This is a genomic window from Pseudomonas sp. BF-R-24 (genome assembly GCF_019947335.1).
Taxonomy (GTDB): domain Bacteria; phylum Pseudomonadota; class Gammaproteobacteria; order Pseudomonadales; family Pseudomonadaceae; genus Aquipseudomonas; species Aquipseudomonas jessenii.
Window position 1 is genome coordinate 114,658 of sequence record NZ_JAGYGG010000007.1, and the last position, 115,343, is coordinate 230,000.

At 60.3% G+C, this 115,343-nt stretch carries 94 protein-coding genes and 2 pseudogenes (1 of these 96 running past the window's edge); 53 read left to right on the forward strand and 43 right to left on the reverse strand.

From position 1 onward, the window contains the following. Positions 1 to 302: 302 nt before the first annotated feature. The 3 genes from KGA98_RS08155 to KGA98_RS08165 form a co-directional block, all read right to left on the reverse strand. A complete protein-coding gene (locus KGA98_RS08155; protein ID WP_223502009.1) occupies positions 303 to 1,049 on the reverse strand; it encodes an ankyrin repeat domain-containing protein in 747 nt (248 codons plus the stop codon). An 860-nt stretch (positions 1,050 to 1,909) separates the two neighbouring features. Then, on the reverse strand, positions 1,910 to 2,158 hold the full coding sequence (locus tag KGA98_RS08160; protein ID WP_223502010.1) for a hypothetical protein: 249 nt from the start codon (positions 2,156 to 2,158) through the stop codon (positions 1,910 to 1,912). 686 nt (positions 2,159 to 2,844) lie between these two features. Next, positions 2,845 to 3,282, reverse strand: coding sequence for an Imm70 family immunity protein (locus KGA98_RS08165; RefSeq protein WP_223502011.1), 438 nt, complete (start codon positions 3,280 to 3,282; stop codon positions 2,845 to 2,847). 476 nt (positions 3,283 to 3,758) lie between these two features. Between KGA98_RS08165 and KGA98_RS08170 the strand changes: the two genes are divergently transcribed. After that, a complete protein-coding gene (locus KGA98_RS08170) occupies positions 3,759 to 4,226 on the forward strand; it encodes an NUDIX hydrolase (protein WP_223502012.1) in 468 nt (155 codons plus the stop codon). An 86-nt stretch (positions 4,227 to 4,312) separates the two neighbouring features. Here the strand turns inward: KGA98_RS08170 and KGA98_RS08175 are convergent, their stop codons facing one another. Further along, positions 4,313 to 4,855: a histidine phosphatase family protein gene (locus KGA98_RS08175; protein ID WP_159390145.1), complete on the reverse strand. Its 543-nt coding sequence runs from the start codon at positions 4,853 to 4,855 to the stop codon at positions 4,313 to 4,315. 17 nt (positions 4,856 to 4,872) lie between these two features. Next, positions 4,873 to 5,079 (reverse strand): annotated as a pseudogene (locus tag KGA98_RS08180) (oxidoreductase); the annotation flags it as partial. A 299-nt stretch (positions 5,080 to 5,378) separates the two neighbouring features. On the opposite strand from KGA98_RS08180, the gene KGA98_RS08185 reads away from it, so the two are divergent. Next, complete coding sequence (locus tag KGA98_RS08185) at positions 5,379 to 8,699, forward strand: Ig-like domain-containing protein (protein WP_223502013.1); 3,321 nt, start codon at positions 5,379 to 5,381, stop codon at positions 8,697 to 8,699. Between the two features lie 66 nt (positions 8,700 to 8,765). On the opposite strand, the gene KGA98_RS08190 is transcribed toward KGA98_RS08185, so the two are convergent. From KGA98_RS08190 to KGA98_RS08210, 5 genes are all read right to left on the reverse strand, one after another. After that, a complete protein-coding gene (locus KGA98_RS08190) occupies positions 8,766 to 10,385 on the reverse strand; it encodes a methyl-accepting chemotaxis protein (protein ID WP_223502014.1) in 1,620 nt (539 codons plus the stop codon). Positions 10,386 to 10,479: 94 nt separating this feature from the next. Beyond that, positions 10,480 to 10,920 (reverse strand): CBS domain-containing protein, encoded by a 441-nt coding sequence (locus KGA98_RS08195; RefSeq protein WP_090456003.1) that lies wholly within the window; start codon positions 10,918 to 10,920, stop codon positions 10,480 to 10,482. A 101-nt stretch (positions 10,921 to 11,021) separates the two neighbouring features. Then, entirely contained in the window at positions 11,022 to 11,408 is a 387-nt protein-coding gene (gene nirD / locus KGA98_RS08200; protein WP_223502015.1) for a nitrite reductase small subunit NirD, read from the reverse strand. Beyond that, positions 11,408 to 13,969: a nitrite reductase large subunit NirB gene (nirB, locus tag KGA98_RS08205; RefSeq protein ID WP_223502016.1), complete on the reverse strand. Its 2,562-nt coding sequence runs from the start codon at positions 13,967 to 13,969 to the stop codon at positions 11,408 to 11,410. Before nirB ends, nirD begins: the two co-directional genes overlap by 1 nt. Positions 13,970 to 14,482: 513 nt before the next feature. Next, the gene (locus KGA98_RS08210; protein WP_154861907.1) at positions 14,483 to 15,181 is read right to left on the reverse strand and encodes a potassium channel family protein; all 699 of its coding nucleotides are present in this window, start codon (positions 15,179 to 15,181) and stop codon (positions 14,483 to 14,485) included. Positions 15,182 to 15,495: 314 nt separating this feature from the next. On the opposite strand from KGA98_RS08210, the gene KGA98_RS08215 reads away from it, so the two are divergent. The 4 genes from KGA98_RS08215 to KGA98_RS08230 all read left to right on the forward strand — a co-directional run bounded on the left by KGA98_RS08215 (position 15,496) and on the right by KGA98_RS08230 (position 19,862). Then, a complete protein-coding gene (locus KGA98_RS08215) occupies positions 15,496 to 16,056 on the forward strand; it encodes a YSC84-related protein (RefSeq protein WP_223502017.1) in 561 nt (186 codons plus the stop codon). A gap of 224 nt (positions 16,057 to 16,280) precedes the next feature. Beyond that, a complete protein-coding gene (gltS, locus tag KGA98_RS08220; RefSeq protein ID WP_223502018.1) occupies positions 16,281 to 17,495 on the forward strand; it encodes a sodium/glutamate symporter in 1,215 nt (404 codons plus the stop codon). Between the two features lie 167 nt (positions 17,496 to 17,662). Then, positions 17,663 to 17,962: a DUF4189 domain-containing protein gene (locus KGA98_RS08225; RefSeq protein WP_223502019.1), complete on the forward strand. Its 300-nt coding sequence runs from the start codon at positions 17,663 to 17,665 to the stop codon at positions 17,960 to 17,962. A gap of 160 nt (positions 17,963 to 18,122) precedes the next feature. Then, positions 18,123 to 19,862 (forward strand): dipeptidase, encoded by a 1,740-nt coding sequence (locus KGA98_RS08230; RefSeq protein WP_223502020.1) that lies wholly within the window; start codon positions 18,123 to 18,125, stop codon positions 19,860 to 19,862. Positions 19,863 to 20,016: 154 nt separating this feature from the next. On the opposite strand, the gene KGA98_RS08235 is transcribed toward KGA98_RS08230, so the two are convergent. Continuing rightward, a complete protein-coding gene (locus tag KGA98_RS08235; protein WP_223502021.1) occupies positions 20,017 to 20,361 on the reverse strand; it encodes a DUF6124 family protein in 345 nt (114 codons plus the stop codon). Positions 20,362 to 20,876: 515 nt separating this feature from the next. Between KGA98_RS08235 and KGA98_RS08240 the strand changes: the two are divergent. The 7 genes and pseudogenes from KGA98_RS08240 to KGA98_RS08270 form a co-directional block, all read left to right on the forward strand. Beyond that, positions 20,877 to 20,972, forward strand: a pseudogene (locus KGA98_RS08240) (flavodoxin); the annotation flags it as partial. Positions 20,973 to 21,012: 40 nt separating this feature from the next. Continuing rightward, a complete protein-coding gene (locus KGA98_RS08245; RefSeq protein WP_223502022.1) occupies positions 21,013 to 21,504 on the forward strand; it encodes a cupin domain-containing protein in 492 nt (163 codons plus the stop codon). A gap of 73 nt (positions 21,505 to 21,577) precedes the next feature. After that, positions 21,578 to 22,363: a carboxymuconolactone decarboxylase family protein gene (locus KGA98_RS08250; RefSeq protein ID WP_223502023.1), complete on the forward strand. Its 786-nt coding sequence runs from the start codon at positions 21,578 to 21,580 to the stop codon at positions 22,361 to 22,363. 2 nt (positions 22,364 to 22,365) lie between these two features. Then, positions 22,366 to 23,436: an alpha/beta hydrolase gene (locus tag KGA98_RS08255; protein WP_223502024.1), complete on the forward strand. Its 1,071-nt coding sequence runs from the start codon at positions 22,366 to 22,368 to the stop codon at positions 23,434 to 23,436. Between the two features lie 49 nt (positions 23,437 to 23,485). Continuing rightward, positions 23,486 to 24,541 carry an alpha/beta hydrolase gene (locus tag KGA98_RS08260; RefSeq protein WP_154908444.1) on the forward strand — a complete coding sequence of 352 codons (1,056 nt, stop codon included), beginning with the start codon at positions 23,486 to 23,488 and terminating at the stop codon, positions 24,539 to 24,541. Positions 24,542 to 24,621: 80 nt separating this feature from the next. Then, positions 24,622 to 25,515 carry a LysR family transcriptional regulator gene (locus KGA98_RS08265; RefSeq protein WP_154861915.1) on the forward strand — a complete coding sequence of 298 codons (894 nt, stop codon included), beginning with the start codon at positions 24,622 to 24,624 and terminating at the stop codon, positions 25,513 to 25,515. A gap of 124 nt (positions 25,516 to 25,639) precedes the next feature. Continuing rightward, on the forward strand, positions 25,640 to 26,125 hold the full coding sequence (locus KGA98_RS08270) for a DUF6130 family protein (protein ID WP_223502025.1): 486 nt from the start codon (positions 25,640 to 25,642) through the stop codon (positions 26,123 to 26,125). Between the two features lie 135 nt (positions 26,126 to 26,260). Here KGA98_RS08270 and KGA98_RS08275 read toward each other — a convergent pair whose 3' ends face one another. Continuing rightward, positions 26,261 to 27,238 (reverse strand): LysR family transcriptional regulator, encoded by a 978-nt coding sequence (locus tag KGA98_RS08275; RefSeq protein ID WP_090456025.1) that lies wholly within the window; start codon positions 27,236 to 27,238, stop codon positions 26,261 to 26,263. Between the two features lie 394 nt (positions 27,239 to 27,632). Between KGA98_RS08275 and KGA98_RS08280 the strand changes: the two genes are divergently transcribed. From KGA98_RS08280 to KGA98_RS08335, 12 genes are all read left to right on the forward strand, one after another. Then, positions 27,633 to 27,962 (forward strand): DUF485 domain-containing protein, encoded by a 330-nt coding sequence (locus KGA98_RS08280; protein ID WP_090456027.1) that lies wholly within the window; start codon positions 27,633 to 27,635, stop codon positions 27,960 to 27,962. Then, positions 27,959 to 29,608 carry a cation acetate symporter gene (locus tag KGA98_RS08285; protein WP_090456028.1) on the forward strand — a complete coding sequence of 550 codons (1,650 nt, stop codon included), beginning with the start codon at positions 27,959 to 27,961 and terminating at the stop codon, positions 29,606 to 29,608. Before KGA98_RS08280 ends, KGA98_RS08285 begins: the two co-directional genes overlap by 4 nt. 173 nt (positions 29,609 to 29,781) lie before the next feature. After that, positions 29,782 to 31,032 (forward strand): OprD family porin, encoded by a 1,251-nt coding sequence (locus KGA98_RS08290; RefSeq protein WP_090456029.1) that lies wholly within the window; start codon positions 29,782 to 29,784, stop codon positions 31,030 to 31,032. Between the two features lie 288 nt (positions 31,033 to 31,320). Beyond that, entirely contained in the window at positions 31,321 to 33,024 is a 1,704-nt protein-coding gene (locus tag KGA98_RS08295; protein WP_223502026.1) for an AMP-binding protein, read from the forward strand. A gap of 101 nt (positions 33,025 to 33,125) precedes the next feature. After that, positions 33,126 to 34,634, forward strand: coding sequence for a CoA-acylating methylmalonate-semialdehyde dehydrogenase (locus KGA98_RS08300; RefSeq protein ID WP_150813951.1), 1,509 nt, complete (start codon positions 33,126 to 33,128; stop codon positions 34,632 to 34,634). Between the two features lie 89 nt (positions 34,635 to 34,723). Beyond that, positions 34,724 to 35,614 (forward strand): 3-hydroxyisobutyrate dehydrogenase, encoded by an 891-nt coding sequence (gene mmsB, locus KGA98_RS08305; RefSeq protein ID WP_223502027.1) that lies wholly within the window; start codon positions 34,724 to 34,726, stop codon positions 35,612 to 35,614. A gap of 2 nt (positions 35,615 to 35,616) precedes the next feature. Further along, positions 35,617 to 36,705, forward strand: a complete 1,089-nt coding sequence (locus tag KGA98_RS08310; protein ID WP_090456036.1) for an enoyl-CoA hydratase/isomerase family protein — start codon at positions 35,617 to 35,619, stop codon at positions 36,703 to 36,705. An 18-nt stretch (positions 36,706 to 36,723) separates the two neighbouring features. Beyond that, positions 36,724 to 37,875 (forward strand): acyl-CoA dehydrogenase family protein, encoded by a 1,152-nt coding sequence (locus KGA98_RS08315; protein WP_090456037.1) that lies wholly within the window; start codon positions 36,724 to 36,726, stop codon positions 37,873 to 37,875. A gap of 66 nt (positions 37,876 to 37,941) precedes the next feature. After that, positions 37,942 to 39,570: a methyl-accepting chemotaxis protein gene (locus KGA98_RS08320; RefSeq protein ID WP_223502028.1), complete on the forward strand. Its 1,629-nt coding sequence runs from the start codon at positions 37,942 to 37,944 to the stop codon at positions 39,568 to 39,570. Then, a complete protein-coding gene (locus tag KGA98_RS08325; protein WP_223502029.1) occupies positions 39,567 to 40,247 on the forward strand; it encodes a TetR/AcrR family transcriptional regulator in 681 nt (226 codons plus the stop codon). Before KGA98_RS08320 ends, KGA98_RS08325 begins: the two co-directional genes overlap by 4 nt. Positions 40,248 to 40,425: 178 nt before the next feature. Next, positions 40,426 to 41,610: a serine hydrolase domain-containing protein gene (locus KGA98_RS08330; RefSeq protein WP_223502030.1), complete on the forward strand. Its 1,185-nt coding sequence runs from the start codon at positions 40,426 to 40,428 to the stop codon at positions 41,608 to 41,610. 107 nt (positions 41,611 to 41,717) lie between these two features. Continuing rightward, positions 41,718 to 42,641 (forward strand): transporter, encoded by a 924-nt coding sequence (locus KGA98_RS08335; RefSeq protein WP_223502031.1) that lies wholly within the window; start codon positions 41,718 to 41,720, stop codon positions 42,639 to 42,641. Between the two features lie 67 nt (positions 42,642 to 42,708). On the opposite strand, the gene KGA98_RS08340 is transcribed toward KGA98_RS08335, so the two are convergent. The 4 genes from KGA98_RS08340 to KGA98_RS08355 all read right to left on the reverse strand — a co-directional run bounded on the left by KGA98_RS08340 (position 42,709) and on the right by KGA98_RS08355 (position 48,348). Beyond that, the gene (locus KGA98_RS08340; RefSeq protein ID WP_223502032.1) at positions 42,709 to 43,737 is read right to left on the reverse strand and encodes an AraC family transcriptional regulator; all 1,029 of its coding nucleotides are present in this window, start codon (positions 43,735 to 43,737) and stop codon (positions 42,709 to 42,711) included. Between the two features lie 54 nt (positions 43,738 to 43,791). Next, positions 43,792 to 44,748 (reverse strand): LysR family transcriptional regulator, encoded by a 957-nt coding sequence (locus KGA98_RS08345; RefSeq protein WP_090456048.1) that lies wholly within the window; start codon positions 44,746 to 44,748, stop codon positions 43,792 to 43,794. Between the two features lie 86 nt (positions 44,749 to 44,834). Further along, on the reverse strand, positions 44,835 to 46,607 hold the full coding sequence (locus tag KGA98_RS08350) for an acyl-CoA dehydrogenase C-terminal domain-containing protein (protein ID WP_223502033.1): 1,773 nt from the start codon (positions 46,605 to 46,607) through the stop codon (positions 44,835 to 44,837). Between the two features lie 118 nt (positions 46,608 to 46,725). Then, positions 46,726 to 48,348, reverse strand: a complete 1,623-nt coding sequence (locus tag KGA98_RS08355; protein ID WP_150813940.1) for an acyl-CoA synthetase — start codon at positions 48,346 to 48,348, stop codon at positions 46,726 to 46,728. Between the two features lie 230 nt (positions 48,349 to 48,578). Between KGA98_RS08355 and KGA98_RS08360 the strand changes: the two genes are divergently transcribed. Both KGA98_RS08360 and KGA98_RS08365 read left to right on the forward strand, forming a co-directional pair. Beyond that, positions 48,579 to 50,849, forward strand: a complete 2,271-nt coding sequence (locus KGA98_RS08360) for a PAS domain-containing sensor histidine kinase (RefSeq protein WP_223502034.1) — start codon at positions 48,579 to 48,581, stop codon at positions 50,847 to 50,849. A 10-nt stretch (positions 50,850 to 50,859) separates the two neighbouring features. Continuing rightward, on the forward strand, positions 50,860 to 51,495 hold the full coding sequence (locus KGA98_RS08365; protein ID WP_102672425.1) for a response regulator transcription factor: 636 nt from the start codon (positions 50,860 to 50,862) through the stop codon (positions 51,493 to 51,495). Positions 51,496 to 51,499: 4 nt separating this feature from the next. On the opposite strand, the gene KGA98_RS08370 is transcribed toward KGA98_RS08365, so the two are convergent. Then, positions 51,500 to 55,897: a response regulator gene (locus KGA98_RS08370; RefSeq protein WP_223502035.1), complete on the reverse strand. Its 4,398-nt coding sequence runs from the start codon at positions 55,895 to 55,897 to the stop codon at positions 51,500 to 51,502. A gap of 51 nt (positions 55,898 to 55,948) precedes the next feature. After that, on the reverse strand, positions 55,949 to 57,106 hold the full coding sequence (locus KGA98_RS08375; protein ID WP_223502036.1) for an HD-GYP domain-containing protein: 1,158 nt from the start codon (positions 57,104 to 57,106) through the stop codon (positions 55,949 to 55,951). A 281-nt stretch (positions 57,107 to 57,387) separates the two neighbouring features. Between KGA98_RS08375 and KGA98_RS08380 the strand changes: the two genes are divergently transcribed. Beyond that, a complete protein-coding gene (locus KGA98_RS08380; protein ID WP_223502037.1) occupies positions 57,388 to 58,089 on the forward strand; it encodes an EthD domain-containing protein in 702 nt (233 codons plus the stop codon). Between the two features lie 50 nt (positions 58,090 to 58,139). Here KGA98_RS08380 and KGA98_RS08385 read toward each other — a convergent pair whose 3' ends face one another. The 6 genes from KGA98_RS08385 to KGA98_RS08410 form a co-directional block, all read right to left on the reverse strand. Then, entirely contained in the window at positions 58,140 to 59,138 is a 999-nt protein-coding gene (locus KGA98_RS08385; protein WP_223502038.1) for a 3-hydroxybutyryl-CoA dehydrogenase, read from the reverse strand. Continuing rightward, positions 59,138 to 60,244: an NAD/NADP-dependent octopine/nopaline dehydrogenase family protein gene (locus tag KGA98_RS08390; protein WP_223502039.1), complete on the reverse strand. Its 1,107-nt coding sequence runs from the start codon at positions 60,242 to 60,244 to the stop codon at positions 59,138 to 59,140. The genes KGA98_RS08385 and KGA98_RS08390 overlap by 1 nt, the downstream gene beginning before the upstream one ends. A 96-nt stretch (positions 60,245 to 60,340) precedes the next feature. Next, positions 60,341 to 61,315 carry an AraC family transcriptional regulator gene (locus KGA98_RS08395; protein ID WP_008001107.1) on the reverse strand — a complete coding sequence of 325 codons (975 nt, stop codon included), beginning with the start codon at positions 61,313 to 61,315 and terminating at the stop codon, positions 60,341 to 60,343. An 85-nt stretch (positions 61,316 to 61,400) separates the two neighbouring features. Next, a complete protein-coding gene (locus KGA98_RS08400; protein WP_223502040.1) occupies positions 61,401 to 62,756 on the reverse strand; it encodes a spinster family MFS transporter in 1,356 nt (451 codons plus the stop codon). Between the two features lie 148 nt (positions 62,757 to 62,904). Next, complete coding sequence (locus KGA98_RS08405) at positions 62,905 to 64,155, reverse strand: OprD family outer membrane porin (RefSeq protein WP_159390165.1); 1,251 nt, start codon at positions 64,153 to 64,155, stop codon at positions 62,905 to 62,907. Positions 64,156 to 64,785: 630 nt separating this feature from the next. Next, positions 64,786 to 65,481, reverse strand: coding sequence for a winged helix-turn-helix transcriptional regulator (locus KGA98_RS08410; protein ID WP_154861937.1), 696 nt, complete (start codon positions 65,479 to 65,481; stop codon positions 64,786 to 64,788). 103 nt (positions 65,482 to 65,584) lie between these two features. On the opposite strand from KGA98_RS08410, the gene KGA98_RS08415 reads away from it, so the two are divergent. The 5 genes from KGA98_RS08415 (at position 65,585) to KGA98_RS08435 (ending at position 71,134) form a co-directional block, all read left to right on the forward strand. After that, on the forward strand, positions 65,585 to 66,526 hold the full coding sequence (locus KGA98_RS08415; RefSeq protein ID WP_150813922.1) for a carbon-nitrogen hydrolase family protein: 942 nt from the start codon (positions 65,585 to 65,587) through the stop codon (positions 66,524 to 66,526). 71 nt (positions 66,527 to 66,597) lie between these two features. Continuing rightward, entirely contained in the window at positions 66,598 to 67,032 is a 435-nt protein-coding gene (locus tag KGA98_RS08420; RefSeq protein ID WP_150813921.1) for a GFA family protein, read from the forward strand. Positions 67,033 to 67,293: 261 nt separating this feature from the next. After that, positions 67,294 to 68,706: an NAD(P)-binding protein gene (locus KGA98_RS08425; RefSeq protein ID WP_223502041.1), complete on the forward strand. Its 1,413-nt coding sequence runs from the start codon at positions 67,294 to 67,296 to the stop codon at positions 68,704 to 68,706. Between the two features lie 16 nt (positions 68,707 to 68,722). Further along, positions 68,723 to 69,682, forward strand: coding sequence for an alpha/beta fold hydrolase (locus KGA98_RS08430; RefSeq protein ID WP_223502042.1), 960 nt, complete (start codon positions 68,723 to 68,725; stop codon positions 69,680 to 69,682). Between the two features lie 24 nt (positions 69,683 to 69,706). Further along, positions 69,707 to 71,134 (forward strand): GGDEF domain-containing protein, encoded by a 1,428-nt coding sequence (locus KGA98_RS08435; RefSeq protein WP_223502043.1) that lies wholly within the window; start codon positions 69,707 to 69,709, stop codon positions 71,132 to 71,134. Positions 71,135 to 71,610: 476 nt separating this feature from the next. Here KGA98_RS08435 and KGA98_RS08440 read toward each other — a convergent pair whose 3' ends face one another. Beyond that, positions 71,611 to 72,267 (reverse strand): hypothetical protein, encoded by a 657-nt coding sequence (locus KGA98_RS08440; RefSeq protein ID WP_223502075.1) that lies wholly within the window; start codon positions 72,265 to 72,267, stop codon positions 71,611 to 71,613. A 360-nt stretch (positions 72,268 to 72,627) separates the two neighbouring features. Here KGA98_RS08440 and KGA98_RS08445 point away from each other — a divergent pair, with 360 nt between their 5' ends. Continuing rightward, complete coding sequence (locus KGA98_RS08445; protein ID WP_223502044.1) at positions 72,628 to 73,848, forward strand: PAS domain-containing sensor histidine kinase; 1,221 nt, start codon at positions 72,628 to 72,630, stop codon at positions 73,846 to 73,848. Between the two features lie 60 nt (positions 73,849 to 73,908). Here KGA98_RS08445 and KGA98_RS08450 read toward each other — a convergent pair whose 3' ends face one another. Next, the gene (locus tag KGA98_RS08450) at positions 73,909 to 74,811 is read right to left on the reverse strand and encodes a universal stress protein (protein WP_223502045.1); all 903 of its coding nucleotides are present in this window, start codon (positions 74,809 to 74,811) and stop codon (positions 73,909 to 73,911) included. 410 nt (positions 74,812 to 75,221) lie between these two features. Between KGA98_RS08450 and KGA98_RS08455 the strand changes: the two genes are divergently transcribed. The 3 genes from KGA98_RS08455 to KGA98_RS08465 all read left to right on the forward strand — a co-directional run bounded on the left by KGA98_RS08455 (position 75,222) and on the right by KGA98_RS08465 (position 78,092). Then, a complete protein-coding gene (locus KGA98_RS08455; RefSeq protein WP_223502046.1) occupies positions 75,222 to 75,620 on the forward strand; it encodes a hypothetical protein in 399 nt (132 codons plus the stop codon). Between the two features lie 332 nt (positions 75,621 to 75,952). Continuing rightward, a complete protein-coding gene (locus KGA98_RS08460; RefSeq protein WP_223502047.1) occupies positions 75,953 to 77,125 on the forward strand; it encodes a DUF1624 domain-containing protein in 1,173 nt (390 codons plus the stop codon). Between the two features lie 199 nt (positions 77,126 to 77,324). Beyond that, positions 77,325 to 78,092: a metallophosphoesterase gene (locus KGA98_RS08465; protein ID WP_223502048.1), complete on the forward strand. Its 768-nt coding sequence runs from the start codon at positions 77,325 to 77,327 to the stop codon at positions 78,090 to 78,092. Between the two features lie 8 nt (positions 78,093 to 78,100). Here KGA98_RS08465 and KGA98_RS08470 read toward each other — a convergent pair whose 3' ends face one another. Then, a complete protein-coding gene (locus KGA98_RS08470) occupies positions 78,101 to 79,054 on the reverse strand; it encodes a LysR family transcriptional regulator (protein ID WP_090456093.1) in 954 nt (317 codons plus the stop codon). A 143-nt stretch (positions 79,055 to 79,197) separates the two neighbouring features. Here KGA98_RS08470 and KGA98_RS08475 point away from each other — a divergent pair, with 143 nt between their 5' ends. Beyond that, complete coding sequence (locus KGA98_RS08475; protein WP_154908537.1) at positions 79,198 to 80,376, forward strand: M20 aminoacylase family protein; 1,179 nt, start codon at positions 79,198 to 79,200, stop codon at positions 80,374 to 80,376. A 38-nt stretch (positions 80,377 to 80,414) separates the two neighbouring features. After that, entirely contained in the window at positions 80,415 to 81,713 is a 1,299-nt protein-coding gene (locus tag KGA98_RS08480) for an MFS transporter (protein ID WP_223502049.1), read from the forward strand. Between the two features lie 64 nt (positions 81,714 to 81,777). On the opposite strand, the gene KGA98_RS08485 is transcribed toward KGA98_RS08480, so the two are convergent. Next, positions 81,778 to 81,978, reverse strand: coding sequence for a YbdD/YjiX family protein (locus tag KGA98_RS08485; RefSeq protein ID WP_150814436.1), 201 nt, complete (start codon positions 81,976 to 81,978; stop codon positions 81,778 to 81,780). 199 nt (positions 81,979 to 82,177) lie between these two features. Between KGA98_RS08485 and ahr the strand changes: the two genes are divergently transcribed. Beyond that, positions 82,178 to 83,209 carry an NADPH-dependent aldehyde reductase Ahr gene (ahr, locus tag KGA98_RS08490; protein ID WP_154861946.1) on the forward strand — a complete coding sequence of 344 codons (1,032 nt, stop codon included), beginning with the start codon at positions 82,178 to 82,180 and terminating at the stop codon, positions 83,207 to 83,209. Between the two features lie 110 nt (positions 83,210 to 83,319). On the opposite strand, the gene KGA98_RS08495 is transcribed toward ahr, so the two are convergent. The 5 genes from KGA98_RS08495 to KGA98_RS08515 all read right to left on the reverse strand — a co-directional run bounded on the left by KGA98_RS08495 (position 83,320) and on the right by KGA98_RS08515 (position 87,734). Next, on the reverse strand, positions 83,320 to 84,870 hold the full coding sequence (locus tag KGA98_RS08495) for an ArnT family glycosyltransferase (RefSeq protein WP_223502050.1): 1,551 nt from the start codon (positions 84,868 to 84,870) through the stop codon (positions 83,320 to 83,322). A 3-nt stretch (positions 84,871 to 84,873) separates the two neighbouring features. Then, complete coding sequence (locus KGA98_RS08500) at positions 84,874 to 85,152, reverse strand: lipid-A-disaccharide synthase N-terminal domain-containing protein (RefSeq protein WP_095945709.1); 279 nt, start codon at positions 85,150 to 85,152, stop codon at positions 84,874 to 84,876. After that, the gene (locus KGA98_RS08505; protein WP_150814432.1) at positions 85,149 to 85,889 is read right to left on the reverse strand and encodes a glycosyltransferase family 2 protein; all 741 of its coding nucleotides are present in this window, start codon (positions 85,887 to 85,889) and stop codon (positions 85,149 to 85,151) included. The genes KGA98_RS08500 and KGA98_RS08505 overlap by 4 nt, the downstream gene beginning before the upstream one ends. A gap of 48 nt (positions 85,890 to 85,937) precedes the next feature. Beyond that, entirely contained in the window at positions 85,938 to 86,915 is a 978-nt protein-coding gene (locus KGA98_RS08510) for an NAD-dependent epimerase (protein WP_223502051.1), read from the reverse strand. A 198-nt stretch (positions 86,916 to 87,113) separates the two neighbouring features. Then, the gene (locus KGA98_RS08515) at positions 87,114 to 87,734 is read right to left on the reverse strand and encodes a cell wall hydrolase (protein WP_154947611.1); all 621 of its coding nucleotides are present in this window, start codon (positions 87,732 to 87,734) and stop codon (positions 87,114 to 87,116) included. Positions 87,735 to 87,876: 142 nt separating this feature from the next. Between KGA98_RS08515 and KGA98_RS08520 the strand changes: the two genes are divergently transcribed. Beyond that, complete coding sequence (locus tag KGA98_RS08520; RefSeq protein ID WP_223502052.1) at positions 87,877 to 88,728, forward strand: CAP domain-containing protein; 852 nt, start codon at positions 87,877 to 87,879, stop codon at positions 88,726 to 88,728. 1,215 nt (positions 88,729 to 89,943) lie between these two features. Here KGA98_RS08520 and KGA98_RS08525 read toward each other — a convergent pair. The 4 genes from KGA98_RS08525 to KGA98_RS08540 form a co-directional block, all read right to left on the reverse strand. Then, the gene (locus KGA98_RS08525; RefSeq protein WP_007992893.1) at positions 89,944 to 90,099 is read right to left on the reverse strand and encodes a DUF2474 domain-containing protein; all 156 of its coding nucleotides are present in this window, start codon (positions 90,097 to 90,099) and stop codon (positions 89,944 to 89,946) included. After that, positions 90,086 to 91,102: a cytochrome d ubiquinol oxidase subunit II gene (gene cydB / locus KGA98_RS08530; RefSeq protein ID WP_223502053.1), complete on the reverse strand. Its 1,017-nt coding sequence runs from the start codon at positions 91,100 to 91,102 to the stop codon at positions 90,086 to 90,088. Before cydB ends, KGA98_RS08525 begins: the two co-directional genes overlap by 14 nt. Before the next feature lie 17 nt (positions 91,103 to 91,119). Beyond that, positions 91,120 to 92,541: a cytochrome ubiquinol oxidase subunit I gene (locus KGA98_RS08535; protein ID WP_223502054.1), complete on the reverse strand. Its 1,422-nt coding sequence runs from the start codon at positions 92,539 to 92,541 to the stop codon at positions 91,120 to 91,122. 120 nt (positions 92,542 to 92,661) lie between these two features. Beyond that, positions 92,662 to 94,986, reverse strand: a complete 2,325-nt coding sequence (locus KGA98_RS08540; RefSeq protein ID WP_223502055.1) for an FdhF/YdeP family oxidoreductase — start codon at positions 94,984 to 94,986, stop codon at positions 92,662 to 92,664. Between the two features lie 459 nt (positions 94,987 to 95,445). Between KGA98_RS08540 and moaA the strand changes: the two genes are divergently transcribed. Beyond that, the gene (gene moaA / locus KGA98_RS08545) at positions 95,446 to 96,444 is read left to right on the forward strand and encodes a GTP 3',8-cyclase MoaA (protein ID WP_223502056.1); all 999 of its coding nucleotides are present in this window, start codon (positions 95,446 to 95,448) and stop codon (positions 96,442 to 96,444) included. Between the two features lie 5 nt (positions 96,445 to 96,449). Beyond that, the gene (locus KGA98_RS08550; RefSeq protein WP_090456124.1) at positions 96,450 to 97,349 is read left to right on the forward strand and encodes a bestrophin family protein; all 900 of its coding nucleotides are present in this window, start codon (positions 96,450 to 96,452) and stop codon (positions 97,347 to 97,349) included. A 128-nt stretch (positions 97,350 to 97,477) separates the two neighbouring features. On the opposite strand, the gene glp is transcribed toward KGA98_RS08550, so the two are convergent. Beyond that, on the reverse strand, positions 97,478 to 98,683 hold the full coding sequence (glp, locus tag KGA98_RS08555) for a gephyrin-like molybdotransferase Glp (protein ID WP_223502057.1): 1,206 nt from the start codon (positions 98,681 to 98,683) through the stop codon (positions 97,478 to 97,480). Further along, on the reverse strand, positions 98,680 to 99,219 hold the full coding sequence (gene moaB, locus KGA98_RS08560; protein ID WP_150814417.1) for a molybdenum cofactor biosynthesis protein B: 540 nt from the start codon (positions 99,217 to 99,219) through the stop codon (positions 98,680 to 98,682). The genes glp and moaB overlap by 4 nt, the downstream gene beginning before the upstream one ends. 284 nt (positions 99,220 to 99,503) lie before the next feature. Here moaB and KGA98_RS08565 point away from each other — a divergent pair, with 284 nt between their 5' ends. The 7 genes from KGA98_RS08565 (at position 99,504) to KGA98_RS08595 (ending at position 105,819) form a co-directional block, all read left to right on the forward strand. Next, entirely contained in the window at positions 99,504 to 100,394 is an 891-nt protein-coding gene (locus tag KGA98_RS08565) for a LysR family transcriptional regulator (RefSeq protein WP_223502058.1), read from the forward strand. A gap of 146 nt (positions 100,395 to 100,540) precedes the next feature. After that, complete coding sequence (gene fdhD / locus KGA98_RS08570) at positions 100,541 to 101,368, forward strand: formate dehydrogenase accessory sulfurtransferase FdhD (protein WP_223502059.1); 828 nt, start codon at positions 100,541 to 100,543, stop codon at positions 101,366 to 101,368. A 43-nt stretch (positions 101,369 to 101,411) separates the two neighbouring features. Then, positions 101,412 to 101,918, forward strand: a complete 507-nt coding sequence (gene moaC, locus KGA98_RS08575) for a cyclic pyranopterin monophosphate synthase MoaC (RefSeq protein WP_150814415.1) — start codon at positions 101,412 to 101,414, stop codon at positions 101,916 to 101,918. After that, entirely contained in the window at positions 101,915 to 102,166 is a 252-nt protein-coding gene (gene moaD / locus KGA98_RS08580; RefSeq protein ID WP_223502060.1) for a molybdopterin converting factor subunit 1, read from the forward strand. The genes moaC and moaD overlap by 4 nt, the downstream gene beginning before the upstream one ends. Positions 102,167 to 102,169: 3 nt before the next feature. Continuing rightward, positions 102,170 to 102,658 carry a molybdopterin synthase catalytic subunit MoaE gene (gene moaE, locus KGA98_RS08585; RefSeq protein ID WP_223502061.1) on the forward strand — a complete coding sequence of 163 codons (489 nt, stop codon included), beginning with the start codon at positions 102,170 to 102,172 and terminating at the stop codon, positions 102,656 to 102,658. Positions 102,659 to 102,702: 44 nt separating this feature from the next. Further along, positions 102,703 to 104,061: a chromate efflux transporter gene (gene chrA / locus KGA98_RS08590; RefSeq protein ID WP_223502062.1), complete on the forward strand. Its 1,359-nt coding sequence runs from the start codon at positions 102,703 to 102,705 to the stop codon at positions 104,059 to 104,061. A gap of 474 nt (positions 104,062 to 104,535) precedes the next feature. Beyond that, a complete protein-coding gene (locus tag KGA98_RS08595) occupies positions 104,536 to 105,819 on the forward strand; it encodes an NAD(P)/FAD-dependent oxidoreductase (protein WP_223502063.1) in 1,284 nt (427 codons plus the stop codon). Between the two features lie 178 nt (positions 105,820 to 105,997). Here KGA98_RS08595 and KGA98_RS08600 read toward each other — a convergent pair whose 3' ends face one another. Then, positions 105,998 to 106,780 (reverse strand): DeoR/GlpR family DNA-binding transcription regulator, encoded by a 783-nt coding sequence (locus tag KGA98_RS08600; RefSeq protein WP_223502064.1) that lies wholly within the window; start codon positions 106,778 to 106,780, stop codon positions 105,998 to 106,000. A gap of 442 nt (positions 106,781 to 107,222) precedes the next feature. On the opposite strand from KGA98_RS08600, the gene speF reads away from it, so the two are divergent. Beyond that, positions 107,223 to 109,406 carry an ornithine decarboxylase SpeF gene (gene speF, locus KGA98_RS08605; protein WP_223502065.1) on the forward strand — a complete coding sequence of 728 codons (2,184 nt, stop codon included), beginning with the start codon at positions 107,223 to 107,225 and terminating at the stop codon, positions 109,404 to 109,406. A gap of 49 nt (positions 109,407 to 109,455) precedes the next feature. Here speF and ppk2 read toward each other — a convergent pair whose 3' ends face one another. After that, positions 109,456 to 110,274, reverse strand: coding sequence for a polyphosphate kinase 2 (ppk2, locus tag KGA98_RS08610; protein ID WP_223502066.1), 819 nt, complete (start codon positions 110,272 to 110,274; stop codon positions 109,456 to 109,458). 58 nt (positions 110,275 to 110,332) lie between these two features. Continuing rightward, positions 110,333 to 112,054 carry a SulP family inorganic anion transporter gene (locus tag KGA98_RS08615; protein WP_223502067.1) on the reverse strand — a complete coding sequence of 574 codons (1,722 nt, stop codon included), beginning with the start codon at positions 112,052 to 112,054 and terminating at the stop codon, positions 110,333 to 110,335. Between the two features lie 382 nt (positions 112,055 to 112,436). Between KGA98_RS08615 and KGA98_RS08620 the strand changes: the two genes are divergently transcribed. Continuing rightward, positions 112,437 to 112,889, forward strand: coding sequence for a hypothetical protein (locus KGA98_RS08620; protein WP_090456151.1), 453 nt, complete (start codon positions 112,437 to 112,439; stop codon positions 112,887 to 112,889). A gap of 280 nt (positions 112,890 to 113,169) precedes the next feature. After that, the gene (locus KGA98_RS08625; RefSeq protein ID WP_223473444.1) at positions 113,170 to 114,117 is read left to right on the forward strand and encodes a helix-turn-helix transcriptional regulator; all 948 of its coding nucleotides are present in this window, start codon (positions 113,170 to 113,172) and stop codon (positions 114,115 to 114,117) included. Between the two features lie 99 nt (positions 114,118 to 114,216). Here the strand turns inward: KGA98_RS08625 and KGA98_RS08630 are convergent, their stop codons facing one another. Further along, positions 114,217 to 115,343, reverse strand: partial view of a tyrosine-protein phosphatase gene (locus tag KGA98_RS08630; RefSeq protein ID WP_223502068.1) — the 3' portion only. The gene runs 793 nt beyond the window's last position; 1,127 of the gene's 1,920 nt are visible here — the last part of the coding sequence; its start codon lies beyond the right edge, outside the window; the stop codon is at positions 114,217 to 114,219.

Below are 115,343 nucleotides of genomic sequence, written 5' to 3' on the forward strand. Positions count from 1 at the left end.
GTCACCAAGGGCAGCTTCGGTTGACTGCAGTCTCTGGGAAATAACTGCATCAGCTCTCTCAATACCCCACCCAAGCATTTTCGGGCTCCTGAATCAAAGATCTAGGCACAGGCGTATCTGCATATTTTTGCGCTATTTCGAATGGGTCGACCTTTGAAGCGGATTCGTCGAATGAAAAATTTCCAACGATGTATCGGCTGAAGGTAGGTGACGCGTGGCCTTCATCAACCTGCCAAAACCCGTCATCATCGTCAACCAGGAAGGGCTCAGCCCTTCCCCATTTGAAATACAGGTCACGGTATTTATTTGATAAAGGCAGGAAATTTCACTCCCCTGGCTTTCAGCATGTCTATGACGGTGTTTTTCCAGCGTTGTGCTTCGGAGTCTGGTGGCACACGACGGATCTCCACACTTTCCGCCAGCTCGTTCAGGTCATAACTGTAGTTATGCTCCAACAACCAGGCGACCACTTCAAAACGCGCCCTCCCAGCGGCTGTGGTAGCCGCCGACTCTCCATATTCATCATGCTCATTGACATCTGCTCCGGCGGACACAATTAGTTTGACGTTTTGCAATCGCCCCTCCCCAGCGGCCCGATTCAAAGGTTTCATCCTCCTTCCGAGTCCTGTTCCCTTGGCGTCTCCTCCGTAACGAAGTATCAGTTCCAACAGCTCCAGGCTATCCCCACCAGAAACAAGGGCCATCGGCGAAAGGCCACCTAGCTTTTCAGTCGCCAGATTGGGATTTCCTCCAGCTTTCAATAACGCTTCGACACCTTTGGCATTGCGAGCGTTAAGCGCCCAGATGAGTGGCGTCGTTCCATCGTTTCCCACCCCATCCACATTGGCTCCTTGGGCGACCAGTCGTTCCACGTCGTTGGTACGACCGTCCGTTGCGGCGTTGATCAGAGCAACAACCTTGGCATCCTCGTAAACCTGAGACACCGTATTGCCTCCAAGATGCAAGGAACCTTGAGCGAGCTCCATATTCATGAAAAAAACCCACACTACTAATAGAACGCTTTTTGACTTCATCTTAGAGACAATCATCTTGTTGAACCGCCAAGCAAATATTCCAGTGATTGTAGTACAGAGCCGCTTTGTGTTGCTGCAATTGATTCAGTGGCATTAGCAGTTCCGAGCGAGACATTGGCTTCCCGTTTTGTACCGAGGGTAGCTCAATACGCACCCCAAGGTCTTCGGCGCATAGCTGAACCCAAAATTCGAAGCCGATTTATCAACTGATAATAACCGTCCTACTTCAATGCCAGATACGACGGTGGTACTTAGCAAAAGAGTTTAGCACTGCCGTTGTGGCGATTTTCCGTAACTTCCCGCCTCAGCCAGACTATAGCTGCTGTTGTCCCTATGCTGTTCGATCACATATCAGCACTCGCCAGAAGGAGCCCAGTTTGATTTCACTACAAGCCCTTGAGTGCCTCGATTTAGGTCGACTGACCTCCTCAGGGCGTGAATCGGATGTTAGTGTCGATCAGGTAGACAAGGGGGTGGAAAATCGGTAGCTTGCTGCTGCGTCCACTTTTTCCCACTAGCTCTAGGCACCGAGTTGCAGGAACGGAATCTGTGATATGTGCGAATGCGTGAACATGCCTGATCGAATGGATGGCAGCAAGGTGGAAGAGCTAAGTAACCTTGCCCCATTTATTGAGAAAGTAAACACCGACTTTAAGAAGTGGGAAACGGTATTTAAGTGCGGGTCCTGTGGTCAAAAATGGTTAGAGCGTTATGAATTACATGACCATGCGAATGTACCAATTGTGGAGAAACTCCCTTAATTTATAAGCGGCAAGGACTATCTAAGCCCGCTGATTCGCGTTGAAAAGCCCAGCCATTTCGCTGGTTTTTTGACTTTGAATTAGCTTGCGGAAAAAACAAATTCCAACTTCACCCTAGAGGGTTTGCCGCAATGTTTTTATTAAATAAGCACGAGCCCCCTCAAAACTATCGAACTCATTTTTACCTTCCATACTCCCGCGCTCAGAGAAATAGACTAGCCACTTTTCTTTATAAAGAATCATGCAAGTTCTTTCATCTCTTTCATGCCCTAGCGAATAATATGAATCAGGCAGCCCGAAATCCCTTAATTCTTGTGTGAGTAAAGTAAATCCAGAGTCATTTGTAGTCAAAGTATTTGCCATGGAATACCTCCTTAATATAAGGGCTATCACCTATTGTCAGGGTATAACGTGATCGACGGCCAACATTGATAGGTTTCCAAGCGAAATTGTGTATCACCACCACATATCACGTTTCTTGTCGTGATGGCGTGTCGGATTACGTTCCTTGTCGTCCTGTAAGTCCTTGTCTAGGTAAGAGGTGGTCGCGACAAACGCGACATCGCCCAGAGAAACACCGTAATGGTGACGGCAAGCCCTGCGGCCTTCTAGATTCGAAAGCAGCATCGGTGACGCTACCCATTTGCCATCACTGTGTCCACCGTCCGCTCCTGGCCGCTTGCTGCCTGTCGCGAAGGGTAGTTGACGCCCCAGAACTGCCGATCAGCACACGCACACAGCTATTGGTCAAAGCGAATACTTTTAGCCCCATGAATGCCAATGAGATGGGCCACCGCCGCGTGCCGATACTCGCGCAGGCGCTGGCTGTGTCGGTAGAAGATTTGATCGGTACAACACCGGCAGCGACCGCCAAAAAACGCGGGTCAGCGCCGAAGTTATAACAGCAGATGGAGCGCATCGCCAAGCTGCCGAAGACCAAACAGAAATTTGTAATCGATATGCTCGATGCCATGCTCGCGCAGCAAGGCTAAATGAAAGGGCAGAAATAAAAAGCCCAGCGCATGGCTGGGCTTTTTTAACAATAATCTTTATAAAACTGGGGGGCGCCCGTCATAAGAAATAATTTCAAGCGTACCGCCAAACTCCTTAAGCGACTCCAAATTGTCAATAATTTCATTCACCAAGTTTCTCCCTGATGTCGTGACGTAATAGCTGTCTATATTTTTTAAATCGCCACCAACGTTTAAACCCCAAGGAGGAAGCTGTAAGGGGTTTTCAATATCCCATATAACCTGATCCAGCTTTAGCTGAGAAAGCCCTTCTTTAATGGCTTGCATCTCTGCTAGAGCTAACCCTGCATCTTTCTGCCCTAACATCCCTTGGTACAAACCATTCATGATTAACGGGTATTTTTCGCCCCACTTTCCCGACTCTAATCTGTACGCAATGGTTGAGCAAAGAGAATGCAAAATCCCTCCCGGACCAATTTCAGTAATTACATTTTCCTGCTTCAAAGCGATTGTCAAAACAACTACCTCCAAACCGTAATATTTTGACCCTGTATTAGCCCTTTACTCCGCTGCTCAATTTTTGTCGATATGGAGCGCAAAGTGGATGTGCTTACATTTTGTCCTCGCGCATCAATTACAATTTTTTGGCACATGGCCAAATGGCAGGTTTTTAGCGCAGGATGCCATTCAGTATCGCAAGATCTATGCATCCGCGAAATGATCAACGAGCACAACATGGCGCTGACGCTAGCGGCCTACTCCATTTCTAAAGCAGCTCCCTACGCCCCCAACGAAATCCTACTCCTGAGCCTACGGCAGAGTCCTACGTGCGCGACAGCAGCGGCGATTGATGTTGGAAGGTCAGCTTTTGGCCGTTTGTTGCCTGTCACGAAGGGCAGCAGTCGACCCCAAGCGGACATCTGAATATCTGGCCGCTCGCGCAAGGGATAAGGCCGTAAGATGTGTGCTTCATTGCCGATAAGGAAATCGCCATGTCACCGAACAAGGCTTGCCCGGTCATCCTCTCCAGTATTCCTGGCACACACATCCTTCTGTTCCGCCATCCAATGGCAGGTGTACAACTGGTCAAAGGGACAATCGAGACAGGTGAAACTCCAGCTCAGACCGCTCTGCGTGAATTAAGCGAAGAATCAGGCATAGAAGCTGCCTCGGTTGTCAGCGATATGGGCTGCTGGGACGCCGCGCATCTCGACCAGATATGGTCATTTCAACTGTGTTACACGCAGGCACTTTTACCGGAGCAATGGACTCATCACACGCTCGATGACCATGGTCACACCTTCAGCTTTTTTTGGGCTCCGCTCGATGACTTGCCGTTTGCCGACTGTCATCCGGTCTTCCGTCGAGCATTACGGTACCTGACTGCCACACTGACAGCGCAAGGTTATGTATTGGCTCATGATCAAAGCACAAACATATCATCCGAAGCTCCGACTTGATGTTCGAAAGCGGCTTTCGAGCGCCTGCTTCTGGTCACTTTCTGCCTGTCGCCACCCGCAGCAACAGGTATCTGTCCAGGCACCTTTTAAGCACCGCCATATTGATACACCGTCGCACTCCAATACTGGCTGCCATTACGTTTTTGGCGAATCCATCCATCTGCCACCAGTTGTTTGGCGATCATTCGATTCATAAAGCCATGACCGAGCAGCAGAACCGGTCCTTCGCTGGCAAGGGACTGAAGTCGTCGAGCTGCCGTGCTGGCGCGCATCCTCGCAGTGCCGGCGGATTCGACTCTGCGTGAGTAACCGCACAACCATAAGACTCGAAGGATAAATGCCCATGTAAACGGCGATAGCCGTGGCAGTTTCCAGTGACCGTAAGGCAGTTGCGCTTCACAGAAAAGCGCGTCGACAAGGGCGGGTTTCAGGCCAAGAGCCTGGACGGAGGTCAGCGCACGAGGCGCGCTGCTTGAGACAATCACCGTGGCGGTTGCGGCGAGTTGCATGCTGGCATCCGGGACGGGTTGATCGGTTATTTCGGACTGGTTGTATTGCTCGATCCAGTCTTTCATATCGAGCGCTGACATTTTGTCGGTTGCGACCAGCTTTGGCTGGCCGTGACGCATCAGGATTATTTCCCTACTCACAGTATGTTTACGTCCTTGTTCAGGTATGCGGTCAATGTGGAAGAAGTGCGGTTCCGGGAACTTAAGGTTTGACTCTCGAACCAATCGTGATCGCGGTACCACGCCACCGTGTCGGTGATTGTCAGCTCTAGCGCCCGGAAACTCAGGCCAAGCTCTTGTTCAGTTTTGCTGTGGTGGAAGAAGGTGCGGTCCTTCTCCGCGACTATCGCCATAAATGGGGCATTACACCCACCCAAACAGGCGTTTACCACCAAACTTGAGGAATATTCCCCACTCCCCCTTCTCTGGCTTAAAACACTTTAGAAACAGATTGTTAATTAGATTGAATTTTTTCTTCGCCCTACAGTAATGGCTCATTAGTTGCACACCCCCTGGTACCCGTAACAGCTGTCGCCCCGGATTTGGAGACGACGGGGCATCACGCGTGGGGTGAAAAATGAAATGCACGACTCCATCTTGCGACTCCTTCGGCTTGCTGCGCAAATCAAGCCTGCATTGTGCGATGTTCCTTACCTTGGCCACGGCAGAAGCCGCGCCGCTGGATGATTTCGGCCCGCCACCACCGACGGACCCCTCGGCGTTTACCAATCCGCCGGCCGACCCCAAGGCTGCGCTGGATGCCATAGAGGCCATGCCACCCGCCAACACGGGCGCCTACGCCCTGCCCAACGGCGTGTTCGGCACCCGCACCACGCCAACGGTCGACAACGTGCTGCCGCCAAACTTGCAAACTTCCTTCAAAATCCCCACCAACGGCAAGCCCAGCCCGTTGTTCGGGGCCCAGCCGTACACTCAGCAACTGCTGCTGTTCGAAGAATTCGGCACGGAAAAACTCGACCCGACACTGCCGGCACCGCCCCTGACCTTCCCGGTTCCGATCGTCGGCCCGGCGCCCACGCAGGACCCGAACAACATCGCCCGCAGCGGCCCTTCGGCCGCGGCGCTGGAAGCCTTCATGCGCCAGCCGGGGCTGTACCCGTTTCCGTCGCAGTTTTCCAACGTGCTGGACCGCAACCCGTGGAAAGCGCAGATCGAAGCCTTCCTCAACCGCCATCCGGTGGGCTCGCCGGCCGAAGGTCGTCCGCCAGGAAAAGGCTGGTCGCACCAGCGCTGGAACGAGTTTTACCCTCAGGTCGCCTTCAAGACCGCTCAAGCAGGCGCCAAGCTCAACGGCGGCATGCGCGACCGCCGCCAGTTGCACAACTACGCCGTCGGTGAGTTCGGGCCGGGCGGGCTCTACAACCAGACCTCGGACAACCCGATCATAACGGGCACCACCAAAGGCATCGACACCCGCTTTCACCCCAACATGCCGATTCAGAACCACAAGGCGCTCTGGACTTTCGACGGCACCTTTCCGCCAAAACTGCTGATGGTGCGGTACGGCCAACCGGTGCTGATGCGCCACTACAACGCCCTGCCGATCGATCCGTCGGCCAACATGGGGTTCGGCCTGCACACCCTCAGCACCCATGAACACAACGGCCACTCCCCGGCCGAAAGCGACGGCTTTGCCAATGCGTTTTTCTTTCCGGGGCAGTACTACGACTATCGCTGGCCGATCCAGTTGGCCGGTTACGACAGCATCAACACCAGCGCTCAGGATCCGCGCGCGGCGTTCCCTTGCGCGCCGGGTGAAACCCTGTTCGTCAACGATGCCACGCCGGGCTTCAAGACCTGCGACAACGGCAGCATCAAGATCCGTGGCGACTGGCGCGAAACCATGAGCACCCACTGGTTCCATGACCACATGCTCGATTTCACCGCGCAGAACGTCTACAAGGGCAACGCGACGATGATGAACTACTACAGCGCCCTGGATCGTGGCAACGAAGCGTTTGTAGACGGCGTCAACCTGCGCCTGCCCAGCGGTTCGGCATTGCCCTGGGGCAACCGCGACTACGATGTGAACCTGACCGTGGCCGACAAGGCCTGGGATACCAATGGCCAGCTGTGGTTCAACCCGTTCAACACCGATGGTTTTCTCGGCGACCAGATCCTGGTCAACTGGCAGTACCAGCCGCGCCTGAACGTGCGGGCGCGCAGCTATCGTTTCCGCATCCTCAACGGCTCGGTGTCGCGCTTCTTCAGGATCGCGCTGGTGCGTGAAATCGTCGGCACCGGTGGCGAATTCCCCGGCCCGACAGGCTCCGGCCTGTCCTATACCCGCGTGCCGTTCCACTTGATCGCCAACGACGGCAACCTCATGGAACACGCGGTGCCGTTCGACGGCAGCATGGACCTGGACGCCGACGGCGATGTGCAGGACCACAACGCCATCCTGCCCAGCCAGGGCATCGCCGAGCGTTTCGACATCATCGTCAACTTCTCGAAACACGGAATCAGCACCGGCGACAAGCTGTACTTCGTCAACCTGATGGAGCACCACGATGGCAAGGGGCCGGAGGCTTTACCGCTGAGCCTGGCCGATGTCCTGTCCGGCAGGTACAAGGCGGTGCTCAAGCTGGGCAGCAAAGGGCTGGAATGGGAGAACGGCGACCCGGTGGTGGGCAAGTTCATGCAGATGGTGGTGCAGCCTTACGCCGGCCAGGACGTGAGCATGAACCCCGCCGACTTCGAACCCGCCAAGCCGGGCAAGCCGGTGGGTAAATCCATGATCCCGCTGACCCTCAACCGTGACGACCCGACGGTGCAGGCCAAGCTCAACGCCGCGCGGCATCGCGAGTTCACCTTCGGCCGCTCCGACGGTACCGACGAAGAACCCTGGACGATCAAGACCGACGGCGGTTTCGGCTTCCAGATGGACCCTCGAATCATCAGCGCCGCTCCGCAACTGGCCACCGGCCCGACCCCTGCCGGCTTCTCCGGCGACGGCACCCTGGAAGTATGGAAAATCAGGAACGGCGGCAACGGCTGGAGCCACCCGGTACACGTGCACTTCGAAGAAGGTATCGTCCTCAACCGTGACGGCAAGGCGCCGCCGGAATGGGAAAAATGGGCACGCAAAGACGTCTATCTCATCGGCGAAGGCATCGACAGCTCGCAGGACGTGGACATTGCGATCCGCTTCCGCGAGTTCGCCGGGACCTACCTGGAGCATTGCCACAACACTCAGCACGAGGACACCTCCATGCTGCTGCGTTGGGATGTCGAGCACCCCGGCCAGTTCCAGTTGATGCCAACCCCCCTGCCCGGCTGGGACGGCGTCACCTACGTCAATTCCGCGGCGCTGCCGACTTTCCGCACTGGCGATAGACGTGAAGAGGACGGCGATAACCAAAAACCGATTGCCAACCCCGACAGCGCCATCAGTAACACCGGCCAACCGGTGATCATCAACGTGCTGGCCAACGACACCGACCCTGACGGTAACGTGCCACTTAAAGTGGTAGGTCTGGAGCAACCGGACTCCGGCAAGGGCGTGGTCAGCACCGATGGCCTGCGTGTGACCTATACACCACCGGCCACGGTCCCCGCGCCGTTCACCGCGACCTTTTCCTATAGCGCCAGCGATGCCAGGAACGCGGAGTCGGAACCGGCGATGGTATCCGTGGCGGTCTCGGCAGCGATCAACGAGAGCCTGATCGTCACCAGCGCGACCGTCACCGCCCGCAGCAACAGCCGCTGGTATTGGGTCCTGTCCGGCACCACCTCCCGTGGCACGGGCAATACCATCACGGCGACGGCCACGACCACAACCGGTACGGTGAACCTTGGCGCCGCCGTCCTGACGCAGACACCGACAGGCGCGCGCTGGAACATAGCGGTGACGACCGCCGGCAGTGGCCCCTCGCCTAACCCGACGGCGACCATCAAGTCGGCCTTCGGCAAAACCGTGACAGTGCCGATAAAGGCGAACTGAGTACAACCAGGCATTGGCGATGAGGGCCTCCTTGAGGCCCTCTTGCTACAAGCAAAACGAATCTGCCTAGATTTTAAAGCGCGCCACCGTCTGGTGCAGTACTCCAGCCATCTGCGCCAGCTCCTGACCGGCTGCGTGGGTATGTCGGGCACCCAGTACGATCTGCTCGGACAAGTCACGAATGCCCACCAGGTTGCGGTCCACCTCACGCGCCACCAGGGCCTGCTCCTCCGTGGCACTGGCGATCAGCAGGTTGCGTTCATTGATCTGCGAGATCGACCGGGTGATCTCCTCCAGTGCCTCGCCGGAGCGTTGCGCGACTTCCAGGGTCGTCTGCACCAGGTGACCGCTGCTTTGCATTGCGGTCACCGCGTGCCCGGTATCGAGCCGAATATTGCCAATCATCTGCTCGATTTCCTGGGTCGACACATGAGTGCGATGGGCCAGCGCCCGCACCTCATCGGCGACTACCGCAAAACCACGCCCGGCATCACCGGCACGAGCCGCTTCAATCGCTGCGTTGAGGGCCAGCAAATTGGTTTGCTCGGCAATGCTGCGAATCACATCCAGTACCGCGCTAATGTCTTGTACACGTCCGGCCAATTGCTGAACACGTTCGGAGGTATCCATCATGCCGTCCGCCAGTGCACCTATCGAGGCCACCGTTTCCTGAACTTGCTCACGACCGCGTTGTGCCGTTTGCTCGGAAACCCGGGACGCCTCGCTGGTGCTGACGGCATTGCGTGCGACCTCGTCGACGGCCGCCGTCATCTGATTGACCGCCGCCGCAGCCTGTTCGATCTCCAGGCCCTGAAGTTGCAAACTGCTGCTGGTCTGACTGCTGACCGTGCTCAGCTCTTCGGACGAACTGGCCACCTGATCGACCGACACGGCGATGTGCCTGACCATCGCGTTCAAGCTTTGCTGCATCTGGTGCATGTTCATCATCACGCTACCGTCGGCATTTGCATTCACTGGCACTTGAATCGTCAGGTCGCCCTGCGCGATTTGACTCAAGACCCGCGCGGCATCATCGGGCTCGCCACCCAAGGGCCGGGTGACACTGCGCGTCACGATGACCGCCGCGGCGATGACCGAGGCCAGGCAGAATACAAGCAGCCCCAACATGTTCAGATACGCTTCTTCGTATAGCGCCTGCGCCGATCTTTCACGGTCGGCGAAGATCTGCCCTTGCAGCGCCATCAAGGCGTCCAGACTTTTATAAACCTGCTGTTCGGCAGGGACGACGTGCTGTTTCAACTGCGCCATCGCGGCATCAAAAGCGCCTTGCCGGATCAACACCTGCACCTGGGTGAATGCGTCGACGTAAGCCTCGCGGTTCTTTTTCAGGGCAGCATAGGCGGTCTTACCTTCCGGCAGATCGAACAGCGGCTCGAGGGTTTTCAGTGCCAGGCTGATACGCTTTTTGGTGGCATCGATGGCCTCTTGCACTTGCTGATTGTCTTTGTCGATCAGCAAGTCCCGGGTGTTCCTGGCGTTGTCCCGTACACCTGTGGCAATGACCATGATCGGATCGATTTTCGGCCAGTCCCGTTTGACGATCAGCATGGCCTGTTCCTTTAGCGTTGCCAGATCGTGCAACGCATACAACACCAAACCTGTCAGTACCAACGGCGCAATTGCAAAGCCGATGACGATACGTTGTGCCGTACTCAACCTGGCCATGTCATATGCTCCCTGATTAATTCCCGCCCGACGCCCGGCACATCTGAAAACTGCATGTACTCACAAGCCTTCGATCCACCCTGCCCCGGTCGCTTTAATGTCCGCGAATATAGTGTTCCAGTTGCCGGATCAGTTCGGCCTGCTCGACGATGGCTTCTTTAACCAGATCACCAATCGACAACAGGCCAATCAGTTGGTCGCCCTCCACCACCGGGAGATGGCGCAGGTGACTGTCGGTCATGACCGCCATGCAACGCTCAATACTCTGCTGACTGTCTGCTGTCACCACGGGCGCGCTCATGATGGCCCGGACCGGCGTACCGACCGAAGAGCGCCCCTGCAGAACGACCTTGCGCGCATAGTCGCGTTCGCTGATAACGCCGACCACCTGCCCCTCCTCCATGACAGGTAACGCCCCGACATTTTTTTCGGCCATCATCTTCAACGCTTCAAGCACCGTCTGGTCTGGCGCGATGCTATGCACCCGTCGGTTCTGCACGGCCTTGAGCTTGAGCAGTTGTGCGGCTGTTTTCATACGAGCCTCCGATACTGTTTGTCATTGATCATCGACTCCGCCGGAGCCAGGCATGAATCATTAATTGAATGAGCGTTCAGACCGCGTCGAAATCCGCGTGGTCAGGCCACCGCGACCTCCACCTGGCCTCCGTTGAGGCGCACAGGCCAGACCCGCAGGCGCTGCTGCGGATACTCCAGACAACTGCCGTCCTCAAGGCGGAAATGCTGTTTGTAGAGTGGCGAGGCAATCACCAGATCGCCCTTGATGCTGCCGATCAGCCCGCGACCGATGACATTCGCCCCGGATTGCGGGTCATGATTATCGATGGCGTAGAGGGTCTTGCCTTCGGCAGCCGGCAGGTAGAACAGCGCCACTTGTGCACCGTCCAGCCAGACGACGACGCCGGAGTTACTCACCAGATCATCCTGGCTGCACACCGCTTGCCAGGCATCGGGATTGACCAGGGAGGAACTGGAACAGGCTCGCTGGATATCGGACTGGCTCATCAGACAATCTCCTCAATGACAGGGATAAGGTGGAGTTCAGCGGCCATGATCGGCCGGCGCTGACCGCGTTCCTGGACAAAATGGATGTCCGGGTCCGGGCGTTGATCGTTGACGAAGGTGCGGAAGCGCTTGAGCTTTTCCGGGTCTTTAAGGGCATTGGCCCATTCGCACTCGTAGCGGTTGACCACCAGCTGCATCTGCGACTCGAGCTCCTCACCCAGCCCGAGGCTGTCGTTGATGATCACGTCCTTGAGGTAGTCGAGGCCACCTTCCAGGCTCTCGCGCCAGACCGAGGTACGCTGCAACTTGTCGGCGGTGCGGATGTAGAACATCAGGAAGCGGTCGATGTAACGAATCAGGGTCGCGTCATCGAGGTCGGTGGCAAACAGCTCGGCGTGGCGCGGGCGCATGCCGCCGTTACCGGCCACGTAGAGGTTCCAGCCTTTCTCGGTGGCGATTACGCCCACGTCCTTGCTCTGCGCCTCGGCACATTCACGGGTGCATCCGGAGACGGCGAACTTGAGCTTGTGCGGCGAGCGCAGGCCCTTGTAGCGGTCTTCGATGGTCAGGGCCATTTGTACGCTGTCCTGTACGCCATAACGGCACCAGGTACTGCCGACACAGGACTTCACCGTCCGGGTCGATTTGCCATAGGCGTGCCCGGTCTCAAAACCCGCTTCAATCAGCTCGGCCCAGATGTCCGGCAACTGATGCAACTGAGCGCCGAACAGATCGATGCGCTGCCCGCCGGTGATTTTGGTGTAGAGGTCGTATTTCTTCGCCACCACGCCAATCGCGATCAGCTTGTCGGCGGTGATCTCGCCACCGGGAATACGCGGCACCACCGAGTACGTACCGTTTTTCTGCATGTTGGCCATGAAGGTGTCGTTGGTGTCCTGCAACGGCACCAGCGACGTGTCCATGATCGGCTGGTTCCAGCACGAGGCGAGGATCGAGCCCACCGCCGGTTTGCAGACGTCGCAACCGGTGTGGCCACGGCCATGTTTGGCCAACAGTTCTTCGAAGGTGATCACTCCCTCTACCCGTACCAGCGCATAAAGCTCCTGACGGGTATAGGCGAAGTGTTCGCACAGGCTCTTGTCGACACTGACGCCGCGGGCAATCAGCTCATGCTCGAACACTTGCTTGAGCAGGCCGGCGCAACCGCCGCAACCGGTGCAAGCCTTGGTCTGCGACTTGAGCTGGCCCAGGTCCGTACAGCCGCCGTCGATGGCCGAACAAATGGAGCCCTTGGTGACGTTATGACATGAGCACACCGTGGCCGACTCGGGCAGCGCTCCCGGGCCCAGGGTCGGCGCGCCTTCGGAGGACGGCAGAATCAGGCTGGCCGGTTCCGACGGCAAGGCAATGGCGTTCTGCATGTATTGCAGCAGGGTGTCGTAATAGCTGTTGTCACCGACCAGCACTGCACCGAGGACGTGTTTGCCACTCGCATCCACCACCAGGCGGCGATAACTGGCGCTGGTTTCGTCGATGAATTGATAGCTGCGCGCGCCCGGGGTGTTGCCGTGGGCGTCGCCGATGGAGCCGACATCCACCCCCAGCAGCTTGAGCTTGGTCGACATGTCGGCACCGGTGAACGGCTCGGCGACTTCATTGCACAGACGGGCCGCGACGCTGCGCGCCATCTGGTAGCCCGGTGCGACCAGGCCGAACAGGCTGCCGTTCCATGAAGCGCATTCACCGATGGCGTAGATGTTCGGGTCGCAACTTAGGCACGTGTCGTCGATCACCACGCCACCGCGCGGACCGATCTCCAGCGCGCATCGACGAGCCAGCGCGTCTTGAGCGCGGATACCGGCGGAAAACACGATCAGGTCGGTTTCAAGGAATTCGTCATTGGCGAAATTCATGCGATAGCGGTACTGCTCGCCCGCACTGATCGATTGCGTGGCGCGGGACAGGTGTACACCGACGCCCAATCGTTCGATCTGCGCCTTGAGCGCCTGGCCACCGAGGTCATCCAGCTGTACCGGCATCAGGCGCGGCGCGAACTCCACCACGTGGGCTTCAAGGCCCAGGCTCTTCAACGCGTTCGCGGCTTCCAGCCCCAGCAAGCCACCGCCGACTACCACGCCGCGCCGGGCATTGGCCGCCGCAGCCCGAATGGCATCGAGGTCTTCCAGGGTGCGATAGACCAGGCGCGATTCACCTTCGGCGCCTTCGATTGGCGGAACGAACGGATAAGAACCGGTGGCCAGCACCAATTTGTCATACGAGACGCAACCTTGCGAGGTGACCACCTGGCGACGGGCGCGGTCGATTTCCAATACCGGCACACCCAAGTGCAGCGTAACGCCGGGCGTCTGGTAAAGCGACGCATCGGACAGCGCCAGCGACTCGGCATCACGACCGCAGAAGTACTCGGAAAGATGCACACGGTCATAGGCGCGCATCGGCTCCTCACTGAAGACGTGCAGCCGGTAATGGTCAAGCGCTCCACGCTCGATCAGCTGTTCGACACAATGATGTCCGACCATGCCATTACCGATCACGATCAGCGTTTGCATCTTGTTCAACGTGGCAACATTGGAATTCATAGAAAGCACCCAGCCCGAGCCAATCACGGTTTTAAAAGCAAAAAAAAACGCCTGAAACCTTTCGGTTCCAGGCGTCTTTGCCTGTTCTTTTGCGGTGTACAAACCAGGCATCTATGCCTGATCCACCGATGCTGCCCACGACCTGTCCGGCCAATCGATCGTCGTTGACCGAGGGGGCTGTCCACACGAATGCGTTCCAGGTGGACCTGAAGTCAGCCTTGCAGCCTTTGTGCCAGCCAGCGACACAGAGACTTCAACTATCTGGAAACACTGACTCTTGAGCCTGGGGGGATTGTCACGACGCTGGAGTTACCGCAGGCGATAGCGCTTTGCGGCGCTTCCGACTGGTGCACGTTGTTAGGCATGGCGCTTTATAAAAGTGCATGGACCGTTCGATTCCACAGCTCGTCAGCACTCAAGCCTGTTTCCGGTAATCCATGGATCGTTAAAGTCATTTGACCCAATAAATACCGGGGCAGCGGAAGGCCGGTGGTGGCCCAGGCAAATCGGGCGTCACCTGGCCTGATGCGACGGATAAATGCCGGCAAGCCGCGCTATCACGACCCCCACGTAAAAGACGCCTGAAAATTCTTCGACCATCACCAGTGAGCGGGCGTGGTTGGTCAACGGGATAACATCCCCGTAACCGGTGGTCGTGAGTGTCGTGAAGCTGAAATAGATCAGTTTGAAGAAAGTGCCGGGTTGTCTGAAATCGAAGTTGCCAGGGCCGAATGAGCCCGCGGCGGAAATCTCGACCAGGGCATAGATGAAGGACCAAACGAAGGCCAGCATGATGTAGCCCGCAAGCGCGCCATGAAGCTTGTCGGCTGTAATTGGCCCGCGCTTGAGAAGGTAGCGAAGCACTCCGCTGAACGAAACCGCAAGAGACGCCGCATAGGTGATCCCGGCAAGTTCAAGCGTCGCGACACTCTCGGTCCACAAGGCCGCCCATTGAAGACAAATCCCAAGCAACGCCAGGCACAGTTTGAGGATGAAGCCCCGCCGGGTCTGCCGGGTGGCGAAAGCACCCACGAGCAGCACGGCCGAAAACAGAATGCCGAGCAACATGCGAGCAATCAGCCCCTCCTCAAGAAAGGGAAACAGGAGGATCAACCCTAGCAAGAGCAACAACAGATAAGTGCAGGGCCCTAGCCCTATAACCATTTGAGCTAAATCCGCGTCGGATTCGGCTTTATCTTGAGAATTTGTCATATCTGGTTCCCGGAGGGCGAAAAAACTGATCTTGCTCAAGAATGGTTGGCAGTGAAATTCTAGTCGCGAATGCATGCGAGGCGGAAAACCATCGGCCAGAAGCAAAACTGACAGCGAACCCGGCCGATACGCAGTGGTCATAACAGCTGATGGCAGCGCAAACGATCAGTGGCCCAGAGCCCGGTTCTTTCACGAGCGCAGCCTGCAATTCACACATTTCAGGGTGCGCCGGATAACCTCAGCGGGTTCGGTTCCTGCGTGACGCAGGCACTTGCCGCTGCTCTCATCCCCTGCTCCCTCAGCGGAGTACGCAAATGACTCGATCAATGCAGTTCTTCCTGTCGTTCTTCCTCGCGATTGCAACATTGGCATCGGCCGGTTTCCTGAACAATGCCGCAGCGGCCACCGCCGAGGATCTGAATGCCGACGCTCGGCAAGCGTTGCAGGCGCTCTACAAGACCAATCCATTCTCCGAAACCATCTCGCACCAAGCCAAGGCTGTGCTGGTCTTCCCGAACATCATCAAGGCAGGACTTGTATTCGGCGGCAGTTATGGCGAAGGCGTTTTAATGAAGGGCACGAAAGTCGAGAACTACTACAACTCCGTCAGCGGTTCATGGGGGCTGCAGGCCGGCGCCCAGTCGTACGGCTATGTGGTTTTCCTGATGACCGATAAAGCCGTGAAATATGTCGCTGAAACCAAGGGCTGGGAAATCGGTGTAGGGCCAACAGTTGTGTTTGTGGATGAAGGAGTTGCGAAGAACCTGTCCAGCTCGACGCTCAAAGACGACGCCTACGCGTTTATCTTCGACCAGCAAGGGTTAATGGCGGGGGTCAGTATCGAGGGGACGAAGATTTCTCTGATCAAGCGCTGAAGTCACCGTCTGACTGGCCATCGGGAGCGTGATGGCGGCCTATGCCAACCCGGATGGGGTTTCCCCTTCAGGCTAGGCTGTCCTCACTCCTGGCGCACAGACGCACCTGATGGTTGGGAAGCCATCTGGACGAGCAAGGCTGTTTCGACCGTTCATTGATCCAGGTCTAAACATTGAATGACCGAATCCTGATAATGACTTTTCAGTTTTTAGGTAGGCCTTAAATGACTTCACAGCTCTTCCAGGTTCACGGCCTCGTGAGTTTTACCCTTGCCATCCTCCTGCTTTTCCTTGGCAAAACCCTCGTCCAGCACAACGCCTTTCTCCGTCAATACTGTATCCCCGAATCGGTCGTCGGCGGCTTCGTCTGTGCGGCGGTTACGTCCTTGCTTTACTTTGGCCTGAATATCCAGATCGAATTCGATCTGCAAATTCGCGACACCCTGCTGCTCTATTTCTTTGCCGGCATCGGCTTGAAGTCGGACATGCGCCAACTGCTCAAGGGCGGGCGCCCGCTGCTGATCCTGCTGTTACTCGCCGCTGTGTTCATTCTGCTGCAGAACTCGCTGGGCATGGGCGTGGCCGAGGCTTTTGGGCTTGATCCCAAGGCGGGCTTGATGGTGGGCTCCATTTCCCTCACGGGTGGGGTGGGCACGACCCTGGCCTGGGCACCGCTCTTCGTCGAAAAACTGGGCATCAGCAACGCCCACGAACTGGGCATCGCCAGCAACACCGTCGGCCTGATTGCCGCTTGCGTCATCGGCGGCCCTATCGCCAACCAGCTGATACGCCGTTATCAACTGACGCCGTCCAGGGATGCGGAGCTGGAAGTCGGCATTCTCGAGCAACAACCGAGCAAGGCGCTGGACTACTACGACGTGCTCTGGGCCTGGATGTGGCTCAACCTGACCCTGATGCTCGGCTATGGACTCAACCTGCTGCTGGTCGATGCCGGCATCACCCTGCCCAAGTTTGTCAGCTGCCTGTTCGCGGGCATCGTCATTCACCACCTCGTTCTGGCCTTTGTCGGTGACCTGCGACTGAAAACCTGGAGCGGTGCCAGCCTGGGCCTGTCACTGATCTCCGATATCTGTCTGGGCATGTTTTTGACCATGGCCCTGATGGGGCTTCAGCTATGGCAACTCAGCGGCGCGTTGATGTTCATTCTTTGCGCATTGACCCTGCAAATCCTGCTGACGGTCGCCTATACGTATTTTGTGGTCTTCCGCTTTATGGGGCGCAATTACGAAGCCAGCGTGATTGCTTCCGGGTTCGGCGGGATTGCCCTCGGTTCCACGGCGACGGCCATCGTCAACATGTCGACCGTGACGCAAAAGTACGGCGCGGCGCACCAGGCCTTCCTGATCGTACCGCTGGTGTGTGGCTTTTTCATTGACCTGGTCAATGCCGTGATCATCAGCATGTTCAGTGGTCTGTAGCGACCTCGGCCCGGCTCTCGGACGGCCGGACACACCGAACCTGGGAAAGCGGACGAAAGGAGCAGCAGGATCGATGCCGCAAGGATAGGCTCAGAGTAAGAGAGTGCCCCAGCCCTGATCCGGCCAGGTACGATCTCAAATGCGCCTCTTGCTACAGGGGAACCGGGATGACGGGACACACTGTGCACCAATGCTCGTCGTGGATCCTGCTATCCCTGCTCGCCGTCGATCTGGCGCTGATAGCCGGCTGTTCAGGCAAGGCCAGCACGGCTCAGCATTCTGCCCCCAGCACCGGTTCGACCTGCTATGCAAAAGCCCTCCCCACTGTCGGCGAAGGAGGTCTCGCCTGGGGCGACACCCTAGACATGGCTCGCCAGAAATCCCTGAGTAATTGCATACGCTATTCCGGCCGATCCGGCGGCACGCCAAGTACCTGCAAAGTGGTGATGGCGGAATGTAAGCATTGATAGAGCGGTTTTTCATTTCTGCGCCGCTTTTGCATTTCTGTGCGACAGATCCCACTTCAGGGGCTCCCGTTTCACACGCTCGCGGTGTTAGCTTTGAGATGTTTCTGATCAATCGATCAGATATTTCCTACGAACCGCCTGCAAAGGAATGCCCCCAGCAATGGATTTCTCCCTCAAGCACCTGGCTGCGACCACCCTCATGCTCGCCAGCCTTTCGTCGTTCACCACCGCTGCCCACGCCAACATCACCCCGCAACAGAACGCGATCATCCTCAAGACCTTCAGTGATGCATCGGTCAAGGATTTCAGGCAGTTCCTGGGAAGCCTGGCCAAGAGCGATATCGCCAAGACCGACGACCTCGGCCCGGCCATCCGTGCCTTCCTCGACAACAAGACGCTTACCGCCGGGCAGCAAAACGAAATCCATCGTTTGCTCGGCCTCTATGCCCGGGTGAAATACGGCAGCGCGGCCACCGAAACCCTGAAGGAGCTGGTGGCCATACCGACCGTGCGCGTGGACGGTGTCGACCAGCACGACAATCCCGAATTCCTCAAGATTGCCGAGAAGATCAAGGGCCTGGCCCAGGCGTTCAACCTGAACTTTCGCAACATCGACAACCGCGTCTACGAGATCTCCCTGGAAGGCAGCGGCGATGAAGTCGTGGGCATTCACGCCCATGCCGATGTGGTGCCGGTGACGCCGGAAAACTGGGTGCTGCAGGACGGCACCCGCCTTGATCCGTTCAAGGTCACCCTGATCGGCGATCGCATGTATGGCCGCGGCACCGAGGATGACAAGAACGGCATCGTGGTGGCGCTCTACGCCATGAAGATCATCAAGGAGGAGAAGCTGCCGCTGGCCCGCAACTTCAAGCTGCTGGTCGACACCACCGAAGAGACCACGGGCGACGCCATCCCCTACTACTTCGAACGCAACCCCACACCCAACTACAACCTGGCGCTGGATGGCGGCTACCCGGTGGTGATCGCCGAGAAAGGCTACGGCACGGTCATGGCCAGCTTCGCCAAGCGCACCGCGCAAGGCAAGGGCGCAGAGATCACCTCGATGACCGGTGGCCTGGCCACCAACCAGATTCCATCGACATCGGTTGCGACCCTGGTGACCGACAAGCCCGCCGAACTGGCCGCCAGCCTGCAAAAGGCCGGCACCGAGTATGCCAAGCGCAACGGCGGCAACTTCGAGGTCGCCGCCAAGGTCGACGGCAAGGACGTCAAACTGACGGTCACCGGTGTGTCCGCCCACTCCTCCGAGCCCGAGTCCGGCGTCAACCCGGTGGCCAGGATGCTCGACTTCATCAATGGTCTCGACGGCAAGGTCGCGCTCAAGCACAACCAGATCACGGACGCCGCCCGCTACGCCGCCGACAACTGGGGGCTGGACTACCTGGGTGGCAAGTTGGGAGTCGGTTTTTCCGATGAGTTCATGGGCCCGCTGACCACCTCCCTGACCTATGTCGGGATGGATGACAAAGCCTTCAAACTCGCGGTCAACCTGCGCGTGCCGAAGGGCAAGACGCCGGATGTGCTCAAGTCAGAAATCGCCGCAAAGCTGGACGCCTGGAGCAAGAAGACCAGCATCGCACCAACCTTCGACCTGTCGATCGCCGAACCGATGTACCGCAACCCCGAGGGTGAATGGGTCAAGGCCTTGCTCGCTGTGACCAGCGAAAACCTCGGCATGGAACACAAGTTCGGCACCTCCGCCGGCGCCACCTCCGTGCATGAACTGCCCAACGGCGTGCAATTCGGCCTGGCCATGCCGGACGTCAAATACACCGGTCACAACGATAACGAGTTCAAGACCACCGAGCAGTTCCTGCTGGACTTGCAGATCGTGACCGAAATGATGGGCCGCATCGGCCAATTGCCGAAGCTTTGACCCCCCTTCGGACCCGCCACCCTGGCGGGTCCATTGCTCCCAAATCACATGCCGGCCCCTGTAGGAGCGAGCCTGCTCGCGAAAAACCCAAGGGCGCCACGGTCCGTCTGGTTTCCCGCGTCATCGTTACCCCCCATCGCGAGCAGGCTCGCTCCTACGGGTCGATTTGATCCAGCACCCGATTCGCCGTGATCTCCGCCAGCATCACGCTGTTGGAAATCCCCAGCAGCGCATTGCGCGCCCCACCGTCCAGGTGATCCACCAACTGGTGGACCATCACATCGACCGACGCGAGGGTTTCGACCAGATAAACCATCAAGGTTTCGGGACTCGCCTGTGGGTCCACGGTGAACAAGGTACCGGGTTTGCGCGGTATGGCTTTGATATCGGCAATCGAGGGGATGTGAAAATCGGGGGCGGCTTCGTTGAGCCTGGTTGAGTCGGGTTCATGTGGGGAGACCGGATCGGCCTCCGGTGGGTTTGGCGTTACCTTGAACATGATCTTCAATTCCTGAGTGATGCGGTCACCGCTTCGCGACTAAACGAAGGGGTGGCAGCTGTACGCAGGTTAGTCGACCGGGGAATTGAAGAAGCCGGCGCACCCGAAGGTGCCCTGCGCACAGCCACCATCAAATACAGGTGTAAATACCTGTCTGACGGACACTTGTGCGACTTCAATTACCACCAGGCGACTAAACCCGATCACTGATGGGCAGTGACGCGAATCAAGTTACCGATGGCCCCCAAGGCGCACAAGCCGGCGGATTCTGGCGTAACCGTAGGCAACGGCGCAAGGCCTTGTAGCTTGCATGAAGTAACCTTAAACACCTTTAAACAAACACTCTCCGGCGATGTTGAGTGACATGGCGCACTTGCCCGGATTGATGAATAAACCTCATGAACCCTTGCCGATTTACCCGTCTAGTGCTCATCCGTTAGCTCGCTTACTGTTTCCCCAGCGGTCCTGCACCCAGCCGATACCACTGACGTGCAGCCTGACCATCAAAAGCGGGAATTTGGGGTGAAACCACCCCGCCCGTTGTGCGCTCGTTCCTGACGGCCCACGACCTGAGAGGGAAAACCATCATCCCCTTCAACACCCACGGCGGCTGCCTCGCAGTTGGCTGACCCGCCTTTAGGAGCAACATTGATGAATCCCTTGATCGCCCCATTGGTGGCCTTATCGCTCATGGCCGGGGAAGCCTGCGCCCAGTCCTCCAACGAGATCCGCATCACCCACGCCAGCTCCCAGCCCTCCGTCAAGGGGGCTGCGGAAAACTTCACCGGCACGGTTCGGGTTGATGGCCTGTTCAAGGGGGATTCCCCTGCCCGCATCGGCGGCGGCACCGTGACCTTCGAACCCGGCGCACGCACGGCCTGGCATACCCATCCGCTGGGGCAAACGCTGATCGTCACCGCCGGGGTTGGTTATGTGCAGCAAGAGGGTGGCCCACGTCAGGAAATCCGTCCGGGCGACATTGTCTGGATCCCGCCGCAAACACGTCACTGGCATGGCGCGACGGCCACCCACGGAATGACTCACATCGCCATCGCCGAAGCCGAGGACGGCAAGGCTGTCACTTGGGCGGAAAAAGTCTCGGATGCGCAGTACGAAGGTCAATCGCCCGCGCAGGGCTTGTAGCTGTTTGTTGTAGATCAACCTCACTCGAGCACCGCCTGCCAGGCAGTGATGAGCAACGGATGGAGCTTTCACGATGACCACTGATACACCGATTGCACATCGCAAGACCGGTGCCCTCCCCGCGCTGATAGCCCTGTGTCTGGGCCTTGGCTTGATGTCGGGTGTGGCCACTCAGAACGCCGAGGCATCGCAACCCATGACCAGCACACAACCTGCGGCACAAACGCTGTCGGCCAGGCAACAGGCCATTCCACTGATCGCAGCGTTCATGGCGACCAGTGACATGCCAAGGCTCAACGCTGCCTTGAACCAAGGCCTGGACGCCGGCCTGACGGTCAGCGAGACCAAGGAAATCCTGGTGCAGCTTTACGCCTATGTCGGCTTCCCGCGCAGCCTCAATGCATTGAATGAACTGATGACGGTGGTGCAAGCGCGCAAACAACGTGGCATTCACGATGAGCCTGGACGTGAACCCAGCCGTGCCATTGCAACCGGTGAAGCATTGCTCGCGGCAGGAACGGCCAATCAAACCCGAATTTCCGGTGGCCCGGTCAAGGGGCCGGTGTTCGATTTTGCCCCGGTCATCAACCGGTTTCTGCAAACCCACCTGTTCGGCGACATCTTCGAGCGCGACAACCTCGACTGGCAAAGCCGCGAGCTGGCGACCGTCGGCGCTCTGGCCGCAACGCCGGGTGTGGAGTCGCAGTTGCGCTCGCACATGGGGGCGAGCCTGCGGGTTGGGTTGAGCGTGGAGCAATTGCGCCAAGTCATCGAGGTACTGGCCGAGCACGGCGATGAACAATCCGCCAAACGTGCAAGCACTGCCCTGACACAGGCACTTGCTGCCTCGGGAGGTTGAACATGAAGACTGGAAAAAACCTGCTGAACATTACCCTGCTGAGCGTGCTTGCCGCCTGTGCAAGCCATGCCAATGCCGCCGCCCCCTTGATGATTCAGGAGCAAGGCAGCTTCGCCGCCGGCGGGACGATGATCACCGCACCGGGTACGTTCAACCCGCGCAAACCCATGACGCCAGACGGCCAGACTTACCACGGCGACCATGCCTACACCTTCTACCAAATCCCGGTCGATGCGCGAAAACTGCCCATCGTCATGTGGCACGGCGCAGGCCAGTTTTCCAAGACCTGGGAAACCACCGCGGATGGCCGCGAAGGCTTCCAGAATATTTTTCTGCGGCGCCAGTTCGGCGTGTATCTGATCGACCAGCCGCGTCGTGGCGATGCCGGCCGCAGCATGGTCGAAGCAACGGTCAAGCCTGTCCCGGACGAGCAGCTCTGGTTCAACCAGTTCCGTATCGGTCTGTGGCCTAACTATTTCGAGGGTGTGCAGGTTGCCCGGGATGCGCAAACACGCGACCAGTTCTTCCGCGCGATGACGCCAAACACCGGTCCGTTCGACATGGGCGTGGTCTCCGATGGCGTGTCGGCGGTCTTCGACAAAATCGGTCCCGGCATCCTGTTCACGCACTCTCAGGGTGGCGGGCCTGGTTGGTTGACGGCGATCAAGAACAACAAGGTCAAGGCCATCGTGGCTTTCGAGCCGGGCAGCAGCTTCGTCTTCCCGCAGGGTGAAGTACCCGCGCCGATTCCCAGCGCGTTCGACACGGTACAAGGCGCAGCGGTGCCGATGGATCAGTTCATGGCGCTCACGCGCATTCCGGTCCTGATCCTCTACGGCGACAACATCCCGGAGCAAGCCGTCGACCTGCCCGCTCAGGACAGCTGGCGCGCCCGACTCACCATGGCCCGGCTTTGGCGCGATGCCGTCAACAAACACGGCGGTGACGTGAGGCTGATCCACTTGCCGGAGATTGGCATCAAGGGCAATACCCACTTCCCCATGTCGGATCTGAACAACGTGCAGATCGCGGACCTGGTGTCCGGGTTTCTGACAGAAAAGCATCTGGATTGACGGCTTCAGCACATTTTTTAACGCGCCTTTTAATGCTTCGGAGACACTCATGAGAAACACAATTTTGAAAGCCTCGCTGATGGCCGCCATGGTCGGTATTTCTGCTGGCGAAGCCGGCGCCGCCGACTACAAAAAGAACCCGTTCACCTTGGCTTACGACGGTGCAATTACCAAGAATGAACCCGGCAAGGTCAACATCCATCCGGTCACCTACAAGCTCAATGGCCTGGACATCGCTGCCAACGTCTACACCCCTGCCAACTACGATGCGAAGAAGGCTTATCCGACGGTGGTGGTGGCGCACCCCAATGGCGGCGTGAAAGAGCAAGTCGCCGGTTTGTATGCCCAGCGACTGGCCGAACAAGGCTACATCACGATTACCGCCGATGCCGCGTATCAGGGCGCAAGTGGCGGACAACCGCGCAGCATCGACAAGCCCGCGTACCGCATCGAGGATATCCACGGCATGGCGGACTTCATCACCCAGTATGCTGGCGTCGACGGCAAGCGTCTGGGCCTGCTAGGCATCTGCGGTGGCGGTGGCTACTCGTTGGCCGCCGCGCAAACCGACAAGCGATTCAAGTCGGTGGCGACCGTAAGCATGTTCAACTCTGGCCGGGTGCGTCGCAATGGCTACAACGACTCGCAACTGGACACCATCGAGCAACGCCTGCAACAGGCTTCCGCTGCTCGCGCCCAGGAAGCGGCCGGAGGTGAAGTGCTCTATTCGGGCGATGCCAACCTCACCGACGAGCAGATCGCCAAACTGCCGTTCGAGCTGTATCGCCAGGGTTATGAGTACTACTGGAAGACCCATGCCCACCCTGATTCAACCTTCAAATACACCACGAGCAGCCTGCTGGACCTGATGCGCTTCGACGCCACCAACCAGATCGAACTGATCAATCAGCCATTGCTGATGATCGCCGGCAGCAAGGCCGACAGCCTGTACATGACCCAGGATGCGTTCCCCAAGGCCACCGGTACCAAGGACAAGGAGTTGTTCATCATCGACGGCGCAACGCACATCGAAACCTACTGGGTTCCCAAGTATGTGGACGCAGCACTCGGCAAGTTGACGCCGTTCTACGCAAGAACCTTGTGACTGGTTCGTTGGGGTCGCGCATCCATGCGGAACCTGATTACATGGAATAATCCCGCGCTCCGCATGAGAGGCTCTCATCAATGTCTCGCGCCAATCTCAACGATCTGCAAGCCTTCGTGGTCATTACCCGCGAAGGCAGCTTCACTCGCGCCGCCGCACAGCTGGGCGTCTCGCAGTCCGCGCTCAGCCACACCATGCGCGCTCTCGAAACCAGGCTCGGCGTTCGCCTGTTGACCCGAACCACGCGCAGCGTATCCCCTACCGAGGCCGGTCAACGGCTGTATCAGTCCATGGCGCCGCGCTTCGACGAAATTGAACTTGAACTGGCTGCGGTCAGCGAGTTTCGCGATACCCCGGCAGGCAACGTGCGGATTTCAGCCTCCGAACATGCGGCGAACAACATCCTTTGGCCCAAGCTGTCGAAGGTGCTTCCCGACTACCCGGACATCAAGGTCGAAATCACCGTCGACTACGCCCTCTGCGACATCGTCGCACAGCGCTACGACGCGGGCGTGCGCCTGGGCGATCAGGTGGCCAAGGACATGATCGCCGTCCCGATCGGCCCCCCGTTGCGCATCGCCGTAGTGGGGTCTGCCGAATACTTCAAACAGCGGCCGTATCCGAAAGAGCCAAGGGATTTGGCCGCACATAATTGCATCAATTTGCGCCTGCCCACCCACGGGAACCTGATGCAATGGGATTTTGAGAAGGACGGTCACGAACTCAAGGCGCGTGTCGAAGGACAATGGACGTTCAACAGCAGCGTGCCGATCCTGCGCGCTGCTGTCGCCGGATGCGGGCTGGGGTTCCTGCCAGAAGATATGGTAGCCAGGGAGCTTGCCGACGGAAGCCTTGTGCGGGTACTCGAAGACTGGTGCCAGCCTTTTGCCGGTTACCACCTTTACTACCCCAATCGCCGTGAGCATTCTTCAGCGTTCGGCGTAGTGGTGGACGCGTTGCGTTACAAGCGCTGAGTCGTCCATGGTCAACCTGCCTGGATGGCACGGATGAAATACGTGAGTGGTTCCAGTTTCAAATAAACACTGGGAGATACCCGGTTTGATCTAGGCTTGAATGAAATCACGCGGGAAAAAAACCATGTCCCTCGCTCCCGGAAATCTATTGGCCCTGGTTTTGGGTGTCTTCTTTTGCACAGCCGTGTACGGACAAGGGGTAGCAGACACCGATTCCCCACCGGCAATACTTCCATTGGCATCCGAGACTGCGCCAAAACTCATTGCCTACCCGCCGCTTGCCGAGCCACTCGCCCGCGGTGTTGTCATTATCCAGTATCGAACAGAACACGCCAGGATCATGCCGGTATTTGGCAAAGCAGCTGTTGAAGTATCACCACGTCTCGGTCACCTCCACGTGACCGTCGACGACTGGAAAGGCACATGGGCGCACACCAGCGAAGACCCGATCATCCTGGTTGGACTGACGCCCGGCACTCACAAGGTCCTTCTTGAAGTGGCCGACCCGACTCACAAAATCCTCACCAGTACGACAGTGAGTTTTATCGTTCCGCAGAAGAAGCCGGCGGACGCTCCCCACATTGACAATGATCACGCAGTCAAACCATAACGATTGAGTGTTCATAGCTGACTGCGGTGGTGTGAGTAGCCTCTGATTTCGAAAACACATCTAACTGACTACGCTGTTTTCAAGTCTTTTCGCCAACCTGCACTTCGCTTTACTTCTGGCAGCACAACTCCACCCTCAGGGTGACGGTAGATAGCCCATCACACGTGACTCGCCCATCAGCAGCGGGCGATTCAGTTCCGCACAAGCACGCAAGTACTCGGCCACCAGAGTGACCCGCTTCAGCTTGCGCAGGTCCTCGCTGTAATACATCCAGAACTGCCGCGTGATCTCCACTTCACCGGGCAGCACTTCGCACAGGCGGGGATCGGGGCCGGCGAGGAAGCAAGGCAGGATCGCCAGCGCCCGCCCCTCCAGGGCTGCGTGGTAATGAGCCACCACGCTGGTGCTGCGCAGGCGACTGTTGGCGCCGGGCATCAGGTCGTTCAGGTAGAGCAGCTTGAAGCTGAAGGCCAGATCCTCGACGTAGGTCACGAACGGGTGAACGGCCAGGTCCTCGCGACAGCCAATCGTCGGATGACTGGCCAGGTACTCCGGCGTCGCATACAGACGCAGGCGGTAGTCGCACAATCGCGAGCACACATAGGGACCGCGCTCGGGCCGTTCCAGGGTGATGGCGATGTCCGCCTCGCGCCGTGACAGGTTGATGAAATGCGGGACCGGCAAAATGTCCGCCGAGATATGCGGGTAGTGCTCGAGGAAGTGGCTCATCTGCGCAGTGATGAAACAGGTCCCGAAGGCTTCGGTACAACCGATGCGCAGGTGCCCGGCGAGCCCCCCGGTGGTGCCGAAAACCTGCTCGCAGGCTACCAGCAGCGTACTTTCCAGGGATTCGGCGTGGCTGACCAGGCGCTGCCCCTCCACGGTCAGGACAAAACCTGCGGTTCGCGACTTCTCGAACAGCAGAGCACCCAGGCACTGCTCCAGGGCGCGGATGCGCCGCGACACCGTGGTGTAGTCCACCCCCAGGCGGCGAGCTGCACCGCTGGCGGTGCGGGCACGGGCGACCTCGAGGAAGAAACGCATGTCGTCCCAGTTCAGTGGGTTCTGCGTTGTGCTTTTTTGCATATCCATCGGGCTTTTCTGCCAATACATATGGGAAATATGCACTTATATACTCGCATCTCACCCAACTTGGCCAGCGTCGTTTTCAGGCCAGGAAAGCCCCCCACCCCAATAATAAATACCGAGGGCTGACAGCATGAGCGCATGGATAAACACCGGCTTGCACGCCGGACACAAACAGCTGCGCAACAGCGCAATCGCGGCCACGGTTCTCGTCTGCCGTTGGCCCGATCCGCTGCTCGCCGCGCAGCGGATCGGGCTCGCCCTCCTGCACCGCCCTCTCTCCACCGCAAGGTCATCCGGGCGGCAATAACTCCAGCACATCAGCATTCAGGTGGCGTCCCGCATCGGGTCGCCGCCCGGGTACCCGTACGCCCCTCAAAAGGCCGAACAACAAAAACAACTAGAAATGCGGAGCTGCACCATGACGACCGACCATCCGAACCACGTCCAGACCTGTGCACTGGTCAGGGCCAATCCCAAGTTCCACCGCCTCGCGCGCCAGCGTGCACTGCTGGCCTGGACGCTGAGCGGCGCGGTCCTGGCTATCTATTACAGCTTCATCATGGTGGTGGCTTTCGCCCCTGCCTGGCTGCACCTGCCGCTCTACGACGGCAGCCACCTCAGCCTCGGCATGCCAATCGGCGTGACGATCATCCTGTTGTCCTGGCTACTCACCGCCTGGTACGTGCACAGCGCCAACACCCGCTTCGACGTACTCAGCTCGCAGATCCTGCAGGAGTCCCGCGCATGAAACGCCTGTTCGCCCTTCTCGCCCTCAGCCCTGTGCTGGCCCATGCCGAGCCCATCATTGCGCAGAAGCAACCGCTCAACCTGCACGCCATCGGCATGTTTTTCGTCTTCGTCCTCGCCACCCTGCTGATCACCTGGTGGGCGGCACGACGCACCCGCTCCGCCGCCGACTTCTACAGCGCCGGTGGCGGCATCACCGGCTTCCAGAATGGCCTGGCAATCGCCGGTGACTACATGTCGGCGGCAACTCTGCTGGGCCTGTCGAGCCTGGTCTTCGCCAAGGGCTACGACGGCTTCGTCTACATCATCGGCTTCTTCGTCGGCTGGCCCATCGTCACCTTCCTGATGGCCGAGCGCTTGCGCAACCTGGGGCGCTACACCTTCGCCGACATCGTCTCCTACCGCCTCGATCAAACCCGCGTGCGCAGCTTCGCCGCCCTCGGATCGCTGACCGTGGTGTGCTGCTATCTGGTGGTGCAGATGGTCGGTGCCGGTCAACTGATCAAACTGCTGTTCGGTCTCGACTACCGCACGGCGGTGGTGGTAGTCGGACTGCTGATGCTGGTCTATGTCATCTTCGGCGGCATGCTCGCCACCACATGGGTACAGATCACCAAGGCGGTCCTGCTCCTGGCGGGCGGCACGACCCTGGTGCTGATGGCCCTGAGTCGCTTCGATTTCAGCTTCGAGACACTGGCCGCCCAGGCTGTGGCCGTGCATGCCAGCGGCGTGCAGATCATGGGCCCGGGCACCTTGCTGGCCGACCCGATCAACGCGGTGTCCCTATCCCTTGGACTGGTCTTCGGCATTGCCGGCCTGCCGCACATCCTGATGCGCTTCTTCACGGTGCCCAATGCCAAGGAAGCGCGTAAATCCGTACTGTTCGCCACGGTATTCATCGGTTTCTTCTTCCTGGTGGTCTGCGTCCTGGGCTATACCGCCATCGTCATCGTCGGCACCGATCCTCAGTACTACGTCGATGGCAAGCTCGGCGGGGCCATGATTGGCGGCAGCAATATGGTGGCCATGCACCTGGCGAAGGCGGTGGGTGGCAACCTGTTTCTCGGTTTCCTCTCTGCCGTGGCTTTCGCCACCATTCTCGCAGTGGTGGCTGGCCTGGCCCTGGCCGGTGCCTCGGCCATCTCCCATGACCTTTACGCTTCGGTATTGAAGAAGGGCTGCGCCGACGAGAAACAGGAAATGCGCGTGTCGCGCATCGCCACCATCTGCCTGGGCATCGTTGCGATCGCCCTCGGCATTCTGTTCGAGGGCCAGAACATCGCCTTCCTGGTCGGCCTGACGTTCGGCATCGCCGCCTCGGCGAATTTCCCGGTACTGATCATGGCCATGTACTGGGGCGGCCTGACCACCCGCGGCGCCCTCTATGGCGGCCTGACCGGCCTGGTCAGCGCACTGGCCCTGGTGATCGGCTCGCCGTCGGTGTGGGTCGGCGTACTGGGGCATGCCCAGGCGCTCTTCCCTTACGACCAGCCGGCGCTGTTCTCCATGCCACTGGCCTTCCTGGTCATAGTGGTCGCTTCCAGGCTTGACCGCAGCGAACGCGCCGACCGCGAGCGCGCCGCCTATGCCGACCAGTTCGTCCGTGCCCAGACCGGCCTTGGAGCTGCCATGGCCAGCAGTCACTGACGCTGCTTTTTCCGGGGCTGACGCCCCGAGCGCGAGTCCGCTCCTTTGCTTCGCGCTTTTTTACGCCCGACCTGCGCCGCTCGGCGCAGGACACCCCAAAAGCGCCCCTCCCTCGCCAACGCCAAGCGGCGCGGGAGCGGCTCGTCGACAACAAAAACAACAAAAGGCAACCAATGAAACCCACCACCCTCACCCTGTTCCTGGCCGGCACCGGCCTCGCCGCACAGGCTCACGCCGACTTCTTCGCAGACAGCACGGCCAGGCTGGAAACGCGCAACTTCTATTTCAACCGCGACTTCCGCCAGGCCAATGCCGCCCAGTCCAAGCAAGAAGAATGGGCGCAGGGTTTCCTTCTGCGCTACGAATCCGGCTATACCGACGGCATGATCGGCGTCGGTATCGACGCTCTTGGCCAGCTCGGCGTCAAGCTCGATTCCAGTCCCGATCGCTCCGGCTCCGGCCTGCTCAAGCGCGACAGCCAGCCGCCCAAACGCGCCAAGGACGAGTATGGCGAACTGGGCCTGACGGCCAAGTTCAAAGCGTCCAACAGCGTGCTCAAGCTCGGCACCCTGACCCCGAAGTTGCCGGTGCTGTTGGCCAATGACTCGCGCCTGTTGCCGCAAACATTTCGCGGTGGCCAGTTGAACGTCCAGGAGATCAAAGGCCTGAGCGTCGATGCCGGGCGCGTGGATCGGGTCAACCAGCGCGACTCCTCGGACTACGAGAAAATGGCGATCACCACCACCGGCGCCAAGGGCATTGTCAGTGGCCAGGCCCGCAGCGACGCCTTCAATTTCGCCGGCCTTGCCTACCAGTGGAACGACCGGCTGAACACGGGCTACAACTACGGCGGCCTGGACGACTTCTACCACCAACACCAGTTCAGTCTGGTCCACGTGCTGCCGCTGGGCGCAGGCCAGACGCTCAAGAGCGACCTGCGCTACGCCCGCTCCACCGACGACGGCAACAGCAACATCGACAACAACGCCTTCGGCGCCATGTTCACCTATGCCCTCGGCGGCCATGCCTTCGGTCTGGGCTACCAACGCATGAGTGGCGACACCGGCTTTGCCTACGTCAATGGCAGCGACGCCTACCTGGTCAACTTCGTGCAGATCAACGACTTCGCCAACAAGGACGAGCGTTCCTGGCAGGCGCGCTACGACTACAACTTCGCGGCGCTCGGCATTCCCGGCCTGACCTTCATGACCCGCTACCTGGCCGGTGACAGCATCGATCTGGGCGCCCGCAGGCCTGAGGGTCGCGAATGGGAGCGCGACACCGACATCGGCTACGTGGTGCAGAGCGGCCCGCTGAAAAACCTCGGTCTGAAGTGGCGCAACGCTACGGTGCGCACCGCCCACTTCGGTAACGATCTCGACGAGAACCGCCTGATCCTCAGCTATACCCTGGCGCTCTGGTAAGCCCCCGCAAAAGGCGGGTGCCGCTCACATCGCTTGACGGTGCGGGCAGCACCCGCCTTGTGCATTTCTGGCGCATCGGGGATGCCGCCAGCCTGTGTTTTTTTGCACAACGCACGGGACTTTTTGAGCATTCTTATTTGATTTATGCCTGCCTATACTCGATTCAACCGCTTGGTCATGAACCAGGTCAGTCCCAATAAAAATAAACAGGGCACCCACCGTGAAGCCATTCTTGCTTGCCGTCGTCTCCCCACGTTCAGGTACCCGCGCGCGTCTCGGGAGACTCCAATGAACAACAACTGCCAACCTTTCCTCGCCGCCCGAGACTTCCTGCTGGAACACCGCACCGATTACGCCACAGCTGTGCGTGATTTCCGCTGGCCACAGTTGACCGAGTTCAACTGGGCTCTGGATTACTTTGACGCCATGGCCGAGGGCAACCAGGCCAATGCCCTGTGGATCGTCGAAGAGGACGGCAGCGAACAACGCTACAGCTTCCAGCAACTGGCCGCGCGTTCCAATCAGGTGGCCAATCACCTGCGTGCCCTCGGCGTGCGCCGTGGCGAACGCATCCTGCTGATGCTCGGTAACGACGTCGCCCTGTGGGAAACCATGCTGGCCGCCTTCAAACTCGGCGCCGTGGTCATTCCCGCCACCGCCCTGCTGACCCCCGATGACCTGCGCGACCGCATCGAGCGTGGCCAGGTTCGCCACCTGGTAGTCGGTAGCGCCCATGTCGACAAGTTCGTCGGGCTGGGTGAAGACTGCAGCCGCATCTGCGTCGGTCCGTCCCCCGCCGGCTGGACCCCGCACAGCGCCGCCAGCGAACATTCCGAGCAGTTCGAAACCGAGGGCCGCACGCTGGCCACCGACCCGATGCTGCTGTACTTCACCTCCGGCACCACCTCCAAGCCGAAGATGGTGCTGCACAGTCACCAGAGTTACCCGGTCGGCCACCTATCGACCATGTACTGGATCGGCCTGCAGCCGGGCGACCTGCACTTGAACATATCGTCACCGGGCTGGGCCAAGCACGCCTGGAGTTGCCTCTTCGCACCATGGAATGCCGGTGCCTGCATCTTTATCCACAACACCGCACGCTTCAGCGCGCAAGCCCTGCTCGGCGTGCTGGAACGCTACGGCGTCACCAGCCTGTGTGCGCCGCCTACCGTGTGGCGCATGCTGATCCAGGAAGACCTGGCCAGTTACAAGACACGCCTGCGCCTGCGCGAACTGGTGGGCGCCGGTGAGCCGCTCAACCCGGAGATCATCGAGCAGATCCTGCACGCCTGGGGCCTGTTGCTGCGCGACGGTTTCGGCCAGTCGGAAACCACCGCCCTGGTCGGCAACACGCCTGGCCAGCGGCTCAAGCCGGGGTCCATGGGCCGTCCGCTGCCGGGCTACCGGGTGACCATGCTCGACCCTGATGGTGTGCCGGGTAACGAAGGCGAAGTGGCCCTGCCGCTGGATGTGCGCCCGCTCGGCCTGATGCTGTGCTACGAGGACAGCCCGGAAAAGACCGCCGAAGTGATGCGCGACGGCTACTACCGCACCGGCGACACCGCGCAGATCGACGAAGAGGGCTACATCACCTTCGTCGGCCGCGCCGACGACGTGTTCAAGGCTTCCGACTACCGCATCAGCCCCTTCGAGCTGGAAAGCGCGCTGATCGAGCACCCGGCGGTGATGGAAGTGGCCGTGGTGCCAAGCCCCGACCCGGTGCGCCTGGCAGTGCCCAAGGCCTATCTGATCCTGGCCCATGAAGCCCAGGGCAGCCACGAACTGGCCGGCAGCATCTTCGCGTTCGCCCGTGAGCACCTGGCGCCCTACAAGCGGGTACGGCGCATCGAATTTGTCAGCGAGCTGCCCAAGACCATCTCCGGGAAGATCCGCCGGGTGGAACTGCGGCAAATGGAAACGCAGCGCCGTCAGGGCGACGCACGTGGCCCGCAGGAATACTTCGAAGAAGACTTCCCGCAACTCAAGGGCTGAACCCAGGCCGGTACGCCGGCCCTTCTGAATCCAAATCCGACCGCTCGGCCATCCAGGCCGAGTGGCTTAACTCGACCCAAAGAAAGTAGGCAGAACTGAAAATGACCTCTTCCAGCATTCCAAGCGTCAAGCTTCTCATCAACGGCGAATTCGTCGAATCGCGCAGCACTCAGTGGCGCGACGTAGTCAACCCGGCCACCCAGGAAGTCCTGGCCCGCGTCCCCTTCGCCACCGCCGAGGAAATGAACGCCGCCGTCGCCAGCGCCAAGCAAGCCTTCAAGACCTGGCGCAAGACCCCGATCGGTACCCGTTCCCGTGTCTTCCTCAAGTACCAGCAACTGATCCGCGAGAACATCAAGGAACTGGCCGCCCTGCTGACCGCCGAGCAAGGCAAGACCCTGCCGGATGCCGAAGGTGACGTGTTCCGCGGCCTGGAAGTGGTCGAGCACGCCGCCAGCATCGGCAACCTGCAGATGGGCGAACTGGCCAACAACGTGGCCAACGGCGTCGACACCTACACCCTGCTGCAACCGCTGGGCGTGTGCGCCGGCATCACCCCGTTCAACTTCCCGGCGATGATCCCGCTATGGATGTTCCCGATGGCCATTGCCACCGGCAACACCTTCGTCCTCAAGCCGTCCGAGCAGGACCCGCTGGTGACCATGCGCCTGGTGGAACTGGCGCTGGAGGCCGGTGTACCCAAGGGTGTACTCAACGTCATCCACGGCGGCGTCGACGCGGTGAACCTGATCTGCGACCACCCGGATATCAAGGCCGTATCCTTCGTCGGTTCGACCAAGGTCGGCACCCATGTCTACAACCGCGCCACCCAGAACGGCAAGCGCGCGCAATGCATGATGGGCGCGAAAAACCATGCCATCGTCCTGCCCGATGCCAACCGGCAGCAGACCCTGAACAACCTGCTGGGCGCCTCCTTCGGCGCCGCCGGCCAGCGCTGCATGGCTCTGCCCGTGGTGATCCTGGTCGGTGAAGCGCAGGCTTGGCTACCGGACCTGATCGAGCGAACCAAAACCCTCAAGATCAATGGCGGCACCGAGCCAGGCACCGACATCGGCCCGGTGATTTCCTGCGCCGCCCTGGACCGCGTCAACGGCCTGATCGCCAGCGGCATCGAAGAAGGTGCAAAGCTTGAACTCGATGGGCGCAACCCGAGCGTGCCGGGCTACCAGGACGGCAACTTCGTTGGCCCGACCATTTTCTCCGGCGTGACGGCGCAAATGTCCGTGTACCGCGAAGAGATCTTCGGCCCGGTGCTGTGCGTGATGCACGCCGCCAACCTGGATGAGGCAATCGAGATCATCAACGCCAACCCGAACGGCAACGGCACTGCCCTGTTCACCCGTTCCGGCGCTGCCGCGCGTCACTTCCAGGAAGAGATCGACGTCGGCCAGGTCGGCATCAACGTGCCAATCCCGGTACCGGTCCCGCTGTTCTCCTTCTCCGGTTCGCGCGCCTCCAAGCTGGGCGACCTGGGTCCCTACGGCAAACAAGTGGTGACCTTCTACACCCAGACCAAGACGATCACCCAGCGCTGGTTCGACGAGGACGACACCAGCGGCGCGGTGAACACCACCATCACCCTGAAATGACCTTTGCCGGCCGGCGCCTTGCGTCGGCCGACGACAAGCGCGCGCAGGATTTCCTGCGCCACTGCCCCCTATCGTAAAAGGTAGCCAACATGCATATCGGATTTCTCGGCCTCGGCAACATGGGCGGCCCAATGGCCCGTAACCTGCTCAAGGCTGGCCACAGCCTGACCGTCTTTGATCCCTTCCCCCAGGCGGTCGCCGCCCTGGTGGAGGCCGGCGCCAGCGCCGCCGACTCGCCCGCCGGCGTGGCCAAGGCCAGGGTTGAGGTGATCATCACCATGCTCCCGACCGCCGAACACGTGAAGCAGGTCTATCGCGGCAAGGACGGCCTGCTGGCCAATATTGGCCCAGGCGTGTTGCTTATCGACAGTTCGACCATCGACCCGCTGAGTACCCGCGAAGTGGCCAAATATGCCCTTGCCCAAGGCAACCCGATGCTCGACGCGCCGGTATCCGGCGGCACCGGCGGCGCGGCGGCAGGCACCCTGACCTTTATGGTCGGTGGCCCGGACAGTGTGTTCGACCAGGCCCTGCCGATCCTCTCGGCCATGGGCAAGAACATCGTGCACTGCGGCGCAGCCGGCAACGGCCAAGTGGCCAAGATCGCCAACAACATGCTGCTCGGCATCTCCATGGTCGGCGTCGCCGAAGCCATGGCCCTGGGTGTGGCCCTGGGCATGGAAGCCAAGGTGCTGGCCGGGATCATCAATACCTCCAGCGGTCGCTGCTGGAGCTCGGAGGTCAACAATCCGTTCCCGGGTGTACTGGAAAACGCGCCGGCCTCACGCGGCTACAGCGGCGGCTTTGGCAGCGACCTGATGCTCAAGGATCTGGGCCTGGCCACCGAAGCGGCCAGGCACGCGCGTCAACCGGTCGCGCTCGGTGCTGTAGCCCAGCAGCTGTACCAGACCTTCAGCCTGCAAGGTAATGGCGGCCTGGACTTCTCCGCCATCATCCAACTGTTCCGCGGAGAAGCCTGAGCATGAGCGAGCAGCAAGCCCCGGTGCTGGCCAGCGTACGCAACCGCGTCGGCCACCTGACACTGAATCGGCCAAGCGCGTTGAACACCCTGGACCTGCCCATGGTGCGCCTGCTATGCCGGCACCTGTGGGCTTGGGAACAGGACCCGCAGATCGTCGCCGTGACCATTCGCGGCGCCGGTGAAAAGGCCTTCTGCGCCGGTGGCGATATCCGCATGCTGTACGACAGCTACAAGGCCGGCGACAACCAGCACGAGCTGTTCCTCGAGCAAGAGTATGCCCTCGACGAATACCTGCATGGTTACACCAAGCCCGTGCTGGCGCTGCTCGATGGTTTCGTCCTCGGCGGCGGCATGGGCCTGGCCCAGGCCGCCTCGCTGCGGGTGATCACCGAGCGCACGCGGATGGGCATGCCGGAAGTCGGCATCGGCTTTTTCCCCGATGTCGGTGGCAGCTATTTCCTGCCGCGACTGCCGGGGGAACTGGGAACCTATCTGGGCATCACCGGCTGCCAGGTGCGTGCCGCCGATGCCCTCTATGCGAACCTTGCCGACTACTACCTGCCCAGCGAACGGCTGGCCGAGCTGGATGCCTGTCTCGACCACCTGAACTGGACCGCTGCGCCCGACGAAGACTTGCAGGACCTGCTTGCCGACATGGCTACAGAGCGTCTTGCCGGGTCCGAGCTCAAGGCCTGTCGCCAGGCGATCGACGAGTACTTCGCCTTGCCCGATGTCCCGGCCATTCGTACCGCGCTGCAGCGAGAACAACGCCCTGAGCTGCAAGACTGGGCCGAACAGACCGTGAAACTGCTCGACAGCCGCTCGCCACTGGCGATGGCCACGACGCTTGAGTTGTTGCGCCGTGGTCGTTACCTGAGCCTGGCCGAGTGCTTCGCTCTGGAGTTGCACCTGGACTACCAGTGGTTCGACAAGGGCGACCTGATGGAGGGTGTGCGCGCCCTGATCATCGACAAGGACAAGCGCCCACGCTGGAACCCGCCAACCCTGGCAGAGCTGGAACCTGCCCGGGTGCAGGCCTTCTTCAACGAGTTTCAACGCGCCTGCGGCAAGCCCGTACGCACCGCCTGATCGGCAGGAGACTTTGCAATGCACGATATCGAATTGACCGAAGAACAACGCATGATCCGCGACATGGCGCGTGACTTCGCCCGCAGCGAAGTCGCACCGCATGCCCAGGCCTGGGAGAAGGCCGGCTGGATCGATGACGCCGTGGTGGCGCAGATGGGCGAGTTGGGCCTGCTGGGCATGGTCGTGCCGGACACCTGGGGCGGCAGCTACACCGACTATGTGGCCTACGCCCTGGCCGTGGAAGAAATCTCGGCCGGCGACGGTGCCCTCGGCGCGCTGATGAGCATCCACAACTCGGTAGGCTGCGGCCCCCTGCTGAAATACGGCACCCCCGCGCAGCAGGACAGTTGGCTGCCGCTGCTGGTCAGTGGTCAAGCGATCGGCTGCTTCTGCCTGACCGAGCCACAGGCTGGCTCCGAGGCGCACAACCTGCGCACTCGTGCCGAACTGCGCGACGGTCAATGGGTACTCAATGGCGCCAAGCAGTTCGTCAGCAACGGCAAGCGCGCCAGGCTGGCCATCGTCTTCGCCGTGACCGATGCGCAACTGGGCAAGAAGGGGCTGTCGGCCTTCCTGGTACCGACCGACAACCCCGGCTTCGTGGTCGACCGCAGCGAACACAAGATGGGCATCAAGGCCTCCGATACCTGCGCGGTGACCCTGAACAACTGCACCATCCCCGAGGCCAACCTGCTGGGAGAACGCGGCAAGGGCCTGGCCATTGCCCTGTCCAACCTGGAAGGCGGCCGCATCGGCATCGCCGCCCAGGCCTTGGGTATCGCCCGCGCCGCCTTCGAGGCAGCCCTGGGCTATGCCCGCGAACGCGTCCAGTTCGGCAAGCCGATCATCGAGCACCAGAGCGTGTCCAACCTGCTCGCCGACATGCACACCCGACTCAACGCCACCCGCCTGCTGATCCTGCATGCGGCGCGCCTGAAAAGCGCCGGGCAACCGTGCCTGTCCGAAGCCTCCCAGGCCAAGCTGTTCGCCTCGGAAATGGCCGAGCGCGTGTGCTCCAGCGCCATGCAGATCCATGGCGGCTACGGTTACCTGGAAGACTACCCGGTAGAGCGCTACTACCGCGACGCGCGCATCACCCAGATCTACGAAGGCACCAGCGAAGTCCAGCGCCTGCTGATCGCCCGCGAACTGAGCCACTACGCGCTCTGACCTCCTCCAGCCGGACGCGACTGCCGCGTCCGGCTTTTCCCTGTCTTGCCCCTTGTGGAGCTGCCCATGCCCGGCTTGCGCAATATTTCCATTAGCCGCCGTCTGTGGCTGATTTTGCTGACATCCATCCTGATGCTGCTGATACTCGCCGGCCTGATGCTCAAGCAGAGCTATAACGACCTTTACACCGCCAAGGCGCTGAAAACCCGTCACGTGGTCGAGACCGCCAGCGGCATCCTGCGTCACTTCCAAAGCCTGGAAGGCCAGGGCCTCAGTCGTGAGCAGGCGCAGCAGCAGGCCATCGCGGTCATGCGCGACTTGCGCTACGACCGCGAGGATTACTTCTGGCTCGAAGACCTCGACACGCGAATGGTCATGCACCCCAACGCCGGGCTCGAGGGCAAGCGCATGGCCGGTACACTCGATCCGGACGGCAAGGCGCTGTTCGACGAAATGGTCGCCACGGCCAAACGCGATGGCGCCGGCCTGGTTCACTACCGCTGGCCCAAGCCGGGTTCCGACGCGCCAGTGGAAAAGGTTTCCTACGTCGAATTGTTCAAGCCCTGGGGCTGGATTGTCGGCTCGGGGATCTACATAGACGACGTGCAAGTCGAGTTCCGCCGCCAGCTGATTCAGGCCTGCGTCATATTGCTGACGATCACCCTGCTGCTCAGTGCGCTGATCCTGCTGATTGCCCGCAGTATCGCCTCGCCACTGGCGCGGGTGGTCGATGCGATGGAGAACATCGCCAGCGGCGAAGCCGACCTGACCCGCAATCTGGATAACCGCTGGCGCGATGAACTGACAGACTTGAGCGGCCATTTCAACGTGTTCACCAACAAGCTGCGCGGCGTGATCGGTCAGTCCATACAGTCCGCTGACAGCCTGGACCAGGCTTCGAAGTCGCTCGGCGAAATCGCCGCCGATAGCCACAACCACAGCCAGCAGCAATCGCAGCAGATGGAACTGGTGGCCGCCGCCATCCACGAGGTCTCCTACGCCGTGCAGGAAGTGGCGAAGAACGCCGAGCACGCTGCCAACGAAGTTCGCCAGGCCGAAGAACAGGCACGTCGGGGCCAGCACAACATCGACATCAGCCTGCTCCAGATCGACCAGTTGTCCGATACCATCGGCCAGGCCGTCGAGGTGATCCAGAGCCTGGCCCGGGAAAGCACCCAGATCGGCAGCGTGCTGGAAGTGATCCGCGCCATCGCCGAGCAGACCAATCTGCTCGCGCTGAACGCCGCCATCGAGGCGGCGCGCGCTGGCGAACAGGGTCGCGGCTTCGCTGTGGTAGCAGACGAAGTGCGCCTGCTGGCCCAGCGCACCCAGCAGTCCACCGCGCAAATCCAGGACATGATCGAACGCCTGCACGGCAACTCGCAAGCTGCAGTAGATGTCATCAATGCCAGCAGCCAAGCCGCTCGACAAACCGTGGAACAGGCCCACCAAACGGCTGAAAGTCTGCACCACGTACTCGGCGCACTGCGCAATGTCACTGAACTGAACGCCTCGATCGCCAGCGCCACCCTGGAGCAGTCACACGTGGTCGAAGACATCAATCAGAACGTGACCCGCGCAGCCTCCCTGGCCCACGAAAGTGCACAGGCAGCAGACCGGTCCAACGAGGCGAGCCAGGAACTGGGCCAACTTGCGGGTCAGCTCAATCGGCTATTGGGACAGTTTCGCGTATGAGGTCGATGAGTCACATGCAGCCCTCCAAAACCCTTTTTGCCATGCCTGTCGACGAAGAACGCAACACGCGTTACCTGGAAACCCGGCACAAGGCTGTCGAGCTGTTCGCCAGGCATGGTTTCAGCCGAGTCAGCATGCGCGACCTGGCCACTTGCCTGGGGATCACCGCCGGCTCCCTCTACAACCACATCGATAGCAAAGAGGAACTGCTGTTTGAACTGATCGAGGAGCTCTACGAAGCGTTGCTTGACGGCGCCAGCCTGGTGACCCGTCGCAAATCCGCCCCCACTGTACGACTGCACGGCCTGCTTGAGGCGCACCTGCGGCTCCACGAGCGCATGGCCGCGCATTTCCGCTTGGCTGAGTACGACCTCCATTGTTTGAGCTGCGAACAGCAAGCCTCGATTCTGACCCTGCGCCGACGCTACGAGCAGCATCTGGTGGAGACCATAGACCAACTCACCGGTAAACCGGCTAGCGTCACCCGGCGCGCGACCGTAAGCGGCATCGTGTCCTTGCTCAATCAACTACCGGCCTGGGTTGGGCAGCCCAAGGCCGGCATTGGAGCACGCCGCAAGCTGCTGCATGAGATGGTGATGAGTACCCTGCAGGGTGCATTGCGGGCAACTGAGGCGGCAGTCGTTCACGCATCGCCCTCCTCCCTGGCACTTAAATAAGTACCTGATTCCGACACCCTCTGCCGGCAGCCGACAAACCCTCGGATTTTATTTTCTTACTCTCCACTGGCCCCGATGTTCATCGCTTCACGTCGGGCCAATCAGTCCTGCCACTGCACACCCCACCATAAGCTCCAGCCCAGCGGGCTATGGGTCGGGTGTAAGGAGAATAAAAATAATGAATCCAGGTTTTACATCATCACTCAACCACTTGCTCGATGCTGCCACGGCTGGATCGCAGCGCGTCCCAGGCGTAGTCGCGGCAATAGTCGGGCGTGACGGTCTGGTCTATGAGGGTGCGTCAGGTCAACGGACGCTCGGTCAAGCCCCTGCCATGACGACCGACAGCGTTTTCGCCATGTTTTCCACGACCAAAGCGATAACCGCCACGGCGGTGCTGCAGTTGTTCGAAGAGGGCCGACTGGATCTCGATGCGCCTGCCAGGCACTATGTGCCGATGATCGGCGAACTGAAGGTGCTCGAGGGGTTTGATAGCGACGGAACGCCTCGCCTTCGCGCCCCCAGAAAACACATCACCACTCGAATGCTTCTGCTTCATACGGCAGGTCTGGGTTATGAGTTCTTCAACGAAAACTACAACCGACTAGCCCAGGAACAAGGACAACCCAGCATCATCAGCGGGTCGTTGGCGGCGCTTCAAACACCCTTGCTGTTTGAGCCTGGTGAACAGTGGGAATACGGCTCCAACATGGATTGGGCCGGCCTGGTGGTCGAGGCCATTACCGGCAAGCGTCTGGGTGAAGTCATGCAGCAGCGTATTTTCGAGCCGCTGGGCATGACCGATACCGCCTTTACCATGACCCCGTCGATGCTCCAGCGGCGAGCCAGCATGCACCAACGCGCAGAGGATGGATCGCTTTGCGCACTTGAGGATTTCATCCTGCCACAGGCTCCCGAAGTGCACATGGGAGGCCATGGCCTGTATTCGACCGTGAAGGATTACTGTCAGTTTATCCGTGCCTGGCTTAACGATGGGCAGGGGGATCACGGACGGATTCTCAAACCGGAAACGATTCGTTTCGCTGAAAAAAATGGTCTCGAAAACCTGAAAGTAAAAGCCCTCCCCGGCGTTATCACCAGTCTCACCAATACCGCAGAGTTCTTCCCGGGCATGCCCAAGTCGTGGGCGATGAGTTTCATGATCAACGATCAAGACGCCCCCACCGGTCGCCCTGCGGGTTCTTTGGCGTGGGCCGGATTGGCCAATCTTTTCTATTGGATCGACCGCAAGAACGGCATCGGCGGTTTTTGGGCCACCCAGATATTGCCGTTCGCCGATTCCGTTTCGGTCAATGCCTATCTGGATTTCGAAACGGCGGCCTACCGCTATCTGACCCGCTGACCCGGCACTGATTCGATGCAGATCGCATGAGAGCCCCCCGGGGCTCCAGGCGATGCTGCACAAAAAAATTCCTCTCCAAAAACCAACAAAAACAAAACAGGTGACTCATGGAGATCTCCACACGTACCCCTGCGCGCGTTCGGCCCCTGGTGCGCGCACTTGACACTTCAACGATCGGTGCCGGCCTCGTGCTGGCGATTCTGGCGGGCAACGCCCAGGCCATCGATGTGGACGCCGGCGAATACACCGCTGCGCTTCCAGCCGGCAGCAATATCGGTTTGCTTTACCTGCAGCATGCGCAGCGGCGGTCGCTTTACAGTGATGGTCACAAGGTTGCGATCAAAGCGGGGCTCGACTCGGATATCGGCATACTGCGCGCCGCGCATTACCAGCAGTTGGGCGACTACACGATCAATACACAGTTCCTGCTGCCCTTCGGTCGCCTGGAAGGAACACGCGATAACGACTCGCTGGGACAAACCAGTGGCATGGGCGATCTGATTCTGGCGTCCACTCTATGGCTCGTGAATGACCCGGCGAAAAATCGTTACTGGGGTATTGCACCCTACCTGTACGTGCCGACCGGAAACTATGACCGCAACGATGCACTCAACCTTGGCGAAAACCATTGGAAGATGACATTGCAGACAGGCTATGTGACCGGTCTCACCGAAAAACTTTCCCTGGACCTCACCGCGGATGTGACCTTCTTTGGCAAAAATGACGATCTCACGAGTCAAGACCTGACGTTGCGCCAGACGCCGCAGTGGCAAACCCAGACCTACCTGAGGTACGCCGTGACACCAAAGCTTTCGGTGCATGTCGGTGCGTCTCGACTCTGGGGTGGTGAGACGCGCATTGACGGTCAGGATCAGAACGATGAACCCGACACCAGCAAATACCGTGTCGGCTCGTCATACTGGATAACCCCCTCCTTCCAGGCCCTGCTCAACTACGGCCAGGACGTCTCGGTCGACAACGGCTTCAAGGAAAACCAGCGGGTTAACCTAAGGCTGTTGTGGGTGTTCTGACCCACAGTGAATGGCACCGAGAGCGGGATGGACACCGCTCTCGGTACCCTCGTAGCGCCTCGAATCGCTAGCGCAGCCGGCGCTGCAAGGTCTGGGAGGGTAATTCACTGAAACGCTTGCGATAGATCCCCGCAAATTCACCCAGGTTCAGATAACCCCAGCGAAAGGCGATGGCCGAAACGGTGGTTCCCGATTGCGGGTCCGCCGCCAGCAGATCGCGGTGCGCCCCCTGCAATCGCTGCTCACGCAGGAACGCACCGGGCGTCATGCCGCGAAAACGCGCGAAGGCACCACTCAATGTCCGCACACTGGTCCCTACCGCACTGGCAATCTCACCCATCGTCGGCAGGCTCGCAGCATTGGCACTCATGAACTCTTCGGCAGCCCTGACATAACGGGGTGCAATCCGGTTCAGTGGACTATTCAAATCAAGCCCTGCCCGCCCGGCGCGGCCAGCCCATTCTTGCAGCATATGAACGCAAAGACTTTGCTCCAGGTGAGTACCCATACGTCCTTCAGCCATGTGTGCGGGAGCTTCGGCAATACAACGAACCGTGTACTCCAGCAAACTCAGCCAGCTTGATCCGACTCCGCCGATGACGCACTTGTGTCTCCAGAACTGATCATCGGGCACGAACCCAAACCACTGCAGCGCCATCCGCTCCAATACGGCATGAGGAATGGTCAGATTCAGTTGCAGGTGATCAGGGTCGAGGTCGATCCGGTAATCGACACGACTGCAATCGGCAACGAATGATTCACCCATTGCCGTATCCTCAGTGACGGAACGCCGGGTCCAGTGCCGGGCATTGCCGCGAATAGTGGTGAGCAGTAGCGCATTCCCCGCTTCGGGCGAAAATTCATCGACGCTCACCGGCACGCCATAGGCAAAACGAGTCAGCGTCAACTCGCCAATCCTGGACGAATGCATGGTGGCGTGCGGCTTGATGGCCTGCCCTTTGGGTACCACACGGTAGGGCATGTACATGCGATCCGACCAGTCGCTGATTTCATCCCACTCGGTTGAAAAACTTTTGTGATGCTGGTGAATCGGCTTGCCGCTGGCATCGGTTAACAACGCATGTTCAAGAAGCATAGAGACACCTGATTTTTATTTTTTTAGGGTCCAATCGATGCCCAGACCTGCAACTCAGAGCAACGGCGGGTAGACCATCTGGTGTGACTCGCCCATCAGCAGCGGACGATTGAGCTTCGCGCAAGTGCGCAGGTAGTCGGCCACCAGGGTAATCCTCTTGAGGTTGCGCAGGTCCTCACAGTAGTACATCCAGAACTGTCGCGTGACCTCCACCTGATCCGGCAGCACCTCGCACAGGCGCGGGTCGGGACCGGCGAGGAAGCAAGGCAGGATCGCCAGCGCGCGCCCTTCCAGAGCCGCATGGTACTGGGCGACCACGCTGGTGCTGCGCAGGCGGCTGCGCGCGCCGAGCATCAGGTCGTTCAGGTAGAGCAGCTTGAAGCTGAAGGCCAGATCATCGACGTAGGTCACGAACGGGTGACCGGCCAGATCCTCGCGACAGCCAATCGGCGGATGACTGGCCAGGTACTCCGGCGTCGCATACACACGCAGGCGGTAATCGCACAGCCGCGAGCACACGTACGGACCGCGCTCGGGCCGCTCCAGGGTGATGGCGATGTCCGCCTCGCGCCGTGACAGGTTGACGAAGTGCGGGACCGGCAAAATATCCGCCGAGATATTCGGGTAGTGCTCGAGGAAGTGGCTCATCTGTGCGGCGATGAAACAGGACCCGAAGGCTTCGGTACAGCCGATGCGCAGGTGCCCGGCAAGCCCTCCGGTGGTGCCGAAAACCTGCTCGCAGGCTACCAGCAGTGTACTTTCCAGGGTTTCGGCGTGGCAGACCAGGCGCTGCCCCTCCACGGTCAGCACGAAGCCTGCGGTTCGCGATTTCTCGAACAACATGGCGCCCAGGCTCTGCTCCAGGGCGCGGATGCGTCGCGCTACCGTGGTGTAGTCCACCCCCAGGCGGCGGGCTGCACCGCTGGCGGTGCGGGCACGAGCGACCTCGAGAAAGAAGCGCATGTCGTCCCAGTTCAAGTGACCTTGCGTTGTACTTGTTTGCATATTCATCAGGCTTTCCTGCCGTACTTTGAGAGGGCCAGTGAATAAAAAGCGCGGGCCCGGGGAGTGGCAAGGCGCCGCGCAACGCTCAATCGTCAGAACTGTTCGTCAGCAAGGCCGTACAGGGGCGCACTGCCGGCGCGGATGCTGGCTTCCAGGCTCAGCGTCCGTGGCAGCAGGCGGGCGAAGTAGAACTCGGCGGTGGCCAGTTTGGCAGCGTAGAACGGCGGGTCCCGGTCAAGTCTGGACCGGGCCACGGCGGCCATGCGCGACCACATGTAGGCGTAAGCGACATAGCCGAACAGGTGCAGGTACTCCACGGAGGCTGCGCCGACTTCGTTAGCGTTGGCTTTGGCCCGCTCCAGCAGCCAGTTGCTGAGGCCCTCCAGGCGTTCCAGGGCCTTCAGCAGTTCGCTGCCATACGCGCTTTCGTGGTGCAGCGCGAAGTGGCGGACTTCCCGAGCGAACAGGCGTAGCGCGACGCCATCGTTGGCCAGCACTTTGCGTCCGAGCAGGTCCAATGCCTGGATGCCATTGGTGCCTTCGTAGATCTGTGCAATGCGCACATCACGGACCAATTGCTCCTGGCCCCATTCGCGGATGTAGCCATGGCCGCCGAAAACCTGCTGGCCGTTGATGCAGCTTTCCAGGCCGGTGTCGGTAAAAAACGCCTTGGCCACTGGCGTCAGCAGCGCAACCAGGATCTGCGCGCAATCGCGCTCGCTGGCATCGTCGGAAAACTTCGACAGATCCAGCTGTTGCCCGACATAGCAGGCGAATGCGCGACCGCCTTCGGTCATGGCTTTCATGCCCAGCAGCATGCGCCGCACATCCGGGTGAGCGATGATCGGGTCGGCCGGTTTGTCCGGGGCCAAGGCACCGGTGGGTGCCCGACCTTGAACGCGTTCGCGAGCATAGGTGAGGGCGCTCTGGTAGGACGCCTCGGCGCAGCCGATGCCCTGAATGCCAATCGACAGGCGTTCGTAATTCATCATGGTGAACATCGCCGCCAAGCCTTTGTTCTCTTCACCGACCAGCCAGCCACTGGCGCCGTCGAAGTTCATCACGCAGGTGGCCGAGGCCTTGATGCCCATCTTGTGTTCGATCGAACCGCAACTCACGGCGTTGGCCGCGCCGAGGGAACCGTCGGCATTGACCAGGACTTTAGGTACGACAAACAGCGAAATGCCCTTCGGGCCAGCAGGGGCGTCCGGCAGTTTGGCCAGTACCAGATGAACGATGTTTTCAGTCAGGTCCTGATCGCCCCCGGTGATGAAAATCTTGCTGCCGGTGATCCTGTAGCTGCCGTCAGCCTGAGGTTCGGCGCGGGTGCGGATCAGCCCCAGGTCGGTACCGGCATGGGCCTCGGTGAGGCACATGGAGCCGGCCCAGCGGCCTTCATACATCGGCGGCAGATAGAGGTTTTTCAGGGCGTCGCTGGCGTGGGCGTCCAGCGCCAGGCAGGCACCGGAACTCAATGCGGAATACAGCGCAAAACTTGAGTTGGCGCCGTAGAGCATCTCTTCGAACTGCACGGCCAGCATTTTCGGCATGCCCATGCCACCAAACCCGGGGTTGCCGGACAGTCCCACCCAACCGCCTTCGATGTAGGTTGCGTAAGCCTGTTTGAAACCGATGGGGGTGGTGACCCGGCCCTCGTGCCACTGCGCGCCTTCTTCGTCACCACTGCGATTGAGGGGCGCAATCAGGTGCGAGGTGACTTTGGCCGCCTCCTCGAGAATGGCGTCTGCCGTATCGGTGTCGATGCTGTCGGTCAAGGCCGGCAGGCGCGCCCACATGGCCGGAGCATCGAACACTTCGTGCAGCACAAAGCGCATGTCGCGCAGTGGGACTTTGAATTCGGGCATAACGTAAACCTCGTTGGCACGGTTGTGTCATGGGCAGGGCACAGCCGAATTCGGCCTGCACGAACCCGCAGCAGCAGGTCAAACACCTGCTGCCAGATGGATGCAATGTCAGATCGGGTCAGAGCGCCTTGGCCCGCTCACGCAACACATACTTCTGGATCTTGCCTGTGGAAGTCTTTGGCAGGAGCGTGAAGATCACTGTGCGCGGTACTTTGAATCCGGCCAGATGCTCACGACAGAAACTGATGATGTCAGCCTCGCGAACGTCCTGGTGATCAGCCTTCAAGGTGACGAAGGCGCAGGGTGTTTCGCCCCATTTCTCATCGGGACGGGCGACCACGGCTGCTTCCATCACACCCGGGTGGCGATAGAGCACCCCTTCAAGCTCGATGGTGGAAATGTTCTCGCCGCCCGAGATGATGATGTCCTTGAGCCGGTCCTTGATTTCGACGTAACCGTCAGGATGCCAGACGGCCAGGTCACCGGTGTGGAACCAGCCGCCTTCGAACGCTTCGGCAGTGGCGCTCGGGTTCTTCAGGTAGCCCTTCATGACGGTGTTACCGCGAATGAAGATCTCACCGATCGTCTGGCCGTCACGCGGGGTTGGCTCCAGCGTTGTGCTATCGCCGACCATCAAGCCTTCCAGCGTCGGGTAGCGCACGCCCTGTCGCGACTTGATCTGCGCCCTCTCCTCCAGGGAAAACTCATCCCATTCGGCGTGCCAGGCGCAGACCGTCACCGGGCCATAGGTTTCGGTCAGGCCAAACACATGGGTGACCTTGATGCCCATCTCTTCGACGGCACCGATGACTTTGGCCGGTGGCGCAGCGCCCGCGACCAAGGCATTGACCGGGTGATCGATGGCCGCTTTCGCTGATTCGGGCATGTTCACCAGTGCATTGAGCACAATCGGCGCACCGCACAGGTGAGTGACCTGATGCTCGCGGATCAGCGTGAGGATTTTCTGTGGATCGACCCGGCGCAGGAAAACGTGCACACCCGCCAGGGCAGTGATGGTCCATGGATAGCACCAGCCATTGCAATGGAACATCGGCAGGGTCCAGAGGTACACCGGATGGTTGCCTATGGCCCAGGTCATCTGGTTGCCCAATGCGCTCAGGTAAGCGCCGCGATGGTGGTAGACCACGCCCTTGGGGTTGCCGGTGGTGCCTGAAGTGTAATTCAGCGAAATGGCCTGCCACTCGTCGCCCGGCCATTGCCAGTCGAATGCCGGGTCGCCTTCGGCCAACAGCGCTTCGTAGTCAAGGTCGCTCGCGGCCTGACCTTCACCGTATTCCGGGTCATTGACGTCGATCACCAAAGGCGGGTGATCCAGCATGCCAAGCGCCGCCTGGATCACATCATGGAACTCGCGGTCGGTAATCAACACCCTGGCTTCGCCATGCTGCAGCATGAATGCGATCGCCTCGGCATCGAGGCGCACGTTGAGCGGGTTGAGCACGGCGCCGATCATCGGCACACCGAAATGCACTTCAAGCATCTCGGGAATGTTGGGCAGCATCACCGCCACCGTGTCGTCCTTGCCGATACCGCGACCGGCCAGCGCCGAGGCCAGGCGTCGGCAACGGGTGTAGGTCTGCGCCCAGGTGCGGCGAATCGAACCGTGGATGACGGCGAGGTGATCGGGATAAGTGCTGGCGGTGCGCTCGATGAAACTCAGCGGAGACAAGGCAATGTGGTTGACAGCCGAAGGGCCTAGGCCTTGGTCATAGATAGACATGTGCGGGTACTCGATGGCTGATTGTTAGCTCTATGGTTGACCTTGCAGCGTAGTCGCCGCAGTCACCTTCAAAGTCCGGATGACTTTATATAACACTGCGTCATTGATATGGAAGTAGAACCTACGTCGTATAGTATTATTACTATATCTATTTCTATTAAGTCCGAATCAATGCCGCCAACGCTCCAAGGCTGGTATATGCTTGGTTTCCCTGAGAAAGTGGACCCGCAATGACCCTGACGCCCGTTCGATTGCACAGTTGGTTGCGCCTGCAGCGCGAGGGTGTGTCTCTGGCCACCCGGGCCGATGCGCTGTGTCGGGCGCTGCAGGATTGCCCTGAGGTGCAGCGGGCGGTTTACCTGAGCTGGCAGCCCAATGCGCGGATCTACAGCCATGAGGGCGCCGCTCAGCATTTGCCGCCGGGACTTGGCGACCCGGCGCTGGCCAGCGACCAGTTGCTCTTCGAGCATCTGGTCGAGGCAGGCCGCCTGGACCTGGCTCAAGTCCGTCAACTCGATTGCTGGTTGTCCGGCCGGTTGCGCCGGGCCGCGATCAGCCATGGCCAGGTATTTGATCTGGCCTTGCAGCCGGGGCAGCCGGGCTTGTTGCTGGTGGAAGTGCGCGAGGGCGTGAGTCTCGATTGGCTGGGCTGGGTGCAGGATTTGCTGACGACGCTGCTGAGCAGCGTCAACGGCCTGCTGCGTGGTTCGCCACTGTTGGGTCACGATCCGCAACCGAGCCTGTTGCTCGATGCGCAAGGTCGACCGCTGGAGTTCAACGCGGCACTGATGGCGCTGCTCGCCGAGAAGTCACTGACCGATGTGTTGGGCTTTTTACCGGTCAATCATCGGGTGCTGGTGCGTGCCTGCCTGGATCAGCAACGCGCCGTCGAAGGTGTCGAGGCTCAGTTTGAAACGCAGATCCTGATCTGGACGTTCATTCCCGATCCCCAGGACAACCGAGTGCTCGCCCGTTGCCGTGACGCCACGGCGCAAGTGCTGGCGGAGCGTGAAGCGGCCACCGCACGACGGCTGTACCGGCTGATCATCGAAAACACGACTGACCTGATATCCCGTCACACCCCCGAAGGTCGCGTTATCGATGCATCACCGGCGTCCTGGACCCTGCTCGGTTACTGGCCCGAAGAGTTGCGCGGGCAAATGGCCCAAGGCCTGTTTCATAGCCAGGACCTGGCCGCTCTGGTGCAGCGCGCGCGCGATGCGCTGGAGCAGGATGGCTATCACACCATGACCTATCGCATTCGCCATCGCGACGGCCATTACCTGTGGTTCGAAACCGCCAGCCGGGCGATCCGCGAAACCTACACCGGGGCGGTGGTCGAAATCGTCAGCATATCCCGGGACATCACGGCCCGGGTGCAGGCCGAGGAGAACAAGCGACGCCTGGCCGAAGTGGTCGAGGCCAACATTGACCCGGTGTTGTTCATCGCTCCCGAGGGCCAGGTCACTTACCTCAATCCAGCCGCGCGACGCATCCTCGGGATTGATGAGCAACAACCCATGCCGGCCCTGGCCGCGTTGTTCGCAAGCGGCGACCTTGCGCGCCTGCAACGCGATGGCTGGAGGCGCGCCGAGCGCGACGGTGTCTGGAGCACCGATGCGCGTTTGCAACCACCGGGCGGGGGCACATCGGTGCCGGTGTCGCTGGTACTGCTGGCGCACCGTTCCGCCGGCGGTGAGCGTTATTACTCATTGGTCGCGCGCGACATGACCGAGCGCGAGCTGCGGGAAGTGCAACAGCGCCGTCATCAGGACGAACTGGCACACACCGCACGGCTGGTCACTCTCGGTGAACTGGCCTCGGGGATCGCTCACGAAATCAACCAGCCGCTGGCTGCCGTGGTCAACTATGCGAATGCAAGCCAGCGCTACCTGCAAACGCTGGATTCCAATCCCCAGGCCGCTGCCAGAGTGACCCAGGGCCTGGAACGCATTACCCATCACGCCACCCACGCCTCCGAAGTGATCCGACGGTTACGCTCCTTTTTGCGCAAGGGACAGCGTCGCATGCAGGCGCTGAACTTGACCGACGTCGCCCGCGAAGCCGTGCGTTTGTGTGCCTGGGAGGCGAGTAATTGCCAAGTGACAATCGAGGATCGACTGCCGGATAATCTGCCCCCCGTTTATGCCGACCGCGTGTTGCTGGAACAGGTGCTGCTCAATTTGTTGCGCAATGCCATCGATGCCAACCGTGAGCAACATCCCGGGCAACCCTCTGTGATCGTGATGGCCGTGGAGCATGGCAGTGGCGCCTGCGTGGAAATCAGTGTGCGAGACCAGGGGCCGGGCGTCAGCGAGCCGGAACTGGAACAGATATTTACCCCGTTTTACACCAGCAAGGCCGATGGCCTGGGGCTCGGTCTGTCCATGAGCCGCAGCATCATCGAAGGTTTCGGTGGCGAATTGAATGCCCGGCGCCAGCCTGTCGGGCTGCTGATGTGTTGCCGCTTGCCGCTTGCCGGCCCAACAAAACAACAATAGGAATCAGGTAATGGCAGGTGTAACGGAGCACGTTGTGTACGTGGTCGATGATGACCAGGGCATGCTCGAATCGACGGTCTGGTTACTGGAGTCGGTCGGGCTCAAGGCCTTGCCGTTTACCAGTGGCGTCGCGTTCCTCGATGCCTGCGATGCAAGCCTCGATGCTTGTGTGCTGCTGGACGTTCGCATGCCCGGTATGGGCGGGTTGAACGTGCAGGAAGAAATGCGTGTGCGCCAACTGAACCTGCCCATCATCTTCGTCAGCGGGCATGCGGATGTGCCGATCGTGGTGCGCGCGTTCAAGGCCGGTGCCCATGACTTTATCGAGAAGCCCTACAACGAACAGCTGTTGCTGGACAGCGTGCAACAGGCGCTCAGCAACTGTGCCGCCAACCGTTCGGGCAACCAGGGCCACGAAGCCTTGCAGGCGCGCTTGTTGACCTTGACCCCGCGCGAGCGCGATATCCTGTTGCCACTGGTGCAGGGTTACACCACCCGCGAAATCGCGGAGCAACTGGGCGTAAGTGCAAAAACCGTTGATCTGTATCGCGCGCGCGTCATGAAACGCATGCAGGCCAACACGCTGCCGGACCTGGTGGGCATGGCCATCGCGGCGCAGATGGTCGATCCGCTGAAGTTGCGTTGATTCCTCAGGACAGGTTTTCAAGCAGCTCCAGCGCCTGATCAAAATCGAAGCACTCCGCTTGCCGCACAACCCGAAGCAATTGCTCGGTCATCCGCGGGTCTGAAGCCAGCCCCTGCAGTTTGAGCAAGGCCGTCAGCGCCTGGGTGTCGCTCTCGGCCAGCAGAGACCGGACGTGGGCCAATTGCGCATGCCATTCGCTGTCCGGTGGCACGCTTGATGAGTCTGCGCACGATGTCGGCTCGCGGAGCACCGATAAGCCTTCCAGCACCGTTGTCAGGCAACGCTTGACCTCCACCAGCCGGTCAGCCAGGTCCTGCTCCGCCCCATCGTTCAGACACGCCTGCTCCAGTGCGGCGGCTGCATTCGCCACTTCAACGGCACCAATGTTGCCCGCCGTTCCGCGCAGGGTATGGGCCAGCCTGACCGTCGCCGAACGATCGCCCTGGCCTCGGGCACCCAGGAACTCGGCGCAAAAAGCCTGGTGGCTGGAGCGAAACTTGCGCAGCAGTCGCAGATAGAGCTCGACCTTGCCCATGCAGGTGCCCAGGCCCGCTTTCAAATCAATGCCGGGAAGGCTGGCTGGCAGGCTCGCCGCTGACTCCGTGGTGACCGGCGAAACGTCGGCCGACATCGCGCCACGGTCAGCTCGCGGATGTATCCACTTGGCCAACGTGGCAAACATGTCGTCGACGTTCAAGGGTTTGGAGATGTGGTCGTTCATGCCGCAGGCCAGCGCCCGCTCGCGGTCCCCCGCCATGGCGTCGGCAGTCATGGCGATCACCGGCAGATTCGCCCAGCGTGGCTGCTCACGAATCTTGCGGGTCGCGGTATAACCATCCATCACCGGCATCTGGCAGTCCATCAACACACCATCGAAGTCTGCGTCACGCTCCAGTTGGTCGAGCGCTTCTGCGCCGTGAACGGCCAGGCACAGCTCGATCCCGGCGCTCTCCAGCAGTTCACAGGCCAGCTCGCGGTTCAGCTCATTGTCTTCGACCAACAGCAGTCGCGCGCCACGCAGGCTGGCCATGGCACTGGCACTCTGGCCAAGTCGCGAGCTGGCCCGGGTATCGGCCTGGGGGATCTTGCCGAGCACCGTGCCCAGCGCCTCAAGCAAAGTGGACGGCGTCACTGGCTTGGTCAGCACCACCGGCAAATGAATGCCGTACCGACTGGCCTCTTCGCGGGCTTCCTCGCGACCGAACGCCGTGACCATGATGACCGACGGCGTTTGCGCCAGTTTGGCGGCCTGCATCTGCCGCACCGTTTCCACGCCGTCCATGCCAGGCATGCGCCAATCCATCAGCACCAGATCATAGGGCAGCACCTTCGCTTCGGCGTCCACCAGCATGGCCAGTGCGGCCCGGCCGCTTTGCGCGACGTCCACCTCCACGCCAAAACTGCGCGCCATGCTGGACAGGATCTCCCGCGCGCTGGCGTTGTCATCGACCACCAACACACGGCTGCCCAGCAATTCGTCGGCGGTCACCATGCGCCGTAAATGGCTGTCGCGCTGCACCCCCAGGCTCACCTCGAAATGGAAAGTGGAACCAAGTCCCGGCTCGCTCTCTACCCAAATGCGCCCGCCCATCAATTCCACCAGATGCCGAGAGATGGCCAGGCCCAACCCGGTGCCACCGTATTTGCGGGTGGTGGTGCTATCGGCCTGGCTGAAGGGTTGAAACAGGCGCGAGCATTGCTCGGCGTTCATGCCGATCCCGGTGTCGCGCACCCAGAAATGCAGCTGCACCTGCTCTCCTGCCGCGCCCCGGTGCTCTACGCCGAGCACGATCTCGCCCTGCTCGGTGAACTTCGTCGCATTGTTGCCCAGGTTGATCAGCACCTGGCCAAGGCGCAACGGGTCGCCGATCAAGGCGGTCGGCAGCTCGGCATCCGTGTTGAACAGCAATTCCAGGCCTTTGTCCTCGGCTTTGAGGCCGATCATGCTGGCAAAGCCGTCGAGCACGGCCTCGAGGTGAAAGGGAATGTGCTCCAGGTGCATCTTGCCGGCCTCGATCCTGGAGAAGTCGAGGATGTCGTTGATGATCACCAACAGGTATTCCGCCGAGCGATGGACTTTTTCGATGTAGTTGCGCTGGCGGTGGTCGAGCTCGGTTCGCAATGCCAGGTAGCTCATGCCGATGATGGCGTTCATCGGTGTGCGGATCTCGTGGCTCATGGTGGCCAGGAAGTTGCTCTTGGCCCGGGTCGCCTCTTCTGCGGCCTCCCGTGCGCGCTGCACCTCGGCCTCGGCGGTCTTGCGGTCGGTGATGTCAAAGTACCAGTTGGCCCCCATGCCCCGCTCCCCCAGCGTCATCGTGACGGCCGAAACCAGTACGTCGAAGCGCTCGCCTCCAGCGCGCTGCAGGGTGGTCTCGAAGTTCAGCACTGCACCTTGCGCTGCCGCTTCGAGAAAGCGCTGGTGTGCCTGCGGGTCGACCCAGAACTGCGCCGGATCCGCACCTTCGAGTTCAGCCAGACGAGTCCCGAACAGACTGTCGAACTGCGGATTGCAGTAGGTTGGACGGCCATCGACGTCCCTGATCACCATGGCCACCGGGCTGCTGTCGAGTACTGCGCGCAACTGTGCCTCGCTGGTCTTGAGTGCCGCCTGCAGCTGACGCCGTTCGCTCACGTCGCGCACCGAAGCGCACACGCATACGCCGTCCCCTTCCAGGCTCGGCAGATGCGACAGGCTGATCTCTGCCGAGAACAGACTTGCGTCTTTGCGCACGCCTTGCAGGTCGTCCAGGTTGGCCCCCATCTGGCGAGTGGCGCCGTGGGCCATGAAGCCCTGGCGCAGAGCCTCGTGGCGCCCTCTGCTGGCCAACGGCACCAAACGATCGATGGACTCGCCGAGCAGCTCACCGGCGCTATAGCCGAACAGCTGATCCAGTTGGCGATTGGTGCGCAGGATCTGTCCTTGGGCATCGACCACCAGCATGCCGTCCGGCGCCGCTTCGATAATCCCGCGATACCAGGCCTCGGTGGCGCGCAACGCCGATTGCTGGGTTTCCAGTGCCTGCGCCTGCTGCTCCAGTTGCAGCGCCTGTTCCGCCATTTCATTGGCCTGGCGACGGGTTTCCGCTAACAGGGTCTTGACCGCCTGATTGCGCTCCAGAATCGCCATGGCTGCGGCCAAACGTGGGGTGGCCTCCTGCAACAGCAGCAGTTCACGCTCGCCCAAGGGCTCCAGCCCAGCCAGTTCGAGCACCCCCAGCAACCGCTCGCCACGGACAATGGGTTGCAGCAGCAGGCAACGGGCCGGGACCTCGCCAAGGGGCGAGCGCAAACGCCAGTATTGCTCCGGCATCGCCTGAAACTGACGCGGCACGCGATCCACCGCGCACTGCCCCAACAGGCCATCGCCGAACATGACTTGCGCCTCGGGTGGCCGCTCGGAATCGGTGGCATAACGACCCATCAACAGCAGCGTGCCGGAATCCTCCTGCGCGCTGTACAGCACCCCTTGGCAGAATCCGTGCAGGCTGGCCATGCATTGCAGGAACACCTGCGCCAGTTCGGCCGGGGTTTCTGCCTGCTGCAGATCGACCTGCAATTGGGCGGTATGCGCCTTGATCCAGCGCTGGCGCTCAAGCTGTTGGGATTCGGTCTGCAGTTTGGCGATGGCCCGCGCCAGATCGCCGGTTTCGTTGTTAAGGTCAGTGTGGGGAATCGGTTGATCGAGCTGCCCCGCGGCCAATTGGTCTACCGCCACCCGCACCCGGTTCAGTGGATTGCGGATCGACTGGCTGACGACCCAGGACAACAGCAACGCCAGCGACAAACCACCGAACAACAGTACGTAGGTCAGCCTGGTGCTGTGTTCGGCAAACTCGGCAATGTCCTTGGCCGTGTCGCGAATCGAGGCTTCCTTGATCTGGACGATCGCGTACAAAAGGCCGTCGGCCTGCCGGGCAAGTTGCTGGAATTCACTGCTATTGAGCAGTACCAACGCCTTGTTCTGCTGGCCCTGGTCGATCGATAGAAAGGCCTGGTCGCTATGACGCTGCAACTGTTGCAGCAGCAGGTCGAGCTCGGCGAGGCGCGCCAGATTGTCCGCGCGCCTTAAGGTCACTTTGGCGCGGGCCACGGCCTGCTGCAGGCCTTCGCGGATACCATGCAGTTGCTGCAGGGATTCGACGCGAATCTGCGCGCTGTCGGTGCCCACCGCACGCTGCAGTGCTTGCATCATATGGGGCAATTGCACACGGGCTTCCTGCAAGTGCTCCATGCCGACCAGTTCCTGCAGATAGAGGTTCTGCATGTCCTGCTTCAGCGATTGCTGGGTGCGCAGGCTTTGCACGCCGAGCACCAGCACCAACAGCAGCAGCGCCGAGAACCCCAGGATCAGTTTGTGAAGCAGCGCGAGGCGCTCAAGCAGGGTGCGCAATCCGGCCATGACTATCCTCGTGGACCTGATGAAAACACTGACGAAGAGACAATCGCGGGTTCACGGAGCCTGGCCGATACGCTCCAGGGCAGCCCGCTTGCCGGCCATATCCTGGTCGGAATCGGCGAAGCGCTCGGCAATGGTCTGGAACTGTTCGAGGCAATCGAGGAAGGCATCGCAGATATCGGGGTCGAAGTGCGTGCCTCGCCCCTGACGAATAATCTCGACGGCCTGCGCGTGGGGCATCCCCGCTTTATAGACCCGACGGCTGATCAATGCGTCATAGACGTCCGCCACTGCCATCAACCGCGCACTGACGGGGATATCGTCACCCGCCAGCCCTTGCGGATACCCACTTCCGTCCCATTTTTCCTGGTGACTGTAGGCAATCTCCTTGGCCAGGCTGAGGAACTCGGCGCGAATGCCGAGCTGATCCTCGGCATGCTGGATGGCGTCACGTCCCAGCGTTGTATGAGTCTTCATGATCTCGAATTCTTCCTCGGTATAGCGTCCCGGCTTGAGGAGAATATGGTCGGGGATGCCGATCTTGCCGATGTCGTGCAGCGGCGCCGACTTGAACAATAACTCGATGGTGTCCTCGGTGAGAAAGTGACTGAAGCGCGGATGAGCACGCAGATGCTCGGCCAGCACCTTGATGTAATGCTGGGTCCGCCGGATATGGTTGCCCGTTTCGTTATCGCGAGTCTCGGCCAGTGAAGCCATGGCCTGGATGGCCACATCCTGGATCGCAATCACCTCGCGGGTCCGGCGCGCCACTTCCTTCTCCAGATAGTCGTTGTGATCGCGCAGGAAGTCTGCCGCCGCCTTGAGCTTGAGCTGGGTATCCACCCGCGCCAGGACCAGCGCCGGCCTGATCGGTTTGGTGATGTAGTCGACAGCCCCCAGTTCCAGGCCATGGATCTCGTCTTCGGTGTCGGCCATGGCCGTCAGAAAGATGATCGGAATGTCACGGGTACGCGGGTCGCGCTTGAGCCGCTGCGCGACTTCATGGCCGGACAGCCCGGGCATCATCACGTCCAGCAGGATCAGGTCAGGGAGTGCGTCGCCCTGTAGTACGCGCAAAGCCTTTTCACCGCTATTGGCGGCCTTGACCCGGTAGCGATCCTTGAGCAGATCCGTCATCAGCATCAGGTTGTCGGGCGTGTCATCGACCACCAGCAGGGTCGGCGGACTGTAATGACTCTGTTCGGCACTCATGGCGGGTGGCTCCCATGCCAGACTTTGACATCCCGAGGCAACACTTCCACTGCCGCCCCGGCGCAAGAAAGCTTAGCTGCTGTTCTCCAGGGCTGCCCGGCGCCGAGCCCGAACCAGAAGCGTCAGCCGTTGCCCTCATAGCGTGGGTCAGTAGTCTGTTTGAGGTATTACCCAAAGCTGACCTTGATTGACTATGACGCCAGGGATTTTCGGTCATCCGGATGGACCAGGCAGCACGACCGCCGCTCCATCCATCAACCGCAACGAGGAGCTTGATAGCTATGGAAAAAGTCATCTATCTGCTGTGGCGTGATACCCAAGTCAGTCCTGATACCTTCGCCCATCGCCTGCGCAGTGAGGTCGCCGGGCAATTGCAGGCACTCGGCGCCCGTGGTGTGCAATTGAACCTGGCCGATGCCGATGTGCAACCCGCCGCCGGCCTGCGCCAGGAAAACAACCGACCATTGCCCAATGGCAGCCTGTCGCTGTGGCTGGACAGTGCCAACGGGCCGGCTCGCCGCCCTTTCGATAACCTGATCAGCGCGGCAACGGCGCGCCTGGCCGCCTACCTGGTCTGCGAGTCGGTCGCCATCGCCAATACCCGCTTTCCTGCAACACCCGGTGAGCGTACCCACGGGTTTGCCCAACTGGCCCTGCTGACCCGCCCTCCACGCCTGACTCCCGAGGCCTGGCTGGACATCTGGCGCAACCATCACACGACGGTGGCCGTGGACACCCAAGCCAACTTCCAGTACGTGCAAAACCTGGTGGTGTCGGCACTGACCCACGGCGCCCCACGGATCGATGCCATCGTCGAAGAATGTTTTCCGCCAGCGGCCATGAGCGATCCCATGGCCTTTTTCGACGCGGCGGGCGACGAAGGGAAATTCCAGCGCAACCTGGCGGCGATGATGGACAGTTGCAGCCGCTTCATCGATTTCGACAAGATCGACGTGCTGCCCACCAGTCAGTACTGCCTGTAGAACCGGAAAATCGTCAAGCGTGTCAGGGCCCGGCATCCGGGCCCTGATGCTCAAGCCTGCCTCAGGGCTCCATCGAATGCGGGCGTCAGCCCCGACAACTCCAGCTTGCGGACAAAGTCGCCCAGACGCTGCTGCTTGTAGGCGTCCACGTCCATGTCACGGTAGTCGTAGAAACCCTGGCCGTCCCGCAAGCCATTGCGGCCGTTTTGCATGTTGTCGGCGATCACTTGTGGTGACTCGAAACGCGGTGATAGCGCTCCACTCAGGTAACGCGAGGCGTAGTACAAAATGTCGCCGCCGCCCCAGTCGATGAACTCAAGCAGGCCCAGCACCGAGAAGCGCAAACCAAAGCCGACGCGTACCGCCGTGTCGATATCTTCTGCGCTGGCCACGCCCTCTTCCACCATCCGTGCCGCTTCGTTCATCACCAATGCCTGAATGCGCGGCACGATGTAGCCAGCCACCGGGTTGCACACCACGGGCACCTTGCCGATGCGCTTGAGCAGTTGCAGCAGCCGTTCGACCACCTGCGGGCAGGTCGCTTCGCTGCGGCTGACTTCCACCAGCGGCATCAGGTACGCGGGATTGAGCCAGTGCGCGTTCACGAAGCGAGCAGGCTCACTGACCATTTCGCTCAGTTCGGTGACCAGGAAGGTCGAGGTGGTCGACGCGATGATGGTCGACACCGGCACATGCTCGCTGACCCAGGCGAAGGTCTCCTGCTTGACCGCGATGACTTCCGGCACCGCCTCGAACACCAGGTCGCACCTGCGCAATGCCTCTACGGCCTGGGATCTGGATTGCAGCGTCAACCGGGCTATCGCGATGTCGGCCTGTTCCAGCCGGAGCATGCCGAGGCGTACCAGCATCTGCAATTCGCTGCGGATGTTGTTGCGCACACGTTCGAAGTAGCCGTGCCGCTCATCCTCGGCGCGATCCTTGATATCGATGAGGGTGACCGGCAGGCCCGCATGGATGAACGCCAGGGCAATGCCCTCGCCCATCCTGCCGGCGCCGACCACGCTGACTTGGGGCAGCGCGGCGTTCATCAGTTGTAGCCCCAGGTCAGCAGTTCGGTCATCTGCGCCCGACTCAGCGTGGCCAGACCGAGGTTTTCCAGGGTGCGGCCTTCGGCGTAGAAATCCCGTGCAGCGACGACCGAGGCAATGCTCAGCAAGCCCTGCGCGACCGGCGTCGGCACACCGGCCCAGCGGCCGACGGACACCAGGAAGGACAGGCCCAGGCGGGTGTCTTCGAGCATGTAGCGATGCTTCTGCAGGTCGATGTCCTCGCGCCAGTCACCGCTGTCGGTCAACTTGCCATGGGCACCGCGACCGTACATCCACTCATCACCTTCGGTGGTGTTGTAGTGGTCGGCGAGAGGAAAGTGCGGCGCGCCGTAGGTCAGTGCTTCACGCACGGCCATGCGTTCGGCATCAAGCTGGTTGGTCACGCGACGAATCGACGGTTGGGTGCCTTCGTTGTGAATGTCCCAGGCCTCGAAATGCTCCAGCGGCCCGGCGTTCATCATGATCAGCGGCGGGTGGATGATGGGGCCTGCGTTCATCAACGCACCGCTCAGGGCGTCTTCAATCGGTTCGACGCTCGGGTAGGCTTCACGCAGCACCGCAAAAGCATGCTCGGACAGGTTGCTGGGGAATACACCGGTCGGCAGGCGGGTGGCATAGCCGCTGATCACCAGGTCGCTGGCGCCATGCTTGCGTACCAGGTACGGCAGCGTACCGGTTTCAGCGAAGGCGACCTTGCTCCGGTTGCCCGCATCGGCCATGGCCTTGGCAAACACGAAACTGCCAAAGGTGCCCGGCGGCAGGAACACCACCTGACCGTCGTGCAGGTGCGGCGCAACATGTCTGGCCAGGTCTTCGTGGGAGGTCGACGGCAGCGGGATGATCACCAGTTGCGCGTCGCCCAGGGCTTCGGCCAGGTCGTCGGTTAGCGACAGCTTGTCGCCTTGTTTACAGACAGACAACTGACGAGTGCCCCGGTAGTCCTTGATGGTCAGGCTGCCGATGGCCAGCAGCTCCTTGAGCGCTGTGGAATCTCGACGCCACAGGCGGGTCTGGTGCCCCTTTTCAGCCATTTCGACAGCAGCGGCGTAACAGCCGTGACCCCCACCCAGCACAGTAATATTCATGCAGATACTCCTTTTTGTCAGAGACTCGATCCTATCGAGCCGCACCGCCGCAGACTCCTCCGATTGCGCAGCCGAATGACCGATTGCGCAGGTGTCTCAATGTTTCTGCCGCCGCAGGGTGTCCGACGGCAGGCAACCATAGCGTTGCCGATAAGCGCTGGAGAAATGCCCGAAGCTGTTGATGCCATGACGCAACAGGATATCGGTGACGGTTTCGCCGGCCCTGCCCTGCTTGAGCGACTCGTGGATGACCGCCAGGCGCCGGTCGCGGATGTACTCGACCGGCGCCTGCTGGAGGAACTGGTTGAAGCCGTTCTGCAAGGTGCGCACCGAGACACCACACAGTTCGCTCAGGGTCGTCAGGCTGATCGGTTCGTCGAGGTGTTCCTCGATGTAGTCACGGGCCTTTTTCACGTGGTGCGGCAGCGGCGCGCGCGAATCGATCAACAGATCCGCGGAGTAGTTATGCGGCAGCTGCGTGAGCAGCAACTGCATCAGGTATTCGGACAGGCCGCTGGCGAGGCGCGAACCGTCAACGCCGCTGCCGTAGAGCCGGCAGATGTAGTCCAGGGTGTGATAGAGGCTGACGACGCCGGCGCCCAGGTGGTCGACGCTGACATCAAAGATCACCGACTGGCGCAGGCTGCGGCCGAGCAGGCGTTGCAGCTGCGTCTCCAGGGCATCACGGTCGACACGCAGGATCAGGTTGCGGCACTCGCCATCGGTGACGATGCGGCTTTGCGCGAACGGCGAGGAAACGCTCAGGTAGCCCGACTGCATCGCCGCGCTGCGCCGCCCGTGAGCCACTTCGCAATGCCCCTGCAAGGTGATGCGAAACAGGTACTGATCGGCAATGTCGCCGATGGTGATCTCCACCGGCGCGCCATAACGCAGGTCGAGCAGCGCCGAATCGCCGAAGAATACGCCGTTGAGCCGGGTGTAGATCGGCTCGTCACGCAGCACGTTGAAGCTGTGCGGGCACAGGTATTGGCTGACCTTGTCCTTGATCTCGCGGTAATCGGCCGAACTGAGCAGGCTGTGCCGTTCCAGCAGGTGTACGTCATTCAACATCAAGGATTCTCCTGACGTGGAGCGTCTCGGCCCCGCTCCCTTTGACAGGAGCGAGGCCGGGGCGCCGATCGTGGACTATGACCAATCAAGCCCGGGTCGGATACTCCCGGGCATAACTTTCGCGAAAACGACGGCAACCACGCCAGAGCAGCAGCACGGTCAACGCCGATGCACCAGCGATCACCAGCGACATCGACGACCCTACCGCCGCGGGCGATCCGAAGTAGCGGTCGGTCAACAGCGCCACCAGCGTGGTGCCCAGGCCCAAACCCAGCAGATTGCTGATCAGCAGGAACACGGCCGAGACCTGTGCGCGCACCTGGTTCGGTGCGAGGATCTGCATCGCCGCCGTGGACGCCGGCATCGGGAACGAGGCGAAGAACATCGCTGGCACCAACAGGGTCACCGACAGCCACAGTTGATCGACTTGAGAGAACAGCACGGCCGGCACCGCCATGCCGAGGGCACCGATGACGCCAGTGCGCATGGCAGCGTCCTGATGACCTTTCTTGGCCAGATAATCGGTGAGCCATCCACCGAACAACACCCCGCCGGTGTTGGCCACCAACAGCACGGTGCCAAGCATGTAGCCCGCCTCCATCGGCGACAGGCCGAACTTGCGGATGTACAGCGCCGGGCTCCAGCTCATCAAGCAGAACAGGGCCATGGCGTAAAATGAAAAGCCCAGGTAATGACAGGTGAAGGTGGCGCGGTGGCGGCCGAGGAAGCGCAAGCCATCACCCATCCCGACCTTCTTGACCCGCCCCTGCGCATCCACCTGCAGGCCTTTGCGCGCCGGATCGCGCACGGTGAGCCAGATCAACAGGCCGACCACGATGCCGGGCAGGCCGACAATGAAGAACGCCAGCTGCCAGGCCTTCATCGCACCGAGAAAGGCGACCTCGATGGTGTTCATGTCCTTGAGCATCGCGATCACATAGCCGCCCACCAGAAAGGCCAGGCCACCACCGACGAACGAGCCGATCGAGTAGATGCCCACCGCGCGGCCGAGTTTCTCCTTGGGGAACATGTCGCTGAACATCGAGTAGGCCGAGGGCGACAGGGCTGCCTCGCCGACACCGACGCCAATGCGGGCGAGGAACATGTGCAGGAAGTTCTTGCTCAGGCCGCAGGCTGCAGTCGCCAGGCTCCAGAACACCACGCCGACGGCGATGATCTTCGGTCGGGAGAAACGGTCGGCCAGATAGGCGATGGGCATGCCCATGAACGCGTAGAACAACGAAAAGGCCAGCCCGTGCAGCAAGCTGAACTGGGTGTCGCTGATCTGCAGGTCGGCTTTGATCGGCTCGATCATCAGCGCCAGGATCTGCCGATCCACAAATGAAAAGATGTAGGCGATCATGCACAGGCCGACCACATACCACTCGTAAATGTAGGTTTTCTTCTTCTGCAGGACCGCGTTATCGACCTGGATATTCACTAGTGTTTGCTCCTCTTGGAATCCGCTCATGCGCGCAGCGGTGCGCAGAACAACGACTGGAAAGTTGCGGGGCAGATGCAAAGGACAAAGGGTTCGAACATGGTCAGGCCTCTTATTGTTATGGGGGCAAATCCCGGGTGGACCGGGCTTACCAGAACTTCCAGGTGTAGGTCGTGGCGACACGGAATTCGTTGTAGTCGTAGCCGTACTTCTGTTTCACGTCGATGTTGCGCAGGTCCAGCCCCAGGCCTTGCAGCGCCCCGCTCTGGACCACGTAGCTGAGACCCAGAAAGCGTTCGCTTTCCTGGTTGTCGCTCAGGTTGTTGCCACGGTCCCAGTTGGTACCCTTGATATAGCGGGTGTAGAGCTTCAGCCCAGGCACGCCCATCCCGGCAAAGTCATAGCTGTAGCGCGCCCCCCAGGACTTTTCATCCGGGCGGACAAACCCCAGGGACGACCAGTGCACCAGGTAAGGTTGCGGGATAAAACCGTTCATCGTCGGGAACACGCTGTCACCGAGCATGCGCTGGTAACTGAGGCCAAACATGTGGGCGCCTTTGAGCAAGGTGAACAAGGCACCGTAGGAACGGTTGTCGATCTCACCGTTCAACGCATTGCCATCTTCATTGTTATTGAAGTAGCGCAAGTCGGTTTTAAGTTTGTAGCCACTGCCCAGGTCAGCCATATGCATCAGGCCGAAATAGTGTTGCTGATAAATGTCGTGCAACACGCCGTAGAAATAACTGGCTTGCAAGTTCTTGGTAATGTCGTAAGTTGCGCCGCCGAAGTCCAGGCCGTCACTGTCGAGATTATCGGTGGAGCCAAACTTGTATAGCTTCTCGTGGTTGGAAGATTCCCGTGTCACGGCGGACCAGAACCGGCCACCGGTCATCGTCAACCCATCGACTTCCCTGGACTCGACCACGGCCCCTTGATAGATCGTATCCAGTTGCCGACTGGGGTCATCGGACGCCACCGGCAGTTGTGGACGAAGGTCACCAACCTTCAACTCGGTCTTGCTGTAGCGCATCTTGAAGGTTGCACCGGCGCGACTGTAGTCATCGGCCGTCTGCTGGTCGCGGACGCTGTACGGCAGCGAACCGTCATTGCCCGACGAATCCAGGCGCACCGCGTACTGCGCATCCACATCAAGGCCGATTGCCAGGGCCGTGTCGGTGTAACCGGAGGTAAACTGCGCATCGAAACCCTGGGACCAACTATGCACTTCGGAAACCGGCGCATTGGTATTGGTGTAGTTACGGTGCAAGTAGAAGTTTCGCGTATCCACTTTCAAGTGACTGTCATCAACAACATCGGCATAGGCTGTCAATGGCGAACAGATAATTCCCAACACGCCGGCAATACCGAGCCCACGGCAACATTGCTTTACCTGATACATCTAACTTCTCCACATCTGTATGTGCTGGGCACTGTATTTATAGGAGCAGATTCGAACTAAAAACTAAAAATGCCGGCAGCCGAACACCGAGCCCTCTTGAGCAGGAAGGCGGATTGCATCAGGGATATAAAGAACGATGGGTTCGAGCATTGTCAGGCCTATTGTTGTTATGGGGTAAAGCGCCAGACGGGCTCAGTGGAACAGCCCGCCAAGACGACACGCCTCTTGTCTACCCAAGGTAAGTGAGTAGGCGCCGCGCCGATATCGAGATGAACAGCATCCGTTGGGGGGAAAACTTCAACCCGGCTAAAGGTTTCCCTTAGTCGACTCAAAGGCGCAGGGCACGCGGTGGGAGATGGCAAGCCTGAATTGCATAAGCCTTCCTTAAGCGAGGTCTTGTTGTTGGATGGGCCCTAAGCTAGCGATTGCCCTGCCTGCCAACCTCCCCGATTGCGCAGGCGATTCTCCAATTGCGCAGCCTGATGCAGACTGCCCCAGGACTGCAGCCTGGGAGCCCCCTGCAGCAACAGCACTTCGCCGCGCCATTCGGCGAACTGGAAGCCCATCCCCTGTCGCCGGGCCATCCGGAGGCGGACAAGCTGCTGATGCTCTATCGCAATCTCGAGATGGCTATTGCAAAGGCTGGATTGCAGCGCTCCGGGTACCGGCGAACGCGCTCGTGCCAAGCCAGCGCCACAGGTTTTCCGCATCCTGCACAGCGCCGTCTACACGCAGCTCTCGCGACTGAAGAACCTCCCTTGGTGTGCGGTCGCCGCTCCACACCTCGGTCAACGCACGCACGCTGGAGTCCACGACGAGCGTTAGTTCGCGTCCGGGGTCGTCGCGGCACAGATCTGCCACACCATGTTCGACCACGAGCCACCACTCTTGCTCGCCGGACCGCGCGTCGCGAAACCTGAAGTGAATGACCACCGCCCGGGACGGGAACATCTCGATGCGCGCGAACCGGCGCACGTCCCACATGAGCAGGCCCGCGTCGAGTTCGTTATCGCGAAGGCGACTACCTATCCAACGCGCGCCCCAATGCCCTAGCGCCATGATGATGGGGCGCAGTTCCTCGCCTGCCTCGGTCAGGCTGTACTCCCAGACTTTGCCCGTGGCCGTGCGATGTACGACACCGATATCTTCCAGGTGGCGCAGCCGCTGTGCCAGCAAGCTGGTGGACATACGTGGTACGCCGCGGTGCAGTTCATTGAAGCGTTTACTGCCGCACAGCAGCTCGCGCACGACCAAAGGCGTCCAGCGCTCGCACAGTGCTTCAGCACCGCGCGCGACCGTACAGAACTGACCGTAGCTTTCATCCATCGCCCGTACTCCGCAAATACAACGCTTCAGATTCTGAACTAGCCTCGCGGTATCGCCACGCGCACGCTGAAACCTGCCAAAGCCACCGTATCAGGAGAACGCCATGACCAAGATAGCCATCATTCAGCGGCCGCCAGTGCTGCTCGATCGCAGCGCGACGATCGCCCGAGCCGTGCAATCGGTCGCTGAGGCTGCGGCGGCTGGAGCCTCGTTGGTTGTTTTACCCGAATCGTTCATTCCAGGTTACCCGTCGTGGATCTGGCGGCTGGCGGCGGGAAAAGACGGGGCTTTAATGGGCCAGTTACACACGCGTCTGCTGGCCAACGCCGTTGATATCGCGAACGGTGACCTGAACGAATTGTGCGAGGCCGCCAGCACTCATGCCGTGACAATCGTGTGCGGCATCAATGAATGCGAGCGGCGCAATGGAGGCGGCACGCTCTACAACAGCGTAGTCGTTATCGGTTCGAACGGTGAAGTGCTCAACCGGCATCGCAAGCTGATGCCAACGAACCCCGAGCGCATGGTCCATGGTTTCGGTGATGCGTCAGGGTTGCGTACGGTCGATACACCCGTCGGCCGCATTGGTGCGCTCATCTGCTGGGAAAACTACATGCCCCTGGCGCGCTATTCATTGTATGCCCAGGGAGTGGAAATCTATGTCGCCCCCACGTACGACACCGGCGATGGCTGGATCAGCACGATGCGTCACATTGCACTGGAAGGTCGATGCTGGGTGATCGGCAGTGGCACCTCGTTGCGTGGCAGCGACATTCCCGATGATTTCCCGGCTCGCATGCAACTGTTTCCCGATCCGCTAGAGTGGATCAACGATGGCGACTCGGTGGTGGTCAACCCTCAAGGCCGGATCACAGCCGGTCCATTACACCGTGAGGCAGGCATTCTGTATGCGGACATCGACACCTCACTCGTGGCGCCAGCGCGACGGACGCTCGACGTCACCGGGCACTATGCGCGCCCTGACATTTTCGAACTGCAGGTGCGACGCACGCCGGCGACAGCGGTGCGCCTCATCGACGAGTGACGCTAACCAACGCTAAGGCGATCCATCCCAACTTCGACGGTATGTGTAATAACTGATGAAGGAGTCATTCCATGAGCATTCAAAGGTCTTACAAAGGCAGTTGTTTTTGCGGCGCAGTCGAGTTCACCGTCAGCGGAGAGCCGGCCGCAATGGGCTATTGCCATTGCGAGTCGTGTCGACATTGGTCAGCAGCGCCGGTCAATGCCTTCACGCTGTGGAAACCCGAGGCGGTGCAAGTAACTCGGGGGGCTGACAACATCGGCACCTACAACAAGACACCGCAGAGTTATCGCAAATGGTGCAAGAGTTGCGGCGGGCACCTCTTCACCGAACACCCAGGGATGGGGCTCATCGACGTGTATGCCGCTGTCATCCCGGATCTCGCGTATTCGCCAGGGGTTCACGTGCACTATCAGGAGGCCAGGCTGCGCATCAAAGACGGGTTGCCCAAGCTGAAGGATGTCCCCAGCGAATTAGGGGGATCGGGCGTCAGCGTGGACGAATAGTGCTAGCACGGTAGCGTGCGGCGATCCGACCTTGCCTGATTACGCCAGTTGCCATCTGTTCGGCAATGTCATGACTACCGGTTAACTGAAATCCAGGCCGCGTAGTTTTTCTTCGCGCATGCCGGCTTGAGTAAGGACATTCAGGCTGCAGCCATTAATTCCATTGGTTATGTGGGTGAGGAGCATTCGTTCTATTGCGCGCGGCATGGGTGGCTAATCTACGGAGGTTGAGGGGGGCAACCGTCAGGAAGGTGCAACCATATGGACGCAAATCCGATCGAAACCGACTATCTGATCATCGGGGCTGGCGCGACGGCCATGGCCTTCGTCGATACGCTACTCAAGGAAACGAATGCACGTATCGTGATGGTGGATCGGCACGGTCGACCTGGCGGGCACTGGAATGATGCCTACCCCTTTGTCCGATTGCACCAGCCCTCGGCCTTCTATGGCGTCAACTCACGGGAACTGGGCAGCGCAACGAAAGACACAACGGCACTGAACGAGGGTTTGTATGAGCTGGCCTCCGGCGCCGAGGTGATGAGCTACTTCGACCAGGTGATGAATCAGCAGTTTCTGCCGTCAGGTCGGGTCCGTTACTTCCCCATGTGCGACTACACCGGCGACCGTATTGACGACCACCGGTTTACCTCGCTGATCAGCGGCGTAAGCCATCAGGTGCGGGTGCACAAAAAGGTCGTGGACGCCACCCATGCCCAGACGGCGGTGCCCTCGACCCACCCACCCAGATACAAGGTGGAACCCGGCGTGCAATGCGTGCCACTGAACGACCTGCCGAAGATCCAGCACCCACACACTGGCTACGTAGTGGTGGGATCGGGCAAGACCGGGATCGACGCCTGCCTGTGGTGCCTGCAAAACGGTGTTGCGCCCGAAAAAATCTGCTGGATCATGCCAAACGATCCGTGGTTGATCGATCGGGCCAACTTGCAACCCGGCCTCGACAGCTTCGAGCGAACAATCGGCGGCCTCACGGCACAGCTCGAGGCTATCGCAGCCGCGGACTCGATCCCGGACCTGTTCTCCAGGCTTGAGGCGGCGGGCCAGCTGTTGCGCCTGAATACGTCCGTCGAACCCACTGCTTACCGCTGCGCCACCGTCACTCAAGCGGAATTACGCGAGCTTCGACGCATCGACAACATTGTGCGCCTGGGGAGAGTGAGCGTTATCGAGCCAACGCGCATCGTGCTCGAGCAGGGCAGCATCGCCACGAGCCCAAATGCTCTGCACATTGATTGCAGCGCCAGTGCCATCCCGACACTCCCTGAAATGCAGGTGTTCGACGGCGGCAAGATCAACCTGGTGATGGTAAGCAGCTGCCAACCCTTGTTCAGCGCGGCCTTGATCGCTTATGTGGAAAGCCACCTGGACGATCAAGCGCAAATGAACGCGTTTTGCACAATGGTCCCCCCGCCTCACGTCCCCACGGACTGGATCAGAATCTGGGCCGTCTACCTGGGTAACCAGCTACGCTGGGGAGAACATGAAGGTCTGTCCCGCTGGATCAGGCAGTCGCGTTTGTACTTCATGACGGCGGTGGTCAGGGGCTTGCAAGAAACCGACACCGAGAAACTGGCACAGCTGCGTCGGCTCTCTGTCAGCAGGCAACAGGCTCTGACGAATCTGCCGCGTTTGCTGGAGGCCATCGCTTGAATCGCAGGAAGCGCACATGAACGAGCCACACCTCGAACTGCTCGACATCAATGGCATCCGCATGCAGGTCGCCATCCAGGGCTCCGGTCCCTTGGTCTTGCTATGCCACGGATTCCCGGAGCTGGGGTACTCGTGGCGCAACCAGCTTGCTGCGCTGGCGGCCGCCGGCTACAGAGCGGTAGCGCCCGACATGCGCGGCTATGGCGGCACAGATGCGCCGGCCGAACCCGACGCCTACACCACGCTCCACCTGGTAGGCGACATGGTCGAGTTGGTCAACGCACTCGGCGAACAGCAAGCCGTGATCGTCGGCCATGACTGGGGCGCGCAGGTAGCCTGGGGCGCAGCATTGATGCGACCCGATCTGTTCCGCGCGGTGGTCGGCATGAGCGTTCCCTTCTCGCCACCGACGCGCGTGGAGCTCCTCAGCGCGCTTGCCTCGCGGGGTATCAGCGACTTCTACATCCAGTATTTCCAGACGCCGGGTGTGGCCGAGGCCGAGTTGGAAAGGGACGTCGAGTCGTCGATCCGGCGCATCTACTTCAGTGGCTCGGGTGACGGACCCGATTGGCCGGTGTTCGGCCGGCTGCAGCCGGGCCAGGGCTTCCTCGGCGCGATGGTCGAGCCCGAAACCCTGCCAGTCTGGCTAAGCCTTGAGGACATTGCCTATTACACCCGCGAATTCACCCGCAGCGGATTTCGCGGCGGCTTGAACTGGTACCGCAACATGACGCGCTCATGGGCACTTCTGGCACCTTGGCGCGGTTGCATTATCCGGCAGCCGTCGATGTTCATTGCCGGGAGCCGCGACGGCGTGCTGAAGTTTCCCGGTTCCCCGCGGCAGATCGAAGCCTTCGCGCAGACACTGCCGGGACTGCGCGGGTGTCATATCCTCGAAGGTGCCGGCCACTGGATACAGCAAGAGCGCGCGACAGAGGTCAATGAGCTGCTACTGCGCTTCCTGAAAGAACTCTGAATTGATTTAAAATTGGAGGGAACCATGAACAATCTCATCGCCACCGACGAGCCACCTGAAGCCGTTCGCCTCATGGTCAGGGTTTACGCCTACTTGCTACTCGCAGGATTTGCGTTTGTTCCGGCCTATCTGATTGGCTACTTATACTTTTTTCAGGACCCCACGCTTACATTCGAGAATCACCTGTTCCATATAGTTGCGATCACGACAGCCACCCTGGCCGGCTCGTTTGTTACGTACGTAACGTGGCGCTGCTATCAGTCATCGGGAGATCCGCTGCTGCGATGGATGACGCTTGGTTTTCTCGGCTTTGTACTGATCTATGCATTGCATGGCGCGTTCACCGGGCAAGCACACCACAATATCTGGCTCTTCCTGCTTTATGGACCGGCCTCTCGCCTGGTCATGTCGATTCTGCTGTTAGTCGGAATGCTGTCGTACCACCGCCCACCTGTTGCCGCGGACCAACGAATGAAGGCCCGCCCGTGGTTGACCTGGATAGGACTGTTCCTGCTGATTGACGTGGCAGTGGCGTACGTCGCGAATTCGCCGATCGCCAGCAATCTCGCGGTGCGCCTATCGATGGAAGGTGGTGCCCTCGTTCTTTCCACATTGACCGTGACAATACTCCTGCTGCGCCGTATCCGTTCGCCGCTGATGACCATTTTTATCATCTCGGTCACCGCGTTCGCGCTGTCCTCTCTTGCCTTCATCCTTGCACGTCCCTGGAACCATATGTGGTGGCTCGCTCATGCGATCTTCGCCGGTGGATTCTTCATGTTGAGCTATGGGGTAGTGCAAGCGTTCCTCACCACGCGGTCGTTTTCGAAGATTTACAGCCAAGAGGAGTTGATGGTGCGTCTTGCCGAAGCGATGGCGTATGCCGAGAGCGCCCTGCAGGAACTCCAGCGCACCAATCAAGAACTCGGGCACCTTGCGGCGACCGATCCACTGACCGGCGCTGATAATCGGCGTCGATTCATGGAGCGGGTCGAAGTCGAAATTGGCCGGACCAAACGCGGCGGTGCGCCGTTCTCCGTGTTGGCACTCGATCTGGATAATTTCAAGTCCATCAACGATCGCTTCGGGCATCAGGTTGGCGATGACATCCTGAAGAGTTTCGTGGAGAAATGCCTCGATTCGATCCGCCCGTATGACGGTGTAGCCCGAGTGGGCGGGGAGGAATTCATGATACTGCTACCTCAGACTTCACTTGAAGGCGCGCACGAAATCGCTGAGCGTCTGCGAAGCACCGTTGCAAATAGTTCTTTTCATGGCCAGCAGCGGTCAACCGTGGTCACAGTGAGCATCGGCGTATCGCAATCCGGTCGCGACGGCGACACCATCGAGGCAATTCTGCGTACAGCCGATCAACGCCTGTATCACGCTAAACACGAAGGCCGTAACCGTGTGGTCACTACCTTCAAAACCAGCCTCCAACCTATGCCTTGACCATCGTCTCGAAGTCGCTGAAAGCGTCGGCACCGATACCCCGTGTCAGTGTTTCGGACTGTGCGACAGATCTCGAAAAAAAGTCGCAAGCCCCACTTCGCTTCGGGGCTTGCGACTCATTGGTGATACGCCCCTCAAGCTCCCGGGACATTTTCTACGGCCAGGCCAGCCGTGTTCATTGCGGAACGTGCGGGTCTAGTTGTGTACCTCAACCGCGTCGAAATCCGGAGCGTCCGGGGCGTCCGGGGCGTCCGGGGCGTCTGGTGCGTCTGGTGCGTCAGCCACATCGTCTCGGGCATCTTTCGCCTCAACTTTGGCAGCCTCTCTGGCTGCTTTCGCGTCAACTTTGGCTACGTCCCTGGCTGCATCTGCAGCAGCTTTGGCAGCATCTCTGGCTGCATCTGCGTCTGCCTTGGCGGCGTCCCTCGCTGCATCTGCAGCGGCCCTGGCAGCATCTCTGGTTGCATCTGCGCCGGCTACGCCAGCAGCTTTTGCGGCGTCTCTGGCTGCATCCGCCTCAGCTCTGGCGGCGTCTCTGGTTGCATTTGCACTAGCTTTTGCCGCATCCCGGGCTGTATCTGCGTCGTTTTTGGCAGCGTCCCGGGTTGCATCTGCGGCATCGTTGTCATTGTCATGCGCTTTGCCCGGGCCTTTGTTCCCGGCAACACCACCATGGTCAGCGTCGCCGCGCCCCGGGCCTCCATGACCATCACCGTCATGGCCTGCAGCACCATGATCGCCACCCTCTCCGTGGTCGCCACCGCCGTCACCACCGTGACCGCCGCCTCCGGAGCCTCCACTACCGGAGCCACTGCTGCCGCCACCGCCGCTGCCGCCACCATGGCCACCACCGCCGTCACCACCATGACCGCCGCCACCGGAGCCACCACCACCGCCGCTGCCGCTGCCGCTGCCGCCATCTTTGGCATACGCGCTGGAGAAACTACCGATGTAATCGGGCACCAGGACAGTCGATGCCGACAGAACTCCGCCAATTGCCAGAGCCAACAAACATTTTTTGAGCTGCATGTTGCAACCTCCGCTTGGAGTTGCGTCGTCATCTCCGTATCGAACGCAATGTCCAGTGAGTTCCCGGCCGCCCATTGGAGCGGCCAGCCAACCGGCACGGTCATAAATCTGCAGCATTAACGAGCAACTGCGGTTTCCGCACGATCCTTCAAAGCCAGTCAGTAACATTTCGCGGGAAATATTCCCACGTTTATGTTGGAGGGGTGCGTTCAGCACGAGTTCAAAAAAATGAGTATCAGGACCAAAGCGTGCGTTGAGCAAAAACTTCAACCTGACCCATTGGAGCATCGCCCCTCAGCCGATCGACCTTCGGTAGCAATCGGCCATAAACGCTCATTCACAGCGGGTGTATCCCACCGAACGTCGAGACCATTCACTGCGAAGGGGGTAAATTTTGGAGGGGGCCTTGCGCGAGTCGTGTCTATAATTTTTCAGATATCGGCCCAATTGGTCAGTGAACACAAATGCCCGCAGATGACGAGTCGCTGCCCAGTTCTGACGTTCTCTTCGACGAAGCTGACTGCGGCTTACTGCTTACCGCAGAAAATGGCGAGATCGCACAGGTCAACCTGACATTCTGCCGCTGGTTAGGCTACCGGCGAGACGAGCTGCTCGGTCGTCACATCCAGGACTTGATGAGCCTCGAGGGAAGGACGTTCCACAAGATGTACTGGGCCCCCCTCATGCAGATACAGGGCGTAGTGGCTGAGGTGAAGTTCGATCTCGTTCACGACAACGGACATTCCATTCCAATGATGCTCAGCGCCATCAGCTGTGAGCATTCTGCTGGCATATTTCATGAAATGACGCTGTTCAAAGCTGCGGATAACCAAAGGTACGAGCGCGACCTGCTCAATGCCCGAATGCTTGCCGAAAGGCATTTGGCGAAACACCTCAAGGACCAACGCGTACTGGATATGACCCAGGACAAGTTGCGTATCACGTACGCTGCGGCTGAGGACAGGGCTCTGTTCGCCGAGCAGCTTATCGGGATTGTCAGTCATGACCTGCGCAACCCGTTGTCGGCCATAAAACTGGCGGCGGAACTGCTGGGCCGCAGGGAAATGGATGCCAAACAGGTCCAGATACTTGGCCACATCACCCATTCGGCTGAGCGTGCGCAGCGCCTGGTGGCCGATCTGCTGGATTTCACCTTGACTCAGGTCGGACGAGGTATCTCAGTCCTGCCCAACCCCGTCGATTTACACGAACTGGTGGCCGATTGCCTGGACGAGTTGAGCCTGGCCTTTCCCGGGCATAAGTTGACCCATCTGCGGTATGGGCAAGGTGATTTTTCTGCAGACAGTGATCGGCTCTATCAGCTCATCGGCAACCTGGTCGCCAATGCAGTCGCCTACGGCGCCGCCGATAGCGAAGTCACCGTTTCTACATGCTTTGAAGTTCAAGCGATCATTATTACCGTGCACAATTTTGGCACCCCGATACCTGAGGTGTTGCTAGGGGATTTGTTCGAGCCGATGATCCGAGGCAGTCATGACAATGCCGAACTCAGAAGTGTCGGGTTGGGTTTGTTCATCGTTCGGGAAATAGTACGGGCGCACTACGGCGAAGTGGCTGTAACTTCTACTCTCACCGCAGGTACAACATTCACTGCAACCTTTCCTCGCACTTTAAATCAGCTTGGAATCGCCCCTCCATTGCCAGCCGACGATAGCCTGGCGTGACTGGCCGCTGTGGGTTGTGGATTCAACCGGTTGAATCCACAACCAAGTGCGGCTTCTCAATCACTGATCCGCAGAACCCGTAATGGCGAAAATGTTGCAGGGCACTTGATACAGAACATGCTCCGTCGTACTGCCCACCCATTTGCCCAGTCCCTTGCGATGCGCATTTCCCATGACGATCACATCGGCCCGGTGATGCGCTGCAAAGTCGGCCAGCGCTTTGCCAGGGGGTCCTGCAACGAAGTGTTGCCGCTCAGTGGGTACGCCATAGTGGTCGGCCAATGCGATAAATGTCTTTTGCAGTGACTTGCGTACATCGCTGCTGAAGCCTGGCATCGTCACTGCACCAGCGCCTGCGTCGGATATATGTGTCAGCGATAGATCGTAGGCATACAGCAAATGCAACTCCGCATTGCATTGCATCGACAACCCGTTCGCCGCCTGGATGATGCGGTCGTTGATGCCAGTGATCTGAGTCTCGGGTTGTGACGGATCAACTGCCGCCACTACCACCCGTGGAAGTGGACACCTGAGTTCGCTGACCAGATGCACAGCCACCGGACATTCGCGCAACAAGTGCCAATCCAGAGGCGTAATGAAAACGCGTTTGAGCGCTGACTCGTGTTGCACGTCCTTGATAACCAGATCCGGTTGCATTTCTGCCACATGCCGAAGTATTTCTTGCAGCGCGGTGCGCGTAACCAGCACTTCGGTGCTCACTGCAACTCCGCGTCCGCGGATTAGACCGGCCTCATCCTTCAGCCACTTTTCGTTTTCTTGCTGACAGGCCTCACGAAAACGCGCACCGGCGCTCATCAAACCCAAGAGGTTGGAGTCTTCGATGAACACCGTGATATGCAGCGCTGCGCCAGTGGCTTCGGCAATGGCGACAGCTCGCTCCAACGCCGGGGTGTGACGCATGACTGGACCGGCTATCAGAAAGAGTCGTTGATACTGGCTCATGTAACACCTCCAAATGCTTCGGGATATCTAGCTCCCCCAGCGTTGTCGCCTGTCACACCACCGACGATTTACTATCGCCTCAACTATCTGGAACTATCAATATACGCCTGGATGCCATCTATCCCCTACTTGGCCGAGTCAACTTTTTCAACAGAATCGACCGACTGCTGCCGGTCGCCGTTGCCGATGTTCGACCGAAAGCCCACTGTCAGCGCGTTGTATTTGAGTCGCCCCGATTTACTGGACGCATGACCAGTTGAATCCACAGTCGTTTACTGGCGCCGTTAGCTATTTAAGCAGTGGCCCCTAGAACTTTTCTCTATTTATCGGTCTATGTGGATAGCCACATCCGTTCGGTAAACGCGAACCCGCAGGCTCCCCCACAAATCAACCAGAGGTTGTCTTCGCTCATGAAATTCCATGACCCACGGATGGTGCTCTTCGGCCTGTTCGCGTTCGCGGCAGTGGGCTCGGCATCAGCAACACAGATGAAGACCTCAACCCCTGTTTTCGCACCTGAAGTCGCAGTCGTTCAGGTGCCGGCCCAGACTTCCGGCAATCCTTGGCCGACCTTGGCCAGCATGGTCGGCAAGCAACCAGGGCCGTTGCTTGCCCATGACGACCGATACTGGCATGACGGCCGCTGGCACTCTCGTAGAGACGATTGGCGCCGTGACGACTGGCGTAGAGATAACTGGCGCAGAGAGCAGGCCCGCCGCGAAGCAGAACGCCAACGTTATTGGGAACGCCACCATGATCGGGCCATGCGGCACCGCTATGAGGACGATCGCCGCTACTATCGTCGCTAGTGCGACGCCAAGGGCAATTCGCCTGCAACACCGGCGATGCACCGCCAACCTGCGAAACCGGCCCGAAACAGCTGTACTCGCTCATCGGGTTGTAGAAGCTGGCTAGAAACGTCGACGAGGTACGAGCGACTCCCTTTCGCCCTCCTCGGCGGCGTTGAAGGCAATATGCAAACGATCATGGTTATGCTGCCGCCCTCCTCCAGTTCCGATGACGCCGAGCCACCCCATGCGAATACACACGCGGCAGGCATACGCGTTATGTTATATCTTATATAACCATGAACTGTCAGTCGCCACTGGCAGAGCCGTCCACCCCCTGCTTGCGACATTCGATGACAACTTCTACTCACATCCCCCCCATCAAAAGCTTGAACCAACGCCTGCTGTCCATTGATGCCCTGAGGGGATTGGTAATCCTCCTTATGCTGCTGGATCACGTGCGCGAAACGTTCTTTTTGCACCGTCAAGTAGCAGACCCCATGGACATCGAATCCACTGAGCCGGCGCTGTTTTTCAGCCGCACACTTGCTCATTTGTGTGCGCCGGTGTTCATACTGCTCACTGGACTTTCCGCTTACCTGTATGGCCAAAAGCACCAGGGCAAGGGCGATGTGTCAGCCTTTTTGTTCAAGCGCGGTCTATTGCTGGTACTGCTGGAGTTCACCCTGGTGAATTTCGCCTGGACATTTCAGCTCCCACCTACGGCAATCTACATGCAAGTGATTTGGGCCATTGGCATCTGCATGATTGCCCTGGCCGGACTGGTTTGGTTACCCAGACCCATGCTGTGCTGCCTGGGCCTGGTGATCGTGGCCGGGCACAATCTGCTGGATAATGTGCACTTCGCGACAGGCTCGCCCATGCATATACCCTGGGCCATTTTGCATGATCGCGGCTGGATCGATGTCTGCGACAGCTTACGTCTGCGCACCTCTTATCCTGTGCTTCCCTGGATCGGTGTGATCGCCCTTGGATACAGTATCGGCCCCTGGTTTTCTGGCCAGGTTTTGGCCGCGGAGCGTCAACGTACTCTGCTGCTTGCCGGGGCCGGAACATTGGTCGGATTTGTCGCACTGCGAGCAGTCAATGGTTATGGCGAGGTGCATTGGGTCGCCCATGAAGGCATCGCGCAAACCCTCATGAGCTTCTTCAACATTACAAAATACCCGCCCTCCCTGTTGTTCCTTTTGCTGACGTCGGGCATTGGCCTGTTACTGCTTCGTGCCTTGGAACAGGCTCAACAACGCAAGTGGGTCAATGCATTGGCAGTCTTTGGCGCGGCGCCGATGTTCTTCTACTTGCTCCACCTTTACGTACTCAAGACGCTGTATCTGGTCAGCGTGGCGTTGTTCGGATTGAACCAGGGAAATTTTTTCGGTTTCGACAGCATTTGGGCTGTATGGCTGACGGCGGTGCTCCTGGCTTTATCCCTGTATTTACCCGTGCGCTGGTTCGCGGCATTGAAGGCACGCCGTCGCGATATCAGATGGCTCAAATACTTCTGATCAGGACATTTGCTCACAAAAGTGGCCCCTGGAGAGCAATGCCAGTCAGGTAAGCGTTTGAACGCCTTCCAGAGGGATGGTGGCCGGTCGTTGGATCAGCGTTCACTGAAGATCAAAACTGTGGGCGGCAGACTTGTGGCAACGGGTTATCAACGCGTAAGTTGATGACCTGCCCTTAACGACACGCCGGAGTTGATCCATGCGCATCGCCTTGCTGTCCGACATGCACCTGTCCGTCAATACGATCCCGTTTCCCGTCGTGGATGCCGATATTGTCGTGCTCGCCGGGGACATCGCCCGGCCGGCCAAGGCTATCGAGTGGGCCAGAGCCTGCCCGGTTCCACTGCTGTACGTGGCAGGCAATCACGAGTTTTATGGCAGTGACCTGGTCTCCACCTACGAACAGTTGAACAGCCTGACGCAAGGTACGCAGATCCACATTCTGGAACGTTCGGAGTACATCCACGAAGGCGTGCGTTTTCTCGGCTGCACCTTGTGGTCGGACTATCGCCTTCTCGATGGCCCCGAGGACCGGGCGCTGGGCATCGATCTGGCGACCCGGCTGATTCGTGACTTCAGCCACATCAAGATCGCCCCCGATTTCCCTGACCTGTTCACGCCGGCCATTTCCCAGCTGGTGTTTCTGCAGACGGTCGCCTGGCTGGAAGACTGCTTCAAGCGCGACAGCAGCACACCCACGGTGGTGGTCTCTCATTTCGCTCCGACAAAGTCGAGCATCAGCCCGACCTTTGCCGGTTCGCCGATCAACTCAAGCTTTGTCTCGGACCTCGAAGCGCGGATCAAGGACTGGCAGCCGGCACTGTGGCTGCATGGCCATACCCATGGCAGCTTTGATTATCGAGTGGGAAACACCCGCGTGATCTGCAACCCCCGGGGCTATGCCAAGAATGGCATCAATGAAAATCCTGATTTCGATGATGCCTTCGTGATCGATCTGGATCTGTGAAGCGACCCTCAAATCAACAGTTCCAGCGTATCGAACAGTTCGACATCTTCCGGCCGTGTCGACCGGGCGCGGCGGCGGATGACCTGGAACAGGCAGTCGACGAAGCATTGCCCGGCGACCCCCAACTGGGCATTGCGCGGGGTGACGATGCCGATGGTGTCGGTGGCGAAGGTTTCCGCCAGCGCCAGGCGCCCCACCCGTTCGCGGTAGCCCGGGATGGTGAGCATCGGCTCCGGGAAATAACTGAGCATGTCTGTCTGCTCCACCAATGAAAGCGTCAACTGCGGTGAATGCGCGCGGTGGATGTGTTGCATATCGATCTGCGCACCGTGTTGCCAAAACAACTCGGTCATCAAACCTTCATGGCTGGCATCCGGGTAGTTGACCACCCAATCCTGATCCAGCAAATCGTGGATCGAGCGGCTGTCGCGCCGTGGATGCTCATGGCGGGCCACCACGGCCATGCGGTAAGACAGAATCTGCTCGCTGACGAACTCCGGGCGCGGCAGCAGTGATGACACCAACCCCACTGCAAACTCCATGGTGCCGTCGCGCAATCGCGGCAACGTCACCGCCATCAAGCCTTCGAAAATCTCCAGGCGTACCCGTGGCATGCGCTGGCGGAATAGCGTCACGACCTCGGGTAACAAGGTCATGCCCATCCACGGCGAAATGCCGAGGCGCAACTGCCCTTCGGCCTGGTCGCTCAGGTGTGCCAGTTCCAGTTGCGCGCGTTCGAGTTGGCTGAGCATCTGCCGCGCATGCTGCAACAGTGACTGACCGTAGGTGGTCAGCACCACACCGCTGGCATTGCGCAACAGCAGTGGCAGGTTCAAGTGTTCCTCCAGCTCGCGCAACGCCTTGGCCACTGCCGTCTGCGACACCCCCAGTTGCCGCGCCGCCGCACGAATGCTGCCGCAGTCGGCAATCATCACCAGCGCCCGCAATTGATGCAGCTTCATCCCTTCCTCCTGATGCACCAGGGTGTAAACCAGCGGTTTTCAGCCCACCTTTTTTGCGACTGCCGCGACATTCGCCAACTCATTAGCATCACAGGGTATCAGTCCAACAGCCGAAAACGACCAATAAAAACGAGGAGAATCTGATGACCGATTTGCCCGCCCTGCCCGGCATTCGTGCACTCGAAGAAGAGATGATCGCCCTGCGCCGACACATCCACGCCCATCCGGAATTGAGCTTTGAAGAGTTCGCCACCGCTGACCTGGTGGCGAGCAAGCTCCAGGCCTGGGGTTACCAGGTACATCGCGGCCTGGGCGGCACCGGTGTGGTCGGGCTGTTGCGCCAAGGCTCCAGCGGCAAAACGATCGGCCTGCGCGCCGACATGGATGCGCTGCCGATCATCGAGCAGACCGGGTTGCCCTACTCCAGCCGCCACGAAGGCGTGATGCACGCCTGCGGTCACGACGGGCACACGGCGATGCTGCTGGCGGCCGCCCGTTACCTGGCCGAGAGCCGAGAGTTCGACGGCTCGCTGGTGGTGATTTTCCAGCCGGCCGAGGAAGGCGACGGCGGCGCTCGGCGCATGCTCGATGACGGTCTGTTCGAGCTGTTCCCCTGCGACGCGGTGTTCGCGATGCACAACATGCCAGGACTGCCGGTGGGCAAACTGGGCTTCCTCGCTGGCCCGTTCATGGCCTCGACCGACACCGTGACCATTCGGGTCGACGGCGTTGGCGGTCACGGCGCCATGCCGCACAAGGCCGTTGACCCGGTACTGGCCGGCTCGGCCATCGTCATGGCATTACAAAGCATTGTCTCGCGTAATGTCGCGCCGCTCGACACAGCGGTTGTGACCGTCGGCGCGTTCCACGCCGGGATTGCCGCCAACGTGATTCCCGATCACGCCGAGTTGCAGTTGAGCGTGCGTGCTCTCAAGGCGCAGGTGCGTGACGAGCTGATTGTACGGATCACCGCCGTGGCCGAGGCCCAGGCTACGAGTTTCGGCGCCCGCGCCACGGTGACGGTCGACGAGGCGCAACGCTTCCCGGCTCTGTTGAATCATCCCGAAAGCACCGAGTTCGCCCGGCAAGTAGCGCTTGATTGGGTGGGCGAAGACGGCTTGATCGCGAACATGCAACCGCTGACCGGGAGTGAGGATTTCGCCGTGATGCTGGAGCGTTGCCCCGGTTGTTATTTGCTGATCGGCAACGGTGATGGCGAAGGCGGCTGCATGGTGCATAACCCCGGCTACGACTTCAACGATGACTGCCTGCCGACAGGTGCGAGCTACTGGGTGCGGCTGGTCGAGACCTTCCTGGCCTGACCTCATCCCTATCGCCCTCGTCTTCTGGAGTTCGTCAAATGTCCACTCCCGTTTCTACCGCCATGCCTGATACCGCTGCGACCCGGCAGCCGATTGGTGCGAAAGCCATCGCCGCCATCACCATCGGCTCCGGTCTCGAGTTCTACGATTTTTCCGTCTACAGCTTCTTCGCCACGCTGATCGGTCGCCAGTTTTTCCCGGTCGAGAGCACGCTCGGGCAATTGCTGCTGTCCCTGGCGACCTTTGGTGTCGGTTTCGGCATGCGCCCCATCGGTGGCCTGGTACTCGGCGCCTATGCCGACCGGGTCGGGCGCAAACCGGCGATGATGCTCACCCTGTGGCTGATGGCGCTGGGTTCGCTGTTGTTCACCATCGCCCCCACCTATGCGCAGATCGGCGTCTTCGCACCGTTGATCATTGTGCTGGCACGCCTGATCCAGGGCTTCGCCATCGGCGGTGAGGTCGGAGCCTCTACGGCAATGCTGATGGAACACGCCGATGACAGAAGCCGCGGGTTCTACGGCAGTTGGCAGCTGTTCAGCCAGGGCTTGAGCTTTCTGCTCGGCGCACTGGTGGCCCTGACACTGAGCTCGTCCCTGCCGCCCGAGGCGCTGGAGAGCTGGGGTTGGCGGGTGCCGTTTGCCCTCGGGATGCTGGTGATCCCGGTCGGCATTTATATCCGTCGTCACCTCAAGGAAACCGCCGCCGAACAAGGTCATGAAGCGTTCTCCAGCGTGCGGGTGATCTTCACCGGCTACCGTCGCCTGATCGTGACCGGGGTGCTGTTGGTGATCGGTAGCACCGCGTCCAGCTACATCGTGCTCGATTACATGACCAACTACACGGTCACGGTGCTGCACCTGCCGATGACCATGGGCACCACCGCCGCCTGCCTCGGCGCGCTGGTGCAGATCAGCCTGTCGATCTGGGCCGGCCGGCTCAGCGACCGTATCGGCCGGCGCCGCACCATCGCTCTGGGCAGTATCCCGATGCTGTTGCTGATCTATCCGGCGTTCATGCTGATGAACCAGTTCCCGACGCTCGGCATGCTGCTGGCCGTCTCGTTGGTCACCACCCTGTTGCTGGTGTTGATCACCGTGCCGACCCTGGTGTTGGTCACTGAACTGTTCCCAAGGGCGATTCGCGCCACCGGGTTATCGATCATCTATTGCCTGGGTGTCTCGGTGTTCGGCGGCTTCGCGCAGTTTTTCGCCACCGGTTTGATCGGCCTGACCGGCAATAACAACGCCCCGGCGCTGTATGTCATGGCGTGCCTGTGCCTGACCTTGATCGGGCTGGCGATGGTCAAGGAAACGGCCGGCAAGCCACTCGATTAGGCCGTTGTGACCATGACGGGCGTATGCGTCGGATTCTTTCAAACCGCGTATACGCCCAACGCCTTCAACAACACCGCGTATTGCATTTGCCCCGGCCAAAACGCGCTTCCTGGCGTTCGCGGAAAAACATCTCATAGCTCATGACTGGCTCGCCCGGACGGTTGCGGGCCATTTGTGCCACGTAGTTGTCGTACTCGGGAACGCCCACCATCAATCGGGCGCTCTGGCTGAACAATCTGGCAACCTGCTGCAGTTTGCGGAACATGACTGATCTCTCTGTATGCGTGGGACCTGCCCCATGAAACCGCGCTCATGTATCTGCACTGTGTCCACATCGGGCGCCTTTGTATTTTCATGTATCCAGGCTCGCACCCGATGGAACGCCGGCAACCCGCTACACTTTCCTCGCTCCGCCGCGGCACCAAAGCGGTCAAGACCCCTGACTACTGATCTGGAGGTATCCCATGAGCGACAGCAGCGAACTCACCACCTTTACCGGCTGGGCCGCCACCGCAGCGGGCGCGCCACTGGAACGCTACAGCTACGATCCCGGTCCGTTGGGCAACGACGAGGTGGAAGTCGCCGTGGAATATTGCGGCGTCTGCCACTCCGACCAGTCGTTGATCGACAACGATTGGGGTATCAGCCACTACCCGTTTATCCCCGGCCATGAGGTGGTCGGCCGTATCGTGCGGCTGGGCGACCAGGTTCGCGGTCTGGAAATGGGGCAACGGGTGGGCATCGGTTGGTACAAGGGCAGTTGCATGCATTGCACGTCGTGCATCGAAGGTTCCCATAACCTGTGTCGCACCGTGCAACCGACCATCATCGGCAGCAACGGCGGCTTTGCCGACCGCATTCGTTCGCACTGGGCCTGGGCCCTGCCGATCCCGGCCGGACTCGATCCGGCAATGGCCGGGCCGCTGTTCTGCGCCGGTTCGACCGTGTTCAACCCGCTGTTGGAATTCGGCATCAAGCCCACTGACCGGGTCGGCGTAGTGGGTATTGGCGGTCTCGGTCACCTGGCGTTGCGTTTTCTCAACGCCTGGGGCTGCGAAGTCACGGCGTTCACCTCATCGCTGAGCAAGCAGGACGAAGCCAGGCGCCTGGGCGCGCACAAGGTGGTCGCCTCGACCGATACCAATGCGCTCAATGCCATTGCCGGCACCCTGGATTTTCTGCTGGTCACCGCCAACGCCAACCTCGACTGGAGCGCCATGCTCGCCACCCTGCGCGGCAAGGGTCGCCTGCACTTTGTCGGCGTCGTGCCCGATGCCATACCGATGCACGTGTTCGAGCTGATTCCCCAGCAAAAAACCATGTCCGCCTCACCGGTCGGCTCGCCCGCCAACACCGCGACCATGCTGGAGTTCTGCGCACGCCACCAGATTGTGCCGCAGGTCGAGATGTTTCCCATGAGCCGCGTCAACGAGGCCATCGATCACTTGCGCAGTGGCAAGGCGCGCTACCGCGTGGTGCTGGACGCCAGTCAGTGACCTTGTAGGAGCTGGCTTGCCAGCGATGGTCGTTAACGATAACGCGCGTGAGCTGGATAAACGCGGCGCATTTGAGTCCATCGCCGGCAAGCCGGCTCCTACAAATCCCCTCAGGGATTGGCTACCTGCGCAGGCGCCAATGGCATGTGCGGGTCATTCCAGGTGAACCGATAGGCTTTGCCGGCTTCTGGTGGGAGGCATTTGCCGTTATCGGCATCCGCGCCCACGATCGACCAGTTCGCCCGGGCGATTTCCCCCAGTTCACGGGCCGCTTCGGGTTTGAAGCACTGGTTCAGTACGTCATCCGGCACCAATGCGTAGGCCTTGGGGTGTTCGCGCAGATACAGCGCGGCCTTTTCGATGGTCGAATTGTCCATGCCGAAATGCACGATCGGTTGCCGGGCGAACAACCAGTGCCCCTCCTCCCAGTTGACCAGCACCAGATCGGCGCCCCGGGTCATGGACGCCGCCTGGGTCATGAGCACCTGATCAACGTTGGTGCCGTCCTTGAGCGGTTCGATGAAACCACGGGCGAACCACAACGCGAACCAGGTCGCCACCAGTGCCGGGAACACCCGGCGCATACGCGGGTGCCGTTTGAACCAGCGCCTGAGCAGCCACGGGATCAACGGCGCGGCGACCAGCACCAGCCCAGGCAGCGCCGGGTAGATGTACAACTTGCGCTTGCCTGTGCTGATGCAAAAAAACAGCACCACCAGCACCACCCAACCGAGCAACACCAAGACCCGGCCGTCGCGTTTTTGCAACTGACGGCGCCAGGCCGGCACCAGCCATGGCAGCACCAGCACCAGTGGTAGCCAATACTGCGGGATTACGTTGGTGAAGAAATACCAGAACGGTTCGCGGTGATGCCACGCGGCGGCATAGCGGCCCGCGGTCTGGCGCAGGAGGATCTCCCGTGCATAGGCAACTTCGTCCGCGCTGCCATTGAAGAGGATGGACAAGGCCAGGGGCAACAGCCAGATCGCGATGGCGCCAAGCATCAGCGCAAACCCGAGCAACCACTTGCGCGCCTCGCCCGGCATCGCCACCACACCGGGCCAGCCTTTGCGCACCCCATAGGCGTAGGGAATCAGCAACAGTGCCGGCAGGAAACCCACACCTTTGGTGATCACGCCAATGCCCATGGCCGCGCAGCCCGCGTAGAACCAGCGCCACGCAGGTCCCAGCAGCAGGTGCCGCGCCAGACCGTACAGGCCCAGGGAGGTGAACAGAATCAAGAAACTGTCGATCTGACCGGTGCGCAGGATGCTGTAGGTCTGGTAGGTCGCCAGGTACAACAGCGCGGCGTTGCGCCCGGTACGCTGGGTCCACAGGCGACGGCCCAGGTCATAGACCATCGCCGTGACCGTCACCGCCGAAAACAGTCCCGGGATATAAAGCGCGATGTTGGGTTTGCCGGTCAGCCAGGTGAAGAACGCCACCGTCCACATGAAAATCGGCGGTTTGTCACCGTAGATCTCGGCGGCCCGGTGCGGGATCAGCCACGAGCCGTTCTGCAGCATCTCCAGCGCGACACCGAGGAAACGCTCTTCGTCCACATTCTGAGCCTGACGCAACCCCATGCCCGCGCCGATCAGCAACAGGGCAAGCAGCATCAGCCCCAGGCACTCGACCCTGGGCGACAACGATCTACGCATTGCTTATTCCTTTGCGCTTCTGCTTTTGGCAATCAATTGCAGGTTGCGAAAATAGACCAGGGAGCCAAACGCCTGCCCGACGATGAACACCGGGTCCTGGCGGTAAATGGCGTAGGCGAGCAACAAGGTGCTGCCGACGATGCTCAGGTACCAGAAGTTGGTCGGGATCACGCTGCGTTTCTTGTACTCGCTGTACAACCACTGCAAGACAAACCGCCCGGTAAAGGCAGCCTGCCCGGCAAAGCCGACCAGCAACCACAGGGTTTCACGGGTCAGAATCATCCTTCGAGCTCCTGGGCCTGGGTGTTCAGGCGTGTGCGTTTGATCAGCCACCAGACGCCGATCAGGTCAAGAATGCCGACCAGCGCACGGTCGAGGTTGCCGTATTTCGATACCCCGGCCGTGCGCGGACGGTGGTTGACCGGGTGCACGATCATGCGCCCGTTATGACGCTGGATCAGCGCCGGAATATAGCGATGCATGTGGTCGAAGTACGGCAGGCGCAAGAACGCCGCGCGCTCGATCAGCTTCAGGCCACAACCGGTGTCCGGGGTGGCGTCCTTGAGCAGGCGGCGGCGCAGGTTGTTGGCGAACCGCGAGGCGTAGCGCTTGCTCGCGGTGTCACGGCGATTGACCCGGTGCCCGGCCACCAGTTGTACATCGACCTTGCCCGGTTCGCCGCGCACCAGCGCCAGCATGCCGGGAATGTCCGCCGGGTCGTTCTGGCCGTCGCCATCGAGGGTCGCCAGCCACTGCCCGCGTGCCTCACGGGCCGCGTGGTACAGCGAGGTGCTCTGCCCCAGCGACCGCTCGTGATGCAGGATGCGCAAGGTGTTCAAGCCGTTTTGGCGGATCTGCCGCAGTTCCTGCAGGGTCGAATCGGTGCTGCCATCGTCGACCACGATGATTTCGTAAGCCTCATCGGCCAGCGCCACGCGGACTTCTTCAAGCAATGGCTTGAGGTTGTTCGCTTCGTTCTTGGCGGGAATCAGTACGGATACAAAAATGTCTTGGCTCATGGGGTCTCTCTCGCCTTTTTTGATTGTTCGAGATCAGAGGCGAACGCTTCAAATTTGATAGAACTGCCGATACCACTTCACGAATTCACCGACGCCGGCTTCCAGCGTCACCTGCGGGCTGAAGCCCACCCAATCGGCCAGCGCCGAGACATCGGCCCAGGTCTTGACCACGTCACCGGCCTGCATTGGCAAGTAGTTGCGCCGGGCCTGCAGATCCAGGGCTGATTCCAGGCACTCGACGAAATCCAGCAACGCCACCGGCATGCCGCGACCGATGTTGAAGAGCCGGTTGACCCCGGCGACAGAGCCTTCCGGCACCGGAGGCCTTGGCCGCAGTCGGGCGATCCCTTCGACAATGTCGTCGACAAAGGTGAAGTCGCGGTACATCTGCCCCTGGTTGTAGATGTCGATGGGCAGGCCTTTGAGGATGGCGTCGGTAAACCTGAACAGCGCCATGTCCGGACGACCCCAAGGGCCGTAGACGGTAAAGAAGCGCAGGCCACTGGCTTTCAGGCCATACAAATGGCAGTAACTTTCAGCCAGCAGTTCATTGGCGCGCTTGCTGGCGGCGTACAGCGAAACGGGATGATCGACCGGGTCCTCGACACTGAACGGCATCTTGCTGTTGGCGCCGTACACCGAACTGCTCGAGGCGTAGATCAGGTGCTCGGGGCGATGGTGCCGACAGGCTTCGAGCACATTGAGGAAACCCACCAGGTTCGATTGCCCGTAGACATCCGGGTTGTCCAGCGAGTAGCGCACCCCGGCCTGGGCCGCCAGGTGCACCACCTCGGTAAAAGCGTGTTGTTGAAACAGGCTCATCAGGGCAGGTTTGTCGACGATGTCCATTTTCCGGAAGCGAAAACCCGGCAGAGTCTCCAGCACCTTGAGACGTGCGTGCTTGAGTTCCACGTCGTAATAGTCGTTGAGGTTATCGATACCAACGACCTCCTGACCCTCGCGGCACAAGCGCTGGACCGTATGAAAGCCGATGAAACCGGCCGCACCGGTGACCAGTACGGTCATGGGAAACGCGCCGGCGACTGCGTCGCGATCGACGCGAGATGACTGATCCGAACCCTCGTCAACTTCATGTGTAGTCCCTGCTTATGGCTTCATTCGCGCACGGTTGCGTTATGAAGCTTATAAAACAGACACATTTCAGTTTGGATAACGCCTCGCGCCACCTCGAAAAAATAAAATATCCGGCCGAAAACACCGCGGTTATCTGGCCGATCCGCCATGGGGTTTGTAAAACCGGAACAAACCGATATCCACGGTCCTGATGTATTGCCTGGCCCAATCCGGCTTGACGGTACGATCATGGAAATACAGGGCACCCTGGGTGCGATCCGGCAGCTCCTTGTTCAGGGCCTTGCGCGCGATTTCCTTGGCCATCGCGTAAGGCACTTCTTCCTGGACCGAGTCGGACTTACCGTCGCACCACCAGGAAAACTGGCAACTCTTGGTTTCCGAACCCTGCTTGACCACTTTGCACACCGTGTCCGGAAAGCCCTCATGGCCCAGGCGATTCATGACCACGTTGGCCACTGCCTCCATGTCGGCGGCGTCCTTGCCCTTGGCTTCCCAGTAAATGGACCGGGCCAGGCAGGTGATCGCATCGTCCAGTGGCGCGGCGCCGGCCGGGTCGACGGCCTGGACTTCGGACGGGGTAATGGCTTCTGCCTTGGGCGCTGGTGCCGGGTTGTTGCTCTCGGCGGCTTTCTGTTCCAGCACCTCGGCCTTGTTCTCGGCCGATTCCTGTTTTTGTTCTTGATCCGTAGCGGATACCGGGCCGGCAAGCAACGTCAGGGCAAGGCAGGTGGCGATCCAGTCGAAGCGCATGGTCGGTGTCACTTGGTGAGTGGTTCAATTGAGTCTAGTAGTGAAATGATTTCGCCCACCCCACTACACTCTGGATAAATCCGTTGTGTTAGATGGGCCAACTTCGCGCATCATGGGCGCAATCTGCTCAAGGGGGATTTTCATGGGTTTCATTTCATCCGCAATGCGTTTGGCCGGTATATCACTGAGCCTGGTATTCGCCGCCAACGCCGTGGCGGCCGACGAAGCGCAATTGATCGAATCGATCAACGTCTACCGTAGCCAACCGCAGCGCTGCGCAGGCCAGGCTTCATCGGAGCTGCCACCCCTGTCGGCCGACCCGCGCCTGGTGCTGACCGCCCCGAACATCGGTAATCTGCAGCAGGCCATGGTCACTGCCGGTTATCCCATGAAGAATGTGCAAGCCATCAGCCTGTCCGGGCCTCGCGATGCCGCCTCGGCGATGAAGGCGATTCAGGAGAGCTTTTGCCAGATCGTCCTCGACCCGCAATTCGTCGATGTCGGCGTCAGCCGCCAGGACCGTGAATGGCGCATCGTGGTCGCACGGCCGTTGTTGAGCGCACGCCTGGGCGACGCGCAGGCCGAAGGCCAGAAGCTGCTGAGCGAACTCAACGCAGCACGCACCCGGCCACGCCAGTGCGGCGCGCAGTCCTTCGCCGCCGCGCCACCGCTGGCCTGGAACGCCACGCTGGCCACCGCCGCCGAAGGCAACGCCCGCTCCATGGCCAACAACAACTACTTCGATCACAAGGACCGCGATGGCCGCACCCCGGGCGACCGCGCGGAACTGGCCGGCTACGACTTCCAGCAGATCGGCGAAAACATCGCCGCCGGCCAAGACACCGCGCACAAGGTGGTCGAAGGCTGGCTGGCCAGCCCCGGCCATTGCGCCAACCTGATGAACCCACAGTTCCGCGAACTGGGCGCGGCTTACGCCACCGACCCGAAGAGCGATGCGGGGATTTACTGGACGGCGATGTTTGGGGCGCAGTGATGACAAGACTCTGAATGTGTCGCGGACGGGCCATCCAACGGGGAACCTGCAGGAGCGATGCTGGCTCACGAAGGACATCAACGATAACGCGGGTTGTCTGAAAGCCCGCGTTGTCCTGGCGTTTTTCGCGAGCAAGCTCGCTCCTACACGGAAACGAGCTCAATTGCGATCAGGTCGGCCGACGGGGCAGATCAAGATCAAAAGCCAGAGCTACCTCGTACCTGCTCGCGATGGACGTCAACGATAACGCGGGTTGTCTGAAAGCCCGCGTTGTCCTGGCATTTTTCGCGAGCAAGCTCGCTCCTACACGGAAACGAGCTCAATTGCGATCAGGCCGGCCGACGGGACAGATCAAAATCAAAAGCCCGAGCTACCTCGTACCTGTAGGAGCGAGCCTGCTCGCGATGGACGTCAACGATAACGCGGGTTGTCTGAATGCCCGCGTTGTCCTGGCGTTTTTCGCGAGCAAGCTCGCTCCTACACGGAAACGAGCTCAATTGCGATCAGGCCGGCCGACGGGACAGATCAAAATCAAAAGCCCGAGCTACCTCGTACCTGTAGGAGCGAGCCTGCTCGCGATGGACGTCAACGATAACGCGGGTTGTCTGAATGCCCGCGTTGTCCTGGCGTTTTTCGCGAGCAAGCTCGCTCCTACACGGAAACGAGCTCAATTGCGATCGGGCAGGCAGGCCGACGGGGCAGGTCAAAATCAAAAGCCCGAGCTACCTCGTACCTGTAGGAGCGAGCCTGCTCGCGATGGACGTCAACGATAGCGCGGGCTGTCTGAATGCCCGCGTTGTTCAGACGTTTTTCGCGAGCAAGCTCGCTCCTACAGGGAAACGACTTCAATTGTGATCAGGCCGGCCGATAGGCCGCCTCGGGCGCTTTTGCGGTACACGCCCCCTCGAGAGGCCGAGTGGAGGTTCTGCGTAGTGGGCAACCCGGCATGGATGCCGGGTTAGCCGCCGCCGGCCATGGATGGCCGATGGCGTCGGGCCCACGGAGCAGGACCGGAACGAGGGCATGCCGAGCCACAGCGAGGCACCGAACGTCAGGGGCAAGAGCCCTTGGTTACTTGGGGCTTTTCCAAGTGACCCGCTGTAAAAGCGGAACCATAGGTGGCCGTTACCGCAGGAATGGATATTCACCCAATCCAATCCCATCCAATCCATACATACGCATCAAAGTGAACTGGAACTCTTTAATGACTTGCCATCAGTGGCTACTCATCCCGGCAGCATGCATCAACATCCGCAATGCCCCCGCCACCACTCCCAACGCAACCACACTGCCCAGCCAGATCAACACCAGCCACCCAAGGCGCTTGTACCAAGGCGCCGGTGCCGGTTCACGGGAATCAATGGTAGCCATCGCCAATCCTCACTTTGCCGCGGAACACGTAGTAGCTCCAGACCGTGTACATCAGGATGATCGGCAGGATGAACAGCGCGCCGATCAGGATGAACAACTGGCTGGTTGGCGGTGACGCCGCTGCCCACAGGCTGATCGACGGCGGCACGATGTTCGGCCAGATGCTGAACGCCAGGCCGATGTAACCCAGGAACACCAGCATCAGGGTGAAGGCGAACGGCCAATGGGTGTGACGTTGGCGCAGGGTCCTGAGCAGGCCGAACATCGCCAGCAAAGCCAGCGCCGCCAGACCACCGAACACCGCCAGGTGCGCATGGGCAAACCAGCGCGTGGCGATTTCCGGATGGAGGATGGGCGTCCATACACAGATCACGCCGATCACCGCCAACAGCAGCCAGGCCAGGGGCCGGGTGAACAGGCGCATACGCGATTCGAGCATGCCTTCGGTCTTGACCAGCAACCAGGTGCTGCCGAGCAGCGCATAAGCGACGATCAGGCCGACACCGCAGAACAGCGGAAACGGTGCCAGCCAGTCCAGCGAACCGCCGGCGAACTGGCGATCGACCACCGGGATGCCGGCAATGTAAGTGCCGATCACCACGCCCTGGGAAAAGGTCGCCAGCAGCGAACCGCCGATGAACGCCATGTCCCAGATGTGACGCTTTTCAGGGCTGGCCTTGAATCGGAACTCGAACGCTACACCGCGAAAGATCAAGCCGCACAACATCAGGATCAGCGGCAGGTACAGCGCTTCCAGTATCACCGAATAGGCCAGCGGGAAAGCGCCATACAGTGCCGCGCCGCCCAGCACCAGCCAGGTCTCGTTGCCATCCCAGACCGGTGCCACGGTGTTCATCATCACATCGCGCTCCTTCGCATCCGGGATCAGCGGAAACAGAATGCCCAACCCCAGGTCGAAGCCGTCCATGATCACGTACATCATCACGCCGAAGGCGATGATCACGCCCCAGATCAGCGATAAATCGATACCTTGAATACCCATGACTCAACTCCCTTCCTTCAATTGACGCGGGCGTCGGTTTCGAGAATTTCAGCGCCGGCGGACAGCGGCCGGCGCGGTGTGACCAGCTGATCGGAGTGCCCGTCGACCGGATGCCCGTGATGGGGCTGCGGTCCTTTGCCGACCAGTTTCATCATGTAGCCGATGCCCACCGTGAACACCGAGAAATAGATCACCACGAACAGCGCGAGCGAGATGCTCAACTGCGCGACGCTGTGATTGGACGCGGCATCGGCGGTACGCAGCAGGCCATACACCACCCACGGCTGGCGCCCGACTTCGGTGGTGATCCACCCGGCCAGCATGGCGATCAGGCCACTTGGCCCCATCCACAACATCAGGCGCAGGAACCAGCGATTGCGGTAGATGGCGCCGCTGCGGCGCAGGGCCAGGCCGAGCACGCCGGCCAGCACCATCAACATGCCCAGCCCGGCCATGACACGGAAACTCCAGAAGACCACCGTCGCATTGGGTCGGTCCTCTTTCGGGAAGCTCTTGAGCGCCGGGATCTGCTTGTCGAGGCTGTGGGTCAGGATCAGGCTGCCCAGGTACGGAACCTCGATGGCGTACCTGGTTTTCTCGGCCTGCATGTCAGGGATGCCGAACAGCACCAGGGGCGTGGCTTCGCTCCCGTTGTTTTCCCAGTGCCCTTCGATGGCAGCGATCTTCGCCGGTTGATGCTCCAGGGTATTCAAGCCGTGGGCATCACCGACCACCGCCTGGATCGGGCAGACGATCAAGGCCATCCACAACGCCATCGACAGCATCTTGCGCACTTGTTTGGTGTCGTTGCCGCGCAGCAGGTGCCACGCCGCCGACGAGCCGACAAAGAATGCCGTGGCCACGAACGCGGCAATCGCCATGTGCGCCAGGCGGTACGGGAACGACGGGTTGAACACGATGGCCAGCCAGTCCAGCGGCATCACCCGACCGTCGACGATCTCAAAACCCTGGGGCGTTTGCATCCAGCTGTTGGACGCAAGAATCCAGAAGGTCGAAATCAGGGTGCCGATGGCGACCATGACCGTCGAAAAGAAGTGCAAGCCACGCCCTACCCGGTTCCAGCCGAACAGCATGACCCCGAGGAAACCGGCCTCGAGGAAGAACGCCGTGAGCACTTCATAGGTCAGCAACGGCCCGGTGATGCTGCCGGCGAAGTCGGAGAAACGGCTCCAGTTGGTGCCGAACTCGTAGGCCATGACCAGCCCCGAGACCACGCCCATGCCGAAGTTGACGGCGAAGATCTTCGACCAGAAATGGTAGAGATCGCGGTAGGTGTCGTTGTGGGTTTTCAGCCAAAGCCCTTCGAGCACCGCCAGGAAACTGGCCAGCCCGATGGTGATGGCGGGAAAGATGATGTGGAACGAAACCGTGAACGCGAATTGAATGCGCGCCAGGTCCAGTGCCTCCAGGTTAAACATGTCGATATCCTCATTGCGGCTGAAAAACGGCGGCACACGGCCGGGCCACCGTCAGGCCGGGGGCCTGCAGCCAACACAAGTCGAAAGGGTTAGGTGAGCGGCACCGGGCCGCCCCCGGTGCTACGCGGCGGAAGTCGAAATCAGGTTGCTGGCCTTCGCCTGCTCCAGCCGGATGGCGATGAACTTGGAAGTCGGGGTGAAGGTGCGGTCACCGTAGCTTTCCAGCGGCACCAACGGGTTGGTCTCGGGGTAGTACGCCGCTGCCTGACCAGCCGGAATGTCGTAGGCGATCAGGGTGAAACCGCTGACCCGACGCTCGCGCTCGTCATCCCACAGCGCCACCAGGTCGACCTTCTGCCCAGGCTCAAAACCCAGCCGGCGAATGTCCTGCTCGTTGGCGAACACCACGTCGCGCATGCCGTACACCCCGCGATAACGGTCATCCAGGCCATACAGCGTGGTGTTGTACTGATCGTGGGAGCGCATGGTCTGCAGAATCAGGTGTGGCTTGACCGTCAGGTTGCGCACGCCCTCGCTGATCAGGTGCTCCGGCAGCACGCTCGGCGTGAACTGGGCCTTGCCGCTGGCGGTTTTCCAGATGCGCCTGGCCGCGTCGTTGGGCATGTGGAAACCGCCCGGATGCAGCAAGCGCTGGTTGAAATCTTCGAAACCGGGAATGGTGTCGGCAATCATGTTGCGGATGCGGCCGTAGTCGCCGATGGCCCAGTTCCAGTCGATCGGGTGCTTGCCCAGTGTCGCGGCGGCGATGCCGGCAATGATCGCAGGCTCGGAGCGCAGGTGTTTCGACTTCGGTTTCAGTTGACCGTGGGAGATGTGGATCATGCTGAAGGTGTCTTCCACGGTGACGCCTTGCGGCCCTTCGGCCTGGATATCGATGTCGGTGCGGCCCAGGCACGGCAGGATCAGCGCTTCACGGCCGGTGACCAGATGGCTGCGGTTAAGCTTGGTGGCGATGTGCACGGTGAGGTCGCATTTATGCAACGCGGCGTGGGTGCGTGGCGTGTCGGGGGTGGCCTGGGCGAAATTGCCACCCAGGGCGATAAACACTTTCGAACGCCCCTGCTCCATCGCGCCAATCGCCATCACGGTGTTGTGACCGTGCTCGCGCGGTGGCTTGAAGGAGAAGCGTTTTTCCAGGGCATTGAGCAAGTCGGTGGGCGCCAGCTCGTTGATGCCCATGGTGCGGTCGCCCTGCACGTTACTGTGACCGCGAACCGGTGACAGGCCTGCGCCGGGGCGGCCGACATTGCCGCGCAGCAGCATCAGGTTGATGACTTCCTGCAGCGTCGGCACCGAGTGCGTGTGCTGGGTCAGGCCCATCGCCCAGCACATGATCACCCGCTTGGACCGGGCGTACATGCGCGCGGCGAGTTCGATGTCCGCCAATGGCATGCCAGACTGCTGCTCGATGTGCTCCCAACTGGTTGCGTCGACTTCGCCCAGGTAGGCGCCCATTCCCGAGGTGTGTTCGGCGATGAACTCATGGTCGAACACCGGTTCGCCGCCGCTGACCTGAGCTTCGCGCTCCCACTGCAGCAGGAACTTGACCATGCCGCGCATGACTGCCATGTCGCCACCCAGTGCCGGGCGGAAGTAGGCTGTGTTGGTCGGCTCGGAGCCGTTCAGCAGCATTTCGATCGGGTGCTGTGGATGCTGGAAGCGCTCCAGCCCGCGCTCTTTGAGTGGGTTGATGCAGATCACCTGTGCACCGCGCTTGACCGCTTCGCGCAACGGTTCAAGCATCCGCGGGTGGTTGGTGCCGGGGTTCTGACCGATGACGAAGATCGCATCGGCATGTTCCAGGTCGTCAAACACCACGGTGCCTTTACCCACGCCGAGGCTTTCGATCATGCTCACCGCACTGGCTTCGTGGCACATGTTGGAGCAATCCGGAAAGTTGTTGGTACCGTAGGCCCGGACGAACAGCTGATAGAGAAAGGCGGCTTCGTTGCTGGCCCGGCCCGAGGTATAGAACTCGGCCTGGTCCGGCGATTCCAGCGCGTTGAGGTGCCGGGCGATCAGCGCGAACGCTTCGTCCCAGGTGGTTTCCACGTAACGGTCGGTGGTCGCGTCATAGCGCATCGGGTGGGTCAGGCGGCCCTGATACTCCAGCCAGTAATCGCTCTGCTCGGCCAGCGCCGAGACACTGTATTTGTTGAAGAAGGCCGGGTCGACCAAACGGCCCGTGGCTTCCCAGTTAACCGCCTTGGCGCCGTTCTCGCAGAACTTGACCATGCCGTTTTCCGGCGACTCGCCCCAGGCACAACCGGGGCAATCGAACCCGCCGTTCTGGTTGGTCTTGAGCATGGCGCGAATATTCTTCAGCGCGTTTTCACTGCCCAGCCAGTTTTTGGTAACAGCAATCAGCGCGCCCCAACCAGCGGCGGCACCTTTGTAGGGTTTGTAGCGGTCGACTTGAGACATGGTACTTCTCCGTGACCTGATTCAGGCCATTGATCGTTTGACGGAGAAAGCATATGAACAGGGAATAATTATTGTCTAATCGCTATTTATGACCACATGATCGAGGATATTTATCATCGATATTTGTTGTTGTTTATCATTAGCTTATAAGATTTAACCAGCCGTTAACGTTGCAACTTTATCCATCATAGATGCACTCGATCAACCGGTTACTAATAGTGATTGGACGGACCGACAAGTTGCTCTTAGCCTGCGCACAACAAATCCGTTTTCAGCGCTCCTACACCTGCGCTCAATAAATCCGTTATCGGCGCAATATTTGTAGGAGCGAGCTCTGCTCGCGATGGACTCCAGAGCACCGCGTTCAGCCAGCAAGCACGCGTAATCGTTAACGACCATCGCGAGCAGAGCTCGCTCCTACACGGAACATTCATTCAATGCGTGCCAAGCGAGGGTGTCATGTCAGAACAAGTCTTGATCGATGGATTCTCCCGGCGCGTGGATTATCTGCGGATGTCGGTCACCGACCGCTGCGATTTCCGTTGCGTGTATTGCATGGCCGAGGACATGCAGTTTCTGCCCCGCCAACGGGTGCTGACGCTGGAAGAGATTTATCAACTTGCACAAAGCTTCGTGGCGCTGGGCACCCGCAAGATCCGCCTGACCGGTGGCGAGCCGCTGATCCGTCCGGGCGTGGTGCAGTTGTGCGAGAAGATCGCCGCCCTGCCCGGCCTGCGTGAACTGTGCATGACCACCAACGGTTCGCAGCTGGCCAAACTGGCCGGGCCGTTGTTCGAAGCCGGGGTCAAGCGTCTCAACATCAGCCTCGATTGCCTGGACCCGCAACGTTTTCGCGAACTGACCCGCACCGGTGACCTGGCGCAGGTGATCAAAGGCATCGACGCAGCCAACCAGGCGGGATTTCGCAACACCAAGCTCAATTGCGTGGTGATGAAAGGTCGCAACGACCATGAGATCAATGATCTGGTGAGCTTCGCCATCGACCGTAACCTCGACATCTCCTTCATCGAGGAAATGCCGTTGGGCACCATCGACGAGCACAGCCGCGCCGAATCGTTTTTCGCAAGTAGCCAGGTCCGCGAACGCATTGCCGAACGCTACACTTTGATTGATTCCGCCGAGTCGACCCAAGGACCGTCGCGCTACTGGCGCCTGGCCGAGGCGCCGCAGATTCGCCTGGGGTTCATCTCACCCCACAGCCACAACTTTTGCGGCACCTGCAATCGGGTGCGGCTGACCGTGGAGGGACGTCTGCTGCTGTGCCTGGGCAATGAACACTCCGTGGATCTCAAGGCGGTCTTGCGCAGCCACCCCGGACAGCCCCAGCGCCTGGAAAAAGCCATTATCGAGGCGATGAAACTCAAGCCTTATCGACACAACTTCGAAGTGAACGACGATGTTCAGGTCATTCGCTTCATGAACATGACGGGCGGCTGAAACCCATGATCGTGAGACCCAAACCCAACCTGATCGGCGTACTGACGTCCCTCAAGGGTTCGATTGCCAAACGCATCGCCTGGCGCAGCCTGATGGTGACGCTGCTCGCCTCGGCCATCGTGCTCATCGAAACCTTGCATCCCAGCTACTTTTCCAAGGTCAGCGCCACGCCCTTCACGCTGCTGGGTTTGTCGCTGTCGATCTTCATGAGCTTTCGCAACAACGCCTGCTACGACCGCTGGTATGAAGCGCGCAAGGCCTGGGGCGATGTGATCGTGGAGATCCGCTCGATGATTCGTGAAACCTTGGTGATCAAGGACACCGCTGAGCGCCACACGATCCTCAGCAACCTCTGCGGCTTCGCCCATGCCCTCAACGCGCGCCTGCGCCAGGAAAACGAAATGGCCGCCAGTGGCGACTGGCTGCACCCGATGCCCAAGGGCAACACCACGGACATCAGCGGGCAGATCCTGATGCAGGTCGGTCAACAGTGCTCGTCACTCAACGAGTCCGGGGCGATCAACGACTGGCGCTACACGCTCATGGCCAACCATTTGACCAGCCTGACCCATGCCCAGGCCGTCTGTGAACGGATCAAGAACACCCCGCTACCCTTCCCCTACACCCTGCTGCTGCACCGCACCATCTACCTGTTCTGCATCCTCTTGCCCTTTGCCATGGCCGAACCCCTGGGCTGGCTGACACCGATTTTCACCGCGATTGTCAGCTACACCTTTTTCGGCCTGGATGCGATTGCCGATGAACTGGAAGACCCCTTCGGCCGCGACGAAAACGACCTGCCCACCGATGCCATCGTGCGCAATATCGAGCGCGATGTGCTGGCGGCCCTGGGTGTGACGGAACTGCCACCGCAACTGGAGCCGGTGGATTTTGTGTTGAACTGATTTTCAGGAAAAACGCAAAACCTGTGGGAGCGGGCTTGCTCGCGAAGGCGTCAGGTCAGTCAACCTCTCTGTTGAATGTGCCGGCCTCTTCGCGAGCAAGCCCGCTCCCACAGGTATTTCAGGTGTATTCAGAACAGCTCGCTGAAGGGAATAAATCGCGCCGTGTCGCCCGCTTCCAGTGTGCAGCCTTCCGGCACTTCCACCAGCCCATCGGCCCAGGATGCACCCAGCAACACGCCGGAACTCTGGTTCGGATAGAGCACCGCGCGACCGGCTTCGAGTTTCGCTCGCAGGTACTCGCGGCGGCTTCCGGGTTTGGGCCAGGCAAAGCCGACCCTGACCGGGAAGCTCAAAGGCTCGACGTCTTCGACACCCTGAATCCGCAACAGATAAGCCCGGGCCAACAGACCGAAAGTGACCAACGCCGAGGTCGGATTGCCCGGCAGGCCAATCACCGGCACGCGGCCGAAGTGGCCCACGGTCAATGGCTTGCCGGGTTTGATCGAGAGTTTCCACAGCAACGGCTTGCCGCACTCGCGCAGTACCTGGCCGAGGCAGTCGGCGTCACCGGCGGACACGCCGCCCGTGCTGAGCATCAGGTCCGCCGTGTGTTGCAGCTGTTCGAGCTTGAGTCGCGTCTGGCGTGGCTCGTCGGGGAGAATACCGGCCTCGATGACCTCGCAACCCAACGCATTCAACCAATGGCTCAACAATGTGCGGTTGCTGTTGTAGATGCTGCCGGGCTTGAGCGGTGTGCCCGGATCGACCAGTTCATTGCCGGTGGACAGCAACGCCACCCGTGGTCGCCGCACGACCTGCACATGGGTGCAGCCCTGCGCTGCCGCGACCGCCAGTTCGAACGGACCGAGACGCTTGCCGGCGCGCAGCAGCACATCGCCGACGCGGTTCTCCTGACCTTGTGGGCGGATGTTGCTGCCGGCGCTCAATGGCTGCTTGAAGCGGATACGTCCGTCATCCAGTACTTGCGTGTTCTCCTGCATCTCCACGCCGTTGGCACCCGGCGGAACCGGGGCGCCGGTGAAGATGCGCGCGCAGGTTCCCGGTGCCAGTGCTTCGGGGGCGTGACCGGCAAATACCTGTTGCGACACGGTCAGCGGTGCCCCGTCCCAACCGTCGACATTCAGGGCATAGCCGTCCATGGCGCTATTCGGCCACGGCGGCAGATCGAGGGTCGCCACCAGGTCATTGGCCAACACCCGTTGCCGTGCGGCACTGAGCGGCACCGCTTCACTGTCTTCAATCCACTGTGCCTCGGCCATTGTCAGCAACCGTTCGATGGCATCCTCCACCGGCATCAAGGGTGAATAGCTCATCCCCGCGTCCCGCAAGCCTGCATAGGCTTGAGGTGCGGTACGAAATTGCACGGCCGGTGGCGCGCGTCGAGTTGCTCGGCGAGGATGCCTTCCCACGCGGTGCGGCAGGCACCCGTGGAACCCGGCAGGCAGCAGACCAGCGTGCCATTGGCCAGCCCGGCCAATGCCCGGCTCTGCACCGTCGAGGTGCCGATGTCTAGGATCGAAATCGCCCGGAACAGCTCACCGAAGCCTTCGATCTGTTTATCCAGCAAACAGGCCACTGCCTCAGGTGTGCTGTCGCGGCCGGTAAACCCGGTGCCGCCCGTGATCAGCACCACCTGGATACCGTCGTCGGCAATCCAGTTCGCCACCTGCGCGCGGATCTTGTACAGGTCGTCCTTGAGCAGGTTGCGCTCGCTGAGGGTATGGCCGGCTTCCAGCAAACGACTGACGAGTAATTGGCCGGAGGTGTCATTGGCATATTCGCGGGTATCGCTAACAGTCAACACGGCAATATTCAGGGGTATAAACAATGCATCCGGTTTGACGCTCATGGGGTTCTCCGGCAGATATTGATTAAATGACTTCCGGAGACTAATTCGATAATTCAAGCCGTGTCTAATCACTCTAACCAACCAGACTATCGAGCCAATCTATCAATATAAAAAGACCAGAAACAACAGCAATGATAGAGCCCGTCGATAACACCTTAGATAGCAGTGATTGGACGCACACCGAAGACAATGAGATCGTCTCGGCTCACGATTTCTGCCTCGCCTTGTGTCTTGCGCGCCTGAGTCAATACTTAACCCTTCACTCCCCGCCAGCAGGTGCCGTCATGGACATCAAACAACTCAAGTTCCTGATCGCCCTGGAGCAGACCCGCCACTTCGGCCAGGCGGCCGCGCGCTGCCACATCACCCAGCCCACGCTGTCGATGCGCCTGCGCAACCTGGAGGATGAACTGGACCTGGTGCTGGTCACCCGAGGCCAGCGCTTCGAGGGTTTTACCGAGGCCGGCGAACGGGTGCTGGCGTGGGCCAGGACCCTGCTGGCCGCCCACGACGGGCTCTTCGCCGAGGCCGCGGCGTGCCGGGGCCAGCTCGTGGGCAACCTGCGCCTGGGGCTGGTTCCCCTCAGCAGCTTCAATCCGGTCACCTACATCCAGGGCCTGTCCCGCAGCTTTCCCGAGCTCAAGTACAGCCTGTCGTCTTTAAGTTCCGACCAGATCATCGAGGGCCTTGGCAACAATCAGCTGGACCTGGGCGTGTGCTACCTCGATCACGTCAACCCGAGCTATTTCGAGTTTTTCGAGATCGGCGAAACCCGCGTCGGCCTGCTGTACGACAATCGCCACTTCCATTTCGACGGCATGCAAATGAGCTGGGAGGACGCCGCCGAACTGCCGCTGGGGATGCTCAGCAACGGCATGCACTACCGCAAATCCATCGACCTGAGCTTTCGCAGCCGCGGACTGGACCCGCAACCGATCCTGGAAAGCGATTCGACTTACCAGTTGCTGCAGGCGATTCACGAGGGTTTCTGCTGCGCGATCATGCCGCTGGACAGTGGCCTGGAAGAGCCCATCGAACACCTGGCGTTCATCGAACTGCCGGATGCCAGCGTACTCGCGCCCCTGGGCCTGGTGATGCGCAAGACCGAACCGCGTTCGGCGATTGCCGAAAAGTGTTTCGCCGAAGCACGAACGTTATTCAGCCGGACTGACTGATCAAGTTTCGGCTTTATATAAAACCGAACCGGACATGTTTGCCCAGTTTGATAGACATCACCAATCGGCACATCGGAACAAGCGATTGGACGCTGTTTAAAGTTACCCGTAGCCTGAACTTAATTCAGCGCTTCGAGGTTCTTTTCATGTTGTGCCAAGTTGAACAAACCGATGTTCGAAGCGACACCAATGCCCCCGCGCCCCAACCGTTGAGGGTGAACTTTCGCGAGTACGACAACGCCGCGTCAGTCTGTCAGGCGGCACTGGCATCAGAGATTGCCCTGGCAATCACGTACAACGGTCTGAGTCAGGCGGTGATGATGGTGTCGCCGGGCAACCTCGAAGATTTCATCCGTGGCTTCAGCATCAGCAACGACATCGTTGAGGACCAGAGCGAAATCTACGACTTGCGCCTCACCCGATTCGACCAGGCCGTTCAAGCCGACGTGCAGATCTCCAGCCGCGCATTCTGGACGCTGAAGAACCATCGTCGGCAAATGGCCGGCACCAGTGGCTGCGGGCTGTGCGGTGTGGAAGCGCTGGAGCAGGCCCTGCCGAAACTGGAGATTCTCGAGTCGGTTGCCCTGCCGCCCGCCGAACATTTCATCGACATCCGCAACCGCATCGAACAGGCACAGCAAATGGCCCGCAGCAGCGGTGCGCTGCACGCGGCGCTGTACTTCGACCCCCAAGGCAACGCGCTGATCTGCCGCGAAGACATTGGCCGCCACAACGCGCTGGACAAGTTGATCGGTGCCCTGCAACACGCCGGCATCGACAGCCGTTGCGGCTTCACCGTGGTCACCAGCCGTTGCAGCCTCGAACTGATCCACAAGGCCGTCAGGGCCAGGCTCGGTACGCTGGTCAGTCTGTCGGCACCCACCGCCCTGACCGTGCAATGGGCAATCAAACATCGCCTCAACCTGATTCACATCCCCCACCGCAACGCACCACGCATTTACAGCCCGGCATGATGCCTTCACCTGATCACCGCGCTGGCAAGCGCAGGAACCTCCCATGACAGACATTTCAGATGCATCGCCCGATGGCCTGACCCACCTCGACAGCCAGGGTCGCGCCAACATGGTCGATGTCAGCGAAAAAACCTCGACGCTGCGTGAAGCCCAGGCCCAGGCCTGGGTGCGGATGCGCCCGGAAACCCTGAAGCTGATTCAAAGCGACGGCCACCCCAAGGGCGACGTATTTGCCGTGGCGCGGATCGCCGGAATCATGGCGGCAAAGAAAACCCATGAGCTGATCCCGCTGTGCCACACCCTTCTGCTCAGTTCGATCCACGTCGAACTCAAGGCCTGCACTCCGGACAGCGTGAAAATCCTCAGTACGTGCCGCGTCGAGGGCCAGACCGGGGTCGAACTCGAAGCCCTGACCGCCGTCAGCGTGGCGGCGCTGACCCTCTATGACATGTGCAAGGCGGTAGACCGGGGCATGGTCATCGATGACATCCGCCTGCTGAGTAAACAAGGTGGCCGCTCCGGTCATTTCAAGTTCGAGGACGCACAATGATCCTGATCAATTACTTCGCCCGTTACCGCGAGCAGCTCAACCTGGGCGGTGAAAAACTACCCCTGACCGACAGCCTCAAGACCATCGAGGACGTGCGCCGACTGCTGATGGCTCGCGGTGAGGTGTGGAGCCAAGTGCTGGGTGAAAGCAACCTGATGTGTGCACTGAACCAGGAGCTGTGCCATCCAGACCGGGCGATCGAGGACTATGACGAGATCGCCTTTTTTCCACCGGTCACCGGGGGTTGAGACATGTCGGTTCGGGTCCAGCGTGAAATGTTCGACGTCGGCCGGCTGATCGACAGCCTGCAGGCAAACGATCCGGGCGTGGGTGCCGTGGTCGACTTCGTCGGCTATGTGCGCGACATCAATCAGGGTGAGGCGGTCAGCGGGTTGTTTCTGGAGCACTACCCGGGCATGACCGAACGTTCGCTGCAAAAAATCGTCGACAATGCCAGGGCCCGATGGCCATTGAGGGCCGTGCAGATCGTGCATCGGATCGGCCCGTTGTCAATCAGCGAGCCGATCGTGTTTGTCGGCGTCAGCAGCCCCCATCGTCAAGCCGCTTTCGAAGCCTGTGCATTCATCATGGACTACCTGAAAACCGACGCACCGTTCTGGAAACGCGAAGACGTGGCGTCCGGCGCACGCTGGGTCGATGCCCGTGACAGCGACCGGTCAGCCGTCGAGCGCTGGGCAGATAGGCCGCATGAGGCGGCTATGCAACGCGCTCCGGCCTAGCTACAGTCATCGGCTCAAAGCTTTTCTGCACAAGGAGTTTCCGCTTGAGCCCCACGCCCTCCCCGATCACGCAACAGGATGTACTGCAACCCCGGTCCATCAGCCTGCGCGAAGCCTTCCTGTTCTGGCTCAAGCTTGGTTTCATCAGTTTCGGCGGGCCGGCGGGGCAGATTTCGATCATGCATCAGGAGCTGGTCGAACGCCGGCGCTGGATCTCCGAGCGGCGCTTTCTGCATGCCCTCAACTATTGCATGTTGCTGCCCGGGCCTGAGGCTCAGCAGTTGGCGACCTACATCGGCTGGCTGATGCACCGGACCTGGGGCGGTGTGATCGCTGGCGTGCTGTTTGTATTGCCGTCGCTGTTCATCCTGATTGCGCTGTCCTGGGTGTACATCGCCTTTGGTGACGTGCCCGTGGTCGCCGGACTGTTCTACGGGATCAAGCCTGCGGTCACGGCAATCGTGGTGCAGGCGGCTCACCGGATCGGCTCGCGGGCGCTGAAGAACGGCTGGTTATGGGGCATCGCCGCCGCGTCCTTCGTGGCCATCTTCGTGCTCAATCTGCCGTTTCCGTTGATCGTGCTCGGCGCGGCGGTCATCGGTTATTTCGGCGGGCGACTGGTACCGGAAAAATTCAGGACCGGTGGCCACAGCGCTGCGAAACGCTCCTACGGCCCGGCAGTGATCGACGACGACACCCCAACCCCCGGACACGCCCGCTTCAGTGGCTGGAAACTGGCGCGTCTGGCCGTGATCGGTGCGATCTTGTGGACACTGCCCATGGCCATGCTCACCGCACTGTTCGGCTGGGAAGGCACGCTGACCCAGATGGCCTGGTTCTTCACCAAGGCCGCGCTGCTGACCTTTGGCGGCGCCTACGCGGTGTTGCCGTACGTCTACCAGGGCGCGGTCGGCCACTACGGATGGCTGACGCCGACGCAGATGATCGACGGCCTGGCGCTCGGTGAAACCACGCCGGGTCCGTTGATCATGGTTGTCGCCTTCGTCGGTTTTATCGGCGCCTACGTGCATCAGGTCTTCGGCCCGGATCAGGCCTTCGTTGCCGGCGCCATCGCCGCGACGCTGGTGACCTGGTTCACCTTCCTGCCCTCGTTCCTGTTCATCCTCGCCGGCGGGCCGTTGGTGGAATCGACGCACAACGAACTCAAGTTCACCGCGCCACTGACGGCCATTACGGCCGCCGTGGTGGGCGTGATTCTCAACCTGGCCTGTTTCTTTGCCTACCACGTGCTGTGGCCCAAAGGCTTCGAAGGAGCACTGGACTGGCCTTCGTTGCTGATCGCGATAGTCGCGGGCGTTGCATTGCTTGGATTCAAGCGCGGGGTGATCGAGGTGTTGATCGGCTGCGGGTTGATCGGCCTGGGTGTGCACCTGATGTTCTGAATCAAACATTTACACGCGCCGCAATCCTCCCTAGTATCCAGCCATCCCACGGATGGCTTGTGCTACTGGCCACCGACGATTTCCGCCGCCGGAAACCTGCGCCATGCGTACTTTGCCGTCAGAACAGCACCTGCTGAACCTCTCGATCCAGGCCACCTCGCTGCTGGCCGTGGACGGCATTGCATGAAGCGCATCGTCAACCTGCCCATGGCCCTGCGCCGCTCCAAACTGCGTCACTCCGCACGTCCGCCGGATAGCGCCCTGCTCGCCTGATCGGCGAGCCCCCTCCTTCGCTATCCCTGCGTTTGCTCAGCGTATGCAATCCCTGTGGGAGCGAGCCTGCTCGCGATAGCGGAGTGTCATTCGAAATCAACTGTGAATGGCACACCGCGTTCGCGAGCAGGCCCGCTCCCACGGGTTGCGCACTTTGACTGACAGGCATTGAGTTTCTTTCAATTTCGTGTGGACACCGACATGACTCAACGTTGCAATTCCTACTACACCGCCACCCTCAACCAGGACACCGATTACCCGACGCTGCAAGGCCGGCACCGGGTTGACGTGGTGATCATCGGCGGCGGATTCACCGGTGTGGCCACCGCCGTCGAGCTGGCGGAAAAAGGCGTGAAGGTCGCCATCGTCGAAAGCCACAAGATCGGCTGGGGCGCCACCGGGCGCAATGGCGGCCAGGTCACCGGCAGCCTGTCGGGCGATGAAGCCATGCGCAAACAGATGCGCCGCACCATCGGTGATGAAGTCGATGATTTCATCTGGAACCTGCGCTGGCGCGGGCACCAGATCATCCGGCAGCGCGTGGAAAAATACGGCATCGCCTGCGACCTCAAGCACGGCCACCTGCATGCGGCGTACAAACCCGCGCACATGGCCGGCTTGCGCAAGGATTACGAAGAGGCGGTGCACCGTGGCATGGGCGACGAGGTCAGCCTGCTCGACCGCAGCCAGGTGCGCGATCTGCTGCAAAGCGACCTCTACCACGGCGCGATCAAGAACACCCGCAACATGCACCTGCACCCGCTCAACCTGTGCATCGGCGAGGCCCGCGCAGCCGAAAGCCTCGGTGCGTTGATCTTCGAGAACAGCGAAGTGCTGGAGATCATCCACGGGGACACGCCTGGAGTGCGCACCGCCCACGGACACATCGACGCCAACCAGGTGCTGCTGGCTGGCGACGTCTACCACAAGCTGGAACCGGGCAAGCTCAAGGGCAAGATTTTCCCGGCCATGGGCGGCATCGTCACCACTGCGCCGCTGGGCGATCTGGCCAGGCAGATCAACCCCGAAGACCTGGCGGTCTATGACTGCCGCTTCGTGCTCGATTACTACCGCCTCACCGCTGACGGTCGCCTGTTGTTCGGGGGCGGCGCCAACTACAGCGGCAAGGATTCGCGGGACATCGCCGCCGAGCTGCGTCCGTGCATCGAGCAGACCTTCCCGGCGCTCAAAGGCGTGGCCATCGATTACCAGTGGAGCTGCGCGATGGGCATCGTGATCAACCGCATCCCGCAACTGGGCAAGCTCTCGGACAACGTCTGGTATTGCCAGGGCTACTCCGGCCACGGCATCGCCACCACCCACATCATGGGTGAAATCATGGGCCGTGCGATCACAGGAAAACTGGAACAGTTCGACACCTTCGCCGCCTGCCAGCACATCCGCGTGCCCATGGGCGACCTGCTCGGCAACCCGATGCTCGCCGCCGGCATGTGGTACTACCAGATGCTTGAGCGACTGCGCTGAGGTTACTGGCCAATACATTCAACATGGATGTTGTTTGTGCTGGCCTCTTCGCGAGCAGGCTCGCTCCCACAGGGATCGATGTCGACCACAGATATCGAGGCAGGCCAACAACCCTTGTGGGAGCGAGCCTGCTCGCGAAGGAGCCGGTATTTTCAATACATCTGCCAGCAAAAAATGCTCAAGCCTGCACCACCTCAATCCCCAGCCCCCGGTAGTCTTCAACATTGCCAGACGCCACATGCCGTTCGGTGATCAGCGTGTGCACGCGGTTGCAAGGCGCGACGACAAAGGGTTCCACCGCCCCGAGTTTGTCCGCCGTGGTGACGGCAATCACGTGAGAGGCACAGTCGAGCATCGCCTGTTTCACCGGCACCTCATCGAAGTGCAGTGAGCTCAAGCCCACCTGCGGGTGAATCGCGCAAACCCCGGTAAACAGCAGATCGGCCTTGATGCCCGCCAGCAACCGCAGGGTTTCGTGACCGCTGGCCGACATCGTCGCCGGGTTGAGCTGGCCGCCCGCCAGAATCACCTTGATGCCTTTGTATTCGGACAAGGTGATGGCGGTCATCGGCGACGCGGTGATCGCGGTAATGGCGATGTCCGCCGGCAGCGAACGCGCGATCTGCAAGGTGGTAGTGCCGGAGTCGAACACCACGATCTGACCGTCTTGCACCCGTCGCGCAGCCAATTGCGCCAGATGGGTTTTCACCTCATCGGTTTCACTGATCCGGGTGAAATAGTCCTTGCCCGTGTCCTTGGGACGAGGCAACGCCCCGCCATGCACCCGCTGCACCAGGCCGACACTGGCCAGTTCCGCCAGATCCCGGCGGATGGTGTCTTCGGACACCGCGAAATGCTGGCTCAACTCCGAGGCCATGACCTTGCCGTCTCGTTCGAGGATCAACAGGATTTTTTGCCGGCGTACGGATGGAAGCTCGGCAGCGGAATGGTTGTCGTGCATGTTTTTGCCCGTTTATGCGTGAAATTGCGCTCTTCGGCGAGATTAGCCAAAGCACGGGACAAACACAAACGGGCGGCCAGGCAAACACCTCCAAGTATCATTTTTTTCGATCTTTCAAATCATTACGCCGAATTTTTTATTTTGCTGTGACCTGTTCAAGATGGCGCCGTCACTCATGTTTCGGATGGAAACCTCATGAATATCAATTTTGCTTTTGCGTGCATGATCGTGGTCTCGTTCACGATTGCGCTGGTACACGCCTGATCGACAGGTCGTGAGACGTCAAGTTGTGCAAGGTCGCGGTAAAACGCCTGACAGATCAGAAATATGCTCTATAACCAGTGGTGACATGATTTCCGATCAGGGGAACTGGAAGACTCCTCCGGAAGTTGATCTCTAAAAAAGCTGCGGACAATTGAGTGCCCGCCAGGAGACACCACCGATGAAAGCCCTGAAAATCGCCGCCAGTGATGGCACCTCCGAATGTTTCCTGAACACCCGGGAGGTGGTCCCGCTCAGTCACACCGACTTCACCGACGTCGCCGTGGCTGTGGTGTCGGTCAATGACGTGCTGGCCGGATCCCTCGACACCATTCAGCGCACCGGTTTTGATATTCCGATTTTCCTGGTGCCGTCCCCCGGCACCAGCACCCGCCCCCGGGAGGTCTACAAACACCTCAATGACGTGCTGCTGCAAGTGAACGGCATCTTCGACCTGTCCCCCAGTAACGTCGAATACCATGGCAACCAACTGGAGACAGCGGCCAAAGCCTATGAAGAAAGCCTGCTGCCGCCCTTCTTCGATTCGCTCAAACGGTACACCGAGGCGGCCAACGCAACCTTTGCCTGCCCCGGTCACCAGGGCGGCCAGTTCTTTCGCAAGCATCCGGCGGGGCGACAGTTTTTCGATTTCTTCGGCGAGACGCTGTTTCGCGCCGACATGTGCAACGCCGACGTCAAGCTCGGCGACCTGCTGATCCACGAAGGCCCGGCGCTGCTGGCGCAGAAACACGCCGCGCAGGTGTTCAACGCCGACAAGACCTACTTCGTGCTCAACGGCACCTCGGCGTCGAACAAGGTGGTGACCAACGCCCTGTTGACCCCTGGCGATCTGGTGCTGTTCGACCGCAACAACCACAAATCCAACCACCAGGGCGCGCTGTTGCAGGCCGGCGCCACGCCGGTGTATCTGGAAACCGCGCGCAACCCCTACGGCTTCATCGGCGGCATCGACGCCCACTGTTTCGACGAAGACTATCTGCGCGAACTGATCGCCGAAGTCGCCCCGGACAAGGCGCAACTGCCACGGCCGTTCCGCCTGGCGATCATTCAACTGGGCACCTATGACGGCACCGTCTACAACGCCCGGCAAGTCGTCGACCGCATCGGCAAACTGTGTGACTACATCCTGTTCGACTCGGCATGGGTCGGTTACGAGCAGTTCATCCCGATGATGAAAGACTGCTCGCCACTGTTGCTCGACCTCAACGAGAACGACCCGGGCATCTTCGTCACCCAGTCGGTGCACAAACAGCAGGCCGGTTTTTCCCAGGCCTCCCAGGTGCACAAGAAGGACCGCCACATCAAAGGCCAGGCGCGCTATTGCAACCATCACCGGCTCAACAACGCGTTCATGGCCCAGGCGTCCACCAGCCCCTTCTACCCGCTGTTCGCCTCGCTGGATGTGAATGCGCGCATTCACTCGGGCCGCAGCGGCCTGCGCCTGTGGGAAGACTGCGTGAAGTTCGGCATCGAAGCGCGCAAGTTGATCCTCGAAGCCTGCACCATGGTCCGCCCGTTCGTGCCGGATACCATTGAAGGGCGCGCCTGGGAAGACTATCCAACCGAAGACATTGCCAATGACATCCGCTTCTTCGAGTTCCATCCCAAGGACCGCTGGCACGCCTTTGCCGGCTACGCCGAGAAGCAGTACTTCATCGACCCGTGCAAGTTGCTGTTCACCACGCCGGGCATCGACCCGGTGGATGGCAGCTACACCGACTTCGGCATTCACGCCGGCATCCTGGCCAACTTCCTGCGCGAGAACGGCATCGTTCCGGAAAAATGCGACCTCAACTCCATCCTGTTCCTGCTCACCCCGGCCGAAGACTGGGCGAAGATGACCCACCTGGCCGCGCAGATCGCCCGTTTCGAACGCTTCATCAGCGATGACGCGCCGATGAGCCGGGTGCTGCCGGCCATCTACGCGCAGCATCAGGAGCGCTATCGCAACTACACCATTCGCCAGCTCTGCCAGGAAATGCACGACCTGTACCGCCACCACAATGTGCAGCAGTTGCAGAAGGACATGTTCCGCAAGGAGCACTTCCCGAAAAAGGCCATGAACCCGCAGCAAGCGCAGATCGAGTACATCCGTGGCAACGTCGAACTGGTGGCGCTGGCGGATGCCGACGGGCGCATTGCGGCCGAGGGTGCGTTGCCTTATCCGCCGGGGGTGCTGTGCGTGGTGCCGGGGGAAATCTGGGGTGGCGCGGTGTTGAAGTACTTCCTGGCCCTGGAAGAAGGCATCAACCGCTTGCCCGGGTTCACACCGGAGCTGCAGGGCGTGTACCTGAAGCAGGAAGGCGGTCGTACCCGGGCGTATGGGTACGTGATCAAGGCCTGACGGCATGCAGCAGGAGCTGGCGTGGGCCGGCTCCTGCCCAATGCATCGATCAGAATTTTTCCGGGATGTACTTGAACGGATAGTTCGGATCCCGATAGTTTCCGGGACTTTGGCGTTTGGGCAGTTTCACTTTTGCCCGCGGTATTTCTTCATAAGGAATACTGTTCAGCACATCACTGATGATGTTCAGTCGCGCCCGTCGCTTGTCATTCGAGTTGGCGACCCGCCACGGGGCGAATTCGGTGTCGGTGAATTTGAACATGTCGTCCCGGGCACGGGAGTAGTCGTACCAGCGGTTATAGGACTTGAGGTCCATAGGTGACAGCTTCCAGATCTTGCGCCCGTCGGTGATACGCGACTTGAGGCGTCGGGTCTGCTCCTCCTGGCTCACTTCAAGCCAGTACTTGATCAGGATGATTCCCGATTCGACCAGTGCCTGCTCGACGCGCGGCACCCCGGTGAGAAAGGTGTGCACCTGCTCGTCGCTGCAGAACCCCATGACCCGCTCGACACCGGCGCGGTTGTACCAGCTGCGATCGAAGATCACCACTTCACCGGCCGCCGGCAGGTGCGGCAGATAACGTTGCACATACATCTGGCTTTTTTCCCGCTCGGTCGGTGCCGGCAGCGCCATCACCCTGAACACCCGCGGACTGACCCGTTCGGTCAACGCCTTGATTGTCCCGCCCTTGCCGGCGCCATCACGGCCCTCAAAGACGATGCAGACCTTGGCGCCCGAGTGCTGCACCCACTCCTGCAGCTTGACCAGCTCGACATGCAGCCGCCCCAGTTCCTCGAGATAATCCTTGTTCTTGAGCTTGCCGCTTTCGACCGGTTTGCTTTTGGTTGCCGCCTTCTTCTTTGCCATGCCCGTTACCTCCTTCAATGCGTTACACAGCGTCCGGAACGCGCCCGGCCGCGTTCAGTCAGCGTCGACTGCGCTGGTAATGTTCAACAGCCTGTTCCAGGTTCAAGAACATCCGGGCCTCGCCCAGCGTATGGCCCAGGGGTGCCTTGATGACCATGTCCCATACGCTGGGGCTCATGCCCACCAGCCACAGTGAAATGCCCTTCTCACTCATGCGCTGCTCCGCGCCGGTGAGCATTTTCAGCGCGGTGTATTCCAGGTCGAACACACTGCGCAGGTCCAGGACCACGACCTTGGGGTTCGCCACGTCAATCAGCGGCCGGATCTTGTCGGCGATGCGCTCGGCATTGGCGAAGAACACCCGTCCTTCGGGCCTGAGCAACAGCAATCCGTCAAAGTGTTCGTCGTCTTCGTTGTCGGTGGCCTGCGGACGATAGACGTTGGTGCCGGGCTTGCGTCCCAGTACGTGCACGGGCGGGTCCGAGACCTGGTAGGCCAGGGCCAGCAACGAGACGATAATCGCCACGACGATCCCTTGCAGCGTACCCAGCAGCATCACGCCGATCATGGCCACCACGGCCCAGGCAAATTCGGTACGGCGAACCGACAGGATTTCGCGAAATTGCGCCGGTTCGATCAGGCCCACCGAATACACGATCACCACGGCGGCGAGCGTGGCGTTGGGCATCAGGCCAATGAGCGGTGCCAGCAGCAGGCAAGTGCCCAGCGCCAGTGCGGCGGTGACCAGTGCGGCCAGTTGCGAACGGGCGCCGGCCAGACGGTTCACTGCCGTCTGGGTGGTCCCGCCACCGGCGACCATGGCCCCGAGAAACGCGCCACCGATGTTGGCAACGCCTGTGGCCAGCAGTTCCCGATTCGGTTGTGGCGCGGGCTCGTCACTGCGGGCGAAAGCGCGTCCCGCCGCGATGGTTTCGGTGAAACTCATCAGCGCGATACCCATCGCCGAGGACCACAGGGTTTCGGCCATCGACCAAACCGGCAGGGTCGGTGCGGGCAACCCGATCGGCACCACGCCGACGGCGGACACACCAAAGCGCTCCAGGCCAAACAGGCTCATGCCGATGATGCCAAGCGCCACCGCAATCAAAGGTGCGGGCAGCCGGGGCGTAAAACGCTTCATGCCCACCAGCAGCAGGACCATGAACACACCGACCGCCACGGTCGGCAGCGAGGCATGGCCGACGCTCTGGACCGTGGCCACCAGATTGTGCAGGAAACCGCCTTTGTCGATGTGCGTGCCCAACAGCTTGGGCAACTGGTCGAGTACGATGACCACGCCGATGCCGGCCTTGAAACCCACCAGTACCGGCTCGGAAATGAAATTGGCGACGAAACCCAGGCGCAGCAGCCCCGCGACAATCAGGATCGCGCCCACCATCAGGGCCAGCGTGGCGGAACCGGCGAGCAAGGTCGCCGCATCGCCATCGGGACTGATCTGGCCCAACGCGGAGCCGGCAAGAATGGCCAGGGTGGTCGTGGTGCTGACGCTAAGCGGGCGCGACGTGCCGAGCACGGCATAGATCACCATCGGCACCAGCGCCGTGTACAGCCCGACCTGCACCGGCAGGCCGGCAATGGTGGCGTACGCCAGCGCCTTGGGAATGACCACGGCCGCTGCCGTCAGCCCGGCGACCACATCGCTGCGCAGCCAGTCTGGCCGGTAGCTGCCGAGCCACTCCGGGATCAACAGGCTGCGCAAGGTTCTCCGCTGTGGAGTGCCTGGAATCCGCTCTTGCGGATGGCTGCCTTGTTGATTCATCGGTCACTCCAGTGGCAAATCTTCCATGCGGATGATGAGTGGGCTCGACAGACCGCACAATCCTTTAACTGCACGCGCAACCATTGCAAACCCTCAAAGGCATCGAAGCGCGTGTGCCGGCGGGCAATCAGCTCAGGTTGAGGAAATTCCAAGGGTGGGGCATGGGTTGAATACACCGGCAAACGTCCGGGCAATCGGGCTCGGTAGATTACAAATGTAGCCGGTTTGCGTGGCGATGAAGGGATTCGTTGATTGAGCCCGAATACCTCCAACACGTCCTTCCTGAAAGTGGAAGCCTCGTATGGACGACGTCATGAAAGCGATAAATGAGCTATACCCGCTAATTCTCCCCATTGCAGTTCTTCAACTCAGGAGTTTGGCAATGAAGCTCAAAACCTCACTGGCAGCACTCGTGGTTGCGGCAAGCCTTTTCGGCTGCACCACTTCTTCGACCCACGGTGTGAACGTTAACCTGGTCGCCACCCGGCAAAACGCCGGTCAGATCGGCACCGTCACCTTGACCGACTGGGACAAGAAAACCGGACTCAGTTTCTTCATCAGCGGTGCTCCAATGGGGGTTACGCTGCCCCTGCGTCTTTACTCTTTCATCAATAACGGCACCTGCCAGCAACCCGGGTCAGTCGCCTACGCGATGAACGACACCGTCAACACCGAACGCCAACCCGTACGCGGCTGGTCTTTTACCAGAACCGCGCCTGTGCCGTTGCAAACCCTGCTTGACGGCAAGTATTCGGTGGTCGTGCGAACGGCTTCGACCGATGGCAACGTCGATATTTTTTGCGGGGATATCAAGGCAACAGAACCAGTGAAATAGCCGCGGCCATTGCAGGCCGCCCACGCCCCGGTACCGCTCGTGCCACCCGTTGTGCGGTGCGAGCGGTGGCGTCGGGTGAACGGAGCCGGCGACGACAGTGGCAACAACCGGTAACAAACCTGTCATTAGTCACTGATAACGTCCTAGCGCTTTCCCGAACCGCATCCGTTCGAACTCCGATCGGCAGTTCCCCGTACCGGGCTTTGCCCAACCGCTCAAGGTGACACTACAGGTGTACTCAAGCACGACGCGCAAGCAAATCATCATCAGGTCCAACGACATGAGCTGTGACGACTTTGGCGCGTTGTTCTTGAACCTGTTCGGCAACCTTTACTCCGACTCTGCGCCGCCGCCAAAAAGCATCAGCATCGGCGGGGTCTACGGCAGACACGAAGGTGTCAGCTTTCGTCGCATGCACTTTCACGGTGACTTCACGGTGGCATTTCCCGCCCCCCTTGATGAAATCACGTTCGTCATTCCCACCGCCGGCAAGATCATCTTCAACCACGTCACCGAGTCGGTTGGCTTCGCCCAGATCGGCCTGGCCATCGACAAGGCCGAGGTCCGCTCGGCGCGCTTTGTCGACAATCATGCGCAACACGGGATCTCGATCAGCCGGGCGCTGATCACCGAACGACTGTCGATGTTGCTCGGCAAGCCGATCCTGCAAAAAATCTGTTTTGAGCCCGTGGTGGATCTGAGCGTACCCGCCTTGCAGGGCATCAAGGCGCTGGTGGACCTGGCCACCGGAACCGAGTTCGACCTGCTGATCAATACGGGCTCGCTGATGCCCTCACGCCTTCGCGAAATGCTGGTCGACGCGGTGCTCGAAACCTGGCCGCACAACTTCACCGAGGCCCTTCAGCGCCCCTCCCCACTGATAGCGCCGCGACATGTGAAACTGGCCGTCGAGTACATTCAGGCGCATCCCGACCGACTGGCCAGCGGTACCGAACTGGCGCAATTGACCAACGTCAGCCTGCGCGCATTGCAGGAGGGTTTTCAGCGTTTCATGGGCACTTCAATCGTTGCCTATCAGCGCCAGGTACGCCTGGAGCGCGCCTTTGCCGCGCTGTCCCAGGGTGTGTCGCCTTCGGTCACGGACGTGGCCTTGCAACACGGCTTCAGCAATGTCGGCCGGTTTTGCCAGTATTTCCAGAGTGCCTACGGCATCAGTCCCGCAGACGTGAGAAAAGGCCGGCGAACGCGACCCATGGCGACCAATTGAGGATGTGTGGGAGAAGGCGGAGTGTCAGCCGCCCTATTCGTTGGCTGTGAGTTGGCCTTCGCGAGCAGACTCGCTCCCACAGATTGCCTTGACTGATCGTCAGAACAGATAACTGGCCTTCAACCCGCCATTGAAGCCGTGGCTGTCGCCGCCACCACTGGCGCCGACTTGTGCCCCTACGCTCCACGGACCAAGGTTGGCCATGACGTTGACGCCACCGGTGAACTGGTCACGGTTGTCGAAGGCGGCTTGCTGTTCGATGTCCAGGCCCAGCAGTTGCCCTTCGCTGTCGACTTCATGGTCGCCCAACACATGCTCGTAGCCCACTTGCACACCCGGCACCACTTGCCAGGCACCGAGGCTGACAGGTGCAAAGGATGCGTTGAGGTTGGCCACCGCGCTCTTGCGGGTCTCGTGGATGCCGTCGACGTCCAGGGCCAGTTCGCTGCCCTTTTCCTGGAAGCCCGACAGGTTGACGCGGCTGACCCGCACACCGAGGCTCGGCTCGAGGGTCACGCCGTTCACCGGCACACGGTAACCCAGTGCCAGGGTCGCGCCGGTCAGGTTGCCATGACTGTCGCCCTTGGCCGTGCCCAGACCGCCGCCGAGTTCGCGCTTGCTCTCGTAATCGAGATAGCCCGCGCTGGCATTGGCATCCACAAACAGGCCACGTTCCAGACCGTTCGGCGCAAAGCGTGCGCCGACGCTGAAGAAGGTCAGGTCGGTATCGGCCTCGCCACCTGCACCACCGACATTGCCGCTGCTGTAGCCGAAGCCGGCATGGGCGCTGAGCTGTTCGGAAAAGCGCTGGGTCAGGCCAATCATCATGCCCTGGCTATGCTCGTTGCTGCTGGAGGCCTGGGACGAAGCATCCGTGCCCAGGTACCCCGCCAGTGCGGTGCTCCACAGGCGATATTGCCCGGCCTTGAGGTCGATGCCGCTGGTGAACGGCGCGGCGGCCTGTTCGATCATCGCGCCCTGACGCAGCAGGTAGCTCGCGGCGTCGGCGTGCACCTGACCGCCGACGGTGGACTCCACGCCCCCGAGGCTGCGGGCATCGATGGCCGACTGCAGGTAGTAGTTGTAGGCGCTGTAGGTGCCCGACAGGTTGCTGTTCTGCAGTTGCTGCAACAACTGCGCGCCGGCCGCGGCGTTGCCGGCCAGGTCCGCTGCGCCAGGCAGGCTGTTGTAGAACACCATCTTGCCGCGCAGCACGTAGATGGTTT

What these genes read in the sequence shown, in the direction of transcription:
- KGA98_RS08320 (WP_223502028.1), top strand. Translation starts at nt 37,942, where the DNA reads ATGCCCGGCTTGCGCAATATTTCCATTAGCCGCCGTCTGTGGCTGATT.
- KGA98_RS08365 (WP_102672425.1), top strand. Translation starts at nt 50,860, where the DNA reads ATGGCAGGTGTAACGGAGCACGTTGTGTACGTGGTCGATGATGACCAG.
- KGA98_RS08160 (WP_223502010.1), bottom strand. Translation starts at nt 2,158, where the DNA reads ATGGCAAATACTTTGACTACAAATGACTCTGGATTTACTTTACTCACA.
- KGA98_RS08415 (WP_150813922.1), top strand. Translation starts at nt 65,585, where the DNA reads ATGACCAAGATAGCCATCATTCAGCGGCCGCCAGTGCTGCTCGATCGC.
- KGA98_RS08430 (WP_223502042.1), top strand. Translation starts at nt 68,723, where the DNA reads ATGAACGAGCCACACCTCGAACTGCTCGACATCAATGGCATCCGCATG.
- KGA98_RS08355 (WP_150813940.1), bottom strand. Translation starts at nt 48,348, where the DNA reads ATGTCTATCTATGACCAAGGCCTAGGCCCTTCGGCTGTCAACCACATT.
- KGA98_RS08330 (WP_223502030.1), top strand. Translation starts at nt 40,426, where the DNA reads ATGAATCCAGGTTTTACATCATCACTCAACCACTTGCTCGATGCTGCC.
- ahr (WP_154861946.1), top strand. Translation starts at nt 82,178, where the DNA reads ATGAGCGACAGCAGCGAACTCACCACCTTTACCGGCTGGGCCGCCACC.
- KGA98_RS08285 (WP_090456028.1), top strand. Translation starts at nt 27,959, where the DNA reads ATGAAACGCCTGTTCGCCCTTCTCGCCCTCAGCCCTGTGCTGGCCCAT.
- KGA98_RS08215 (WP_223502017.1), top strand. Translation starts at nt 15,496, where the DNA reads ATGACTCGATCAATGCAGTTCTTCCTGTCGTTCTTCCTCGCGATTGCA.
- KGA98_RS08370 (WP_223502035.1), bottom strand. Translation starts at nt 55,897, where the DNA reads ATGGCCGGATTGCGCACCCTGCTTGAGCGCCTCGCGCTGCTTCACAAA.
- KGA98_RS08475 (WP_154908537.1), top strand. Translation starts at nt 79,198, where the DNA reads ATGACCGATTTGCCCGCCCTGCCCGGCATTCGTGCACTCGAAGAAGAG.
- moaD (WP_223502060.1), top strand. Translation starts at nt 101,915, where the DNA reads ATGATCCTGATCAATTACTTCGCCCGTTACCGCGAGCAGCTCAACCTG.
- KGA98_RS08265 (WP_154861915.1), top strand. Translation starts at nt 24,622, where the DNA reads ATGTCTCGCGCCAATCTCAACGATCTGCAAGCCTTCGTGGTCATTACC.
- KGA98_RS08520 (WP_223502052.1), top strand. Translation starts at nt 87,877, where the DNA reads ATGGGTTTCATTTCATCCGCAATGCGTTTGGCCGGTATATCACTGAGC.
- KGA98_RS08360 (WP_223502034.1), top strand. Translation starts at nt 48,579, where the DNA reads ATGACCCTGACGCCCGTTCGATTGCACAGTTGGTTGCGCCTGCAGCGC.
- KGA98_RS08155 (WP_223502009.1), bottom strand. Translation starts at nt 1,049, where the DNA reads ATGATTGTCTCTAAGATGAAGTCAAAAAGCGTTCTATTAGTAGTGTGG.
- KGA98_RS08350 (WP_223502033.1), bottom strand. Translation starts at nt 46,607, where the DNA reads ATGCCCGAATTCAAAGTCCCACTGCGCGACATGCGCTTTGTGCTGCAC.
- KGA98_RS08395 (WP_008001107.1), bottom strand. Translation starts at nt 61,315, where the DNA reads ATGTTGAATGACGTACACCTGCTGGAACGGCACAGCCTGCTCAGTTCG.
- KGA98_RS08510 (WP_223502051.1), bottom strand. Translation starts at nt 86,915, where the DNA reads ATGACCGTACTGGTCACCGGTGCGGCCGGTTTCATCGGCTTTCATACG.
- cydB (WP_223502053.1), bottom strand. Translation starts at nt 91,102, where the DNA reads ATGGGTATTCAAGGTATCGATTTATCGCTGATCTGGGGCGTGATCATC.
- KGA98_RS08195 (WP_090456003.1), bottom strand. Translation starts at nt 10,920, where the DNA reads ATGAAAACAGCCGCACAACTGCTCAAGCTCAAGGCCGTGCAGAACCGA.
- KGA98_RS08340 (WP_223502032.1), bottom strand. Translation starts at nt 43,737, where the DNA reads ATGCTTCTTGAACATGCGTTGTTAACCGATGCCAGCGGCAAGCCGATT.
- KGA98_RS08470 (WP_090456093.1), bottom strand. Translation starts at nt 79,054, where the DNA reads ATGAAGCTGCATCAATTGCGGGCGCTGGTGATGATTGCCGACTGCGGC.
- KGA98_RS08625 (WP_223473444.1), top strand. Translation starts at nt 113,170, where the DNA reads ATGAGCTGTGACGACTTTGGCGCGTTGTTCTTGAACCTGTTCGGCAAC.
- KGA98_RS08250 (WP_223502023.1), top strand. Translation starts at nt 21,578, where the DNA reads ATGACCACTGATACACCGATTGCACATCGCAAGACCGGTGCCCTCCCC.
- KGA98_RS08565 (WP_223502058.1), top strand. Translation starts at nt 99,504, where the DNA reads ATGGACATCAAACAACTCAAGTTCCTGATCGCCCTGGAGCAGACCCGC.
- KGA98_RS08260 (WP_154908444.1), top strand. Translation starts at nt 23,486, where the DNA reads ATGAGAAACACAATTTTGAAAGCCTCGCTGATGGCCGCCATGGTCGGT.
- KGA98_RS08185 (WP_223502013.1), top strand. Translation starts at nt 5,379, where the DNA reads ATGTTCCTTACCTTGGCCACGGCAGAAGCCGCGCCGCTGGATGATTTC.
- KGA98_RS08390 (WP_223502039.1), bottom strand. Translation starts at nt 60,244, where the DNA reads ATGAATATTACTGTGCTGGGTGGGGGTCACGGCTGTTACGCCGCTGCT.
- KGA98_RS08615 (WP_223502067.1), bottom strand. Translation starts at nt 112,054, where the DNA reads ATGAATCAACAAGGCAGCCATCCGCAAGAGCGGATTCCAGGCACTCCA.
- KGA98_RS08600 (WP_223502064.1), bottom strand. Translation starts at nt 106,780, where the DNA reads ATGCACGACAACCATTCCGCTGCCGAGCTTCCATCCGTACGCCGGCAA.
- KGA98_RS08460 (WP_223502047.1), top strand. Translation starts at nt 75,953, where the DNA reads ATGACAACTTCTACTCACATCCCCCCCATCAAAAGCTTGAACCAACGC.
- moaA (WP_223502056.1), top strand. Translation starts at nt 95,446, where the DNA reads ATGTCAGAACAAGTCTTGATCGATGGATTCTCCCGGCGCGTGGATTAT.
- KGA98_RS08230 (WP_223502020.1), top strand. Translation starts at nt 18,123, where the DNA reads ATGGATTTCTCCCTCAAGCACCTGGCTGCGACCACCCTCATGCTCGCC.
- KGA98_RS08485 (WP_150814436.1), bottom strand. Translation starts at nt 81,978, where the DNA reads ATGTTCCGCAAACTGCAGCAGGTTGCCAGATTGTTCAGCCAGAGCGCC.
- KGA98_RS08550 (WP_090456124.1), top strand. Translation starts at nt 96,450, where the DNA reads ATGATCGTGAGACCCAAACCCAACCTGATCGGCGTACTGACGTCCCTC.
- speF (WP_223502065.1), top strand. Translation starts at nt 107,223, where the DNA reads ATGAAAGCCCTGAAAATCGCCGCCAGTGATGGCACCTCCGAATGTTTC.
- KGA98_RS08435 (WP_223502043.1), top strand. Translation starts at nt 69,707, where the DNA reads ATGAACAATCTCATCGCCACCGACGAGCCACCTGAAGCCGTTCGCCTC.
- KGA98_RS08410 (WP_154861937.1), bottom strand. Translation starts at nt 65,481, where the DNA reads ATGGATGAAAGCTACGGTCAGTTCTGTACGGTCGCGCGCGGTGCTGAA.
- KGA98_RS08280 (WP_090456027.1), top strand. Translation starts at nt 27,633, where the DNA reads ATGACGACCGACCATCCGAACCACGTCCAGACCTGTGCACTGGTCAGG.
- KGA98_RS08290 (WP_090456029.1), top strand. Translation starts at nt 29,782, where the DNA reads ATGAAACCCACCACCCTCACCCTGTTCCTGGCCGGCACCGGCCTCGCC.
- moaB (WP_150814417.1), bottom strand. Translation starts at nt 99,219, where the DNA reads ATGAGCGTCAAACCGGATGCATTGTTTATACCCCTGAATATTGCCGTG.
- KGA98_RS08505 (WP_150814432.1), bottom strand. Translation starts at nt 85,889, where the DNA reads ATGAGCCAAGACATTTTTGTATCCGTACTGATTCCCGCCAAGAACGAA.
- KGA98_RS08440 (WP_223502075.1), bottom strand. Translation starts at nt 72,267, where the DNA reads ATGACCGTGCCGGTTGGCTGGCCGCTCCAATGGGCGGCCGGGAACTCA.
- KGA98_RS08275 (WP_090456025.1), bottom strand. Translation starts at nt 27,238, where the DNA reads ATGTATTGGCAGAAAAGCCCGATGGATATGCAAAAAAGCACAACGCAG.
- gltS (WP_223502018.1), top strand. Translation starts at nt 16,281, where the DNA reads ATGACTTCACAGCTCTTCCAGGTTCACGGCCTCGTGAGTTTTACCCTT.
- KGA98_RS08500 (WP_095945709.1), bottom strand. Translation starts at nt 85,152, where the DNA reads ATGATTCTGACCCGTGAAACCCTGTGGTTGCTGGTCGGCTTTGCCGGG.
- KGA98_RS08450 (WP_223502045.1), bottom strand. Translation starts at nt 74,811, where the DNA reads ATGAGCCAGTATCAACGACTCTTTCTGATAGCCGGTCCAGTCATGCGT.
- KGA98_RS08245 (WP_223502022.1), top strand. Translation starts at nt 21,013, where the DNA reads ATGAATCCCTTGATCGCCCCATTGGTGGCCTTATCGCTCATGGCCGGG.
- KGA98_RS08295 (WP_223502026.1), top strand. Translation starts at nt 31,321, where the DNA reads ATGAACAACAACTGCCAACCTTTCCTCGCCGCCCGAGACTTCCTGCTG.
- fdhD (WP_223502059.1), top strand. Translation starts at nt 100,541, where the DNA reads ATGTTGTGCCAAGTTGAACAAACCGATGTTCGAAGCGACACCAATGCC.
- KGA98_RS08235 (WP_223502021.1), bottom strand. Translation starts at nt 20,361, where the DNA reads ATGTTCAAGGTAACGCCAAACCCACCGGAGGCCGATCCGGTCTCCCCA.
- KGA98_RS08495 (WP_223502050.1), bottom strand. Translation starts at nt 84,870, where the DNA reads ATGCGTAGATCGTTGTCGCCCAGGGTCGAGTGCCTGGGGCTGATGCTG.
- KGA98_RS08325 (WP_223502029.1), top strand. Translation starts at nt 39,567, where the DNA reads ATGAGGTCGATGAGTCACATGCAGCCCTCCAAAACCCTTTTTGCCATG.
- KGA98_RS08225 (WP_223502019.1), top strand. Translation starts at nt 17,663, where the DNA reads ATGACGGGACACACTGTGCACCAATGCTCGTCGTGGATCCTGCTATCC.
- moaE (WP_223502061.1), top strand. Translation starts at nt 102,170, where the DNA reads ATGTCGGTTCGGGTCCAGCGTGAAATGTTCGACGTCGGCCGGCTGATC.
- KGA98_RS08310 (WP_090456036.1), top strand. Translation starts at nt 35,617, where the DNA reads ATGAGCGAGCAGCAAGCCCCGGTGCTGGCCAGCGTACGCAACCGCGTC.
- KGA98_RS08210 (WP_154861907.1), bottom strand. Translation starts at nt 15,181, where the DNA reads ATGACAAATTCTCAAGATAAAGCCGAATCCGACGCGGATTTAGCTCAA.
- KGA98_RS08445 (WP_223502044.1), top strand. Translation starts at nt 72,628, where the DNA reads ATGCCCGCAGATGACGAGTCGCTGCCCAGTTCTGACGTTCTCTTCGAC.
- ppk2 (WP_223502066.1), bottom strand. Translation starts at nt 110,274, where the DNA reads ATGGCAAAGAAGAAGGCGGCAACCAAAAGCAAACCGGTCGAAAGCGGC.
- KGA98_RS08595 (WP_223502063.1), top strand. Translation starts at nt 104,536, where the DNA reads ATGACTCAACGTTGCAATTCCTACTACACCGCCACCCTCAACCAGGAC.
- KGA98_RS08385 (WP_223502038.1), bottom strand. Translation starts at nt 59,138, where the DNA reads ATGAACGCCGCGCTGCCCCAAGTCAGCGTGGTCGGCGCCGGCAGGATG.
- KGA98_RS08535 (WP_223502054.1), bottom strand. Translation starts at nt 92,541, where the DNA reads ATGTTTAACCTGGAGGCACTGGACCTGGCGCGCATTCAATTCGCGTTC.
- KGA98_RS08455 (WP_223502046.1), top strand. Translation starts at nt 75,222, where the DNA reads ATGAAATTCCATGACCCACGGATGGTGCTCTTCGGCCTGTTCGCGTTC.
- KGA98_RS08620 (WP_090456151.1), top strand. Translation starts at nt 112,437, where the DNA reads ATGAAGCTCAAAACCTCACTGGCAGCACTCGTGGTTGCGGCAAGCCTT.
- KGA98_RS08315 (WP_090456037.1), top strand. Translation starts at nt 36,724, where the DNA reads ATGCACGATATCGAATTGACCGAAGAACAACGCATGATCCGCGACATG.
- KGA98_RS08255 (WP_223502024.1), top strand. Translation starts at nt 22,366, where the DNA reads ATGAAGACTGGAAAAAACCTGCTGAACATTACCCTGCTGAGCGTGCTT.
- KGA98_RS08375 (WP_223502036.1), bottom strand. Translation starts at nt 57,106, where the DNA reads ATGAGTGCCGAACAGAGTCATTACAGTCCGCCGACCCTGCTGGTGGTC.
- KGA98_RS08465 (WP_223502048.1), top strand. Translation starts at nt 77,325, where the DNA reads ATGCGCATCGCCTTGCTGTCCGACATGCACCTGTCCGTCAATACGATC.
- KGA98_RS08425 (WP_223502041.1), top strand. Translation starts at nt 67,294, where the DNA reads ATGGACGCAAATCCGATCGAAACCGACTATCTGATCATCGGGGCTGGC.
- KGA98_RS08380 (WP_223502037.1), top strand. Translation starts at nt 57,388, where the DNA reads ATGGAAAAAGTCATCTATCTGCTGTGGCGTGATACCCAAGTCAGTCCT.
- mmsB (WP_223502027.1), top strand. Translation starts at nt 34,724, where the DNA reads ATGCATATCGGATTTCTCGGCCTCGGCAACATGGGCGGCCCAATGGCC.
- nirB (WP_223502016.1), bottom strand. Translation starts at nt 13,969, where the DNA reads ATGAATTCCAATGTTGCCACGTTGAACAAGATGCAAACGCTGATCGTG.
- KGA98_RS08335 (WP_223502031.1), top strand. Translation starts at nt 41,718, where the DNA reads ATGGAGATCTCCACACGTACCCCTGCGCGCGTTCGGCCCCTGGTGCGC.
- KGA98_RS08190 (WP_223502014.1), bottom strand. Translation starts at nt 10,385, where the DNA reads ATGGCCAGGTTGAGTACGGCACAACGTATCGTCATCGGCTTTGCAATT.
- KGA98_RS08175 (WP_159390145.1), bottom strand. Translation starts at nt 4,855, where the DNA reads ATGCGTCACGGCCAGCCAAAGCTGGTCGCAACCGACAAAATGTCAGCG.
- KGA98_RS08405 (WP_159390165.1), bottom strand. Translation starts at nt 64,155, where the DNA reads ATGTATCAGGTAAAGCAATGTTGCCGTGGGCTCGGTATTGCCGGCGTG.
- KGA98_RS08480 (WP_223502049.1), top strand. Translation starts at nt 80,415, where the DNA reads ATGTCCACTCCCGTTTCTACCGCCATGCCTGATACCGCTGCGACCCGG.
- KGA98_RS08525 (WP_007992893.1), bottom strand. Translation starts at nt 90,099, where the DNA reads ATGGCTACCATTGATTCCCGTGAACCGGCACCGGCGCCTTGGTACAAG.
- KGA98_RS08540 (WP_223502055.1), bottom strand. Translation starts at nt 94,986, where the DNA reads ATGTCTCAAGTCGACCGCTACAAACCCTACAAAGGTGCCGCCGCTGGT.
- KGA98_RS08345 (WP_090456048.1), bottom strand. Translation starts at nt 44,748, where the DNA reads ATGAATATGCAAACAAGTACAACGCAAGGTCACTTGAACTGGGACGAC.
- nirD (WP_223502015.1), bottom strand. Translation starts at nt 11,408, where the DNA reads ATGAGCCAGTCCGATATCCAGCGAGCCTGTTCCAGTTCCTCCCTGGTC.
- KGA98_RS08170 (WP_223502012.1), top strand. Translation starts at nt 3,759, where the DNA reads ATGTCACCGAACAAGGCTTGCCCGGTCATCCTCTCCAGTATTCCTGGC.
- KGA98_RS08270 (WP_223502025.1), top strand. Translation starts at nt 25,640, where the DNA reads ATGTCCCTCGCTCCCGGAAATCTATTGGCCCTGGTTTTGGGTGTCTTC.
- KGA98_RS08420 (WP_150813921.1), top strand. Translation starts at nt 66,598, where the DNA reads ATGAGCATTCAAAGGTCTTACAAAGGCAGTTGTTTTTGCGGCGCAGTC.
- moaC (WP_150814415.1), top strand. Translation starts at nt 101,412, where the DNA reads ATGACAGACATTTCAGATGCATCGCCCGATGGCCTGACCCACCTCGAC.
- KGA98_RS08300 (WP_150813951.1), top strand. Translation starts at nt 33,126, where the DNA reads ATGACCTCTTCCAGCATTCCAAGCGTCAAGCTTCTCATCAACGGCGAA.
- KGA98_RS08515 (WP_154947611.1), bottom strand. Translation starts at nt 87,734, where the DNA reads ATGCGCTTCGACTGGATCGCCACCTGCCTTGCCCTGACGTTGCTTGCC.
- glp (WP_223502057.1), bottom strand. Translation starts at nt 98,683, where the DNA reads ATGAGCTATTCACCCTTGATGCCGGTGGAGGATGCCATCGAACGGTTG.